This is a genomic window from Allobosea sp. GW823-FHT01F03 (genome assembly GCF_058798075.1).
In genome coordinates, this window is the sequence record NZ_CM179505.1 from 170006 (window position 1) to 282952 (window position 112947).

The 112947-nt window shown below is 67.4% G+C and carries 103 protein-coding genes, 2 tRNA genes and 2 pseudogenes (2 of these 107 only partly in view); 67 read left to right on the plus strand and 40 right to left on the minus strand.

The window, feature by feature from the left end:
- The 3 genes from AC3RCC_RS00810 to AC3RCC_RS00820 form a co-directional block, all read left to right on the plus strand.
- On the plus strand, window positions 1-175 hold the 3' end of the coding sequence (locus tag AC3RCC_RS00810) for a cobyric acid synthase (protein ID WP_492257303.1). The gene continues 1316 nt to the left of window position 1, outside the view; the window shows 175 of its 1491 coding nt (coding positions 1317-1491); the start codon falls outside the window, past its left edge; it ends in the stop codon at window positions 173-175.
- Window positions 176-310: 135 nt separating this feature from the next.
- On the plus strand, window positions 311-907 hold the full coding sequence (locus tag AC3RCC_RS00815; RefSeq protein WP_291641034.1) for a TetR/AcrR family transcriptional regulator: 597 nt from the start codon (window positions 311-313) through the stop codon (window positions 905-907).
- A gap of 84 nt (window positions 908-991) precedes the next feature.
- Window positions 992-2959: an SDR family NAD(P)-dependent oxidoreductase gene (locus tag AC3RCC_RS00820; RefSeq protein WP_492257304.1), complete on the plus strand. Its 1968-nt coding sequence runs from the start codon at window positions 992-994 to the stop codon at window positions 2957-2959.
- Here AC3RCC_RS00820 and AC3RCC_RS00825 read toward each other — a convergent pair.
- Both AC3RCC_RS00825 and AC3RCC_RS00830 read right to left on the minus strand, forming a co-directional pair.
- On the minus strand, window positions 2880-3812 hold the full coding sequence (locus tag AC3RCC_RS00825) for an NAD-dependent epimerase/dehydratase family protein (protein ID WP_291641029.1): 933 nt from the start codon (window positions 3810-3812) through the stop codon (window positions 2880-2882). The genes AC3RCC_RS00820 and AC3RCC_RS00825 overlap by 80 nt on opposite strands.
- Window positions 3809-4840: an MraY family glycosyltransferase gene (locus tag AC3RCC_RS00830; protein ID WP_492257305.1), complete on the minus strand. Its 1032-nt coding sequence runs from the start codon at window positions 4838-4840 to the stop codon at window positions 3809-3811. Before AC3RCC_RS00830 ends, AC3RCC_RS00825 begins: the two co-directional genes overlap by 4 nt.
- A gap of 113 nt (window positions 4841-4953) precedes the next feature.
- On the opposite strand from AC3RCC_RS00830, the gene mmcB reads away from it, so the two are divergent.
- A complete protein-coding gene (mmcB, locus tag AC3RCC_RS00835) occupies window positions 4954-5418 on the plus strand; it encodes a DNA repair putative endonuclease MmcB (RefSeq protein ID WP_291638503.1) in 465 nt (154 codons plus the stop codon).
- A gap of 101 nt (window positions 5419-5519) precedes the next feature.
- Window positions 5520-6365, plus strand: coding sequence for a hypothetical protein (locus AC3RCC_RS00840; RefSeq protein ID WP_492257306.1), 846 nt, complete (start codon window positions 5520-5522; stop codon window positions 6363-6365).
- A 9-nt stretch (window positions 6366-6374) separates the two neighbouring features.
- On the opposite strand, the gene AC3RCC_RS00845 is transcribed toward AC3RCC_RS00840, so the two are convergent.
- Window positions 6375-6938 (minus strand): ActR/PrrA/RegA family redox response regulator transcription factor, encoded by a 564-nt coding sequence (locus AC3RCC_RS00845; RefSeq protein WP_291638501.1) that lies wholly within the window; start codon window positions 6936-6938, stop codon window positions 6375-6377.
- A gap of 144 nt (window positions 6939-7082) precedes the next feature.
- On the minus strand, window positions 7083-8432 hold the full coding sequence (locus AC3RCC_RS00850) for an ActS/PrrB/RegB family redox-sensitive histidine kinase (RefSeq protein WP_291638500.1): 1350 nt from the start codon (window positions 8430-8432) through the stop codon (window positions 7083-7085).
- Window positions 8433-8627: 195 nt separating this feature from the next.
- On the opposite strand from AC3RCC_RS00850, the gene AC3RCC_RS00855 reads away from it, so the two are divergent.
- A complete protein-coding gene (locus AC3RCC_RS00855; protein WP_452117534.1) occupies window positions 8628-9929 on the plus strand; it encodes a polyhydroxyalkanoate depolymerase in 1302 nt (433 codons plus the stop codon).
- A gap of 109 nt (window positions 9930-10038) precedes the next feature.
- Here the strand turns inward: AC3RCC_RS00855 and rhuM are convergent, their stop codons facing one another.
- The gene (rhuM, locus tag AC3RCC_RS00860) at window positions 10039-11127 is read right to left on the minus strand and encodes a RhuM family protein (RefSeq protein WP_492257307.1); all 1089 of its coding nucleotides are present in this window, start codon (window positions 11125-11127) and stop codon (window positions 10039-10041) included.
- A gap of 119 nt (window positions 11128-11246) precedes the next feature.
- Here rhuM and AC3RCC_RS00865 point away from each other — a divergent pair, with 119 nt between their 5' ends.
- Window positions 11247-11987 carry a M48 family metallopeptidase gene (locus AC3RCC_RS00865; RefSeq protein WP_492257308.1) on the plus strand — a complete coding sequence of 247 codons (741 nt, stop codon included), beginning with the start codon at window positions 11247-11249 and terminating at the stop codon, window positions 11985-11987.
- A gap of 9 nt (window positions 11988-11996) precedes the next feature.
- Here the strand turns inward: AC3RCC_RS00865 and AC3RCC_RS00870 are convergent, their stop codons facing one another.
- The 3 genes from AC3RCC_RS00870 to AC3RCC_RS00880 all read right to left on the minus strand — a co-directional run bounded on the left by AC3RCC_RS00870 (window position 11997) and on the right by AC3RCC_RS00880 (window position 15718).
- Complete coding sequence (locus tag AC3RCC_RS00870) at window positions 11997-13001, minus strand: Lnb N-terminal periplasmic domain-containing protein (RefSeq protein WP_291646210.1); 1005 nt, start codon at window positions 12999-13001, stop codon at window positions 11997-11999.
- A 146-nt stretch (window positions 13002-13147) separates the two neighbouring features.
- Complete coding sequence (locus AC3RCC_RS00875; protein ID WP_492257309.1) at window positions 13148-14758, minus strand: phosphoenolpyruvate carboxykinase; 1611 nt, start codon at window positions 14756-14758, stop codon at window positions 13148-13150.
- Between the two features lie 210 nt (window positions 14759-14968).
- On the minus strand, window positions 14969-15718 hold the full coding sequence (locus tag AC3RCC_RS00880; RefSeq protein WP_291638494.1) for a HugZ family pyridoxamine 5'-phosphate oxidase: 750 nt from the start codon (window positions 15716-15718) through the stop codon (window positions 14969-14971).
- Between the two features lie 139 nt (window positions 15719-15857).
- Between AC3RCC_RS00880 and AC3RCC_RS00885 the strand changes: the two genes are divergently transcribed.
- The 6 genes from AC3RCC_RS00885 (at window position 15858) to ahcY (ending at window position 21352) form a co-directional block, all read left to right on the plus strand.
- Window positions 15858-16559: a response regulator transcription factor gene (locus AC3RCC_RS00885; RefSeq protein WP_291646213.1), complete on the plus strand. Its 702-nt coding sequence runs from the start codon at window positions 15858-15860 to the stop codon at window positions 16557-16559.
- A 63-nt stretch (window positions 16560-16622) separates the two neighbouring features.
- Window positions 16623-18428, plus strand: a complete 1806-nt coding sequence (locus tag AC3RCC_RS00890; RefSeq protein ID WP_492257310.1) for a stimulus-sensing domain-containing protein — start codon at window positions 16623-16625, stop codon at window positions 18426-18428.
- Window positions 18425-18880, plus strand: coding sequence for an HPr kinase/phosphorylase (locus tag AC3RCC_RS00895; protein WP_291646215.1), 456 nt, complete (start codon window positions 18425-18427; stop codon window positions 18878-18880). The genes AC3RCC_RS00890 and AC3RCC_RS00895 overlap by 4 nt, the downstream gene beginning before the upstream one ends.
- Window positions 18881-18984: 104 nt before the next feature.
- Window positions 18985-19386, plus strand: coding sequence for a PTS sugar transporter subunit IIA (locus tag AC3RCC_RS00900; protein ID WP_291638490.1), 402 nt, complete (start codon window positions 18985-18987; stop codon window positions 19384-19386).
- A 17-nt stretch (window positions 19387-19403) separates the two neighbouring features.
- Window positions 19404-19721: an HPr family phosphocarrier protein gene (locus tag AC3RCC_RS00905; protein WP_291646238.1), complete on the plus strand. Its 318-nt coding sequence runs from the start codon at window positions 19404-19406 to the stop codon at window positions 19719-19721.
- A gap of 230 nt (window positions 19722-19951) precedes the next feature.
- Complete coding sequence (ahcY, locus tag AC3RCC_RS00910) at window positions 19952-21352, plus strand: adenosylhomocysteinase (RefSeq protein ID WP_291638489.1); 1401 nt, start codon at window positions 19952-19954, stop codon at window positions 21350-21352.
- 75 nt (window positions 21353-21427) lie between these two features.
- Here the strand turns inward: ahcY and AC3RCC_RS00915 are convergent, their stop codons facing one another.
- Window positions 21428-23341 (minus strand): AI-2E family transporter, encoded by a 1914-nt coding sequence (locus AC3RCC_RS00915; RefSeq protein WP_492257311.1) that lies wholly within the window; start codon window positions 23339-23341, stop codon window positions 21428-21430.
- A gap of 361 nt (window positions 23342-23702) precedes the next feature.
- Here AC3RCC_RS00915 and AC3RCC_RS00920 point away from each other — a divergent pair, with 361 nt between their 5' ends.
- The 6 genes from AC3RCC_RS00920 to trxA all read left to right on the plus strand — a co-directional run bounded on the left by AC3RCC_RS00920 (window position 23703) and on the right by trxA (window position 35726).
- Window positions 23703-26186, plus strand: coding sequence for a sensor histidine kinase (locus AC3RCC_RS00920; RefSeq protein ID WP_492257312.1), 2484 nt, complete (start codon window positions 23703-23705; stop codon window positions 26184-26186).
- Entirely contained in the window at window positions 26183-27808 is a 1626-nt protein-coding gene (gene tsaE, locus AC3RCC_RS00925; RefSeq protein WP_492257313.1) for a tRNA (adenosine(37)-N6)-threonylcarbamoyltransferase complex ATPase subunit type 1 TsaE, read from the plus strand. The genes AC3RCC_RS00920 and tsaE overlap by 4 nt, the downstream gene beginning before the upstream one ends.
- 169 nt (window positions 27809-27977) lie before the next feature.
- Window positions 27978-28712 (plus strand): nucleotidyltransferase family protein, encoded by a 735-nt coding sequence (locus tag AC3RCC_RS00930; protein WP_492257314.1) that lies wholly within the window; start codon window positions 27978-27980, stop codon window positions 28710-28712.
- A 5-nt stretch (window positions 28713-28717) separates the two neighbouring features.
- Window positions 28718-31822 (plus strand): double-strand break repair protein AddB, encoded by a 3105-nt coding sequence (addB, locus tag AC3RCC_RS00935; protein WP_492257315.1) that lies wholly within the window; start codon window positions 28718-28720, stop codon window positions 31820-31822.
- On the plus strand, window positions 31819-35295 hold the full coding sequence (gene addA / locus AC3RCC_RS00940) for a double-strand break repair helicase AddA (RefSeq protein WP_492257316.1): 3477 nt from the start codon (window positions 31819-31821) through the stop codon (window positions 35293-35295). The genes addB and addA overlap by 4 nt, the downstream gene beginning before the upstream one ends.
- 110 nt (window positions 35296-35405) lie before the next feature.
- The gene (gene trxA / locus AC3RCC_RS00945) at window positions 35406-35726 is read left to right on the plus strand and encodes a thioredoxin (RefSeq protein ID WP_492257317.1); all 321 of its coding nucleotides are present in this window, start codon (window positions 35406-35408) and stop codon (window positions 35724-35726) included.
- 101 nt (window positions 35727-35827) lie between these two features.
- Here trxA and AC3RCC_RS00950 read toward each other — a convergent pair whose 3' ends face one another.
- Window positions 35828-36223 (minus strand): DoxX family protein, encoded by a 396-nt coding sequence (locus tag AC3RCC_RS00950; RefSeq protein ID WP_492257318.1) that lies wholly within the window; start codon window positions 36221-36223, stop codon window positions 35828-35830.
- Between the two features lie 313 nt (window positions 36224-36536).
- On the opposite strand from AC3RCC_RS00950, the gene AC3RCC_RS00955 reads away from it, so the two are divergent.
- Window positions 36537-38678, plus strand: a complete 2142-nt coding sequence (locus AC3RCC_RS00955) for a transglycosylase domain-containing protein (protein ID WP_492257319.1) — start codon at window positions 36537-36539, stop codon at window positions 38676-38678.
- A gap of 65 nt (window positions 38679-38743) precedes the next feature.
- On the opposite strand, the gene hrpB is transcribed toward AC3RCC_RS00955, so the two are convergent.
- On the minus strand, window positions 38744-41254 hold the full coding sequence (gene hrpB, locus AC3RCC_RS00960) for an ATP-dependent helicase HrpB (protein WP_492257320.1): 2511 nt from the start codon (window positions 41252-41254) through the stop codon (window positions 38744-38746).
- Between the two features lie 64 nt (window positions 41255-41318).
- Complete coding sequence (locus tag AC3RCC_RS00965; protein WP_492257321.1) at window positions 41319-42107, minus strand: class II glutamine amidotransferase; 789 nt, start codon at window positions 42105-42107, stop codon at window positions 41319-41321.
- 223 nt (window positions 42108-42330) lie between these two features.
- On the opposite strand from AC3RCC_RS00965, the gene AC3RCC_RS00970 reads away from it, so the two are divergent.
- Window positions 42331-43740, plus strand: coding sequence for a sodium:proton antiporter (locus tag AC3RCC_RS00970; protein WP_492257322.1), 1410 nt, complete (start codon window positions 42331-42333; stop codon window positions 43738-43740).
- 211 nt (window positions 43741-43951) lie between these two features.
- Window positions 43952-45148, plus strand: a complete 1197-nt coding sequence (locus AC3RCC_RS00975) for a multidrug effflux MFS transporter (protein WP_291638476.1) — start codon at window positions 43952-43954, stop codon at window positions 45146-45148.
- A gap of 33 nt (window positions 45149-45181) precedes the next feature.
- Here the strand turns inward: AC3RCC_RS00975 and AC3RCC_RS00980 are convergent, their stop codons facing one another.
- Window positions 45182-45994 (minus strand): DUF1194 domain-containing protein, encoded by an 813-nt coding sequence (locus tag AC3RCC_RS00980; RefSeq protein ID WP_291638475.1) that lies wholly within the window; start codon window positions 45992-45994, stop codon window positions 45182-45184.
- A gap of 216 nt (window positions 45995-46210) precedes the next feature.
- A complete protein-coding gene (gene cmk / locus AC3RCC_RS00985; protein WP_291638504.1) occupies window positions 46211-46837 on the minus strand; it encodes a (d)CMP kinase in 627 nt (208 codons plus the stop codon).
- A gap of 333 nt (window positions 46838-47170) precedes the next feature.
- Here cmk and AC3RCC_RS00990 point away from each other — a divergent pair, with 333 nt between their 5' ends.
- Both AC3RCC_RS00990 and AC3RCC_RS00995 read left to right on the plus strand, forming a co-directional pair.
- Window positions 47171-47575, plus strand: coding sequence for a TIGR02300 family protein (locus AC3RCC_RS00990; RefSeq protein WP_291638474.1), 405 nt, complete (start codon window positions 47171-47173; stop codon window positions 47573-47575).
- 173 nt (window positions 47576-47748) lie between these two features.
- Window positions 47749-47824 (plus strand) — tRNA-Ala (locus tag AC3RCC_RS00995).
- 385 nt (window positions 47825-48209) lie between these two features.
- On the opposite strand, the gene AC3RCC_RS01000 is transcribed toward AC3RCC_RS00995, so the two are convergent.
- Genes AC3RCC_RS01000 through AC3RCC_RS01010 form a run of 3 tightly spaced genes read right to left on the minus strand, consistent with a single transcriptional unit; the run spans window position 48210 to window position 51460 of the window.
- Window positions 48210-49487, minus strand: coding sequence for an acetoin dehydrogenase dihydrolipoyllysine-residue acetyltransferase subunit (locus AC3RCC_RS01000; RefSeq protein ID WP_492257323.1), 1278 nt, complete (start codon window positions 49485-49487; stop codon window positions 48210-48212).
- Window positions 49488-49496: 9 nt separating this feature from the next.
- Window positions 49497-50471, minus strand: a complete 975-nt coding sequence (locus tag AC3RCC_RS01005) for an alpha-ketoacid dehydrogenase subunit beta (protein ID WP_291638686.1) — start codon at window positions 50469-50471, stop codon at window positions 49497-49499.
- Between the two features lie 2 nt (window positions 50472-50473).
- Window positions 50474-51460, minus strand: a complete 987-nt coding sequence (locus AC3RCC_RS01010; protein WP_492257324.1) for a thiamine pyrophosphate-dependent dehydrogenase E1 component subunit alpha — start codon at window positions 51458-51460, stop codon at window positions 50474-50476.
- A 260-nt stretch (window positions 51461-51720) separates the two neighbouring features.
- Between AC3RCC_RS01010 and AC3RCC_RS01015 the strand changes: the two genes are divergently transcribed.
- From AC3RCC_RS01015 to AC3RCC_RS01035, 5 genes are read left to right on the plus strand one after another with little or no spacing between them, the layout of a single operon-like run.
- Window positions 51721-52044, plus strand: a complete 324-nt coding sequence (locus AC3RCC_RS01015) for an NIPSNAP family protein (RefSeq protein ID WP_291648168.1) — start codon at window positions 51721-51723, stop codon at window positions 52042-52044.
- A 27-nt stretch (window positions 52045-52071) separates the two neighbouring features.
- On the plus strand, window positions 52072-52959 hold the full coding sequence (locus AC3RCC_RS01020; RefSeq protein ID WP_492257325.1) for a hypothetical protein: 888 nt from the start codon (window positions 52072-52074) through the stop codon (window positions 52957-52959).
- Window positions 52956-53786: an alpha/beta fold hydrolase gene (locus tag AC3RCC_RS01025; protein WP_492257326.1), complete on the plus strand. Its 831-nt coding sequence runs from the start codon at window positions 52956-52958 to the stop codon at window positions 53784-53786. The genes AC3RCC_RS01020 and AC3RCC_RS01025 overlap by 4 nt, the downstream gene beginning before the upstream one ends.
- Before the next feature lie 2 nt (window positions 53787-53788).
- Window positions 53789-54724 carry a 3-hydroxyacyl-CoA dehydrogenase NAD-binding domain-containing protein gene (locus AC3RCC_RS01030; RefSeq protein ID WP_492257327.1) on the plus strand — a complete coding sequence of 312 codons (936 nt, stop codon included), beginning with the start codon at window positions 53789-53791 and terminating at the stop codon, window positions 54722-54724.
- A 22-nt stretch (window positions 54725-54746) separates the two neighbouring features.
- Complete coding sequence (locus tag AC3RCC_RS01035) at window positions 54747-55499, plus strand: SDR family oxidoreductase (RefSeq protein ID WP_291648161.1); 753 nt, start codon at window positions 54747-54749, stop codon at window positions 55497-55499.
- Window positions 55500-55512: 13 nt separating this feature from the next.
- Here the strand turns inward: AC3RCC_RS01035 and AC3RCC_RS01040 are convergent, their stop codons facing one another.
- A complete protein-coding gene (locus AC3RCC_RS01040; RefSeq protein ID WP_492257328.1) occupies window positions 55513-56292 on the minus strand; it encodes a pyrroline-5-carboxylate reductase family protein in 780 nt (259 codons plus the stop codon).
- A 137-nt stretch (window positions 56293-56429) separates the two neighbouring features.
- Here AC3RCC_RS01040 and AC3RCC_RS01045 point away from each other — a divergent pair, with 137 nt between their 5' ends.
- The 9 genes from AC3RCC_RS01045 to AC3RCC_RS01085 all read left to right on the plus strand — a co-directional run bounded on the left by AC3RCC_RS01045 (window position 56430) and on the right by AC3RCC_RS01085 (window position 66736).
- Window positions 56430-57203 carry a GntR family transcriptional regulator gene (locus AC3RCC_RS01045; protein WP_291638678.1) on the plus strand — a complete coding sequence of 258 codons (774 nt, stop codon included), beginning with the start codon at window positions 56430-56432 and terminating at the stop codon, window positions 57201-57203.
- A 303-nt stretch (window positions 57204-57506) separates the two neighbouring features.
- Window positions 57507-58349: a VOC family protein gene (locus AC3RCC_RS01050; protein ID WP_291648157.1), complete on the plus strand. Its 843-nt coding sequence runs from the start codon at window positions 57507-57509 to the stop codon at window positions 58347-58349.
- Window positions 58350-58398: 49 nt separating this feature from the next.
- Window positions 58399-60003 carry an ABC transporter substrate-binding protein gene (locus tag AC3RCC_RS01055; protein ID WP_291638676.1) on the plus strand — a complete coding sequence of 535 codons (1605 nt, stop codon included), beginning with the start codon at window positions 58399-58401 and terminating at the stop codon, window positions 60001-60003.
- A 141-nt stretch (window positions 60004-60144) separates the two neighbouring features.
- Complete coding sequence (locus tag AC3RCC_RS01060; RefSeq protein ID WP_291638675.1) at window positions 60145-61122, plus strand: ABC transporter permease; 978 nt, start codon at window positions 60145-60147, stop codon at window positions 61120-61122.
- Window positions 61123-61125: 3 nt separating this feature from the next.
- The gene (locus tag AC3RCC_RS01065; protein ID WP_291638674.1) at window positions 61126-61956 is read left to right on the plus strand and encodes an ABC transporter permease; all 831 of its coding nucleotides are present in this window, start codon (window positions 61126-61128) and stop codon (window positions 61954-61956) included.
- A gap of 11 nt (window positions 61957-61967) precedes the next feature.
- A complete protein-coding gene (locus AC3RCC_RS01070) occupies window positions 61968-63581 on the plus strand; it encodes an ABC transporter ATP-binding protein (RefSeq protein ID WP_492257329.1) in 1614 nt (537 codons plus the stop codon).
- A gap of 14 nt (window positions 63582-63595) precedes the next feature.
- Window positions 63596-64108 (plus strand): cupin domain-containing protein, encoded by a 513-nt coding sequence (locus AC3RCC_RS01075; protein WP_291648151.1) that lies wholly within the window; start codon window positions 63596-63598, stop codon window positions 64106-64108.
- Between the two features lie 11 nt (window positions 64109-64119).
- Window positions 64120-64914 (plus strand): aspartate dehydrogenase, encoded by a 795-nt coding sequence (locus tag AC3RCC_RS01080; protein ID WP_492257330.1) that lies wholly within the window; start codon window positions 64120-64122, stop codon window positions 64912-64914.
- 25 nt (window positions 64915-64939) lie between these two features.
- Window positions 64940-66736 carry a cobalamin-dependent protein gene (locus AC3RCC_RS01085; RefSeq protein WP_492257331.1) on the plus strand — a complete coding sequence of 599 codons (1797 nt, stop codon included), beginning with the start codon at window positions 64940-64942 and terminating at the stop codon, window positions 66734-66736.
- Between the two features lie 62 nt (window positions 66737-66798).
- Here AC3RCC_RS01085 and AC3RCC_RS01090 read toward each other — a convergent pair whose 3' ends face one another.
- The gene (locus AC3RCC_RS01090; protein WP_492257332.1) at window positions 66799-68109 is read right to left on the minus strand and encodes a four-carbon acid sugar kinase family protein; all 1311 of its coding nucleotides are present in this window, start codon (window positions 68107-68109) and stop codon (window positions 66799-66801) included.
- Complete coding sequence (locus AC3RCC_RS01095) at window positions 68106-68870, minus strand: FadR/GntR family transcriptional regulator (RefSeq protein ID WP_291638668.1); 765 nt, start codon at window positions 68868-68870, stop codon at window positions 68106-68108. Before AC3RCC_RS01095 ends, AC3RCC_RS01090 begins: the two co-directional genes overlap by 4 nt.
- Window positions 68871-69009: 139 nt before the next feature.
- Between AC3RCC_RS01095 and AC3RCC_RS01100 the strand changes: the two genes are divergently transcribed.
- The 10 genes from AC3RCC_RS01100 to AC3RCC_RS01145 all read left to right on the plus strand — a co-directional run bounded on the left by AC3RCC_RS01100 (window position 69010) and on the right by AC3RCC_RS01145 (window position 77386).
- Complete coding sequence (locus AC3RCC_RS01100) at window positions 69010-69771, plus strand: SDR family NAD(P)-dependent oxidoreductase (RefSeq protein WP_492257333.1); 762 nt, start codon at window positions 69010-69012, stop codon at window positions 69769-69771.
- Between the two features lie 41 nt (window positions 69772-69812).
- Window positions 69813-71069, plus strand: coding sequence for a ribulose-bisphosphate carboxylase large subunit family protein (locus AC3RCC_RS01105; protein ID WP_492257334.1), 1257 nt, complete (start codon window positions 69813-69815; stop codon window positions 71067-71069).
- Window positions 71070-71105: 36 nt separating this feature from the next.
- A complete protein-coding gene (locus AC3RCC_RS01110) occupies window positions 71106-71900 on the plus strand; it encodes an SDR family NAD(P)-dependent oxidoreductase (RefSeq protein WP_291638665.1) in 795 nt (264 codons plus the stop codon).
- Window positions 71901-71910: 10 nt separating this feature from the next.
- Window positions 71911-72819 carry an NAD(P)-dependent oxidoreductase gene (locus AC3RCC_RS01115; RefSeq protein ID WP_492257335.1) on the plus strand — a complete coding sequence of 303 codons (909 nt, stop codon included), beginning with the start codon at window positions 71911-71913 and terminating at the stop codon, window positions 72817-72819.
- Window positions 72816-73244: a hypothetical protein gene (locus AC3RCC_RS01120; RefSeq protein ID WP_492257336.1), complete on the plus strand. Its 429-nt coding sequence runs from the start codon at window positions 72816-72818 to the stop codon at window positions 73242-73244. Before AC3RCC_RS01115 ends, AC3RCC_RS01120 begins: the two co-directional genes overlap by 4 nt.
- Entirely contained in the window at window positions 73241-73636 is a 396-nt protein-coding gene (locus AC3RCC_RS01125; RefSeq protein WP_492257337.1) for a hypothetical protein, read from the plus strand. Before AC3RCC_RS01120 ends, AC3RCC_RS01125 begins: the two co-directional genes overlap by 4 nt.
- Before the next feature lie 92 nt (window positions 73637-73728).
- Window positions 73729-74706, plus strand: coding sequence for a TRAP transporter substrate-binding protein (locus tag AC3RCC_RS01130; RefSeq protein ID WP_291638661.1), 978 nt, complete (start codon window positions 73729-73731; stop codon window positions 74704-74706).
- Between the two features lie 144 nt (window positions 74707-74850).
- The gene (locus tag AC3RCC_RS01135) at window positions 74851-75279 is read left to right on the plus strand and encodes a TRAP transporter small permease (RefSeq protein WP_492257338.1); all 429 of its coding nucleotides are present in this window, start codon (window positions 74851-74853) and stop codon (window positions 75277-75279) included.
- Complete coding sequence (locus AC3RCC_RS01140) at window positions 75276-76565, plus strand: TRAP transporter large permease (protein ID WP_492257339.1); 1290 nt, start codon at window positions 75276-75278, stop codon at window positions 76563-76565. The genes AC3RCC_RS01135 and AC3RCC_RS01140 overlap by 4 nt, the downstream gene beginning before the upstream one ends.
- Window positions 76566-76591: 26 nt before the next feature.
- Window positions 76592-77386: an HpcH/HpaI aldolase family protein gene (locus AC3RCC_RS01145; protein WP_492257340.1), complete on the plus strand. Its 795-nt coding sequence runs from the start codon at window positions 76592-76594 to the stop codon at window positions 77384-77386.
- Window positions 77387-77492: 106 nt separating this feature from the next.
- Here the strand turns inward: AC3RCC_RS01145 and AC3RCC_RS01150 are convergent, their stop codons facing one another.
- From AC3RCC_RS01150 to AC3RCC_RS01160, 3 genes are all read right to left on the minus strand, one after another.
- Window positions 77493-77885: a winged helix-turn-helix domain-containing protein gene (locus AC3RCC_RS01150; protein ID WP_492257341.1), complete on the minus strand. Its 393-nt coding sequence runs from the start codon at window positions 77883-77885 to the stop codon at window positions 77493-77495.
- 50 nt (window positions 77886-77935) lie between these two features.
- Entirely contained in the window at window positions 77936-78556 is a 621-nt protein-coding gene (locus tag AC3RCC_RS01155) for an SCO family protein (protein WP_291638656.1), read from the minus strand.
- 128 nt (window positions 78557-78684) lie between these two features.
- On the minus strand, window positions 78685-79740 hold the full coding sequence (locus tag AC3RCC_RS01160; protein WP_492257342.1) for a L,D-transpeptidase family protein: 1056 nt from the start codon (window positions 79738-79740) through the stop codon (window positions 78685-78687).
- A gap of 185 nt (window positions 79741-79925) precedes the next feature.
- Between AC3RCC_RS01160 and AC3RCC_RS01165 the strand changes: the two genes are divergently transcribed.
- Complete coding sequence (locus AC3RCC_RS01165; protein WP_291648131.1) at window positions 79926-80555, plus strand: DsbA family protein; 630 nt, start codon at window positions 79926-79928, stop codon at window positions 80553-80555.
- 1 nt (window position 80556) lies between these two features.
- On the opposite strand, the gene lspA is transcribed toward AC3RCC_RS01165, so the two are convergent.
- The 3 genes from lspA to AC3RCC_RS01180 are packed head-to-tail and all read right to left on the minus strand — an operon-like array spanning window position 80557 to window position 84057.
- Complete coding sequence (gene lspA / locus AC3RCC_RS01170) at window positions 80557-81084, minus strand: signal peptidase II (protein WP_492257343.1); 528 nt, start codon at window positions 81082-81084, stop codon at window positions 80557-80559.
- Complete coding sequence (locus AC3RCC_RS01175) at window positions 81081-81701, minus strand: methyltransferase family protein (RefSeq protein ID WP_492257344.1); 621 nt, start codon at window positions 81699-81701, stop codon at window positions 81081-81083. The genes lspA and AC3RCC_RS01175 overlap by 4 nt, the downstream gene beginning before the upstream one ends.
- Before the next feature lie 10 nt (window positions 81702-81711).
- Window positions 81712-84057: a heavy metal translocating P-type ATPase gene (locus AC3RCC_RS01180; protein WP_492257345.1), complete on the minus strand. Its 2346-nt coding sequence runs from the start codon at window positions 84055-84057 to the stop codon at window positions 81712-81714.
- Between the two features lie 76 nt (window positions 84058-84133).
- Between AC3RCC_RS01180 and AC3RCC_RS01185 the strand changes: the two genes are divergently transcribed.
- Window positions 84134-84601, plus strand: a complete 468-nt coding sequence (locus AC3RCC_RS01185; RefSeq protein WP_492257346.1) for a MerR family transcriptional regulator — start codon at window positions 84134-84136, stop codon at window positions 84599-84601.
- A gap of 172 nt (window positions 84602-84773) precedes the next feature.
- Window positions 84774-86621, plus strand: a complete 1848-nt coding sequence (locus AC3RCC_RS01190; protein WP_492257347.1) for a glycosyltransferase family 2 protein — start codon at window positions 84774-84776, stop codon at window positions 86619-86621.
- Between the two features lie 33 nt (window positions 86622-86654).
- On the opposite strand, the gene AC3RCC_RS01195 is transcribed toward AC3RCC_RS01190, so the two are convergent.
- From AC3RCC_RS01195 to AC3RCC_RS01215, 5 genes are all read right to left on the minus strand, one after another.
- Entirely contained in the window at window positions 86655-87248 is a 594-nt protein-coding gene (locus AC3RCC_RS01195; RefSeq protein ID WP_465247519.1) for an SCO family protein, read from the minus strand.
- 31 nt (window positions 87249-87279) lie between these two features.
- The gene (locus tag AC3RCC_RS01200) at window positions 87280-87450 is read right to left on the minus strand and encodes a hypothetical protein (protein ID WP_291638648.1); all 171 of its coding nucleotides are present in this window, start codon (window positions 87448-87450) and stop codon (window positions 87280-87282) included.
- Between the two features lie 70 nt (window positions 87451-87520).
- Window positions 87521-88306 (minus strand): SDR family oxidoreductase, encoded by a 786-nt coding sequence (locus AC3RCC_RS01205; RefSeq protein WP_492257348.1) that lies wholly within the window; start codon window positions 88304-88306, stop codon window positions 87521-87523.
- Between the two features lie 175 nt (window positions 88307-88481).
- Complete coding sequence (locus tag AC3RCC_RS01210; protein ID WP_492258729.1) at window positions 88482-89609, minus strand: enolase C-terminal domain-like protein; 1128 nt, start codon at window positions 89607-89609, stop codon at window positions 88482-88484.
- A complete protein-coding gene (locus tag AC3RCC_RS01215; protein WP_492257349.1) occupies window positions 89609-90271 on the minus strand; it encodes a GntR family transcriptional regulator in 663 nt (220 codons plus the stop codon). The genes AC3RCC_RS01210 and AC3RCC_RS01215 overlap by 1 nt, the downstream gene beginning before the upstream one ends.
- Window positions 90272-90351: 80 nt before the next feature.
- Here AC3RCC_RS01215 and AC3RCC_RS01220 point away from each other — a divergent pair, with 80 nt between their 5' ends.
- The 11 genes and pseudogenes from AC3RCC_RS01220 (at window position 90352) to AC3RCC_RS01270 (ending at window position 101537) form a co-directional block, all read left to right on the plus strand.
- Window positions 90352-91341, plus strand: coding sequence for a Bug family tripartite tricarboxylate transporter substrate binding protein (locus AC3RCC_RS01220; RefSeq protein WP_291638645.1), 990 nt, complete (start codon window positions 90352-90354; stop codon window positions 91339-91341).
- A 686-nt stretch (window positions 91342-92027) separates the two neighbouring features.
- Complete coding sequence (locus tag AC3RCC_RS01225) at window positions 92028-92372, plus strand: hypothetical protein (protein WP_492257350.1); 345 nt, start codon at window positions 92028-92030, stop codon at window positions 92370-92372.
- 380 nt (window positions 92373-92752) lie between these two features.
- A pseudogene (locus AC3RCC_RS01230) lies at window positions 92753-93516 on the plus strand (IS5 family transposase).
- A gap of 90 nt (window positions 93517-93606) precedes the next feature.
- A complete protein-coding gene (locus tag AC3RCC_RS01235) occupies window positions 93607-94476 on the plus strand; it encodes a glycosyltransferase family 2 protein (protein WP_291638643.1) in 870 nt (289 codons plus the stop codon).
- Window positions 94477-95430, plus strand: coding sequence for a hypothetical protein (locus tag AC3RCC_RS01240; RefSeq protein WP_291638642.1), 954 nt, complete (start codon window positions 94477-94479; stop codon window positions 95428-95430).
- Window positions 95430-96740 (plus strand): glycosyltransferase, encoded by a 1311-nt coding sequence (locus AC3RCC_RS01245; RefSeq protein WP_492257351.1) that lies wholly within the window; start codon window positions 95430-95432, stop codon window positions 96738-96740. Before AC3RCC_RS01240 ends, AC3RCC_RS01245 begins: the two co-directional genes overlap by 1 nt.
- Before the next feature lie 386 nt (window positions 96741-97126).
- On the plus strand, window positions 97127-97666 hold the full coding sequence (locus AC3RCC_RS01250) for a polysaccharide lyase family protein (RefSeq protein ID WP_465247518.1): 540 nt from the start codon (window positions 97127-97129) through the stop codon (window positions 97664-97666).
- Window positions 97667-97885: 219 nt separating this feature from the next.
- Window positions 97886-97996, plus strand: a pseudogene (locus AC3RCC_RS01255) (transposase); the annotation flags it as partial.
- A gap of 109 nt (window positions 97997-98105) precedes the next feature.
- Window positions 98106-98525: an integrase core domain-containing protein gene (locus tag AC3RCC_RS01260; protein ID WP_492257352.1), complete on the plus strand. Its 420-nt coding sequence runs from the start codon at window positions 98106-98108 to the stop codon at window positions 98523-98525.
- Between the two features lie 875 nt (window positions 98526-99400).
- A complete protein-coding gene (locus tag AC3RCC_RS01265; protein ID WP_492257353.1) occupies window positions 99401-100729 on the plus strand; it encodes an FkbM family methyltransferase in 1329 nt (442 codons plus the stop codon).
- A 517-nt stretch (window positions 100730-101246) separates the two neighbouring features.
- Complete coding sequence (locus AC3RCC_RS01270; RefSeq protein ID WP_492257354.1) at window positions 101247-101537, plus strand: hypothetical protein; 291 nt, start codon at window positions 101247-101249, stop codon at window positions 101535-101537.
- Window positions 101538-101927: 390 nt separating this feature from the next.
- Here AC3RCC_RS01270 and AC3RCC_RS01275 read toward each other — a convergent pair.
- From AC3RCC_RS01275 to AC3RCC_RS01285, 3 genes are all read right to left on the minus strand, one after another.
- Window positions 101928-102002 (minus strand) — tRNA-Gly (locus AC3RCC_RS01275).
- A 114-nt stretch (window positions 102003-102116) separates the two neighbouring features.
- Window positions 102117-102656 (minus strand): hypothetical protein, encoded by a 540-nt coding sequence (locus AC3RCC_RS01280; protein WP_492257355.1) that lies wholly within the window; start codon window positions 102654-102656, stop codon window positions 102117-102119.
- Between the two features lie 108 nt (window positions 102657-102764).
- Window positions 102765-103937 (minus strand): 2'-deoxycytidine 5'-triphosphate deaminase, encoded by a 1173-nt coding sequence (locus AC3RCC_RS01285; RefSeq protein ID WP_492257356.1) that lies wholly within the window; start codon window positions 103935-103937, stop codon window positions 102765-102767.
- Between the two features lie 214 nt (window positions 103938-104151).
- Between AC3RCC_RS01285 and apaG the strand changes: the two genes are divergently transcribed.
- Together apaG and argE are read left to right on the plus strand one after the other, a co-directional pair.
- Window positions 104152-104544 carry a Co2+/Mg2+ efflux protein ApaG gene (apaG, locus tag AC3RCC_RS01290; protein ID WP_291639462.1) on the plus strand — a complete coding sequence of 131 codons (393 nt, stop codon included), beginning with the start codon at window positions 104152-104154 and terminating at the stop codon, window positions 104542-104544.
- The gene (gene argE / locus AC3RCC_RS01295) at window positions 104541-105719 is read left to right on the plus strand and encodes an acetylornithine deacetylase (RefSeq protein WP_492257357.1); all 1179 of its coding nucleotides are present in this window, start codon (window positions 104541-104543) and stop codon (window positions 105717-105719) included. The genes apaG and argE overlap by 4 nt, the downstream gene beginning before the upstream one ends.
- 109 nt (window positions 105720-105828) lie before the next feature.
- Here the strand turns inward: argE and AC3RCC_RS01300 are convergent, their stop codons facing one another.
- The 3 genes from AC3RCC_RS01300 to AC3RCC_RS01310 are packed head-to-tail and all read right to left on the minus strand — an operon-like array spanning window position 105829 to window position 108985.
- Entirely contained in the window at window positions 105829-106833 is a 1005-nt protein-coding gene (locus AC3RCC_RS01300; protein WP_492257358.1) for an Hsp33 family molecular chaperone, read from the minus strand.
- Window positions 106833-107762 carry an ornithine carbamoyltransferase gene (argF, locus tag AC3RCC_RS01305; RefSeq protein WP_492257359.1) on the minus strand — a complete coding sequence of 310 codons (930 nt, stop codon included), beginning with the start codon at window positions 107760-107762 and terminating at the stop codon, window positions 106833-106835. The genes AC3RCC_RS01300 and argF overlap by 1 nt, the downstream gene beginning before the upstream one ends.
- Window positions 107763-107764: 2 nt before the next feature.
- Entirely contained in the window at window positions 107765-108985 is a 1221-nt protein-coding gene (locus AC3RCC_RS01310) for an aspartate aminotransferase family protein (RefSeq protein WP_452117587.1), read from the minus strand.
- Window positions 108986-109525: 540 nt separating this feature from the next.
- Here AC3RCC_RS01310 and AC3RCC_RS01315 point away from each other — a divergent pair.
- The 3 genes from AC3RCC_RS01315 to AC3RCC_RS01325 all read left to right on the plus strand — a co-directional run bounded on the left by AC3RCC_RS01315 (window position 109526) and on the right by AC3RCC_RS01325 (window position 110908).
- Window positions 109526-110080 (plus strand): GcrA family cell cycle regulator, encoded by a 555-nt coding sequence (locus tag AC3RCC_RS01315; RefSeq protein WP_291639451.1) that lies wholly within the window; start codon window positions 109526-109528, stop codon window positions 110078-110080.
- A 70-nt stretch (window positions 110081-110150) separates the two neighbouring features.
- Window positions 110151-110591, plus strand: coding sequence for an NUDIX hydrolase (locus AC3RCC_RS01320; protein WP_452117588.1), 441 nt, complete (start codon window positions 110151-110153; stop codon window positions 110589-110591).
- Entirely contained in the window at window positions 110588-110908 is a 321-nt protein-coding gene (locus AC3RCC_RS01325) for a YnfA family protein (protein ID WP_492257360.1), read from the plus strand. The genes AC3RCC_RS01320 and AC3RCC_RS01325 overlap by 4 nt, the downstream gene beginning before the upstream one ends.
- A gap of 74 nt (window positions 110909-110982) precedes the next feature.
- On the opposite strand, the gene phoB is transcribed toward AC3RCC_RS01325, so the two are convergent.
- The 3 genes in view from phoB to pstB are tightly spaced (at most 38 nt apart) and all read right to left on the minus strand, a layout consistent with a single transcriptional unit that may run on beyond the window.
- A complete protein-coding gene (phoB, locus tag AC3RCC_RS01330) occupies window positions 110983-111681 on the minus strand; it encodes a phosphate regulon transcriptional regulator PhoB (protein ID WP_291639445.1) in 699 nt (232 codons plus the stop codon).
- 29 nt (window positions 111682-111710) lie between these two features.
- Window positions 111711-112433 (minus strand): phosphate signaling complex protein PhoU, encoded by a 723-nt coding sequence (gene phoU / locus AC3RCC_RS01335; protein ID WP_066473331.1) that lies wholly within the window; start codon window positions 112431-112433, stop codon window positions 111711-111713.
- 38 nt (window positions 112434-112471) lie between these two features.
- Window positions 112472-112947, minus strand: the 3' portion of a protein-coding gene (gene pstB, locus AC3RCC_RS01340; protein ID WP_291639442.1) for a phosphate ABC transporter ATP-binding protein PstB. 331 nt of this gene lie beyond the right edge of the window; the window shows 476 of its 807 coding nt (coding positions 332-807); its start codon lies beyond the right edge, outside the window — the gene reads right to left on this strand; it ends in the stop codon at window positions 112472-112474.

The window sequence follows — 112947 nt, forward strand, 5'->3', positions numbered from 1 at the left end:
CCCGCTGCGCGCCGCCTGGCTCGGCGGCATCGCGGGACGCGGCCTCGCGGCCGGGCCGGGCTACGAAGCCGGCGTCGAGGCGGCGCTCGACGCCCTGGCGGCGCATCTCGCCGCACATCTCGACATCGAAGCGTTGCTCGCCCTGGCGCGTTCGCGCACCGGCTTGATCTCGTGACCTTCCGTCAAGAAATTGTCAGGAGCGGCTGAATAAAGTCAGCCAAGTCAAATTGTTGACGATTGACGAAAAACGTCATACTGATCGATGGCGTCCTTTCGACACGCAAGCAACCGGAGCGGGAAGCCGCTTGGCATGACCAGTTTAGAGCGCGACACCAGGCAGGACATCGTCGATGTCGCCGAGCGGTTCTTCCGCCAGATCGGCTACCAGAAGACCACCGTCGCCGACATCGCCAAGTCGCTGCGGATGAGCCCCGCCAACGTCTACCGCTTCTTCGATTCCAAGAAAGCGATCAACGAGGCCGTCGCAGAGCGCGCCATGGGCGAGCTCGAAGCGCTGGTGACGGCGATCGCGGCCGAGAAGCGACCTGCGGCCGAGAGGCTGCGCGAGATCCTCGCGACGACCTGCCGGCTCAACTCGGCCCGCTATCTCGACAATCAGCGGCTCCACGAAATGGTCGCCTGCGCGATGGAGGAGAGCTGGGACGTCATCCGCGCCCATGTCGAGCGCTATGACGCGATCCTGCGCGGCGTCGTCGCCGACGGCATGGAAAAGGGCGAGTTCACCGCCGGTGATGCGCGCACCGCCACCTATTGCGTACGCGCCGCGATGATCCGCTTCTGCAATCCGTTGTTGCTCACCCAATGCGGCGCCCTACCCGGGCCCGGCGTCGACGAGATGATCGACTTCGTCCTTGCCGGTCTCGGTCACCGCGCCGCCGGCGGCTGAACGGCCGGCTTATCGACCGGAAAACGTGCCGGTCGTCCGCCTTGCGTTGACAAGGCCTCACGGGAGCGGGATACCCCGCCGCGCATGCTGAACCTCACCAAACCGGGCGCCAAGAAGCTCGCCGTGATCGTCCATGACCTGGCGATGACGGCATTGGCGATTCTGTTCGTCTTCGCGGTCCGCTTCGACGGCGCGCAGTTCGACGAGCGCATGCGCGACCTGCCGAGCTTCCTGCCGTTCTTCGTGGCCTATGCCGGCGTCGTCTACTGGTTCTTCCAGCTCTACCGCTCGAAATGGCGCTTCGCCTCTCTGCCGGACCTGTCCAACATCGTGCGGGCGGTCAGCATCCTGGCGCTGACTCTGCTGATCGTCGACTATGTCCTCGTCGCGCCCAATCTTTACGGCTATTTCTACTTCGGCAAGATCGCCATCGCCCTCTACTGGCTGGTCCAGGCCGCGCTGCTCGGCGGTCCGCGCCTCGCCTATCGCTACTTCAAATACTCACGCTCCAAGCAGCACGCCGCCCGCGAGGCGACGTTGCCGGCGCTGCTGCTCGGCCGCAGCGCCGATGTCGAGGTGGTGATTCGCGCCATGGAAACCGGCACGATGGGCAGGATGCGCCCGGTCGGCATCCTGACGCCGCGTAAGGACGACCTCGGCCAGTCGATCCGCGGCGTGCCGGTGCTCGGCCTGGTCTCGCAGATCGAGACGATCGCCACCGATGCGGCCGAGCGCGGCGAGCCCTTCCGGCGCATCGTCGCCGCCCCGAGCGCGCTCCTGCCCGAGGCCGAGCCCGATCAGTGGCTGGCCCGGACCCGCAAGCTCGCCATTCCGATCTCGCGGCTCGACACGCTCGGCGAGGGCGTGCGCGGCAGCGAGCTCGCGCCGCTCGAGATCGAGGACCTGCTGGTGCGCCCCTCGGTCACGATCGATCGTGCGCGCCTGGAGGGCTTTCTGAAGGGCAAGCGGGTCATCGTCACCGGCGGCGGCGGCTCGATCGGTTCCGAAATCTGCCTGCGCTGCGCCGCCTTCGGTGCCGCCGAGCTCCTGGTGGTCGAGAGCTCGGAGCCGGCATTGTTCCATGTCACCGAGGCGCTGGCCGCGCAGGAGCTGCCGATGCGCGTCACCGGCGCGCTCGCCGATGTCCGCGACGAGGCCCGCATCGGCCCGTTGTTCAAGGCCTTCGCCCCCGACATCGTCATCCATGCCGCCGCGCTCAAGCACGTGCCCTATCTCGAGGCAGACTGGGGCGAGGGCATCAAGACCAACATCTTCGGCTCGGTTACCGTCACCGAAGCGGCGATCGCCGCAGGCGCCGGCATCTTCGTGATGATCTCGACCGACAAGGCGATCGAGCCGGTCTCGATGCTCGGCGCGACCAAGCGCTTCGCCGAAATGTACGCCCAGGCCCGCGACGCCGAATTCGCCGCCGGCAATCGCGGCATGCGCCTCGTCGCCGTGCGCTTCGGCAATGTGCTCGGCTCGGTCGGCTCGGTGGTGCCGAAATTCAAGGCGCAGATCGAGCGCGGCGGGCCGGTCACCGTGACCAGCCCGGACATGATCCGCTACTTCATGACGATCCGCGAAGCCTGCGACCTCGTGCTGAGCGCCGCCTCGCATGCCCCCGAGCATGACGCCGCCGGCGACCGCGCCGCGGTCTACGTGCTGAAGATGGGTCAGCCGCTGAAGATCATCGACCTCGCCGAGCGCATGATCCGCCTCGCCGGCTACGAGCCCGGCAGCGATATCGAGATCGCGATCACCGGCGTGCGGCCGGGCGAGCGCCTGAACGAGATCCTGTTCGCCAAGGACGAGCCGATGGCCGAGACCGGGCTCGACGGGGTGATGGCGGCCAAGCCGATCTTCGCCGGGCGCGAGCGCATGCTCGCCTGGCTGGAGGAGCTGGAGCGGGCCGTCGCCGCCCATGACCGGCGCGGGGCCGAGGCGGTGCTCGACGAAGCGATCCCGGACTTCAGACTTCGCCAGCCGGCGACGCCGCCAGCCGCGCCAGCGCAGCCTCACTCCCAATCCGCGGCTGCCAGCCAGCGCTGAGCAGGGCATCGGGCGGCGCCACCAGCCCGTTGGCCAGCCGCTCATAGACCCCCGGACGCCCGATGAGGCGCGCCGCGAGCCCGAGCAGGGCCGGCGGCACCGCGATCAGCCCCGGACGGCGCCCGAGCCCGGCACGCATCGCCGCGAGCATCTCGGCGACGCCGAGCGCTCCGGGATCGGAGACGATGAAGCTGCGGCGCGCCGGGCAGGCTTCGCCGAGCGCGAAGATCACGGCCTCGCAGAGATTCTCGACCGCCAGCAGCGAGCGTGGCGCCTTGAGCCCGCCCAGCGGCAGCGGCAAAGGCAGCCGCGCCAGCCTGACCAGCCCGGCCATGTTGGCCTTGACCCCCGGCCCGTAGACCAGGACCGGCCGCAGGACGACCCAGGCGAGATCGCGCTCCGCCAGCCCCCGCTCGGCTGCGAGCTTGGAGCGACCATAGGCATCGGTCGGCGCCGGCGCATCGCGCTCGCTCAGGGGCAGATCATTGGCCGGGCCGCTCTGCGCCCGGATCGAGGAGAGGAAGACGAAACGGGCGACACCGGCCGCCTGCGCGGCATCGGCGAGCGCCAGGGTCGCGTCCGTGTTGACGCGCCGATAGGCTTCCTCCGGCAGCGCGGTATCGGCATGAGCGAGGCCGGCGCCATGCACGACATGGCGCACACCGGCCAGTGCCGCGCTCCAGTCGACGAAGCCGGAGAGATCGCCGACGATAACCTGCTCGACCCCGGCGATCTCCGGCAGCGGGCGCCGGAGCGCCGCCCGCACCAGGTAGCCCGCAGCGGAAAGCTCGCGCAGGAGATGGCGGCCGACGAAGCCGCTCGCCCCGGTGACGAGAACGCGCTCGCCGCTCATCTTGCCGCTCTTGCGGGGCGCCGGCGGGCGAAGCGGCGCAGCAACAGCCCGACGAGGCAAAGCGCGGCGGCGAGCCCGGCCAGCTGCACCCAGAACGCGGGGAACGCGATGGTGAACCCGGCAAGGACGACGAGAGCGAGATTGAGCAGCGCCACCTGCGCCACGATCTCGCTGACCGAGAAGCCGTTATCGGTGGCCTGCTGGTAGAAGTGGCTGCGATGCGCCTGCCAGACCTTCTCGCCGCGCGCAAGGCGGCGGAACAGGGTGATGGTCGAATCCATCACATGGTAGAGCGGCAGGATCAGCGCCGCCGCCAGCGCGCCGGTGCCGGCGAGCCGATAGAGCAGATAGGCGGTGAGCAGGCCGAGCGGCAGCGAGCCGACATCGCCGAGGAAGATCTGCGCCACCGGGCGGTTGAACGGGGCGAAGCCGAGGAGCCCGCCGAGCAGCGCGGCGGCGAGCAGGCCGGCAGCAGGGTCGAGCCCGCCATGCAGGCTCGCCAGCACCAGCGCGGCGCAGAGCGGCACGATGCCGGCCACGGTGATCCAGTCGATGCCGTCCATGAAGTTGACGAGATTGACGAACCAGACGCCGGCCAGGATGGCGAGGCCACGCTCGGCCCAGAGCGGGAGCACCTCCGGCAGCAGGCGGATGTCCGGCGCGCCCTGGAGGACGACCAGCGTGACGCAGACGAGCTGCAGGACGAGACGCAGGCCGGCCGGCAGCGGGCGGATATCGTCCCAGGCGCCGACGAAGGCGACGAGGACCGCGGCTCCGATCACCACGAGCAGGCCGGAACCGGCTCCCGCCGGCAGCGGCCACAGCAAGGGCACCAGCCCGAGCGCCAGGAAGGCGCCGGCGAGGACAGCGATGCCGCCGCCCTGCGGCGTCGGGACGCGATGACTCGAGCGGGCATTCGGCCGCGCCAGGGCGTAGCGCAGCATCAGCGGGCGCAGCAGCCGGCAGAACCACCAGGCGAGGCCTGCGGCAACGAGCGTGATCGACAGGGCTGGGACGAAGGTTTCCAAGGCCGGCGGACCATAGCCAGCCTTCCGCCGGCCGCAAGGGCTTGTTGCGAGGGCATCGTCCCAAAGCGGCATTCCAGCTTGCGCCGACAGGCACAAAAGCAGAACATGCCGGCATGAGCACGACCGAATCCACCCTCAACCCGGCTCCCAGCCGGCCGGAGGTCACCCGCGCCGTCTGCCGCGGCGCCGCCCGGCATCTGCGCGAGCGCGGCTACGCCATCGTCAAGGAGATGACCTTCGCCAATGGCCGGCGCGGCGACATCGTCGCGCTGTCATCGAGCGGCGAATTGCTGGTCGTCGAGGTCAAGTCGAGCCTGGAGGATTACCGCGTCGACGGAAAATGGCCGGATTACCGCGACTATTGCGACGCCTTCCTGTTCGCCGTCGCACCGGAATTCCCGCACGAAATCATTCCGGACGATGTCGGGCTGATCATCGCCGATGCCTGGGGCGGCGAGATGCTGCGCGACGCACCGCGCCATCCGCTCGCCCCGGCCCGGCGCAAGATGCTGACCATCGCCTTCGCCAAGCTCGCGGCAGGGCGGCTCGCGGCGCTGGAGGATCCTGATCCGCGCTGACGCCCCGGCGGGCCTGATCGGATTACCGCCTTAGAGTGCATGACCCCCGGCAGCGCCTGCGCTAAGCGGTTGGGCTCGACCGGCCTTGAGGGGGTGTCGGGATGAAGCTCTTGAACTGGCTCGCGGTAGCCATGCTCGGCCTCCTTGCGGCCGCGGGCAGCGCCCTGGCGCAGGCGCCCGAGGAGATCGTCCGCGGGATCTATGAGGGCGGTGGAGCACGCAGCTCGATCGACCGCCTGCGCGCACCCGGAGCGCGCAATCGCTATTTCCAGCCGGCGCTGGTGCGTCTGTTCGACGCCAATGACCGCGAGGAATGCATCGACTTCGGTCTGCATATCAATGGACAGGATTTCGACGAGGCGGAGATCGCGCGCAGCCTGCGGCTGGAAGCCCGGCAGGAGGGCGAGCGCGCCGTCGTCGAGGCCCGTTTCCGCAGCTTCGGCAAGCCGAATCATTTCCGCTTCGAATTCCTGCGCTCGGGCGAGAGCTGGAAGATCGCCGACATTGCGTCGCTGGCGCCGGACGAGCGTTGGCGGCTATCGGCCACGCCGTGCCGCGGCGTGCGAGCCGTCGCGGCCGCCGAGAACAGCGCTGCCGGGCCGGGGCAATTGCGTAGGCCTGGCCGCTATTGCTTCGCCAGCCGCTCGTCGCAGTTGAAGATCGATGTGGCCTCCTCGGGCAGCGCCCAGATCAGCCTCGATCATCTCGGCCAGAACGGACATACCTGCGGGCTCGAAGGCATCGGCCGGCCGGTCGGCTCCGGCTGGCAGCTCGAACTCGAAGGGGTCAAGGGCCCGTGCCGGCTCACGCTCGTCGTCTCGCCGGCCGGCAGACTGACGACCCGCGATCCCGGCGGTTCCTGCCGGGCGACCTATTGCGGGATGCGCGCCGAACTCGCCGATGTCGCCATCGATCTCAGGCGCGGCAAGCGTCCCTGCCGCAACTGAAGCGGTGGCTCAGCGCGGGGCGCGCTTGGCGAGGATGCGCTGCAAGGTGCGCCGATGCATGCCGAGACGGCGCGCCGTCTCGGAGACATTGCGGCTGCAGAGTTCGTAGACGCGCTGGATGTGCTCCCAACGCACCCGATCGGCCGACATCGGGTTCTCCGGCGGCACCGGGCGCGAATCCGGCGAGGCGGCGAGCGCGGAATGGATCTCGTCGGCATCGGCGGGCTTGGCCAGGAAATCATAGGCGCCGAGCTTCACCGCGCTGACCGCAGTCGCGATGTTGCCGTAGCCGGTGAGCACGACGCCCCGCGCATCCGGCCGCTTCTCCTTCAGCCTGGCGATGACGTCGAGCCCGTTGCCGTCGCCGAGGCGCAGATCGACCACCGCAAACGCCGGAGCGGCCTCCTCGACGGCGGCAATCCCGGCCTGAACCGAATCGGCGAGGCGAACCAGATAGCCACGGCCCTCCATGGCGCGGGCGAGGCGGTTGAGGAACGGCTTGTCGTCGTCAACGATCAGCAGGGACATGTCCCTGGCCGCGCCATCCTGGGCCTGGCCTGCGTTGAGAGCCATTTCCATCGCCTTCATCTCCTCCGGGCCCTGGCCCGGCTCCCTACTCTAAAGCCGGAACGCCGCCGATGCGAAGCGCGCTTTCGCATGTTCCACATCGACACCGCCCGGCATCGATTGGCCGCCGCGGCGAGGCGCCGCAAGGCTTCATGCTGTCGCATGTAGGGCCGAAAGCTCGGAATTTGAAGGTCCGAGCAGCCGATCATCCCGCTCGAATACCTCGCGCAGCCAGGTGATGCGGATGGAAGCGCCCGTCGCCGGCAGCGGTAGATTCGAGAATTCCAGCACCGCGCCGCTGCGCTCGAGCAGCGTCTTGGCGATGAACAGGCCGAGGCCGAGGCCGCCACCGGCACGCGATTCCTTGTCGCGCGAGCGCGACAGATAGGGCTCGCCGGCCCGCATCAGCACCTCGGAGGCGAAGCCCGGACCGTCATCGGCGATGGTCAGGACCACGGCGCCCTGCGTCCACTGGGCGGTTATGGTCACCTTCGAACGGGCGAAGTCGACGGCATTGTCGACGATGTTGCCGAGCCCGTAGATCATGCCGGGATTGCGGCGGCAGACCGGCTCCGGCTTGTCGCCGACCAGCGTGATCTCGAAGGGCACGCCGAAGGGGCGCTGCGGACCCGCCGCCTCCTCGATCAGCAGGCTGAGCGAGAGCTGGTCGAGCGGGCCGGCATCGTCGTCCTGAAGCGAGGCGAGCTTGCCGAGAATGCCGCGGCAGCGCTCGACCTGCTCGCGCAGCAGGTTGATGTCATCGGCCATCTCGCCTTCGGGCGGCGCGAGCCGGGACAGTTCGCGCGCGACCAGCGTGATCGTCGCCAGCGGCGTGCCGAGCTCATGGGCGGCGGCGGCGGCAAGACCATCGAGCTGCGAGAGATGCTGCTCGCGCGCCAGCACCAGTTCCGTCGCCGCCAGCGCCGCCGACAGATCATGCGCCTCCTTGCTGACCCGCCAGGCATAAATGCCGGTGAAGCCGAGGCCGAGCAGCAGGGCGATCCAGCTTCCGGCCTGATAATAGGGCGGCAGCACCGGGCGGTCGCCCCCGGACCAGGGCAGCGGCCAATGCGCTATGGTGAGGAGACTGGCGAGAGCGGCGGCCAGCAGGCCCAGCGCCAATGTATGCCGTGGCGGCAGAGCCGTGGCCGAGATCATCACCGGCGCCAGGAACAGGATCGAGAACGGATTCTGCAGGCCGCCGGTGAGATAGAGCAGCGCCGCGAGCTGCAGAATGTCGAAGGCGAGCAGCGCCGTCGCCGCGCCTTCGCGCAGGCGGTGGCTGAGCGGGAAGCGGATGCGCAGCGCAATGTTCAGCCAGGCGGATACCGCGATCACCACGAAGCACCAGCCAAACGGCAAGCTGAAGCCGAGGCCGAAATGCACGCCGGCCACTGCGAGACTCTGGCCTGCGATGGCAAGCCAGCGCAGGCGCACCAATGTGTCGAGGCGCAGATGGCGAAGCGCGCGAACCGGCGCTTCCGGGAAGATGTCGGGCATGGTCAGGACGCGCAATCTCTGGAATGGGCGAGGCCTTCTGGCGGTGCAAATCTGTGTCTAAACGGCATCACAAGGAAATCTTAGCCCTTTGAACGATTGAATGAGAACAAATTCTATCTACGCTGCGTTCCCCTGTTGCAGTGCATTCAGAATTCGGCACTGCGAAACGGAAGCTGCCGGGACGAGAGGACTGCCATGTCGTTCGCCTATCATGCCTATGAAGCGGTTCATATGATGGTCAGCCCGGCGCGGGCCATGTCCGATGCCATGCATCTCGCCTTCAAGAACCCGGCGAATCCGCTGACCTACACCCCGTTCGGGCGCTCGGTCGCCGCTTCCTGCGAATTGTTCGAGCGGACGACGCGCCGCTACGGCAAGCCGGCCTTCGGCCTCGCCGAGACCACGGTCGGCGGCGTCAGGGTCGCAGTCGAGGAACGCGTCGTCTGGCAGCGTCCCTTCTGCAACCTGGTCTATTTCGACCGCCAGATCGGCCAGCGCCGCAAGCCGCAGCCCAAGGTGCTGATGGTCGCGCCGATGTCGGGCCATTACGCCACGCTGCTGCGCGGCACGGTCGAGGCCTTCCTGCCCGATCACGAGGTCTACATCACCGACTGGGTCGACGCCCGGCTGGTGCCGATGGCGGCCGGCCGCTTCGACCTCGACGACTATATCGACTACGTCATCGCCATGCTGCAGAAGCTCGGCCCCGACACCCATGTCATGGCCGTCTGCCAGCCCTCCGTGCCGGTGCTCGCGGCGATCGCCCGGATGGAGGCCGAGGGCGACCCGAACGCGCCGCGCTCGATGACGCTGATGGGCGGGCCGATCGACACCAGGCGCTCGCCGACCGCGGTCAACGATCTCGCCATGGAACGCGGCACCGACTGGTTCCGCCGCAACTGCATCACAAGGGTGCCGTTCCCGCATCTCGGCGCCTTCCGCGAGGTCTATCCCGGTTTCCTGCAGCTTTCGGGCTTCATGGCGATGAATTTCGACCGCCACCTGACCGCGCATTACGACATGTACAAGCACCTGGTCGCCGGCGACGGCGATTCGGCCGAGAAGCACCGCGATTTCTACGACGAGTATCTCGCCGTGATGGACCTGACCGCCGAGTTCTATCTCGAGACGGTCGACAAGGTCTTCGTCCAGCACGCGCTGCCGAAGGGCGAGCTGATGCACCGCGACAAGCCGGTCGATCTGACGGCGGTGCGCCGCGTCGCGCTGATGACGGTCGAGGGCGAGAAGGACGACATTTCCGGCGTCGGCCAGACCAAGGCGGCGCATGATCTGTGCGTCAACATCCCCGACGATCTGCGGGCCGAGTATCTGCAGATGGGCGTCGGCCATTACGGCGTCTTCAACGGCTCGCGCTTCCGCTCCGAGATCGCACCGCGGATCTCCGACTTCATGCTGACGCTCGACATGAAGGCCGCCAGCGAGCGCCGCAACGAAAGCGCTACGACCGCCCGCAAGGCGCTGAAGGTCGCAGGCTGAGGCGGCACGACTATCGCCGGGCGTCCAGTCGGACGCAAATTGGCGATCCAGCTTTTCGTAGAAGCGTCAGACGGCCCGAAAAGCGGGAGCCACTTTTCGGGCCGTCGCGCTAACGCCGAGGCGGCTTCGGCAGGCGTTTCGCCTGGGCGGCGAGTTCGGCAATATGCGCATCAGCCTCGCGCCTGCGCTCCAGCTTTCTGCGGCGATCGAACTCCTCGTATTGCGCCTCGGCCCGCGCCTTTGCTTGGTCCGTACCGACAGAGCCGCCGCCGCGTAGAACCGTGCGGCCGAGATTCTGCAATTGACGGTCGAGAAGCTGGCGCGCCTCCTCCATCAGGACCAGCCTGCCGATATCGAGCTGGTCTTCGAAGATGTCGAGCAGGATCGACGTCAGACGGTTCAGTTCCCTGATTTCCGTGTCGGTCAGATAGTTCTTCGAGACGGTGACATCCTGCTTGCGGATATTGTCGGCTGGCCAGGTCCGAAGCCCCATGTCCGGAGCCTCGCAATCGGCCCGCTCGACGACGATTTCGGCCGGAGTATGCGAGGTCACGGCATAGACCAGCTTGGCTTGCATACGCTGGAAGAATTCGCGCGCAGCGGCGGCCGATCCATCATAGTCCTGACACATCGAACAGATCCGGCGCAGCTCGTGATAGAGATTCGCCTCCTCGGAGCGAAGGTCCCGGATGACCTCGCGCAATTCGGCGATACGGCCGGCATTGCCGGGCTCCTTGAGCCGCCTGGTATCGACGACGAAGCCCTTCCTGGCGAACTGGACCAGAATACCGGTCGCCCAGCGGCGGAACAGCGTCGCCTGAGCCGAGGAGACGCGGTAGCCGACCGAGATCACCATATCGAGGCTGTAGAGGGTTGTCGGGCGTCCCATACTTGTTTGCATTTTTTGCAAAGAAGTCGCTTCGTCCAGTTCGCCCTCTTCGTGCACATTGGCGATGTGACGGGAGATGGTCGAGATATCGCGGCCAAACAGTTGAGCGATCTGCGCCTGCGTCATCCAGAGCGTCTCGCCTTCATAGCGAATGTCGATGCGAAGGCCCTGTTCGGTCCCGTAGACAAGGAACAGATCGCCCGTCTCGGAATCCTCCTCCAGTCGAACCGGCTCCGCCTGATTCCCTGCCATACGTGCCTCTGCCTCCGCATGAGAACAAAGAGAATACAAATCTTCCGAAAGAAGCAAGCGGAGGGCGCGGGGCCGTGCACAAGCGAAGCGTGTACTTTGCCGAGCCAGGATGCGCTGTTCGGTCAGCGTCAGCCCGCCCCTTCCTCTCCCGTCGCGAATCCCGCACAATCGCGGCGATGCGGTTTTCCCTGTTCAAGCGGCAGCCCGATCCGGACCGGATCGAGGTCGCGCATGCCGGCGCCGTCTACCCGGTCGCCGTGAAGCGACGCGCCGCGGCGCGGCGCATGACGCTGCGGGTCTCGCAGGCGACCGGCGAGGTCACGCTGACCCTGCCGGAGCGCGCCGATTTCGCCCTGGGCCGCAGCTTTGCCCAGAACCATGGCGGCTGGATCGCGGCAAGGCTGGCCAAGCGCCCGGCCGGCGTGCCGTTCGAGCCCGGCGCGTTGGTGCCGCTGCGCGGCACGCCCCACCGCATCGTGCACTGGACCAAGCTGCGGGGTGTCACCCGCGCCGCGCTTTCAAGCGATGGCGAGCCGATCATCACGGTCTGCGGCGAGGCCGGCCATGTCGCAAGAAGGGTCAAGGACTTCCTGCGCCGCGAAGCGCTCGCCGATCTCGAGCGGGCCGTGCGGGTCCATACGGCGACGCTCGGCATCCCCGCCCGCAAGATCACCATCCGCGACACCACCAGCCGCTGGGGCTCGTGCTCGTCGAAGGGCCATCTCAATTTCTCCTGGCGGCTGATCCTGGCGCCGCCTTTGGTGCTCGACTATCTCGCCGCCCATGAGGTCGCGCATCTCAAGGAGATGAACCATTCGCACCGCTTCTGGGCACTGACCCACAAGCTCTGCCCACGCACCGAGGAGGCCGAAGCGTGGCTGAAGCGCCATGGCGCCTCGCTGCACGGCTATGGCTGAGCGCCGGTCTCAAGGCTTGGGCACGCCCTCGCGGATCAGCCGCGAGAAATCCGGGTCGTCGAGCGAGATCGTCTTCGCCCGCTCGCTGATCCGGCCGAGCCGGACCAACTCCGCCAGCGGCAGATCCTGCCGGACCGCGCCGATATCCTTGAGATAACCCGGCAGATAGCCGGAGAGCAGGACGCGCGGGTCGAGCGGCAGCGTGAAGCTCCAGCCCGGCGAGACCGAGGCGACGAGCCGGTAGACCACCGTGGTGCAGTTCGTGGCGATGGTGTTGTACCAGCGCGGCTGGGCCGCGAGCCGGTTCACATCAGCGGCATAGGCGAGCAGCACCTCGCGCGCCTGTTCCGGCGAAGCGCGCAGACGGAACATCCGGACATCCTCGCCGCGCGCATGGGTGCGCAGGCCGACGACATCGCGCTCATCGGCGGTGACATAGGCCATCTCGTAGACCCGGAAGAAGCCGGCGAGCGACGACCATTCCTCGCCCTTCTCGCGCCTGACCTCGATCGAGAAGGTCAGCGGCAGGGAATCGCTGAAATTGAAGCTGACCAAGAGATGGGCGATCGCCTCGCCCGACCAGTAGGAGAGGAAAAGATCGATGCCCTCGACCTTGCTCAGGTCGTAGCTGCGCGTCTCCCAGCGCTGGTCGTAATCGGCTTCGGTACGCCAGCGGAAATTGCGGAAATTACTGACGGTGAGCTTGTCGCCCTCGCGAGCGATCTCGGGCAGCCGGGCGAGCTCGGGAATCCAGTCGCGCTGATGCGAGGGCTGCATGCTGCCCCACCAGCCGAGCAGGCCGATGAAGAGCACGGCGAAGGACAAGGGCAGCCGCGGCGCACCGGTCCACAGGCCGATCGCGCCCGCAAGGCCGGCGAGCCCGAAGGCGACCGCACCGGCAGTGCCCATCGCCCCCGGCACGCGAAAGACCAGGAGCCCGGCGCCCCACAGTGTGGCGCCGAGAACAACGAGCGTCAGCAACGCTTGCAGGAGAAAAAGAAAGAGGCGGCTCATCGCCGCCTCTCATAGCATGTTCCGCAAAAGTGGTAGCCACTTTTGCGATCAGAACATGCTCAAGGTCTTGATCTGGCGCGAATTCTTGTCGTTCTGCCGATATCGGCCGAACGGAACGCCCGCCAGCATGACGTCGCGACGCACGCTCAGGCGGCGAGCGAGTTCGTCGGCGCCGCCGCCTTCACCGCGTCGTCGACATGGGCTTCGAACTTCTCGAAGTTCTTGGCGAACATGCCGATCAGGTTCTTGGCGGTCTCGGCGAAAGCGGCCTTATCCTGCCAAGTCTTCACGGGATAGAGGATGTGCGGCTCGACGCCGGGCACCGAAGTGGGAACGGCGAAGCCGAAATAGGGATCCCGACGGAAATCGGCGCGGTTCAGCGACCCGTCGAGCGCCGCCGTCAGCAGGCGCCGCGTGACGCGGATCGGCATGCGCCGGCCGACGCCATAGCCGCCGCCGGTCCAGCCGGTGTTCACCAGCCAGCAATCGACATGGTGCTTGGCGATGAAGTCGCGCAGCAGATTGGCGTATTCCGACGGGTGGCGCGGCAGGAAGGGCGAGCCGAAGCAGGTCGAGAACTCCGGCTGCACGCCGACCAGACCGCGCTCGGTGCCGGCGACCTTGGCGGTGTAGCCGGAGAGGAAGTGGTACATCGCCTCGGCCGGGGTCAGCTTGGCGATCGGCGGCATCACGCCGAAGGCGTCGGCCGTCAGCATCACGATGTTCTTCGGCGTGCCGGCGCGGCCGGTGCGCGAGGCGTTCGGGATGAAGTCGAGCGGATAGGCCGAGCGGGTGTTCTCGGTCTTGGTCTGGTCGTCGAAATCGACCTCGCGCGAGATCGGATCCATGACGATGTTCTCGAGCACCGTGCCGAAGCGCTGCGAGGCCGCATAGATCTGCGGCTCGGCCTCGGCCGAGAGCTTGATCGTCTTGGCGTAGCAGCCACCCTCGAAATTGAAGATGCCCTCCTTCGACCAGCCATGCTCGTCGTCACCGATCAGGGTGCGGTCGGGATCGGCCGAGAGCGTGGTCTTGCCGGTGCCGGAGAGGCCGAAGAACACGGCCGGATCGTCATTGCGCCCGACATTGGCCGAGCAGTGCATCGGCACCACGCCCTTGGTCGGCAGCGTGTAGTTCAGATAGGTGAAGACCGACTTCTTCATCTCGCCGGCATAGGCGGTGCCGCCGATCAGCACGATCTTGCGGGTGAAGTCGATAGCGATCACCGTCTCGCTGCGGCAGCCATGGCGCTTGGGATCGGCGCGGAAGCTCGGCAGGTCGACGATGGTCAGCTCGGGCACATAGGAGGCGATCTCGGCCGCCTCGGGGCGGATCAGGAGATTGCGGATGAAGAGCGAATGCCAGGCGAATTCGGTGAAGACGCGGGCCTTGACCCGGTGGGCCGGATCGGCGCCGCCATAGAGGTCCTGCGCGAACAGCTCGCGCCCCTCGGCATGTTTCAGGAAATCGGCGAGCAGGACATCGAACTGCTCGGACGAGATCGCGCCGTTATTGTCCCACCAGACGGTGTTCTCGGTCAGCGCGTCGCGGACGACGAACTTGTCCTTGGGCGAACGGCCGGTATGGCTGCCTGTGTCGGCGCAGAGCGCGCCGCCGCGGGCGATCTGCGATTCGCCGCGCTTCAGGGATTCCTCATAAAGCCGGGCCGCCTCGAGGTTCCAGTGGACCGCCTTGAGCCGCTGCAGGCCGAACTTGTCCGCGCCATGGGCGGCGTTGACGTGACCGATGGTCTCCACTGGCAATTCCTCCTGCCATGTAGCCGCCTGCTTTGGACGCCGGCGCTTGCGAATGAAACGGGGTCAGATGAAGCGACCCGCGCTGAAGGGCGATGACTGCGACGGCTCTTTAGGCGCATGACGAGGCCGGCTCAAGTCACCTGGAGCGGGGCAAGCCGGCGGATCACCTTCTAAATCGTTTGAAAAAGCAGGCGTGGTGAATCGTCGCGGTCAGCTGCCGGCTCGCGCCTTGGCGGCGAGCGCGACGAGGGTCTTGCGCAGGGCATCGGGGCTGGTCACCGGCTCGTCGAAATTCAGCCGCAGCACCTTGTCGCCGAGCGAGAGATCGCAGCCATCGGGGTCGAGGCCGCTGATCCGCCAGGCGCCGTCCTTGGCCCCGAGCAGTGCGGTGGCGTAGAGCCTGACCGCGTCGGCATGGTCGGCGTTCATGTGCGCGACCGCGCCTTCCTCGGCCTCGATCAGGGCCTGTGCCTGCGTGCAGTCGCTCACGAGATCGGCCGCCTCCAGTTCATAGGCCTTGCCGAAGCCGCCATTCAGGCTGGCGCGCCCGAGCCTGAGGGCGAAGAAGGAGAAATCCGGAAAATCGGCATAGAGCGACGCCTTCGGCTGGCGGGCGAGGAAGCGCCGGCGGATGCGCCGGCCCTCCGCGCTGTCGCGCTCGACCTTCTGCGCCCGGACCTGGAGGGTGATGCGGGGATGGGCGAGCGGATCACCCTTGCCGCCGGGCGCGAGCAAGAGCGAGGCGCGCGGATCGGCCTCGAGATTCCCGGTATGGCCGGAGAGCGCCGAGATCAGGATCAGTGGCGTGCCGTCGACATCGGTGGCGAGGCTGGTCAGGCTGGCGAAGGGATGGCCCTCGCGCGTCAGCGTCGCCAGCGCGGCCGAGCGCGTGCTGCGCAGTAATGTCTTCGCCAGGCCGCGCGCCGTCGCATCGGTCGGGCGGATCGGGTCGATCGCCATGGCACTTTTCCGTTCCTGCAGGGTTTTTCAGGGTGAGACGTAGCGAAACCGCCTCGGCATGGCTAGATTGCAGCCATGCTTTGGCCGTTCTCGCGCGAGAGTGGACCCTTTGATTGCAACGTCGAGAGATGAAAGCCTTATGCCAACCATTGCGCTGGTCGACGACGACCGCAACATCCTGACGTCGGTCTCCATTGCACTCGAGGCCGAAGGTTACCGGATCCTGACCTATACCGACGGCGCCTCGGCGCTGGACGGGCTGAAGCAGAATCCGCCCGACCTTGCCATTTTCGACATCAAGATGCCGCGCATGGACGGGATGGAGCTGCTGCGCCGCCTGCGCCAGAAATCCGATCTGCCGGTGATCTTCCTGACCTCGAAGGACGAGGAGATCGACGAGCTCTTCGGCCTGAAGATGGGCGCCGACGACTTCATCCGGAAGCCGTTCTCGCAGCGCCTCCTGGTCGAGCGCGTCAAGGCGATCCTGCGTCGTGCCGGCGCCAAGGACGCCGCGGCCCCGGCCCGCACCGAGGACGCCAAGGCGCTCGAGCGCGGCCTGCTGCGCATGGACCCGGAGCGCCACACCTGCACCTGGAAGGGCGAGGCGGTAACGCTGACGGTGACAGAGTTCCTGATCCTGCAGTCGCTGGCGCAGCGCCCGGGCGTGGTGAAGAGCCGCAACGCCCTGATGGATGCCGCCTATGACGACGAGGTCTATGTCGACGACCGCACGATCGACAGCCACATCAAGCGGCTGCGCAAGAAGTTCAACCAGGTCGATCCGGAGTTCGACATGATCGAGACGCTGTACGGCGTCGGCTATCGCTTCAAGGAGAGCTGAGCCCGGCATCGGTGCCGCCGATAACGGATTCACAGGCTCGCATTGCGAGGATATGAGCCGGTTATGGCGACGATCGAAAAGGAAGGGACCCACCCTGCCGCTCCGGGCTGGATCTCGACGCTGCGCCGCCGGCTGGCGCTGATCGGCCGGCGCGCGGTGCGTGCCGTCTCGGCCCGCGCCGCCTCGAGCCTGACCCGGCGCATCGTCGTCCTCAACCTCGCCGGGCTCGTGGCGCTGCTCGTCGGCTTCCTCTATCTCAACCAGTTCCGAGAGGGGCTGATCGAGGCACGGGTCCAGAGCCTTCTGACCCAGGGCGAGATCATCGCCGGCGCGATCGCCGCCTCCGCCACGGTCGAGACCGACACGATCGCGATCGACCCCGACAAGCTCCTGCAGATGCAGGCCGGCGAAAGCGGCATGATCGCCGAGGACCCGCTCGATTTCTCGATCAATCCGGAAAAGGTCGCGCCGCTGCTGCGCCGGCTGGTCACTCCGACCAAGACGCGGGCCCGGATCTACGACAAGGACGGGATGCTGACGCTCGATTCGCGCAACCTCTACTCGCGCGGCGACATCATGCGGCTCGACCTGCCCCGCGTCGGCGAATCCGACGAGCCGCCGCTGCTGGAACGGACCTGGAACCTGTTCCGCAACCGCCTCGGGCGCGCCGACCTGCCCGTCTACGACGATTTCGCCAATGCCAACGGCAAATCCTATACCGAAGTCGCCCGCGCGCTCGCCGGCTCGCCGGCCAGCGTGGTGCGCGTCAACACCCGCGGCGAGACCATCGTCTCGGTCGCCGTGCCGGTGCAGCGCTTCCGGGCCGTGCGCGGCGCCCTGCTGCTCTCGACGCAGGGCGGGGACATCGACAGCGTCATCACCGCCGAGCGCTACGCCATCTTCCAGGCCTTCACCGTCGCCGCCGGCGTGATGATCGTGCTTTCGGTGCTGCTCGCCGGCACCATCGCCGAGCCGATCCGCAAGCTCGCCGACGCCGCCCAGCGCGTCCGCCGCGGCGTCAAGTCGCGCGAAGAGGTCCCGGACTTCTCCAGCCGCCATGACGAGATCGGCCATCTCTCCGCCTCCTTCCGCGAGATGACGCGCGCGCTCTACGACCGCATCGAGGCGATCGAGAGCTTCGCCGCCGACGTCGCCCATGAGCTGAAGAATCCGCTGACCTCGCTGCGCAGCGCCGTCGAGACGCTGCCTTTGGCGATGAGCGACGAATCCCGCGGCCGCCTGCTGGCGGTGATCCAGCACGATGTGAAGCGGCTCGACAGGCTGATCTCGGACATCTCCGACGCTTCGCGGCTCGATGCCGAGCTCGCCCGCGACGACGCCGTGCCGCTCGACGTCGCGCAATTGCTCGAGGCGGTGGTCTCGGTGCAGAACCAGACCCGCCGCGAGGGCCAGCCGGAGGTCGAGCTCTCGATCGAGCGACGCGGGCAGCGGCCGGCCGCGCCGGCCGGCAGCAACGTCTTCCGCGTGCTCGGCCACGATTCCCGCCTGGGACAGGTCATCGTCAACCTGATCGAGAACGCCCGCTCCTTCTCGCCAGCCGACAAACCCGTGAGGATCAAGCTCTCGCGCGTCGCCGCAGATGTGCTGATCACCGTCGAGGATGACGGGCCGGGCATTCCGTCCCATGCGCTGGAGCGGATATTCGAACGCTTCTACACCGACCGGCCGGAACATGGCTTCGGCCAGAATTCCGGCCTCGGCCTGTCGATCTCGCGCCAGATCATCGAGGCGCATCGCGGCACGATCCGGGCGGAGAACCGCTACGAGTCCGAGCAGTCGGAAGGCGAGGACAAGCCGCTGGGCGCGCGCTTCGTGGTTCGCCTGCCGGCTGCGCCGCAACCGGCATGAGCAAGATGAAACGTCCCGAGACCCTGCATGCCGGCGCCGTCGCGATCGGCGAGACCGGCATACTGATCCGCGGCCCTGCCGGCTCCGGCAAATCGAGCCTCGCGCTCGCCCTGATCGGCCTGGCGCGGGCGCAAGGGCAGTTCGCGCGGCTGGTCTCCGACGACCGCACCGGGATCGCGGCCCGCGCCGGGCGGTTGATCGCCCGGCCGGTCGCACCGCTCGAAGGACTGGTCGAGCGCCGCGGCCTCGGCCTGACACCCGAGCCGCATCTCGGCGCCGTGGTGATCCGCCTCGTCGTCGACTGCGGCACCGAGCCGCAGCGCATGCCGGAACCCGAAGAGCTGGTCGATACGCTGGCGGGCATCGCCCTGCCGCGGCTGCGGGTGGCCGGGCGGGCCGGCGACGAGCATCTGGTGCTCGCAGCACTCGCACTTTTCACCGGGGCGGCCTAAGCTCAGATTCGACGAGTTCGAGACAAGCGCTTGCCTATCCTTCGCACCTGCCGCATAAACCGCGACCTTGTCCGGGCGCCACAGGCGCTCTCCGGTGGTGTTGAATGATCGGACTCGTGCTTGTGACGCATGGGCACCTGGCGACGGAATTCCGCGCCGCCCTTGAACACGTCGTCGGCCCTCAGGAAAACCTCGCCACGATCGCCATCGCCCCCGATGACGACATGGAAGGTCGTCGCCGCGACATCATCGCGGCAGTCGAGCAGGTCGAGAGCGGCAAAGGCGTCATCGTGCTCACCGACATGTTCGGCGGCACGCCTTCCAATCTCGCCATCTCGGTGATGGAGCCCGGCCGCATCGACGTCGTCGCCGGGATCAATCTGCCGATGCTGATCAAGCTCGCCAGCGTGCGCGAGGAAAAGACCCTCGACGAAGCCGTCACCAGCGCGCAGGATGCCGGCCGCAAATACATCACGGTCGCCAGCCGCGTGCTTGCGGGCAAATGAGGGCCGAATTGGACGAGATGCGCGAAGAGGACTGCGACTGTTCGGAGGTCGAAATCCCGGCCGGGGCCGTCCATGGCGAGTTCGAGATCGTCAACAAGAAGGGCCTGCACGCCCGCGCCACGGCGAAATTCGTGCAATGCGCCTCGGGCTTCGACGCCGACATCACCGTGAGCCGCTGCGGCGAGACCGTCGGCGCGACCTCGATCATGGGCATTCTGACGCTCGGCGCCGGCATCGGCTCGACCATCACCGTCGTCGCGCAGGGCAACGAGGCTCAGCAGGCCCTGAAGGCGCTGGAAGCGCTGGTCGCCGACCGGTTCGGCGAAGGCGAATAGGCTTCGGCCGTCTTCCCGGGTGGAGCGTAACGCAGACCCGGGCCCCCTCGCAGAACGAGACAGCAGCCCTGTGCGCTCGCCACATCTTGCCCCGGTCAGGCCGGGCATCACGCGCTTGCCCGCCTGCGGCAGCAAGACATAAAGACATCTTTATATCTTTGATTGCGCTCTGCCGGCAGCCCTGCTAGAGAGCCCTCCATCATCGCAGAACCATCGATTGGAGCGCTCCCGTGTCGAAGCAGGACTACGTCGTCAAGGACATCACGCTTGCGGATTTCGGCCGCAAGGAGATCAACATGGCCCAGGACGAGATGCCGGGCCTGATGGCGATCCGCGCCGAGCACAAGGGCAAGAACCCGCTGAAGGGCGCACGCATCGCCGGCTGCCTGCACATGACCATCCAGACCGCGGTGCTGATCGAGACCCTGAAGGATCTCGGCGCCGATGTGCGCTGGTCGTCCTGCAACATCTTCTCGACCCAGGACCACGCCGCCGCCGCGATCGCCGCCACCGGCACGCCGGTCTTCGCGATCAAGGGCGAGACGCTGGAGGAGTACTGGGAATACGTGCTGCGCACCGCCACCTGGGGCGATGGCGGCACGCCGAACATGATCCTCGACGATGGCGGCGACCTGACCATGCTGATCATCCTCGGCGCCGAGGCCGAGGCCGGCAATGCCGCCTTCCTCGACAAGCCGGGCAATGAGGAAGAGACGATCTTCTTCAAGCTGATCAAGCGCGAGCTCGCCGCCAATCCGGGCTGGTTCACCAAGACCCGCGCCGCGATCAAGGGCGTCTCGGAGGAGACCACCACCGGCGTGCACCGCCTCTACGACCTCGCCAAGGCCGGCCGCCTGCCCTTCCCGGCGATCAACGTCAACGACAGCGTCACCAAGTCGAAGTTCGACAACCTCTATGGCTGCCGCGAGTCGCTGGTCGACGCCATCCGCCGCGGCACCGACGTGATGATGTCGGGCAAGGTCGCGGTCGTGGCCGGCTATGGCGACGTCGGCAAGGGCTCGGCCGCCTCGCTGCGCCAGGCCGGCTGCCGCGTGCTCGTCACCGAAATCGACCCGATCTGCGCGCTGCAGGCGGCGATGGAGGGCTATGAGGTCGTCACCATGGAAGACGCCACCTCGCGCGGCGACATCTTCGTGACCGCCACCGGCAATTGCGACGTCATCACCGTCGACCATATGCGCGCGATGAAGCACCGCGCCATCGTCTGCAATATCGGCCATTTCGACTCGGAGATTCAGGTCGCCGGCCTGAAGAACTTCAAGTGGGACAACGTCAAGCCGCAGGTCGACGAGGTCGAGTTCCCCGACGGCAAGCGCATCATCCTGCTCTCGGAAGGCCGCCTGGTGAATCTCGGCAACGCGACCGGCCACCCGTCCTTCGTGATGTCCTGCTCGTTCTCGAACCAGACGCTGGCCCAGATCGAGCTGTGGAACCACCACGCCAAGTACGAGAACAAGGTCTACACTCTGCCCAAGCATCTCGACGAGAAGGTCGCAGCGCTGCATCTCGCCAAGGTCGGCGCCAAGCTGACCGTGCTGACCGACGCGCAGTCGAAATATCTCGGGCTCGCGCAGACCGGCCCGTTCAAGCCGGAACTCTATCGCTACTGAGCGGCAAGAACCGCTGAGACGACGAAAGCCCGGCCTCGCGCCGGGCTTTTTTCATGGCGCCTACATTGCGGCCCCTCAGCCGGCGGCGGCCGCCGCTACGGGCTCGCTGCGGACAGGGCCAAGCCCGGCGACCGCTTCCTCGATATCGTGGGCAATGAAATCGACGTCGACCGCGGCGGCACTCTCCTCGGCTCCACGCGGCTCGGCCGGATCGCGCCAGAACACCAGACCGATCCGCAGACCGGGCCGGGCCCGCTTCAGCCGCCGCACCAGGAAGCGGCCATGGCGCAGGGAATCGCGGCTCAGCAGGCAGAGCAGGACCGCGTCCGGCCCCGCGGCGAGCAGCGCCCGCAGCCTTGCGGCCTCCAGATCGGCGAAGCCGGCGCTTGACACGTCCGCGCCCTGATGGAGCAGGACCTGCGCGAGCATGGCGGCGCTCGCATCGTCGAGGGCGTTCCTGCCACCGAGACAGAGGACGGTCCGGCCTGCCAGCGCAGGCAGCCGTCCATCCCGCCCGGCTTCGTCGCCAGGCTCCGCTGCCTCGCCGTTCTCGGCCTCGTCCGAGCCGGCCCGCGGTTCCGCGAACTCGCCGAGATTGGCGACCAGCGCGCGCGCCGTCGCCGCGACGCTCTCGCGCTGCTCGGCGCTCATCACCCCGCGGGCGCGATCACGCTCGGCGAGGATCAGCGCCGGGATCGCGACCCGGCCATAGACCTCGGGCAGGGATTGCTCCTCGAGCAGCTCGTCGAGCTGGTCGGTCGCCTCGTCGGGATCATTGGCGAGCAGGCGCTGATAGAGCCGGGCCTCGGGATCGAGCACCGGCTCGCTGCCGAACAGGACCTCGAAGAAGCGGAATTGCGGCACATGCTTGCCGAGGACGACGAGGCAGACGGTCAGCGGCGTCGAGAGCACCAGGCCGACCGGCCCCCAGAGCCAGGTCCAGAAGATCGCGGCGACGATGATCGCGAGTGGGGATAGCCCGGTCCCCGAACCATAGAGCCAGGGCTCGACGACATTGTTGCTGATCAGCTCCATGACGAGAAAGAGCGCCACGACCCAGAGCACGAGCGACCAGTCCGGCGAGACCGCGACCGCCAGGAAGAGCGGCAGCACCATCGAGATGGCGGGGCCGATATAGGGCACGAAGCGCAGGATGATGGCGAGCGCGCCCCAGAGCATCGCATTGGGGATGCCGATCAGCCAGAGCCCGAGGGCGACCGGAATGCCATAGGTGACGTTCACGACGAGCTGCATCAGGAGATAGCGGCCGACGCGGCTGCCGGCGTCCTGCAGCGCTTCGGTGGTCCGGTGCAGGTCGCTGTAGCCGACCAGGCGGATGAAGCGGTCGCGCAGATCCTCCCGCTCGAGCAGCATGAAGATCACCACGACGATGACCAGTCCGGCGGTCGCGAGCGGCCCGACCAGGGACAGGATCATGCTGGTCAGCAGCTGGATCGGCCTCTCGGGCGAATAGATCTCGACGAGGATCGGATTCGCCGGGCGCTGGCTCTCGACGGTCTGGCTGGTATCCTCGGGCTGGCTGATCTCCTTGCCGACGCGCTCGACGGCATCGGTGATCCGCTTGACGATGCCACTGCCGGCGCCCGTGTCCTTGGCCGACCTGATCTTCGTCAGAATATTCGACTGATAGGTCGGCAATTGCTGCGCGAGCTCGCCGACCTGCGTCACGACGACGAAGCTGAAGGCGGAGATCGCGATGAAGGCCGCCGTGACCGCGGCGATCACCGCCGGCATGCGGGGCATGCCGGATTTGCGGATCATCGAGACGACCGGCGCCAGTGCGAAGGTGAGGAGCACCGCGATGGCGAGAGGCATGAAGACCTCCCGGGCGAAATAGAGCACAGCGATCGCGCCGACCAGCACCATCAGCGGCGGCAGGGCCTCCGGCATGATCGTCGCGCCGGTGAAAGACCCCGCCTTGCCCGAATCCGGCAGCCGCGCCTGCCCGTTCTCCCGCCCGCTCGCCATCGCACCCCCCTCTATCCGAGCCGACAACGCGGCACCGGCGAAAATGATCCGGTCGTGCACCGCGAAAGCGCCGCGCTCCGGTCCTGGCCGGCCCCGGTCCCGACCGTCCCGTTTCGGGGCTGCGCCGCCCGATCCGACTTTACCGTCGATTAAGCACTTCCTGCCGGACTCTCCCGATGAGTAGAGTGGCAGTGATTCGAGCCCTAGACCGCCCAGGCGGGTCGCGGCCGGATTTCGTTCACTGGTGGCTTTGCGGCGTTGCGGCGTGGATTCTTTCCAAGGCCGCGGCGCGCGTTTGCAATGGCGGTCTCCCTATCCGATTTCGGCCAATCGAGGCCGGACTGACGAGATGACGGAAGCGATGATGAGACGTGCAAGGCAGTTGGGGCGCAGATTGGACGGGACGGCATCTCGCCTGGTCCTGGCCGGCCTGGCCGGCGGGATCAGCCCGAGCCCTGCCCTGGCGCAGGCCGAAACGCTGTTCGCGCTGCAAGGCACCACGTTGAGCGCCGGCCTCCTCTCGCTGATGTTCACCGGCCTCGTGGTCTTCGCCACCACCACCTCGCTCTTCTATGTCCACGAGCGCTCGCGCTGGCAGCGGCGCGAGAGCGAACTCGCCGCCGGGCTGGAAGCGGCGCGCGGCCATCAGGAACGGCTCGCCGCCCTGCTCGCGGCCGATCCGCAGGTCGTGCTGAGCTGGGACGGCCCCGGCGCCAATCCGGTCTTCGAGGGCGATAGCGGCTTTCTCGGCGTCAACGGCTCGGCGATGGCGCTGGCCTATGGCTCCTGGGCACCGCCCGCCGACGCCAAGCGGATGGAGCTCGCGACAGAAGCGTTGAAGGAACGCGGCGAGGCCTTCGCCTTCACCTTCCGGGCCAAGGGCGGGCAATATGTCGACGCGGAAGGACGACCGGTCGCCGGCCGCGCCGTGATCCGCCTGCGCGAGGCCAGCGGCGAACGCGCCCGGACACTGACCCTGCAGGACGAGCTCGTCCGGGTCAGCTCCGACCAGGCGACCTTGGCGACCTTGCTCGCGGGCCTGCCCCAGCCGGTCTGGACCCGCGCCAGCGATGGCCGGCTGAGCTGGGCCAACGCGGCCTATGCTCGCGCGGTCGAAGCGGCGGATGGCGACGCAGTGGTCAAGAACGGGCTCGAGCTGTTCGACCGCTCGGAGCGCGAGGCCGCCGCCCGGGCACGCAAGGAGGGCCGTCCCTATACGGTGCGGGCTCCGGTCGTGATAGCCGGCCAGCGCCGCATCGTCGACATTCTGGAAACGCCGACCCCCTCGGGCTTCGCCGGCATCGCCACCGATATGAGCGAGCTCGAGGCGGTACGCGCCGATCTGCAGCGCCAGATGGATGCGCATGTGGGCACGCTCGACCGGCTGAAGACCGCCGTCGCGGTCTTCGACGCCTCGCAGCGGCTGGTCTACCACAATAGCGGCTACGAGACGCTGTGGTCGCTAGATCCGAGCTTCCTGGAGAGCCGGCCGAGCGATGGCGAGATCCTCGACCGGCTGCGCACCGAGCGCCGCTTGCCCGAGCTCGGCGACTACCGCAGCTGGAAGGCCGGCGTCCAGGCCGCCTACACAGCGACCCGCGCCAGCGAGGACTGGTGGTATCTGCCCGACGGGCGCACCATCCACGTCGTCGCGAGCCCGCATCCGCAGGGCGGCGTGACCTATCTCTTCGACGACGAGACCGAGCGCTTCACCCTCGAATCGCGCTTCAACGCCCTCTCGCGCACCCAGCGCGAGACGCTGGATTCGCTGCGCGAGGGCGTCGCGGTGTTCGGCTCCGACGGCCGCCTCAAACTCTCCAACCCCGCCTTCTCGCAGCTCTGGAAGCTCGCGCCGGAGCGCACTGTCGGCGCGCCCCATATCGACGAGGTCGTCAGGCTGTGCCGGCCGCTCTTCCCGGAGGATGCGGTCTGGACCGAGATTCGCAGTGCGGTCGCCGGCGTGCGCGATGCGCGCGAGGATTACCGCTGTCACATGGCGAGGCGCGACGGAACGGTGCTCGACTGCTCGGCGGCGCCGCTGCCGGACGGGGCGACGCTGATCACCTTCGCCGACGTCACCGCAGGCGTGAATGTCGAGCGGGCGCTGACCGAGCGCAACGAGGCGCTGGAGAAGGCCTCGCGGCTGCGCGAGGAGTTCGTCCATCACGTCTCCTACGAGCTGCGCTCGCCGCTCACCAACATCATCGGCTTCGCGCAACTGCTGGGCGAGGAGACGATCGGCGCGCTCAACGAGAAGCAGCGCGACTATGCCGGCCACATCGTGCGCTCCTCGGGGGCGCTGCTCGCCATCATCAACGACATTCTCGACCTCGCCTCGATCGACAATGGCGCGCTGGCGCTCAATCTCGATGAGGTCGACGTCGCGCAGACGATCGCCCAGGCGACGACCGGGCTGCAGGACCGGCTCACCGACAGCAAGCTCAAGCTGCAGGTCGAGATCGCGCCCCAGACCGGGCCGCTGCGGGCCGACGGCAAGCGCCTGCGCCAGATCCTGTTCAACCTGATCTCGAACGCCATCGGCTTCTCGCAGCCGGGCCAGACCATCCGGATCAGCGCCGGACGCGTCGGCGGCGAAATCCGCATCACCGTGGCCGATGACGGCCGTGGCATCCCGGACGAGGTCAAGGAGAAGGTGTTCGACCGGTTCGAGAGCCATTCCCTGGGGTCGCGCCATCGCGGCGTCGGTCTCGGCCTGTCGATCGTCCGCTCGATCGTCGAGCTGCATGGCGGCCGGATCGAGCTGGAATCGGCGCCGGGCGCCGGCACCCGCGTCACCGCCGTCTTCCCGCCCGAGGGCATGCGCATCTCGGACGCTGCGGAATGAGCGAGGAAGCCGCCAAGGCGGGCACGCATACCCTGGTCCTCAGCGACGAAGCCGCGACCACCAGGCTGGCGCGCGACATCGCCGACATCCTCCGGACCGGCGACATCGTCGCGCTTTCCGGCCATCTCGGCGCCGGCAAATCCCTGGTCGCCCGGGCGATGCTGCGGCGGCTGGCCGAAGACCCGGATTTGGAGGCGCCGAGCCCGACCTTCACCCTGGTGCAGAGCTACGATGTCCCGAAGGGGCTACTGCTGCACGCCGACCTCTACCGCGTGCGCAGCCCCGACGAGCTCGACGATCTCGGGCTGATCGAGGATCTGGAGCGGGCGATCACCCTGGTCGAGTGGCCCGACCGCGCCGGGGCGCGCCTGCCGGCCGGGCGCCGGCTCGACATCGTCATCGAGGTCGACCCGGAGAACCCCGAGACCGGGCGGATCGCGACGCTTTCGGGAGGCGTGCTCTGGCGCGCCCGGCTCGCCATCGCCATCGGGGCGCGGCGGATGATCGACGCCGTCGGCTGGAGCGATGCCGACCGCCAGTTCATGCTGGGCGACGCCTCGAGCCGGGCCTATGAGCGGCTGGTGCGGGAGAATGGCGAGACCGCGATCCTGATGATCTCGCCGCCGCGCCCGGACGGGCCGGCGATCCGGCAGGGCAAGCCCTATAGCGCCATCGCCCATCTCGCCGAGACGGTCGATGCCTTCGTGGCGATGGACAAGGGTCTGCGCTCGCTCGGCCTCTCGGCACCGCAGATCCTCGCCCAGGACCTCTCGACCGGCCTGCTGCTCATCGAGGATCTCGGCCCCGGCCTGGTGATCGACGAGAACGGGCCGATCCCGGAGCGCTACGAGGCGGCGGCACGGCTGCTCGCCGAACTGCACCGCCACGCCCTGCCGACGATCCTGCCGGTGGCCGAGGCGCGCGACCACGTCATCCCCGATTACGACCGCGAGGCGCTGGCGATCGAGACCGAGCTGGTGCTCGACTGGTATGCCCCGCACATCGCCGGAGTGACGCTGCCCGCGGTGACGCGGGCCGAGTTCGGCCGGATCTGGGACAGGCTGTTCGACGAGGTCTTCGCGACGCCGTCGACCTGGACGCTGCGCGACTACCACTCGCCGAACCTGATCTGGCTGCCCGACCGGGTCGGCCATGCCCGACTCGGGCTGATCGACTTCCAGGACGCCGTGCTCGGCCATCCCGCCTATGACCTGGTCTCGCTCGGCCAGGATGCGCGCATCGACGTGCCGGCGGCGCTGGAGCTGAAGCTGCTCGCCGCCTATGCCGGGGCGCGGCGCGGCAACGACCCGGCATTCGACCTCGCCGGCTTCGCCCGCGCCTATGCGATCCTCGGCGCGCAGCGCAACACCAAGATCGCCGGCATCTTCGCCCGTCTCGACAAGCGCGACGGCAAGCCGGGCTATCTGAAGCACCTGCCCCGGATCGAGGCCTATCTGCGCCGCGATCTCGAGCATCCGGCGCTGGCCGAGCTGAAGGCCTGGTACCAGGCGCATCTGCCGAAGCTGTTCGCCACGCAGGAAGCGCCCGCCGAAGCATCGGCCGAGGCCGAGCCGGAGCCAGAAACCGGGGCGCCGGCCACGTCGCCACCCGAAGAACCGTGACAGCCGCCGAATCCGGCGAGCAGCCGAGCTGACCGATCTCGCTACGATGGATTCCGGCGCTCCGCTTCGCTGCGGCCGGAATGACGGCGCAGGTTGAGGCCGCAGGACTTGAGCGAATCCCGCCGGCATGGCTGATAGGCTGAACATGCCGAACGGCCAGGAGATTCGCTTGACGCAGACGACAACGCCGCCGATCCGCCGAGCGATCGTGCTGGCGGCCGGGCTCGGCAAGCGCATGCGCCCGATCACCGACACTCTGCCGAAGCCGCTGGTCGCTATCGGCGGCAAGACCATGCTCGACCATGCGCTCGACCGGTTGGCGGAAGCCGGCGTCGAGCGGGCGGTGGTCAATGTCCACCATCTGCCGGAGCGCATCGAAGACCATCTCGCGGCGCGCGAGCGGCCGCAGATCGTGATCTCCGACGAGCGCGGCCTTTTGCTGGAAACCGGCGGCGGCGCCAAGAAGGCGCTGCCCGAACTCGGAACCGAGCCGTTCTTCAGCGTCAACGCCGACTCGCTGTGGAGCGAGAACGGCATCTCCAACCTGTCCGCCATGGCCGCGGCCTGGGACCCGGCCCGGATGGACCTCTTGCTGCTGCTCTCGGAGCGCGCGGGGAGCGTCGGCTTCGACGGCGCCGGCGATTTCTTCCGCGATGCAGAGGGTCGGCTGACCAGGCGCGGCAAGGCCGCCAGCGCTCCCTTCGTCTATGCCGGCGTCGCGATCATCAAGCCGGAGCTCTTCGCCGACACGCCGGAAGGCTCGTTCTCGTTCAACCTGCTCTTCGACCGGGCGATCGCGGCCCGCCGGCTGTTCGGCCATGAGCTCGACGGGCGCTGGCTGCATGTCGGCACGCCGGAGGCGATCCCGCTCGCCGAGGCTGCCTACGCCGCCCATCGGGCCTGAGCGGCATGGCCGGGCTCAACCTGTTCAGCATCCCGGCCGGCGCGCCCTTCCTGGCCGTGCTGGCGGAGGCGCTGCTGGCCGGGCGCTTCGGCAAGGCCCATGACCCCGGCGACCCGACGGCGCTGTCGCGCACGACGCTCTATCTGCCGACCCAGCGCGCCGCCCGCGCCCTCGCGGCGATCCTGTCGGAAAAACTCGGCGGCCGGCCGCTGCTCCTGCCGCGCATCGTGCCGCTCGGCGATGTCGACGAGGCCGAGACGGCGCTGATCGCCGGCTCCGGCGAGATGCTGGCGCGCGTCGCGCCGATCGAACCGCTGCAACGCCGGCTGATCCTGGCCCGGCTGATCGCGCAATGGGGCAAGGCGGCCAACCGCCAGCATCTGCGGCTCGATCCGGCCGAGCCGGCGCTGGTGCCCTCGACGCTCGCCGAGGCCTGGGGCCTCGCCGGCGACCTCGCCGGCCTGCTCGACCAGATGCAGACCGAGGGCGTGGCGCCGGAGCGGCTACGTGGCCTCGACGCCGCCCGCTTCGACGAGATCTGGCAGTTCAACGCCCGTTTCCTCGATATCGTCGCCGAGACCTGGCCGGCGATCCTGGCCGAGCGCGGCGAATGCGACCCGGCCGATTTTCGCAACCGCATGCTCGAAGCCGAGCGCCGGCGCCTCGAGGCCGGCGGCCTCTCCGGCCCGGTGATCGCTGCGGGCTCGACCGGCACGGTGCCGGCGACCGCAAGGCTGCTCGCCACGATCGCGCGCCTGCCCAACGGCGCGGTAGTGCTGCCCGATCTCGACGAAGCCCTGCCGGAGCCGGCCTGGCGTGCGATCTCCGGCGAGCCGGCGCCCTCGCATCCGCAGGCCGCCCTGCATCATCTCCTGGATGTGATCGGCGCTGGCCGCGACGAGGTCGAGTGTCTCGCCCGGCCAGCCGAAGCGCTTGCCGCCCGGCGTGATCTGCTGCGGCAGGCGATGCTGCCGGCGACGGTCACCGATGGCTGGGCCGGCATCGCCGCCGCGCCCGGCGCGGACACGATGCTCGCCGGCCTGCGCGTCGTCGAGGCCGCCGACGAGCGCGAGGAGGCGCTGGTCGCTGCGCTCGCTTTGCGCGAGGCTCTGGAACGGCCCGGCGAACGGGCGGCGCTGATCACGCCGGATCGCGGTCTCGCCGAGCGCGTCGCGATCGAGCTTCGGCGCTGGGGCATCGTCGCCGACGATTCCGCCGGCTTGCCGCTCGGGCGCTGGCCGGCCGGGGCGCTGCTGCGCCTCGTGCTCGACGCCGTCGCGACGGAATTCGCGCCGGCCGGCATCGTCGCCCTGCTGGCGCATCCGCTCTGCCGGCTCGGCCTCAGCGAAGCCATGCTGCGCCAGGGTGCGGCGACGCTGGAGATCGGCTGCTGGCGCGGCGAGACGGTCGGCCGCGGCCTGACCGGGCTGCACCGGGCCTTTGCCGGGATCGAGGACTTGATCGATGCCAAGCATGCGCCGCGCCCGCGTCGCAAGCTGATGCCGGAGGATCGCGCCGCCGCCGAACAGGTTCTCGCCCGCCTCGACGCGGCCTTGTCGCCGCTGGCGGCGGCGCTCGCCCGGCGCGAGCCGGTACTCGCCGAGGTCGCGGGAGCCGCCCGCGCCGCCGTCGCGGCGCTCGGCAGCGACGAGAGCGGCAGTTCTCTGGTCTTCCGCGGCCCCGATGGCGAGGCGCTGGCCGCATTGTTCGACGAGATCGAGGCCGCGCTGGCGGAGGCCCCGACGGAAGGGCGGGCGCGCGACTGGATCGCTATCCTCTCCGGGCTGATCGACGAGCGCGCGGTGGTCAGGCGCGAGCCCGGTCATCCCCGCCTGAAGATCTGGGGCCTGCTCGAAGCCCGCCTGCTCGAAGCGGAGCATGTCGTGCTCGGCGGCCTGATCGAGGGCGTCTGGCCGCCGGCGACGCAGACCGATTCTTTCCTCAACCGGCCGATGCGCGCCGAGCTCGGCCTCACCTCGCCGGAACGGCGCATCGGCCAGACCGCGCATGACTTCGTCCAGGCGGCGCTGGCGGGCAGGGTGACGCTGACCCGCGCCCGCAAGGCCGGCGAGGCGGAGACTATCCCCTCGCGCTTCTGGCAGCGCCTGAAGGCGGTGACGCCGGCCGATGCCTGGCAGGCGACCGAGGCGCGCGGCCGCGAGCTGATCGGCTGGGCCGGCCTGCTCAGTGCCCCGGCGCGGGCGACGCCGGCGAGCCGGCCGAAGCCGGTGCCCGCGCCGCACCTGCATCCGAAGCGGCTCAGCGTCACCGAGGTCGAGACGCTCTATCGCGACCCCTATGCGCTGTTCGCCCGCAAGATCCTGAAGCTCGACGCCCTGCCCGAGATGGCGGAGGACCCCGGCGCCTCCGATCGCGGCTCGCTGCTGCACGACATCGTCGCCGAGTTCGCGCAGACCTATCCCGAGCAGATGCCGGCCGCCGCCGCCGCCAGCCTGATCGAGATCGGCGAGCGGATGTTCCGCGCCTTCGACGAGACGCCGGAGGTGCGCGCCTTCTGGTGGCCGCGCTTCCTGATGATCGTGCAGAACTTCGTCGGCTGGGAGGAGAGGCGGCGCCCGGAACTCGCCAGGGTCGCGGTCGAGCACGACACGCAAGGCGAATTTGCCCTGCCGGGCGGTGGTGGCATCCTGCTGACCGGCCGCGCCGACCGGATCGAGGTAACGCGCGAGGGCAAGCTCAGGATCATCGACTTCAAGACCGGGGCGCCGCCGAGCGACGAGCAGGTCCGGCTCGGTTTCGCCCCGCAATTGACGCTCGAAGCGGAGCTCGCACTGCGCCACGGCTTTCCGCCCACCGTCAGGGCGGCGCCGGTCGAGGCGCTCATGTACCTGAAGCTCGGCCACGACCCGAAGAGCTGGCAGAAGGACAAGAAGCTCGCCTTCAAGGACGAGAGCCAGGCCGACGTCACCGCCCGCCATCTTGCGCATCTGCTCGCGCATCTTTCAGATTTGCGGGCCGGCAAGGAGCCCTATGTCTCGCGGCGGGCGCCGGCCTACATCAAATATGCCAGCCCCTATGACCAGCTCGCCCGAGTCAAGGAATGGTCGGCCGCGCCCGGCCTCGGCTCCGAGACGGGAGACGAGGCATGAGTGCCCACGCCACCCCTTCCGGCTGGGTCATCCCTGAGCTGACGAAGGCCAATCAGGCGCTGGCGGCCGAACCCGATCTCAGCGCCTGGGTGGCCGCCAATGCCGGCTCGGGCAAGACGCATGTGCTGGTCAACCGGGTGCTGCGGCTCCTGCTCGACGGGGTTGCGCCCGGGCGGATGCTCTGCATCACCTATACCAAGGCCGCCGCCGCCAACATGTCGAACCGGCTGTTCCGGGCGCTCTCGGAATGGGCCGTAGCAGATGACGAGGCGCTACGCGCAACCCTGGCGAAGCTGACCGGGCAGGCGCCCGGCGCTGCCGGCCTCGCCCGGGCACGGCGGCTGTTCGCGCAGGCGCTGGAGACGCCGGGCGGCCTCAAGATCGAGACCATCCACGCCTTCTGCACCCGCGTTCTGCAGAGCGCCCCCTTCGAGGCGAACGTGCCGGCGCGCTTCGAGGTCGCCGACGATCTCGCCCAGGACGAGCTGATGCGCGATGCCAGGCGCGATCTGCTGGCGACCGCCGCCGCCGATCCCGACGGACCGCAGGCGCGGGCGCTGCGTTTCATGGCGCGTGAGGCGGCGCAGGATAGTTTCGACCAGATCATGCGCGAGGCGCTGCACCAGCGCGCGCTGTTCAATGACAGCCTCGGCCGGGCGCGCAGCCCGGAGGAGATGGAAGCCGGCATCGCCGCCTTCCTCGGCATCGCGACGGCGCTGACGCCCGAGATAGTTCAGCAGCGCTTCGGGGCGGAGCTCGCCAGCATCGGCGGCATCTCGGCACTGATCGACAGCTTCGATGCCGGCAGCGCGACGCGGCAGAAGGCGGCGGCGGCGCTGCGGCTCGCGCTCTCCACGGAAGCCGGGATCGACCCGGTCGCCGCCTGCCGGGCCGGCATCCTGACCCTCGAAGGCACGGTCAGCCAGCATGTCCGCGGCAAGGGCAATAGCGCCCTGCCGGCCCATCTCGACGAGGCGCTCGATACCGTCACCGGCTGCCTGCTGCGTGCGATCGAGCAGCTCAACGCCATCGCCGTGCGCGAGCGCAGCAATGCGCTTGCCGTGCTGGTGACGCATATCCTTTCCGCCTATCAGCGGCTGAAGGCACAGCGCTCGCTGCTCGACTATGACGATCTGATCGGCAAGACGCGCTCGCTGCTCGACCGGGTCGACCCGGCCTGGGCGCTCTACAAGCTCGATGCCGGCATCGACCACATCCTGCTCGACGAGGCGCAGGACACCAGCGCGGCGCAATGGGCGATCCTGCGCCGCCTCGCCGAGGAGTTCTCCGCCGGCGCGGGCGCGCGTGATCAGGCGCGGCCGCGTACAGTCTTCGTGGTCGGCGACGAGAAGCAGTCGATCTACGGCTTCCAGGGGGCGGCGCCGCGGCATTTCGGCGAGGAACGCGCCCGGCTGGGCAAGCGGCTGGACGCGGCCGGCCAGCGCTTCGCGCCGATCAGCCTCAACACCTCCTTCCGCTCGGCGCCGGACATCATGCAGGCGGTCGACGCCGTCTTCGCGCCGCAGGCGCATTGGCGCGGCCTCGTCTTCGACGGCGGCGCCGGGCCGGAACGGCACGATACGGTCAGGCAGGCGGCGATCGGCGCGGTCGATCTCTGGCCGATCTCGGCCGACGATGCCGGTGACAAGCCCGATGCCTGGACGACTCCGGTCGACGCGCCCGAGCGCCGCTCCGGGCTGGTCAAGCTTGCCGCGCGCATCGCCGAGGTGCTGAAGCGCTGGAAAGAGGCCGGCCATGACGATCTCGGCCGGCGGTTCAAGCCGGGCGACGTGATGATCCTGCTGCGCCAGCGCGGGGCGCTGTTCGAGGCGATCGTCAAGGCGCTGAAAGATGCCGGCGTGCCCGTCGCCGGGCGCGACCGGCTGACGCTCGCCGAGCATCCCGCCATCGAGGATCTGGTCGCGCTCGGCCGCGCCATCCTGCTGCCGCAGGACGACCTTTCGCTGGCGATCACGCTGAAGACCCCGCTCTTCGGGCTGGACGACGACGACCTGCTACGCTTCGCGCCGGAGCGGCAAGGCTCGCTGCGCGAGGCGCTGCGCGAGGCCGCCGAAAACGAGCCGCGCTATGCCGCCGTCGAGGCAAGGCTGACCGCGCTCGCCGAGGATGCCGGGCGCAACGGCCCGTTCCGCTTCTTCGCCGGCCTGCTCGGGCCGGGCGGCGGGCGCAATCTCGCTCTGGCGCGGCTCGGGCCGGAGGCGGGCGACGCGCTCGACGCCTTCCTCAGCGCGGCGCTCGACCATGAACGGCGCTACGGGCCTTCGCTCGCCGGCTTCCTGCACCATATCGGTGCGGTCGCAACGCAGGTGAAGCGCGATCTCTCGGCCAGTGCCGGCGAGGTCCGGGTGATGACGGTGCATGGCTCGAAGGGGCTGGAGGCGCCGGTGGTCATCCTCGCCGATCTCGGCGTCGCGCCCGGCGAGCGGCGCCTGCCGAAGCTGATCGGCGTCGAAACGCCGGGCGGCGTGCCGGTGCCGATCTGGGCGCCGGCCAAGGCCGGCGATTCCAGCGCGACCCGCGGCGCCAAGGACGAGATCGTCGCCCAGATGATCGAGGAGCATCACCGCCTGCTCTATGTCGCGATGACGCGGGCCGAAGAGCGGCTGATCCTGTGCGGCGTGCAGGCCAAGGGCGAGGCGCCGGAGGGTTCCTGGTACGCCATGGCCGAGCTCGGGCTCTCTGGCTCGACGAGCGGGCTCGGCGAGGTCGCGGCGCCCGATGGCGATGGCACGGTCCGGCGCTTCATGGTCTCGCAGCCGCAGGCCCAGCCTAAAGCCGACACACAGGCGACGCAGGCCGGCGCCATCGCCCCGGCCTGGCTCGCCCGCTCCGCCCCGCCGGAGCAGGAGGCGCTGCCGCCGCTGCGGCCCTCCAACGCGCTGGGCGCCGCCGACGCCGCGGCCCGTCCGGCCGACGGCCCGTTCCTCGCCGAAGCGGCGGCGGCGGGGCGCCTGGCGCATCTCCTGCTCCAGATCCTGCCGGAGGTCCCGGCCGAAAGGCGCGGCGAGACCGCCCGCGCTCTGGCGGAAGCGCGCGGGACCAATCTTCCGGCCGAGCGCCGCCAGCGCATCTGCGCCGAGGCGCTGGCGCTGATCGCACGGCCGGAGCTGGCGGCGCTGTTCGCGCCGGGCAGCCTGGCCGAAGCGCCGCTCGCCGGCGAGGTGACCTTGCCCGGCGGGCAGGTGCGCCTGGTGATCGGCCGGATCGACCGGCTCGCGGCGACCGATGACGAGGTGCTGATCGCCGATTTCAAGACGGCGGCGCGGGCGCCGAAGGACGCCGCCTCCCTGCCCGCGACGACGTTGGCGCAGCTCGCCGTCTACCGGCGCCTGGTCGGCGAGATCTATCCGGGCCGGACTGTCAGAGCGCTGGCGATCTACACGGCAAACCTCACCGTGCTCGAGCCGAGCGCGACGGAACTCGATGCCGTTCTGGCGAATTTGGCAGGGTAGACCTGCTTGATCGTGAGGCGAGCCAGCCTTGACCCTGGCGGCGTCGGTTCATAGCTTCCGGAACGAATGGCGGCGCGAAAGCCGTCTCGCAAATCGAAAAGGCGACAGCCATGGCGACGACGAAAGTGACCGATGCGAGCTTCGAGGCCGATGTCCTCAAGTCGAGCCAGCCGGTGGTGGTGGATTTCTGGGCCGAGTGGTGCGGTCCCTGCCGGATGATCGGCCCGGCGCTCGAGGAGATCGCCGGCGCGCTCGACGGCAAGGTCAAGATCGTGAAGATGAATGTCGACGAGAACCAGCAGATCCCGGCCCAGTTCGGCATCCGCTCGATCCCGACCCTGATGCTGTTCAAGGACGGCAAGCTGGCCTCGCAGAAGGTCGGCGCCGCCCCGAAGAGCGACCTTTCGCGCTGGATCTCGGCCGCGGTCTGACGGCGTTCGGCTGAAACCAAAAGGCCCGCCTTCCCCGGGGAAGGCGGGCCTTTTTATATTCTTGCGGCGCCGTGATCCCGGCTGGAGCGAAGCGGGAGACCTCAGCCTTTGCGGTTGTCGAGCGCGAAGGAGCCCGGGCCGGCGAAGAACAGGTAGAAGAAGATGAAGCAGAACAGCAGGGCCGGCTCGCCGCCATTGAGCAGCGGATAGAAGCTCTTGGGCCCATGCGCCATCCAGTAGGCGACGGCCATCAGCCCCGACAGGATGAAGGCGGTCGGGCGGGTGAGGAGGCCGACCGCGAGCAGCGCGCCGCCGACGACTTCGAGTACCGCAGCGGTCCAGCTCAGGCTGAAGGCGGCCGGCATGCCCCAGGACGGCGCAACCGGAAAGGCGAAGAGCTTCTGGGTGCCATGGGTGAAGAAGGTCAGCGCGGTCACGATGCGCAGCAGGGCAAGCGAATGCGGAGCAAAGCGGCCGAGTGAATCCAAGCGTGGCATGCAGAAATTCTTTCCTATTCGAGACTAGATTAGAGAAATTCCATTCGAATGGCGATCTTTGCTGGCAAATATCTGATTCACCACTCAAGGCGGTTGTCAGCGACGGCTCAGGGGCGATCAACTCACATTTTCGTTTGCAGTGCAGCAAAGGACGGCGGCGGCAAATCCGCCACAGTGCGGAAAACTCGCCTCTTTGGCGGCATTCCGCCGCGCGGCGCGCTTAACCGACCCTTAAAAGCGCCATGTTTAAATTCTGTTTGGAAATTGGCCGGCCGCCTGTCGCGCGCCGGCCATGGGGCCTGAACGGGGCGGGATGAACGACCGGTCGAGACGGAACGGAGAGCGGCGCGAGCCCTCATTCGAACCTGCGCGCGAGAATTACGAGCGCGACGACGGCGAATTGCGCCTATCGGCCGAGGACCGCCCCTATCGCGGAGGAAAGAACCCCGTGGCACCGCGCCAGCAACCGCGCCGTCAGAAGACCGAAGGGCGTGGCGGCCGCAGGCCGCGCCGCAAGGGCCGCTCTTTCTTCGGCCGGATCTTCTATTGGGGCTTCGTCCTCGGGCTCTGGGCCGTGCTCGGAGTCGGCGGGGTCGTCGCCTATCACGCAGCGCAATTGCCGCCGATCGACCAGCTCACCGTGCCGAAGCGGCCGCCGAACATCGCGATCCTCGCCGCCGACGGCTCGCTGCTCGCCAATCGCGGCGAGACCGGCGGGCGGACGATCACGCTCGGCGAAGTCCCGCCCTATCTGCCGAAAGCCTTCGTCGCCATCGAGGACCGGCGCTTCTACGAGCATTTCGGCATCGACCCGATCGGCCTCACCCGCGCCGTCGTCAACAACGTCACGAAGCGCGGCGGCGTCCAGGGCGGCTCGACCCTGACCCAGCAGCTCGCCAAGAACCTGTTCCTGACCCAGGAACGCACCGCCGCCCGCAAGATCCAGGAAGCGATCCTCTCGCTCTGGCTGGAGCGGACCTACACCAAGGACCAGATCCTCGAGCTCTATCTCAACCGGGTCTATTTCGGTTCGGGCGCCTATGGCGTCGAGGCCGCCTCCCAGCGCTATTTCAACAAATCGGCACGCTCTGTGACGATCGCCGAGGCGGCGATGCTGGCCGGCCTCGTCCAGGCGCCGTCGCGGCTGGCGCCGAACCGCAATCCGGAAGCGGCGGAGAAGCGCGCCCAGCTGGTCATCTCGGCGATGGCCGATCAGGGCCTGATCTCGCAGGCCTCGGCCAAGGGCGCATTGATCGCGCCGGCCGAGGCGGCCGAGCGCACCGGCGCCGGCTCCGTCAACTACGCCGCCGACTACGTCATGGACGTCCTCGACGACTTCATCGGCGCGATCGAGGGCGACGTCACCGTCCTGACCACGATCGACACCAAGCTGCAGGCCAGCGCCGAGACGATGCTGGTCGAGACTCTGAACGCCCAGGGCGCCAAGCAGAACGCCAGCCAGGGCGCCATCGTCTCGATGGCGCCGGACGGGGCATTGCGCGCGCTGATCGGCGGGCGCGACTACACCAAGAGTCAGTTCAACCGGGCGACGGCGGCGCGGCGCCAGCCGGGCTCGGCCTTCAAGCCCTTCGTCTATCTCGCGGCGCTGGAGACCGGCCTGACGCCGGATGCGATCCGCGACGATTCGCCGGTCTCGATCAAGGGCTGGCAGCCGGAGAACAACAGCCGCACCTATCGCGGCCCGGTGACACTGCAGACCGCCTTCGCGCTCTCGCTCAACACCGTGGTGGTCAAGCTCAACCAGGAGATCGGCCCGAAGGAAGCGGTCCGGGTGGCGCAGCGCCTCGGCATCAATTCGGCGCTGCAGGCCAACCCCTCGCTGGCGCTCGGCACCTCCGAGGTCACGCCGATCGAATTGACCAGCGCCTATGCGACCTTCGCCAATGGCGGCAAGAGCGTGCTGCCCTATGTCATCCGCGAGGTGAAATCGCTCTCCGGCAAGGTGCTCTACGCCCGCAAGGCCTCCGGCTTCGGCGAGGTGGTGAAGCCGCAGATCCTCTCGATGATGAACACCATGTTCAACGAGACCATGGTGCGCGGCACCGGCAGCAAGGCCAATTTCCCGGGCTGGGAGCTCGGCGGCAAATCGGGCACGACGCAGGATTTCCGCGATGCCTGGTTCGTCGGCTTCAGCTCCCGGCTGGTGACGGCGGTCTGGCTCGGCAACGACGACAACAGCACGATGAAGCGCGTCTATGGCAGCGGCCTGCCGGCCGATATCTGGAGCAAGTTCATGAAGGCCGCCCATGCCGGCCTGCAACCGGCGCCGCTGCCCGGCGGGCTCTGGCATAGCGGACCGAAATCGATCTTCGAGCCGGGCGAGCCCGTCGCCGGCGTGGCGCCGCGGCCGCAAGCTGCGATCGAGGGCGATCGGGCTTGGGTCCCGCCACCGCCGCAGGAGAAGAACTTCCTGGAGCGCCTGTTCGGCGGGTAGAACATCGTCATTCCGGGCTCAGACCTATCGGCCTGCCCCGGAAAGACGACGAGGTCGCCGATGCCTCACGTCCCGCGCGGCTTGGCCCGCGTCGTCGGCGGCGCGGCGGCCGGATCGTCCGGCCAGGGATGGCGCGGATAGCGGCCCTTCATCTCGGCCTTCACCGCGGCCCAGGAGCCGCGCCAGAAACCCGGCAGGTCGCGCGTCACCTGGATCGGCCGATGCGCCGGCGAAAGCAGCTCCAGCACCAAAGGCACGCGCCCGCCGGCCAGCGCCGGGTGCCTGGCCAAGCCGAACAGCTCCTGCACCCGGACCGAGATGGTCGGCCCGGCCTCGGCGCCGTAGTCGACGGCGAGCTGCGAGCCGGTCGGCGCGGCGAAATGCGTCGGCGCCTCGGCATCGAGCCGGCGCTTCAGGTCCCAGGGCAGAAGCTCGGCCAGCGCCCCGTCGAGATCGCCCGGCGTGATCGAGGCGAGCGATGTACGACCGACGATATGCGGCGCGAGCCAGTCCGCCGCGCCCTCGGCGAGCCCGGAATCGGAAAGATCCGGCCAGCCGCTACCCGGCCCCTCGGCCGCACGCAGGAAGGCGACGCGCTCGCGCAATTGCGCCTGCGCCTTGCTCCAGGGCAAAACCTCGATGCCGAGGCCGGCAAGGCCCTTTGCCAGGACGACGGCGTTCTCCTCGCTCGCCTCGACCGTCAGGGGACGCTCGGCCAGGATCAGCGCCCCGAAACGCCGGCTGGCGCGGGCGCGCAGCGCCCTGGCGGCGCGATCGAACGAGGTCTCGGCCTGCTCCGACAGGCGGGTGCGGATCAGGCCGGAGGCAGCGAGCGCGGCGATCTCGGCCTCGACGATCGCGGCGGCGCTGAGGATCCGGGCCTGAGCGGCGCTGCCGGTCATCTCGCCGACGACCAGATAGGGCTCGCGCGCCAGCCGCTGGCCGGGCTCCAGGGCGGCGCCACGGCCATTGGCGAGCAGATACTGGCCCGAGCCCGGCTGGCGCGCCTTGGCGACCCGGTCGGGAAAGGCGAGCGCCAGCAGGAAACCGGGCGAATGCGTACCTGCCTCGCTCCTCGACGACTTCGCCTGCGCCTGCCTCGCCCACCCCTCGGCGAGGCGGCGCATGTCGGCAGCGCGGCCGCCGCGCTCGCGCCCGAAACGCTCCAGGCGCTCGGCGAGGTCGATCGCATCGCCGCCGAGCCCGCGCTCGACCAGGAGGGCGGCCAGCAACGCCGCCTGCCCGGCCTCGCCGAAGCCGGCGGCGCCGGTGACCATATGGGCGAGGCGCGGCGGCAGCGGCAGCGCCTGCAGCGCCTTGCCGGAGGCAGTGATGCGGCCATCGGGATCGAGCGCTTCCAGATCGTTCAGCAGCAGCCGCGCTTCCTTCAACGCCGGGGCGGGCGGCGGATCGAGGAAGGCGAGCGTCGCGGGGTCGGCGACACCCCAGGCGGCGCAGTCGAGCAGCAGCGGGGCAAGGTCGGCGGAGAGGATCTCCGGCCGGGCGAAGGCCTCAAGCGCACCATTACCGGCCTCCTCCCAGAGCCGGTAGCAGATGCCGGGCTCGGTGCGGCCGGCGCGGCCGCGACGCTGGTCGGAGGCCGCACGGCTAGCGCGCTGGGTGACAAGCCGGGTGATGCCGATATCGGGCTCGTAAAGCGGCACCCGCGCCAGGCCGGAATCGATCACGACGCGCACGCCCTCGATGGTCAGCGAGGTCTCGGCGATCGCGGTCGCCAGCACGATCTTGCGCCGGCCCTTGGGTGCCGGCAGCACGGCGCGGTCCTGCTCGGCCTGGTCGAGCGCACCATAGAGCGGCGCGATCTCGACAGCGGAATCGCGGATCTTTTCGCGCAGGCGCTCCTCGACCCGGCGGATCTCGCCCTGGCCGGGCAGGAAGACGAGCAGCGAGCCGCGCTGCTCGTTCAGCGCCAGCAGCACGGCATCCGTAACCTGGTCCTCGATGCGCTTCAGCGGGTCGCGGCCGAGATAGCGCGTCTCGACGGGATAGGCCCGGCCCTGGCTCTCGATCACCGCGGCATCGCCGAGCAGGCGCGCGACCCGCGCGCCGTCGAGCGTCGCCGACATCACGAGGATGCGCAGGTCCTCGCGCAGACCGGCCTGGGCGTCGAGCGCCAAAGCGAGGCCGAAATCGGCATCGAGCGAGCGCTCGTGAAATTCGTCGAAGAGTACCGCTGCGACACCCTCCAGCGCGGGGTCGTCGAGGATCATCCGGGCGAAAACGCCTTCGGTGACGACCTCGATGCGCGTCTTCGGCCCGATCTTCGAGCCGAGGCGGACACGCAGGCCGACCGTCTCACCAACACGCTCGCAAAGCGTCTGCGCCATCCGGGCGGCGGCGCCGCGGGCGGCGAGCCGGCGCGGCTCCAGCACGATCAGCTTGCCGCCCTTGCTGCCATTTTGGGCCCAGGGCTCGTCCAGCAAGACAAGCGGCACGCGCGTGGTCTTGCCGGCGCCGGGCGGGGCGACGAGCACCGCGTTCGGCCGCGCGCGCAAGGCGGCGGACAGATCGTCGAGGACCGCGTCGATCGGCAGGGCTGTGTCGAAGCTGCGCATGCCGGCATGTGCCCCGGAGGCAAGCGCCTGCGCAAGCGTTTCGGCCGCGTATAGGCGTCTCGCCTCAGGCGGCGCGGCGCAGCCCGACCTCGAAGGGGTGCAGGCTGACCGCGCCGATGCGGGCCGAGACCAGCGTGTTGCGGGGCAGCGCCTGCCAGCACTCACGCGCCGCATCGACCGGCTCGGAGGCGATCACCACCGCATCGCCGCGGTCGCAGAGATAGAGCGTCGGCGGCTTCTCGTCGGAGGACCAGCGGACGGCATGGATGGCCTCGCCATCGGCGAGCGCGGCGGCGCAGCGCAAGGGCTCGCGGATGCCCGCCTCCTGCATCAGGGCGAGCGCATCGCCGAGCGCGCCGGCCAGCGCCTCGCCCGGCGGCGCGCCCTCGCTGATCCGCGCCAGCGCCAGCAGGAACAGCACCTCCGAATCGGTGGTGCCGACGCGCGCGCCATAGAGCGGGTCGGGAATCAGGCTCTCGAGCCGGCGCCGGATCAGGCCGTAGCCGCCGATCTGGCCGTTATGCATGAAGAGATGCCGGCCATGGACGAAGGGGTGGCAATTGGCCCGCGTGCTCGCCGTGCCGGTCGCGGCGCGAACATGCGCGAAGAACAGATGCGAGCGGACGAGGCGGGCGATCGAGAGCAGGTTCTCGTCCGACCAGGCCGGGCGGATCTCGCGGTACTGGCCGGGCTCGGGCCGCTCGCCATACCAACCGACGCCGAAACCATCGCCATTGGTGCCGGTCTTGGCCTCCTCGGCATGCAGCGACTGGTGGATCAGCGAATGGCAGGGCGAGGCGACGAGATCCTCCAGGAACACCGGCGCGCCGGCATAGGCGAGGAAACGGCACATGGGCGGCCCCGAATCAGGCGCGGCAGGACGCCGCAAGGTCAATCTGCGCGACAAGCATGAATGCCGCCATAACGGCTTTTTTGGAGCAGGCGCTACCGGCATGTCCACGACCCGTCCAGCGCGGCGGTGGCGGTTGCGACCCCTTCGGGCATCGTTTAACCAGCAACCGCAGTGGGGCAGGCAGTTCCGCGCCAAGCGGGCGGGGGAGACGATCTTGAAATCGATGCTGACAGCAGCGGGCGCAGCGCTCGCGTTCGGCCTGTTCCCGCAAAGCGCGCTCGCCGCCGGCGACATCGGCGGCGCGACCATGAGCGTCGCCTGGGCCCTGCCCTTCGCCGGCATGCTGCTCTCGATCGCGCTGGGGCCCATTCTGTTCCCGCATTTCTGGGAGCATAACTACGGCAAATTCGCCACCTTCTGGGCGCTCCTGCTGCTGGTGCCGCTGGTGCTGCTGCGCGGCTTCGAGCCGGCGCTGGGTGCGCTGCTGCACACGGCCCTGCTCGAATACACCCCGTTCATCATCCTGCTCTTCGCCCTGTTCACCATCGCCGGCGGCATCCTGGTGATGGGCAATCTGCACGGCACGCCGGCGACCAACACGGCGCTGCTCGCGATCGGCACGGTGATGGCGAGCTTCGTCGGCACGACCGGCGCCTCGATCATCATGATCCGGCCGCTGCTGCGCGCCAACGACAACCGCCGCCACAACGTCCATGTCGTGGTGTTCTTCATCTTCCTGGTCTCGAATATCGGGGGCTCGCTGACCCCGCTCGGCGACCCGCCGCTGTTCCTCGGCTTCCTGCGCGGCGTGAACTTCTTCTGGACGACGACGCATCTTTTGCCGGAGACGAGCTTCGCTGTCGTGATCCTGCTCGCGCTGTTCTACGCGCTCGACAGCTTCCTGTTCCGCAAGGAGGAGGGCCTGCCGGCGCTGAAGGATCCGACGCCGGACCGCGCCATCAAGCTCTATGGCAAGATCAACATCCTGCTGCTTTTCGGCGTCATCCTCGCCATCCTGATGTCGGCGAACTGGAAGCCGGGCGTCGTCTTCACCATCCAGGGCGTCCATCTCGAACTGCAGAACATCGTGCGCGACGCGATCCTGCTCGGCCTTGCTCTGCTTTCGCTGAAGCTGACGCCAAAGCCGGTGCGCGCCGGCAACGAATTCAGCTGGGGCCCGATCCTGGAGGTCGCCAAGCTGTTCGCCGGCATCTTCACCTGCATCATCCCGGTGCTGGCGATGCTGCAGGCCGGCAAGGACGGCGCCTTCTCCTCGCTGGTCGCCATGGTCAGCAATGCCGATGGCAGCGCCAACAACGTCGCCTATTTCTGGCTGACCGGCATCCTCTCCTCCTTCCTCGACAATGCGCCGACCTATCTCGTCTTCTTCGAGCTGGCCGGGGGCGATGCGAAGGCGCTGATGACCACGGGCGCGCTGACGCTGACCGCGATCTCGGCCGGAGCCGTGTTCATGGGCGCCAACACCTATATCGGCAACGCCCCGAACTTCATGGTCTACGCCATCGCCAAGGACCGGAAGGTCGCGATGCCGAGCTTCTTCGGCTACATGGCCTGGTCGGGCGGCATCCTGATCCCGATCTTCCTGCTGCAGACGCTGATCTTCTTCCGCTGAGGCGCGGCCGTCATTCCGGGACATGGCGAAGCCATGGGCCCGGAACCCATATCCGCCAAGGCTGTCGAACGGCCCGAGCCGATCAGCGCCTATCGGGTCGGGCTTTGGCCATGGGTTCCGGCCCGGCCTCCGGCCGCGCCGGAACGAGGTCGTGGTTCCTCCCTGCAGCGACATCGTCTAAACCGTCGCTGACCGATCAGAGAGCCGTTCCATGACCTTGCGCCCAGACACGCTGGCGATGACCGCCGTCCTCGCCATGCTGACCGCGCTGGGCCCGCTCTCGACCGATTTCTACCTGCCTTCGCTGCCGGAGATCGCCCGGGCGCTGGGCACCGACATCGCCGGCGCCCAGGCGACGCTCTCGGCCTTCCTGTTCGGCTTCGCCGCCGGCCAGATCGTCTGGGGCCCGCTCTCCGACCGGCTCGGGCGCCGGCCCGTCCTGCTGATCGGCCTCGGCCTCTTCCTGGTCATGACGCTCGCCTGCGCCTTCGCGCCCTCGATCGAGGCGCTGATCGGCGCGCGCTTCGCCCAGGCGCTCGGCGCCTCCGGGCCGATCGTGCTCGGCCGCGCCATGGTCCGCGATCTCTATGACGGGCCGCGCGCCGGCCGCGAACTCGCCCGCATGGGCATGATCATGGGGCTGGTCCCGGCCGTCGCGCCGGTCGTCGGCGGCCTGCTGCAGAACGCCTTCGGCTGGCGCTCGACCTTCATCGCGACGCTGCTCGTCGGGCTCGCCGTGCTCGCCGTGGTCGCGACGATCATGCCCGAGACGATCCGCCGGCGCTCGCCGGAGAAGCTGTCCCTGCTCGCGATCTTCCGCGGCTTTGGCGTGCTGCTGCAGAACCCGGCCTATCGCGTCTATGTCAGCCTGACCTCGCTCGCCTATGCCGGGCTCTTCTCCTTCATCTCCGGCTCCTCCTTCGTCCTGATCGGGATCTACGGCCTGACCCCGCCGGTCTACGGCCTGTCCTTCGGCTGCGTGGTGCTCGGCTACATTCTCGGGACGATCCTGGCCCAGCGCCTGGTCGGGCCCCGCGGTCTCGACGGGGTGATCGCGCTCGGCGTCGCCTGCCTCGCCGGTGGCGGCATTGCGATGCTGGTCTGCGTCGCCAGCGGCTTCGGCGGGCCGCTCGGCGTCATCCTGCCGATGGCGGTCTATGCCTGCGGCGTCGGCCTGACCATGCCGCAATCGCAGGCGGCGGCGATGATGCCTTTTCCGGACCGGGCCGGAGCCGCCTCCTCCTTCACCGGGCTCTGCCAGATGCTGCTCTCGGGCTGTGTCGGCCTGCTGGTCGGCCACCTCCTCAAGGCGTCGGCCCTGCCGCTGCCGCTGGTGATGTCGGCGATCGGCGTGGCGGCATTGGCGCTGTTCCGCGCCAGCGCGGCGGCCCGCGCCCAGAAGCGCTGAAGGCGCTGCCAGGCCGGGCAAAGCCGCAGCCGCTCAATTACCCATGCGGTCGCGCCATTGCCGCTCGCCGGCCATGCAGCCGACCCTGGGCGGGCGGGACTGCGCCTTCTGGAGCAGAGCCTCGCCAGCGGGGACCTCGGCGATCTCGCGGACCAGCTTGGTCCGGGTCGCGTCGACGAACTGGTGGCGCTCGCGAATCGGGATGACGAAGGCTCCGACGCCGGTGATGACGCAGTCCTCGTAATAGACGTCGAGATTGTCGATGTCGAAATAGCTCGCCGCCTTCAGCATCACCGGCAAGCCGTTGATGCTGATGCCCTTGTCGCGGGCGGCGTCACGGGCCTGGGTCACCGGCCTGCCGTCATTGTTGGCGCCGTCGCCGGAAATGTCGATGACCTTGCGCATGGCGACGACATTGCTCTGCTCGAGCAGGGCCATGCTGAGATCGATCGCGCCCGAGATCGAGGTACGCCGGCCACGCCGTGTCGGCGCCTCGCCCAGTTCCTCGGCGAAGGCGATCGCCGATTGCGGCGATTCGATCACGGTCCAGGGCTTGACGATGTGCTGGAAGTCGCCGCCGGCCCATTCGAAATAGGTCACCGCGATCTTGCCGATCGAGCCCTTGGCGATGGCCTCGTGCAACTGGCGCGAGCGGAAGGCCTCGATATAGCCGTTGCGCTGCAAGGCGAGCTCGTCGAGATCCATCGAATAGGAGACGTCGACGGCCAGGACCAGCGCGACATCGACCTCCTCGGGCGGGGACGCCGCCGGCTGGGCCTCGGGCGCGGTGGCCGGCCAGAACGCCGCGGCCGAGAGACTCAAGAGACCGAACAGCCAGGGCCGCATCGTCACCTCCATCATCTGCCGTCGAAGCGTGACGCCGGAACGCGAAGATGATTCGGGCGAAGGCCGGCTTCAAACGAATGTGAAGGAAGTCTGCTCCGAGTTTCCAGCGCCGCCAAGCATGAAAGCTGGGCAATCAGGGGCGGGTTCCCGCAAATGTGATCCAGCTTCGCGAACCGGCCGGTGCTCCCGATACTGCTCCGGCGCAGATGATCGCCGTCAGGCGGCGCGGCGCTTCTCGACGATCGCGAGTGCCGCGGCGAAGGCTTCGTCGACGCCCAACGCCGAGGTGTCGAGCAGGATCGCGTCCTCGGCCGCCTTCAGCGGCGCATCGCCGCGGCCGCTATCCCTGGCATCGCGCCGGCGGATATCGGCGAGAATGCCCTCGAAGGACGCCGTGTCGCCACGGCCCGCCAGTTCCCTGTGCCGGCGCGCCGCGCGGACCTCCGGCGTCGCCGTGACGAAGAGCTTCGCCGTCGCCTGCGGGCAGATCACCGTGCCGATGTCGCGCCCGTCCAGCACCGCTCCGCCGGGAGCGGCGGCGAAGCGGCGCTGCCGATCGATGAGAGCCCGGCGGACGGCCGGAATCGCGGCGACCACCGACGCGGCCTCGCCGATCTCGCGACCGCGCAGCCGGTCCTCGTCGAAGCCGCTCTCGTCGAAGCCGGCCGCGGTCGCCGCCGCGGCCTGCGGATCGTTCAGGTCCTGCCCGGCATCGAGCATGGCCCGCGCCACCATTCGGTAGAGCAGCCCGGTATCGAGATAAGGCAGGCCGAAATGCGCGGCGAGCCGACGCGCCAGCGTCCCCTTGCCCGAGGCTGCCGGGCCATCGACCGCGATCACCAGAGGCGCGGCGAGACCGGCGGTCACGCTCGTCTGAATGGGCTGTTGCGGCAGGGTCACGGGCGTCTCTGGGTTCTCGGCAGGCCGGCGGCGCGGGGGGGGCCGGCTTCAGCAGCGCCGGCCTTCGCTTTTCATCTCCTGCTCTAGAGCATGGTGCGGGCAAGGGGGAGCCGTTTTTCTTGCCCGAGCCCGCGCGTCGGGGCCGGGTGGTTTTGCGGCATGCGGGCCGCCCGCCGGCACGGGAGAAATCAGTATTTGACAGGCGCGCCCTGCCCGACTAACGGACGCCCCTGCTTTTCAGAACCCTTTCCGCACGTAACTCGAAGGTCCGACGCCGTGGCGAAACCGGAACTTGGCACCAAGCGCGTTTGTCCCGTGACAGGCCGCAAATTCTACGATCTCGACAAGGATCCGATCGTCTCCCCCTATACCGGGCAATCCTATCCGCGTTCGGTGTTCGAACCGCAGGCCAAGGCGGCGGCCGTTGCCGCAGCCAAGCCGAGCGATGACGAGGACGAGACCGAGGCCGGCGACGGCGCGGTCGAGCTCGTCTCGCTCGACGAGGCCGATGCGGAAGCCTCCGAGAAGGAGGCTGTCGTCACCAGCGACGACGATATCGAGATCGAAGACGACGGCAGCAGCGCCGACGATGACGACACCTTCCTGGAAGAGGACGAGGAAGGCGACGACGACGTCTCCGACCTGATCGATGGCGACATCGAGGGTGACGAGGACGCCTGAGGCGCCCTTTTTCCAGGCCCGAATGAAAAAGCGGGACGCGCTTCACATTCGGGCTTGTGTCCAGGCGAAAGCCTGCCTATAGAGCGCTTCGTCGCTGCCGCGACGAGGCGCAGGGCTCCACCGGAGCCGGCGATAAGAGAATTCCAGCCGCTCCCCAAGGTGGCTGCGATAGTGGGGCCATAGCTCAGTTGGGAGAGCGCTTGAATGGCATTCAAGAGGTCGGCGGTTCGATTCCGCCTGGCTCCACCAAATCTCCCAGACATCGGCGACACCCCCCAGACATCGTCTGATTTCGGCGCCTTGACGCGCTGGCGTGCCGGCTTCCCGGTACGGACCGCGCCCCACTGAATGGCGCGCCTCCTCCGCATCCGCAGCCTTCCAGCAGCACTACCGGCGGCGGATTCGCGTTCCGAACGATCGGCGGCCGAATCATCGGCGGATTTGAAATCAACCGGACGCCCGACGCGGCGACGACCATGCCGCGGGCATTCGCAACGCGTCATCGCATGACGTCGCAGCTGGACCGCCGAGCGCCCTACCGGTCGCGGGCCGGCGATCCAGGCCATTGTCTATGCATCGGCTTCGTCCGAAGAGCGGCTTCTGCTTCTCGGCCCGATGTTCTCGGCCTCTCGGGTCAATTCGACTCGGCGCCACGCAGGTTCTGCATGACCAGCCGCGCGACGAGGGCGGACGCTTCGATATGAGGCATGTGCCCGGCGCCGGCGAGCCGGTGGCAAGCGGCATGACCAGGCAGATCGCTCTGATGGCCCTGCGGAACGATGCGGTCGCCTCGGCCCCAGATGACCTTGAGCGGTCCTGTGAAGCGTTCGAGATCGGCGGCGATCCGGATCGCCTGCGTGCCATCCGGAAAGAGCGACTGCGCCAGCTCGGCCTGGGCCGCACCGACGCCAAAACGCTCGCGCTCCCGCAGCACGGCCTGCGCATAGCCGCGCGGCAGCGTTGCGGCATCGCCGACCAGGCGCTCGAGCCAGGGCTGCAGGCTTTCCGGGGTACCGGCCGCGAGGAAGCCGGCGAGAAAGGCCCCGTCGATCTCCGGGCCAAGGCCGGCCGGGGCGATCAGGGTGAGTGAGCGGACCCGCACAGAAAGATTGCCCGACAGGACCGCCGCGACGGCGCCGCCGAGCGAATGGCCGACGAGATCGCATTCGCGCGCGCCGCTCGCTTCGATCTGCGCGAGCACCGCCTCGGCGAGATCGTCCAGCGAGGGCCTCGACAGGGCCGCGGCGCGGCCATGGCCCGGCAGTTCCGGGGTCAGGACCTGGCGCCCGCCATCGAGATGCGGCCGGAGCATGTTCCAGGCCGCCGCATTGGCGCCGAAGCCGTGGATCAGGACGAGCGGGGCGGCGGTCGTCGCCGGTATCGCGGAAACCGGCCGGGCCGGTGCCGCAGTCACGGCGGCCGGTACCGGCCGCCGCTCGCGCAAGGCCCGCTCCACGTCGCGGCTCTTGATCCGCCCACCCGGCCCGCTGCCGGTGAGGCCGGCCGGATCGAGACCGGCCTGGCGCGCCAGGCGGCGTGCCAGCGGCGAGATGCTGATGCGCCGGCCGGCCTCGCCGGCGATGGCCGCAGAGGCCGGGCCGGCCGGTGCGACCGGCATGTCCGGAGCCGGCACCGACGGCTGGGCCGCAGCCTGCGGCACAGGCGCCGGAAGACTGTCGGCGATGCGGCCCAGAACGGCGCCGATGCCGACCTCCGAACCTTCGGGCGTCAGGATTTCGACGAGGATGCCGTCGCGCTCCGCCTCGATCTCCGTCGCGGCCTTGGCGGTCTCGACGACGACGACGACCTCGCCCGCCTTGACGGGATCGCCGACCCCGGCCGACCAGGAGACGACGGTCGCGCTTTCCATATATTCGCCGGCACCCCCGGCGAGCGTGATGTCACCAGACATGTCCACTCCTCAGGCCAGCGCCCGGCGCGCCGCCGCCGCGATCTTGGCGGCATCGGGCAGCACGGTGCTTTCCAGCGGCTCGCTGTAGGGAATCGGGATGTCGTGGGTCGCGACGCGCTCGACCGGCGCATCGAGCTCGTCGAAGCAGCACTCCATGATCGTCGCGCTGAGCTCGGCGGCATAGCCGCAGAAGCGCCAGCCCTCATTGACCACCACCGCATGGTGCGTCCTGGCGATCGAGGCCCGGATCGTCTCGCGATCGAGCGGGCGCAGGGTGCGCAGGTCTACGACCTCAGCCGAGATGCCCTCCTTCGCCAGCTCCTCGGCGGCCTTCAACGCGTCGACCACCATCTTCGAGGAGGCGATGATCGAGACATCCGTGCCGGCGCGGGCAATGCGCGCCTTGCCGATCTCGACGAGATGCTCGCCATCGGGCACCTCGTCGCGGCTGTTGTAGAGCAGCTTGTGCTCGAGGAAGACCACCGGATGGTCGTCGCGGATCGCCGCCTTGAGCAGCCCCTTGGCGTCGGCCGCCGTCGCCGGCGCGACGACCTTGATGCCGGGGATGTGCGCGACGAGCGCGTCGAGACTCTTGGAATGCTGCGCGCCTGCGCCGGCGCCGCCACCGCCTTGCGTGCGCAGCACGAAGGGCATCGTGACCTGCCCGTTCCAGATGTAGTTGTAGATCGAGGCCTGGTTCATCAGCGCGTCGACGCTGAGCGGCAGGAAGTCGGCATACATGATCTCGAGCACCGGCCGGGTGCCGGCCATGGCCGCGGTCACAGCCATCGCGGTCAGCGTCTGCTCGGAGATCGGCGTATCGCGCACGCGCTCCGGCCCGAACTCCTCCAGCAGGTCCCTGGAGACCTTGAAGACGCCGCCATAGACGGCGATGTCCTCGCCCATCAGCCAGACGGATGGATCGCGCTGCATCTCCTCGCGCAGCGCCGCACGCAGCGCCTCGGCATAACGCATCATCGCCATGGTCAGGCTCCCGCGACGGTGTAGGGCGCGCTCGGCGCATGGTCGGTGAAGGTGGGCAGCGGGTCGCTCAGCGCCCGCTCGACCGCGGCATCGACCTCGGCGCGCGCCTCGCTCGCAAGGGCGTCGAGACGCTCGGCCGGGACGCTGTCGGCCAGCATGGCGCGCGCCAGCACGATCGGGTCGCGCTCGCGCCAGATGGCGAGGTCCTCGTCCTTCTGGTAGCCGCCGACATCGCTCGTCGAGAAGCCGACCATGCGATAGGTCTTGGCCTCGACGAGGGACGGCCCCTCGCCGCGCCTTGCCCGCTCGACCGCGGTGCCGACGGCGCGGTGGACGGCGATCACGTCATTGCCGTCGACGATTTCGCTCTGCATGCCGTAGCCCGCCGCACGGACCGAAAGGTCGGGCACGGAGGACTGCGTCGAGTGATGCGCGGTCAGCCCGTACTGATTGTGCTCGAGCACGAAGACGACCGGCAGCTTCCACAGCGCCGCGATATTCATCGATTCGTGGCAGATGCCGGTCTGCGCGGCGCCGTCGCCGAAGATGCACATGGCGACGCGCTGGCCGCCATCGGCCCGGTTCTTCATCTGCAGCGAGACGGCGAAGCCCGTCGCCGCCGGAATGCCGCCGCCGACGATGGCGTTGCCGCCGAGCAGGCCCTTCTGCATGTCGGCGATCAGCATATGCCCGGCGCGGCCGGCGCAGGCGCCGGTGGCGCGGCCGAGGATCTCGGCGACGATCGGATGCATGCCGACGCCCTTGCCGACATAATGCGCGTGGCCGCGATGCGTGCTGGTCAGCAGGTCCTCGTCGTCGAGCATCGCGGTCGCACCGATGCCGACCGCCTCCTGGCCGTCGCAGCGATGGATCGGCCCGCGCGTCTTGCCGGCCTTGTGCAATTCGCCGAGGCGCTCCTCGAGATGGCGAACCGCCACCATACGCCGCAGCATCTCCAGCTGCTCCTCGACCGTCGGTGAGTTCTTCATCGCCACCCTTCTCCCCGCGCCGCGCAGCATCGCCCGCCCTCGAGGGCAAGCGCGGCTCCGGCGCGCCGTGCCTTTTGCCGACGGGGACCCTAGCGCAGTCGGCGGCACAGCGCTATAAGTGTCTACACAAGATAATGCAGTCTTGAAACGCACGGCGGAACCAACCGCAGGGCGGCACGGACGCCCTCCGATCGCGAGCAGCGGGCGGCGGCACCATCGGACAGAACGGGCGGCCTTCCGCCGGAGCATGGAGAAGCACGATGATCTTCGACCACCGCGTCTATACGGCCCGCCCAAACCGCCTGAACGACTTCCTGAAACTCTACGAGGATGTCGGCCTGCCGATGCAGCGCCAGTATCTCGGCGAGCCCTTCGGCTTCTTCCAGACCCATATCGGCGAGCTCAGCCGGGTCGTTCACCTCTGGAAATACGACAGCCTGGCCGATCGCGAGGCGCGCCGCGACGCCATGGAGGCCGATCCCGCCTGGCAGGCCTATCGCCGGCAGGTCGTGGAGGCCGACCCGCTGCTCGACATGCGCAACCAGATCCTCAAGCCGGTCTCGTTCTTCAACCCGAAGGGCTGAGCCCACGCGCCGCGCCGGACGCCATTCATGAAACTCGATTTCCACATCGGCGATACGCGCTGGCGGATCGCCTGTGACGCGGCTCGGGCGCCGCGAACCCTCGCGGCGCTCAGCGCGACGCTGCCGGCGGCGCTGCAGCTGCACACGCCGAAGATCGCCGGCCAGCACATCTACTGGCACGCCCCCTTCGTCGAGGACGCCGAGGGCGGCGTCGACGTGATGGAGGCGCAACCGGGCGCCTTCCTGTACTGGCCCGCCCGGCAATTCCTCGAGCTGATCTTCGCACCGCTCCAGGCCGAGACGGCCGAGGTGACATTGCTCGGCCAGATCGAGGGCGGGCTGCCCGAACTGCAGGCGCTCGGCCTGCGCCTGCGCGAGCAGCACGGGCGCAGGCTGTTCTCCGGCGGCCTGACGCATGCCGAAACCGCCCCGCCGGTGAGCGCCGCTGCCCCGCCGCTGCCGGCAGACCTCGTCGCCATCAGGCAAAGGCTCTGGAGCGCCTCGCCGGCCGATATCGAGACCCTGCTGGCCTCGCGCGCCACCATGCACCCGGCCGGACCGCTCTTCCTCGCCGAGTCCGAGGCCCGCATCCTGCACGAATTGCTCTGGTGGGTGCGCGGTGGCCTTGCGACGGAAGAGGCGCGCGTCTCGCGCCGCATCGCCGCTGTCGCCTGCAACAAGGCCGCAACGAGGCTGCGCGATTTCTGCCATCTCGGCGAGAGCGCGGCGGCGATCTTCGCCCTGGAGGCGGCGTTCGGCCGCGAGGAGATTCCGCTCGCCGAACTGACCGACGAGGCAATCCTCTGCGCCGGCCGGCTGGCGGCCTGGCTCGACCTGCGCATTCCGTGGTCGGCGGTGAACGAGGCCGCGAGATCGGCTCTCGACGAGGCCGGCACCGAGGCGAACGCGCCATGAATACCGGGCTCGCCTCCCTTCCCGATGGCGGGGCCCTCGCCTACACGGTCCGCGGCGAAGGCCCGGCGCTCGTGCTGATCTCGGGCCTCGGTGGGCTGGCCTCGTTCTGGAACGCCTTCGCCGAGATCTGCGCCCCGCATTTCCGGGTCGTCACCTATGACCATCGCGGCGTCGGCGGCTCCTCGGCTCTGGAAGGGCCGACCAGCATCGCCGCGATGCGCGAGGACCTCGTCGGCCTGCTCGACCAGCTCGGCATCGCCTGCGCCGCCATCCTCGGCCATTCCACCGGCGGCGCGATCGCGCAGAGCCTGGCGCTCGCTCATCCCGAACGCGTCTCGCGGCTGGTGCTGTCGGCGACCTTCGCCCGCCCTTGCGCCTATATGCGCCGCCTCTTCGCCGGGCGGATCGAATTGCTCGACCAGCTCGGCATCGACGCCTATCGCCGCCATGCCGCGACGCTGCTCAACGCCCCTTATTGGCTCGATGCGAACGACGCCGTCGTCGAAGCCGAGCTGCGAGCAGCCGCAGCGCGCTCGAAGCCAACAGATGCCGCAGTGGTGCGCGAGCGCATGCTCGCCGTGCTCGGCCACGACGCCCATGACCGGCTGGCGCAGATCGCCGCCCCGGTGCGCGTCGTGGTCGCGGCCGACGACATCGTGACGCCCGCCTATCTGTCGCAGCGCCTCGCGGACGCGATCCCACAGGCGGAGCTGCGGCTGCTGCCGCGCGGCGGCCATTACGCCATGCGGGCGGAGCCCGCGCTCTACCGCGACGCGGTGCTGGATTTTCTGCGCGACGGGCTCCCCGCCGCCGAGACGAGGACATGATCATGGACATCACCCCTGAGCGCGGGCCGATCGGCGTCGTCGGGCTCGGCACGATCGGCCAGCGCTGGGCGGCGACCTTCGCCCATCACGGCTACGAGGTCTCCTGCTACGATCCCGACCCGGCACGCTGGGAGGCGTTCCAGGCGCTGCACCCGGCCCTGATCGACGATCTCGAGCGCCTGGCGCCGGCGCGGGCCGCGCGCGGCCCTATCCGCTTCTCGACCGATCTCGGCAAGGCGCTGGCCGGAACCGCCTTCGTTCAGGAATCCGGCCCCGAACGCCTCGACCTCAAGCAGGATCTGCTGGCAGGGATCGAGCGGCATGTCGGCGAGAACGTGGTGATCGCCTCCTCCTCCTCGGCGCTGCTGGTCTCGGAGATGCAGGCGAAATGCACGCGGCCGCAGCGCGTCGTCCTCGCCCACCCGTTCAACCCGGTCCATCTGATGCCGCTGGTGGAGATCGTCGGCGGGCGCGAGACCTCTCCTGAGGTCGTCGAGCAGACGCGCGCCTTCTACGAGGCGCTCGGCAAGAAGCCGGCCGTGCTGCGCAAGGAGGTCACCGGGCATCTGGCGCTGCGCCTGATGGGCGCGATGTGGCGCGAGGCGATCGCGCTGGTCGAGAGCGGCGTCGCCAGCGCCGAGGATGTCGACCGCGCCTTCTGCTACGGGCCGGGCCCGAAATGGACGCTACAGGGCTCGTTCATCTCGAACCACCTCAACGCCGACGGCATCGAGTCCTTCCTGACCAAATACGGCAAGACCTATCAGGACATCTGGGACGATCTCGGTGATGCGAAGCTGCAGCCGGAGACGATCACGCGCGTCTCGCGCGAGGTCCGCGAGGCGATCGGCGAACGCAGCGATGCCGAACTGCGCGACCAGCGCGATGCCGGGCTCGTCGACCTGCTGCGCGTGATGACGCAGCGCGCCGCCCTCTGAGGACAGCAACGGGAGCCCCCGCATGGCCACGGACTTTCCCTACCGTACAGCCCTCGTCACCGGCGCCTCGCGCGGCATCGGAGCCGCGATCTGCCGCCGCCTGACCGGGCTCGGCATGAGCGTCTACGGCGTCGCCCGCAGCCGCGAGGCGCTCGACGGCGTCGTCGACGAGCTCGGCGTCCTGCCCGTCATCGCCGATGTGCGCGACCCCGACGCGATCGTCGCCAGCCTCGCCGGCGCCGAGATCGACGTCCTCGTCAACAATGCCGGCATGGTCGCGACGGTGAAGCCGCTCTACGAGCAGAGCGCCGAGGAGATCGCCGAGACGATCGCGGTCAACCTGACCGCGCCGATGCTGCTGATGCGCGCCCTGCTCGGCGGCATGGTCGCGCGCCGGCGCGGCCATGTGGTCAACATCACCACCACGGCGGCGCGCGGCGTGCTGGCGGGGACCTCGGCCTATGGCGGCGCCAAGGCCGGCCTGTCCCATGCCTGCCGCTCGCTGCGCTACGATCTGGCCGGCAGCAATGTCCGGATCACCGATCTCGCACCGGGACGCGTCGAGACCGAGATCTATCTGCGCGCCTTCGGCGGCGACCGCAGCAAGCTGCACGACACGATGTACGGCAATGTCCGGGCCCTGCAGCCGCAGGACATCGCCGAGACCATCGCCGCCGTGCTCAGCCTGCCGCAGCATGTCGACGTCACCGAGATCGAGATCTCGCCGACCGACCAGGCCGTGGGCGGCCATGTCTTCAAGTCCGTGCAGGGCTGAGCCGCAGAAGCGTTCAGGCGCCCCGGTCGACCGGGGCGCCATCGGTCAGCTTCGCCAGCACGGCGTCGCAGGCCAGTTGCCAGCTCGCCTCGACGCCTTCGGCCGTGAGGACCTGCAATCCGCATTCGGTGATGCCGCCCGGCGTCACCAGGCTCTGCAGCAGAGCCTCGCCGGTTTCGGGCCGTTCGGCGATCATCCGCCCCGCGGCGACGAAGGTCTCGGCCGCCAGGCGCCGTGCGGCATCCGGCGCCATGCCATGGGCCACCGACCAGTCGCGGCCGAGGCCGATCAGCATCTGCGCCCAGCCATAGATCGCGGCGCTGACGGTCGCGGTCTCGAACTCGGCCTCGTGCGAGAGCGGAATCACCGAGCCGAGCCGCTCCAGCAACGGCCGGAGCGCCGGCAGATCGGGATAGACGGTCGTCGGGCTCGCCCCGAGCGAGGAGGCGGTCAGCGGCATGATCCGCGCGACCTGCGCCGGCGCCGCGGCCGCCCGAAGCGCGTTCAACTGCACGCCGGCACAGGCCGAGACCAGAATCTGGCCGGAACGCCAGCCGAGGCCGGAGACCGCTGCAACCGCGTCGCAGGGGCGCGTCGCCAGCAGGACGATATCGGCCACCGCCACGAGCTCCAGATTATCCGTTGCGAGATCGATCCCGTGCCGCGCCGCCAGTTCCGGGCCATAGCCGCGCGACGACAGGACGAGTTCCGACGCCGGCAACCCGCTGCGCAGGAGACCGGCGATGATCTCCTGTGCGAGATGGCCGACGCCGAGAAAGCCTATTCTGGTCATAATGCATCCATGAGTGCACACACCACCGGGCGGGTTTGCGATCGGTGGTTGATTTTTGGCCGCGACACCATTTGAAACGTCGAGCGTCGTGAGGCCGCGAACGTCGCGGCAGCAGATCGGCCGTAAAGAGAGGCGGAATGCCGGACACCGCAAAGGCTCCCAGCGTCGACCCCGACAAGACGGGCGTGAAATCCATCGCGCCGCGCCGCGCGGCCGACAGCGCTGAACGCGCCTACAAGGCGATCCGGCAGCAGCTGGTCGAATTCAAGATGCGACCCGCGGAGCGAATCAACGAGGTCCATCTCGCGCAGATGCTCGATCTGTCGCGCACGCCGGTCCGTGAGGCGCTCAACCGGCTCGCCTCCGAAGGCTTCGTGGTGTTCACGCCCAATCGCGGCTTCTGCTTCCGCGGCGTCGACATCGACGACCTGCTCGACCTGTTCGAGATGCGCTCGATCATCGAGACCGGGGCCTTCGCCCTCGCCTGCGAGCGCGCCGACGAGGCCGGGATCGCCCGGCTCCAGGCCTTCTGGGCCGATGCCCGCGTCCGCTACGAGAACAAGGATCCCGACGAGATTCTCGAACTCGACGAAGGCTTTCACGTCCATCTCGCCGAGCTCGCCAACAATCCCGAGATCGTCCGCCAGCTGATCGGCGTCAATGCGCGCATCCGCTTCGTCCGCCGCGTCCAGATCGAGAACGGGCCGCAGCACTGGAGCCTGGTCGAGGATCACAGCCGCATCGTCCAGGCGATCGTCGACCGCGACCGCGACCGCGGCATCGAGATCCTGCGCAGCCACATCTCGCTGACCTTCGCCGAAGCCCGCGCCGTGCTCAAGGAAGCCCTGCTCAAGATCTTCCTGCCCGAGCAGTCCACACCGCGCCGCGGACGTTCCCGCGCCCGGAAATAGTCCGACGCCCTCGGCCTCGCCATATTCCGGACGGTGACGGCAGGCCCCGGCCAAGGCTGGCGCCCGCCACGTCCCTTTCGTTGCCGCACTCTGTCCAGGCATTGAATTCAAAGCGCTTTTCTTCATTCCATCATGGCTGGCCGAGACAGGGCTGACATGGCTTTGCTCCGCATTTCACCAACCGGGACCAAGCCTTGCGCAGAAGCTGAGCAAGAGATCGCCAAAAGTGCCTGTACAACTGCATGCACTTATGACACGGTCTAGCCATCGGGGAAATCCCGCCTCGCATGGAACCTTTGCCGGATGCGCGACCACGTCCTTGGGCTCGACCACATCGTCATCGCCGTGAGCAATCTCACGGTGTCGGCCGAGCGCTGGCAGGCCCTCGGCTTCACGGTCTCGCCACGCGGCCTGCACAGCGACTATCTCGGCACCGCCAACCACACGATCATGTTCGAGGACGACTATGTCGAACTCCTCGGCGTGCTCGCCGCGACCGAATTCAACGCACCGACGCGCGCCTTCCTGGCCGACGGCGCGGGGCTGGAACGCCTCGCCATGCGGACCGACGACGCCGAGGCCGGGCTGGCCGCGCTGAAGCGCGACGGCTTCGAGGGCAGCACCGGGCCCTTCGAGTTCCGCCGCCCCGTCGATCTCGAGGGCGGCCGCACCGGCGAGGCCGGCTTCCGCATCTTCCAATGGCCGCTTGAACCGGCGCCGGGTGGGGCACGCCTGTTCGCCTGCCAGCATCTCACCCGCGAGACGGTCTGGCTGCCGAGCCTGGTCGAACATCGCAACGGCGCCCGCGCCCTGAAGCGCATCGAGATCGTCGCCGCCGATCCGCGTACCGAGGCCGAGCTCTGCGCCCGGCTGCTGTCGCTTTCGGTCGGAGAGCGCGACGGCGCCTGCACGGTCGCGATGCGGCCACGCGGAGCGGATTTCGTCTTCGTCGATGCCACGCGGTTCGCGCAGCGCTGGGGCCGCAATCCCGGCGACGCGCTGCCACCCTGCGGCGTCGTGCTCGCCTGCGACGACTTCGCCCGCGCGCAGCCCTTCGCGGAATGGACCGGACCGGGGGGCCTGCCCTGCGCCGCCGTCGACGGGGCTCTGATCGGCTGGGAAACGGCACCACGCCGGCCCGACTGACCGGCGGCCAGACAGAATTTCACAAGCAACCGCAATAATGGAGGGGACTATGACTGCAGGACATCCGACCCGGCGCCATCTGCTCGCCAGCGCCGGCGCCCTTGCGCTGGCGGCCGCCTTGCCCGCCGGCGCCTTCGCCCAGGAGCCGAAGCGCGGCGGCACGATCACGGTGCACATGCCGCAGGAGCAGCGCATCCTGAACCCGGCCCTGCGCGCCTCGACGGGCGTCTATGTCATCGCCTCCAAGATCATGGAGCCGCTGGTCGACCTCAACGAGAAGGGCGAGCTCGAGCCGATGCTGGCGACGAGCTGGGAAGGCTCGCCGGACGGCAAGACCATCACCATCAAGCTGCGCGAAGGCGTGAAGTGGCATGACGGCAAGCCCTTCACCTCGGCCGACGTCCAGTACACGGCGATGGAGCTGTGGAAGAAGCACCTGAACTACGGCACGGCGCTGCATTCGGCCCTCGAGGCGGTCGACACGCCGGACGCGCATACCGCGATCTTCCGCTACAGCCGCCCGATGCCGATGGACCTGTTCATGGGCGCGGCGCCGGACCTCGGCTACATCGCGCCCAAGCACATCTACGAGGGCACCAACATCCTCGACAACCCGGCAAACGTCGCGCCGATCGGGACCGGGCCGTTCAAGTTCGCGCAGTATGAGCGCGGCCAATACGTCATCGCCGAGCGCAACCCGGACTACTGGCGCAAGGGCTATCCCTATCTCGACAAGATCGTCTGGCGCTTCATCACCGACAAGGCCGCCGCGACCGCCGCGATCGAGGCCGGCCAGGTCCATATGAGCAACTACTCCTCGCTGCCGCTGGCCGATATCGACCGGCTCGGCAAGGATCCGCGCTTCGAGGTCTCCTCGCGCGGCAATGAGCGCCAGCCCTTCCAGAACACGATCGAGTTCAACCTGCGCCGCAAGGAGCTCGCGGATGTGCGCGTGCGCCGCGCCATCATCCACGCGGTCGACACCGACTTCTTCATCGAGAACTTCCTGTACGGCAACGGCAAGCGCGCCCATGGGCCGATCCCGTCCGTCTCGACCAATTTCTACAAGCCGGGCGCGCCGGACTATGCCTTCGACGTCAAGAAGGCGAACGCGCTGCTCGACGAGGCCGGCTTCAAGCGCGGCGCCGGCGGGGTGCGCTTCTCGCTGAAGATGCTGAGCCCGCCCTTCGGCGAAGACATCCCGCTCTGGTCGACCTTCATCCAGCAGTCGCTGCAGCAGGTCGGGATCAAGGTCGAGCTCCAGCGTCCGGACGCCGCGACCTATCTCACCGCCGTCTATCGCGACTGGGATTACGACCTCTCGACCGGCTGGCACATCTATCGCGCCGACCCGGCGATCAGCACCATGGTCTGGTACCGCTCGGGCAGCCCGAAGGGCACCGCCTTCACCAACCAGTGGGGCTGGGTCGACCCCAAGGCCGACAAGATGATGGACGATGCGGCCTTCGAGATCGATCCCGCCAAGCGCAAGGCGGCGTATCCGGAGATCGTCAAGCTGCTCAACACCGAAGTGCCGCTGTGGATGGCGACGGAACGCCAGTTCATCTCGGTCACCAGCAAGAAGCTGAAGAACCACCACAACAATCCGCGCTGGCCGTCGAGCCACTGGGCGGATCTGTGGATCGAGTCCTGAGCGGACGCACCGGAGCGGCCTGTCCCTGGCGACCGGCCGCTCCGGGCCTGACGAACGCCTTTTGACAAGCACCGCTTGGCGATCTCGGATGGCCCGCCTTGTGCGGCCATCCCGGCTTGCTCGGCGCTGGAAGAGCACGCCATGCAAATTCTGAAGCTGGCCGGACGACGGCTGATGAGCAGCGTGCCGACGCTGCTCATCCTGCTCGCCGGTTTGTTCATCCTCCTGCAGTTCGCGCCCGGCGACACGGTCGATGCGCTGATGGCGCAGATGGGCGGCGGCGACCCGGCGCAGGCGGCGGAACTGCGGCGCTTCTACGGGCTGGAAGGCAGCGCCGCGGTGCGCCTGCTCGACTATCTCTGGCGGCTGGTCCGGCTCGATCTCGGCTTTTCCGCCATCTACAACAAGCCCGTCGCCACCGTGATCCTGGAGCGGCTGCCGGCGACGCTGATGCTGATGTTCTCGGCGCTGAGCTTCGCCTTCTTCGCCGGCATGGTGCTCGGCATCGTCTCAGCGCAGCGCGTCAATGGCTGGGCCGATACGGTGATCTCGCTGCTCGGCCTGCTGTTTTACGCGACGCCCTCCTTCTGGCTCGGCCTGATGAGCATCGTCGTGTTCTCGATCTGGCTGGCCTGGCTGCCGCCGGGCGGGTTCTACGAGATCGGTTCGGGCGCGACCGGCATCTGGCTGGTGCTCGACATCGCCCGCCATCTCGTCCAGCCGACGATCACGCTGGCGCTGATCTTCCTCGCCATCTATCTGCGCATCATGCGCGCCTCGATGCTCGAGGTCTCGACCCTCGACTTCGTGCGCACGGCGCGGGCCAAGGGCCTGACCCGCGGCGAGATTGTCCGCAAGCATGTGCTGCGCAACGCGCTCCTGCCGATGGTGACGCTGATCGGCCTGCAGGCCGGCACCATGCTCGGCGGCTCGGTGGTGATCGAAAGCGTGTTCTCGCTGCCCGGCATCGGCCGCCTCGCCTATGAATCCGTGGTGCAGCGCGATCTCAACACGCTGCTCGGCATCGTCTTCGTCTCCGCCATCATGGTCATCCTCGTGAACTTCATCGTCGACCTGATCTATGCGCGGCTCGACCCACGCATCGCGGCGGGAGCCTGAGCCATGAAGGCCCTCAAGCATTTCCTGATGAGCCCGGCCGCGATGTTCGGCCTCCTGCTCCTCGTCGGCATCGTCGGCCTCGCCCTCTTCGCCGACCTGCTCTATCCGCGTGATCCGCTCGGCCTCGCCGGCCGGCCGCTGCAATGGCCAAATCCCGCCGGCCGCTTCCTGCTCGGCACCGACGCCTCGGGCCGCGACATCGCCGCCCAGATCGCCCATGGCGCCCGCACCACCCTGCTGATGGGCGTCGTCTCGACCCTGATCGCGATCGCGATCGGCATCGTGGTCGGCGCCGTCGCCGGCTTCTATGGCGGGCTGACGGACGATGTGCTGATGCGCCTGACCGAGGCCTTCCAGACGCTGCCGAACTTCATCCTGCTGCTCGTCCTCGTCGTCGTGGTCGGCTCCAACATCACGGCGGTGACGATTGCGATCGGCGTCGTCTCCTGGCCGGCGGTGGCGCGGCTGACCCGCGCCGAGTTCCTGACGCTGCGCAACCGCGAATTCGTCCAGGCCTGCCGCACGCTCGGCCTGACCAATCGCTGGATCATCTTCCGCGAGGTGCTGCCGAACGCGCTCGCCCCGATCATCGTCTATGGCAGCGTCGTGATGGCGACCGCGATCCTGCTGGAAAGCGCCCTCGCCTTTCTCGATCTCTCCGATCCGAACATCGCCTCCTGGGGCAATCTGATCGGCCAGGGCCGCAAGGTGCTGCGCAGCGAATGGTATGTCTCGGCGATCCCCGGCGTCGCCATCCTCCTGACCATCCTCTCGGTCTCGCTGGTCGGCCAGGGGCTGAACGACGCGCTCAATCCGAGGCTTCGCAACCGATGAGCGCCGCTGAGATGAACGCCTCCGCCCCGGCTCCGCTCGTCCGGATCGAGGACCTCACCATCGCCCTGCCCAAGGGCGCCGACCGCCCCCATGCGGTCGAGAACCTGGCGCTGACCCTGAACGCCGGCGAGATCGTCTGCGTGGTCGGCGAAAGCGGCTCGGGCAAGTCGATGACCGCCTCGGCCCTGATGGGGCTGCTGCCGCCGATGCTGCCGATCCGCGGCGGCAGGATCATGCTCGGCCAGCGCGACATCGTCCGCCTGTCCGAGGACGAGATGCGGGCGATCCGCGGCCCCGAGATCGGCATGATCTTCCAGGAGCCGATGACGGCTCTGAACCCGCTGCGGACCGCCGGCGACCAGATCGCCGAGATGTTCCGCGCCCATACCGATCTGCCGAAGGCCGAGATCGAGGCGCGCGCCCTCAAGCTGCTCGACGAGGTCGGCATTCCCGAACCGGCCTCCGCCTATCGCGCCTATCCGCACGAGCTCTCCGGTGGCCAGCGCCAGCGCGTGATGATCGCGATGGCGCTGGCGCTCGAGCCGAAGATCCTGATCGCCGACGAGCCGACGACGGCGCTCGACGTCACCATCCAGGCGCAGATCCTCAAGCTGATCCGCGACATCCAGCGGCGCACCGGCATGTCGGTGCTGTTCATCACCCATGATTTCGGCGTGGTCGCCGAGATCGCCGATCGGGTGATGGTGATGCAGCACGGCAAGGTGGTCGAAAGCGGCAGCGCCGCGGCCGTTCTGGAGAACCCGCAGCACCCCTATACCAAGGCGCTGATCGCGGCCGTGCCGAGCCTGACGCCGCCGCCGCCGCGCACGCTGCCCGACCGCAGCATCGCGACGGTGAGCGACCTCTCCAAGACCTATCGCAGCGGCGGAGGCTGGTTCGGCCGCAAGCAGCGCGTGACCTATGCGGTCAAGTCGGCGAGCATCGCATTGCCGAGCCAGGCGACCCTCGGCATCGTCGGCGAGTCCGGCTCGGGCAAGTCGACGCTGGCCCGCTGCATCGTGCGCCTGCTCGACCCGGACCAGGGCGCGATCGAACTCGACGGCGTCGATTTCGGCAAGCTCCAAGGCGAGAGCCTGCGGCGCCACCGCCATCTCGTCCAGATGGTCTTCCAGGACCCCTACGCCTCGCTCAATCCGCGCCGCACGGTCGGCGACCTCGTCACCCAGGGCCTGATCGCGCGCGGCACGAAGCATGGCGTGGCAATGGCGCGGGCCAAGGAGCTCTTCGCGCTCGTCGGCCTCGACCCCAGCGCCACCGACCGGCTGCCGCACGAATTCTCCGGCGGGCAGCGCCAGCGCATCGGCCTCGCCCGGGCCCTGGCCCTCGAACCCAAGGTGCTGGTCGCGGACGAAGCCGTGTCGGCGCTCGACGTCTCCGTGCAGGCGCAGGTGCTCAAGCTGCTGGTCGAACTGCGCGACAAGCTCTCGCTCTCGATGATCTTCATCACTCATGACCTGCGCGTCGCGGCGCAGATCTGCGACCGGATCGCGATTATGCAGCGCGGCGAGGTCGTCGAGCACGGCGTGACGGCCGAGATCTTCGCCGCGCCCCAGCACCCCTACACCCAAAGGCTGCTCTCGGCCGTGCCGGGACGAGCCAACTGACGGAGCCTTGCGCCATGAGCGAAGTCCACGAACCCGGCGAGACCTTCGTCGTCCAGCCCGGCACCGCCACCAGCTTCTGGCAGCCCGTGCCGGCCAACGGCCATATCGAGGTCGCGCTCGACCCGTCCAAGGTCAAGATGGACAACCCGCTGGCCTTCGGCACCCAGACCGTGCCGCCCGGCGGCTATGTGCGCGAGCACAGCCATGACCGCCATGAGGAGGTCATCTACTTCATCAAGGGCAAGGGCCGCGCCGTGCTCGACGGCAAGGACGTCCCGGCCGTGCCCGGCACGGCGATCTTCGTCGGCAAGAGCCGCCGCCACATGTTCATCAACGACGGCACCGAGGATTTGCACTGGGTCTGGCTGATCGTGCCGAACGGTCTCGAGGACTTCTTCCGCCTGATCGGCCGTCCGCGCTCGGCCGGTGAGCCCGCGCCGGAGAATTTCCCGCGGCCCGAAAACGTGCTCGAGATCGAGCGCCAGACGGTCTTCGCGGCCCAGCCCGCCGACCAGCGCAAGCCCTGACGGAGGCTGGAATGGCGAGCGAGCGGCGCCTGGCGCTGATCGGCTTCGGCACGATCGCGCGCGACATTCACGCCCGCCTTGGCGGCGAGGGCTTCGCCTTCGCCTGCCTGCTGCGACCGGGCTCGCCGAGCCGGGCGAGCCTGCCCGCCAGCATCGCTGCCCAGGACAGCCTTGGCGAGCTGCTGGCCTGGCGCCCCGACCTCGTGGTCGAGGCCGCGGGCCATGCCGCCGTCGCCGAGACCCTGCCGCAGGTGCTCGCCGCCGGCATCCCGGCGCTGCCGGCCTCGACCGGTGCGCTCGCCGACGATGCCCTGCTCTTGCGCCTCGGCGAAGCCGCGCAGAAGGGTGACGCCCGGCTGATCGTTCCCTCCGGCGCGGTCGGCGGCCTCGACTATCTCGCGGCGCTGCGCGAGACGCAGGACGCTGAAGTCCGCTACACCTCGCGCAAGCCGCCGGCTGCCTGGAGGCCGGAGCTCGCAGCGGCCGGCCTCGCCGAGAAGGCCGCGCAGGCCGAGATTGTGCTCTACGAAGGCACGGCGCGCGAAGCCGCCAAGCTCTATCCGAAGAACCTCAATGTCGGGCTGACGATCGCGCTCGCCGTCGGCCATGACCGGCTCTCGGTCAGGATCGTCTCCGACCCGGCCGCGGCCGGCAACACGCATGAGATCGAGGCGACGAGCGCGCTCGGCACCGCGCGGATGAGCTTCGTCAACCTGCCCTCACCCGCCAACCCGAAGACCTCGGCCCTGACGGCGGCGAGCCTGACCGCCGCGATCCGCCGCCAGTTCGATCGCATCGCGATCTAGCCGGCAGGCAGGTGGAGAACGCCAGATGACCGCCCCTGTCTTGCCACCGCTCGCCGACCTCGTCCCGCCGCGGCTGCGACCGGGCCATGAGCTGCTCACCGAAGGCGCCGTGATGGCGCGCGACTGGCAGGTCGGCCGCAATCTCTTCCTCGATACGGCGCGGGTCGCCTGCGAGGCCGACTACAAGCGCCGCACGGCCGCCGAAGGCCGGATCATGCAGCACGCCCATATCGGCTTTCGCAGCGTCGAACGCACGCTGGAGGCGATCCGCAGCGTGCATGAGAGCTGTGCCGGGCGCGGCGTCACCGTCGACCGCTTCGGCATCACCCTCGACTGGTCGATGGGCTATCCTATCGCCGAGCGCGACAAGCGCCCGCGCGGCACCGGCATCGTGCTGACCGGGCCGGAGGATTTCGCCCGCATCACCGGCGTCGTCCCGGCCGCGGCGCATTTCGGCGATTTCATGCTCGGGCTTCCCGGGGCCGTCGAGAATACCCGCGCGGCCCTGGCGGCGGGCGTCACCACGGTCGGCAATCTCGGCCAGTACTTCACCTTCCGCCTGCCCGACTGGGACGACGACGTCGCGACGACCGAGGCCACCGTGACCGCGCTCGGCCTGATCGCGGCCCAGCCGGTCGAGGTTCTCGTCCATTCCAATCTCGACGACGGCTTCGCCGGCCTGTTCTCCGACATGAGCTCGGCGCTCGGCATGGTTCTGGTCGAGAAATATATCGTCGAGGAGCTTATCGGCGCCCGCGCCTCGCATTGCTACGGCCACCACTTCACCGCGCCGCTGGTGCGGCTCGCCTTCCATCACGCACTGATGCAGGTGACCGACACGCCCGGCAGCATGATCTTCGGCAACACGGTCAGCTACAAATCGACCCCGGCCGGCAATTTCGCCAGCCTCGCCAGCTATCTCCAGGCCGATATCTGGTCGCTGCGCCGGCAGCACAGCGGCCATGCCATCAACCCGGTGCCGGTCACCGAGAACGAGCGCATTCCCGACACCGACGAGATCATCGACGCCCAGACCTTCGCTGGAAAGCTGGTCGAGCATGCCTCCGCCAGCCTCGGCCTGATCGATCTCGCGCCGGTCGATGCGATGGCGGGAAAGCTCGTCACCGGCGCGCACCAGTTCCGCGACCGGGTCCTTGCCGGACTTGCGCAGATCGGCGTCGACATCCGCGATCCCGCCGCCACCATGCTGGCTCTGCGCCGTATCGGCCCACGACGGCTGGAAGCGCTCTACGGCGTCGGGACGCAGGACCGCGCCGCCTGGGGCGGACGCCGCGCGCTCGTCGAGGCCGAATGGGTCGAGGAGCTCCGCCATGAGACCGAAGCCTGGCTCGACAAGGTCGCGGCGCCGGTTCGCAGCGGCATCGGCCAGGCGGGGCTCAAGGTCTGCGTCGCCAGCAGCGACGTGCATGAGCACGGCAAGAGCCTGATCGAGCATCTCCTGACCCAGCTCAAGGCCGAGCCGGTCGATGGTGGCACCTCGGCCGACCCCGACGATCTCGTCGCCATCGCCCTGGCGAATGGCTGCGACGTGATCGCGATCAGCACCTATAATGGCATCGCCCTGCGCTTCGCGACCGAGGTGCTGGCGGCGCTCGAACGCGCCGGGGCCAGCCTGCCGGTCTGCATCGGCGGGCGCCTCAACCAGATTCCCGAGGATTCGAACTCCGGCCTGCCGGTCGACGTCACCGATGATCTCGCCAGGATCGGGGCCATTCCCTGCATCTCGCCAGAGCGCCTGGTCGCGGAGCTGAGCGCCTTGGCCGACCTCAACCGGGCTCGACCTGACCGGCGGACGATGTGACACGCGGGATCCGGGCCCGCATTGATGCGGGCCGGAGCAGACCGCCTATGCGCCGGCGCGCCTCAGCCTGACATCGGATCGAGGAAGAAGCGGTCGCTGCCCGCCTGCCCCCCCTTGAGGACGACCTCGACGCCATTGAGTTCGTCATCGGCCAGCAGGGCGCAGACATGGCTGGCCTGCTGGCCGCTGGAGACCGCGATCTCGAGCGCATAGGCCCCGCAACTGCGCATCGCAAAGCTTGAACTGTCACCGCCGGCAAAGATGACGCGCCGCAGCCCCGCTTCGCGCACGGCCTGCCGGAACAGCTCGGCGAGCGCGAGGCCAACGCTGGGCGCGCGGGCGAGGTCGAAAGCCTGCGTGACCTCGCCGCGCGCGGTAAAGACCGCGGTCGAGCGGCCGGCGCGCAGGGCCGCGACCATCGCAGGAGCCACGGCCGCGACGGCGCGCTGCGCGTCGTCGCTGGAAGCCAGCCGCTCGATCGGCAGATGCAGCAGGGTCCAGCCCGCCGCTTCCGCCACCGCGAGCTGGACGGCGGTCTGGGCGGAGCAACTACCCGAGAGCACGAGCCCCGGGCCGCCCTGCACCCGGCCGGGCGACAGTTCCGCGCTGCGGCCAAGCTGGGCTGCGACCGCGCCGCCGAGGCCTTGCGGGAGCCCCTGCGCCGCCAGACAGAATACATCGCGCCTTGCCGCGAGCTGCCAGATCGCGCGGCTGACATGGCCGAGCTGGGCATTGTCGACGGTGTCGAGCACGACCGGGACGGCGCCGGCCCCGCGCGCCTCGATCAGCCGGGCGAGCGCCTCGCGATCCTGGCCGAGCTCCGGCAGCATGATCGCGGCCGTCGCCTCGACGCCGAGATTGGCGAGATGGCGGCGCAGATCAGCCTCGTTCATCGGTGTCGAGGGATGCTCGACCAGCGCCGGATTGCGATCGAGCCGCAGAATCTCGCCGCGATGTCGCGAAAAATGATTGGCGAAGGCGGTGTAGCGGCCGAAATCCGGCGTGGCGGGCAGCACCGGCAGCAAAGCCCCTGGCCAGACCTTGAGCGCTTCGGCGATCGCGACGGAAAAATTGCCGGTTTGCGGTGCGGAATCGAAGGTCGAGCAGATCTTGTACTGGTTGAGCCGGGTGTCGAGCGACCCGAACAGCCGGAACGCATCGCCGAGCAACACGCGCATCTGGTCGGGTGCGCGCGAACGGGCGACGCCGGCGATGCCGATGACATCGAGTTCCGCCGCCTCGGCGCGGACACGCTGCGGATCGGCAGGCTCGAAGTAGAGCCGGCAGCGCAGGCCGTGCTTGTGGAACTGCGCGAGGTTCTCGGAGGCGCCGGTGAAATCGTCGCCGTAGAAGCAGATGGCCGGCCCGCTCATCCGCGATCAGCCTCGTCCTCTCGGGCTCCCATCTGCTCGAGAATCCTGCGGAAATGCTCCATATTGACCTCGGCGCCATAGGCCTCGCGCGCGCCGCCGGAATTGCGCGTCTCGATCATCGTGTACATGATCTCGTGCAGCCGCACCGTGTCGGCGAGCCCGCCATGGGCGTGCGAGCGGCGCAGCCAGCCCGAGACCATGGTCAGCACGAAGTTCGCCAGCGTCTCAACCAGCTCGTTCTTGGCGGCGCGGTAGATCGCGCGGTGGAAGGCGAGATCGGCCTCGACCGTCGCGTCGAAATCGATCGGATCGGCGCCGGCGAGCGGGCGCAGCCGCTCGATGCAGGCGCGCATCTCCGCGAGATCCGCCTCGGTCCGTCGCTGAGCGGCGAGTTCGGCGCAGGCGCGCTCGAAGAGCAGCCGCACCTCCATCAGCTTCTGCGGCGTCGTATCCTTCATGTAGATCTCGAACAGCAGAAGCTGGCCGAGGGAAGCCTGGGCGCCGGCGCTGACGAAGGTGCCATGGCCGTGCTTCACGATCAGGACGCCGGCCGCCGCGAGCACCTTGACCGCCTCACGCACCGGCGTGCGGCTCAAGCCCAGCTCCCGCGCCAGTTCCAGCTCCGGCGGCAGCTGGTCGCCCGGCCTGAGCGAGCCGTCGGCGATGCGCTGCTTGATGTGTTCGAGGACGAGTTCGAGGCGGCTGAGCTGCTTCTTGCCCCTGCCGTTCATCATGTCCTGGCGGCCTGTTCCGGCGTCCATGGTCTCACCTGCCTGCGGGCTGACCGGCCCGCTCTTTCGCCAAGACTTAGCTTGACAGCCTTTCAAAAGGCAAGACATCATACCTTTAACGAAAAGACGAGCCGTCAATGAGCGGCAAGCAGACAGGGTTGGAGACGCAATGACGGAGATCGCGCCGGAATTTGCCGGCCGGCTTGCCTTGGTCACCGGTGGAGCGCGAGGCATCGGCCGTGCCTGCTGCCTGCGGCTTGCAGCGGGTGGCGCGAAGATCGCGCTCAACTACGCCGCCAATCATGCGGCCGCGGCCGAGACCAAAGCGATGGTGGAGGCAGCCGGCGGCACCTGCGAGCTGTTCCAGGCCGATGTCGGCGACGAGGCCGCCTTTGCCGCAGCCGTGAACGCCGCAAATGAACGGCTGGGGCCGATCTCCTATCTCGTCGCCAATGCCGGCACCACCGGCCCGCGCCACCACTCCGAACTGACGCTCGACCAGTTCCGCGAAACGGTTCGCGTCAATCTCGACGGGGTCTTCATCGCCATCCAGCAGGTCAAGGACCAGATGCTGGCGCAGGGCTTCGGCAGCGTTGTCTGCCTGAGCTCGATCGCGGCACTGCGACCGCGCTCGCGCCAGATCGACTATTCCGCCGCCAAGGCCGGTGTCGTCGCGATGATGCGCTGCTTCGCCGAGGCGCTGGCGCCGCATGTGCGGGTGAACGCCGTCGCGCCAGGGCTCACCGACACCGACATGCTCGGTCGCCTCGACCAGACCCTGCTGCCGACGCGGCTCGCGGCGATGCCGCTGGGACGCTTCGGCCAGCCGGCCGAGATCGCCGAGGGCGTCGCCTTCCTGCTCTCCGAGCGCGCCGCCTTCATCACCGGCCACACGCTGGTGGTGAGCGGCGGCGACGTCATGGAACCGTGAGCCTTCATCGTACCAGAGAGATCATACCTCATATCAATATCATGACCGAGATTCGCGCCCATTACCTGATCGAGACGCCGCTGCCCGTCGAGCAGACGGCCGCCGCCATCGCCGGCGAGCAATCGACCGGCACCTTCATGAAGCTCGCCTCCGAGACCGATGCGGTGACGGCGCGGGCCGGCGCCCGCGTCGCAAGGATCGAACGCCTCACCGAGGTCCCCGTACCGAGCCTGCCGGGCGCGCGGGCCTCCGGCCGGGCGCGCTACACGCAGGCGCGCGTCGAGATCGCCTGGCCCTATGCCAATGTCGGGCCGGATCTGCAGACCCTGATGGCGACGATCTGCGGCAATCTCGGCGAGCTGAGCGAGCTCTCCGGCATCCGCCTCCTCGATCTGGAGCTGCCCGACGATTTCGTCCACGCCTTTCCCGGCCCGCGCTTCGGCATCGCCGGCACGCACGAACGCCTGCGCCTCGACGGGCTTCCGGCCATCGGCACCATCGTCAAGCCGAGCATCGGCCTGCTGCCGGAGGACACGGCTCAGGTCGTCGCGGAGTTCGCCGAGGGCGGCATCGACTTCATCAAGGATGACGAACTCAGCGCGAACCCGCTCTTCGCCCCGCTGGAGCAGCGCATCGCGGCAGTGATGGGCGCAATCGAGCGCCATGCCGACCGCACCGGCAAGCGCATCATGTTCGCCTTCAACATCACCGGCGACCTCGACCAGATGCGCCGCGGTGCCGAGGCGATCCTGAAGGCCGGCGGCGACTGCGCCATGCTCAGCCTCAACTGGGTCGGAACGCCGGCCGTGCTGGCACTGCGCCGCGAGTTCCCGCTCTTCATCCATGGCCATCGCAATGGCTGGGCACTGTTCTCGCGCGCGCCGATGCTCGGCTTCGACTATCGCGTCTACCAGCTCATCCACCGTCTCGCCGGCGTCGACCACATCCATGTCAACGGCCTGCGCAACAAGTTCGCCGAGAGCGACGAATCGGTTCTGGCCTCGGCCCGCGCCTGCCTGACGCCGCTGAACGAAGCCGATCCGCGCATCATGCCGGTGCTATCGAGCGCGCAGACCGTGCTCCAGGTCCACGACACCTACGCCGCGCTGCGCACCACCGACCTGATCTACGCCTGCGGCGGCGGCATCGTCGGCCATCCCGACGGCATCGCCGCCGGCACACGTGCGCTGCGCGCCGCCTGGGAAGCGGCACGCGCCGGCATTCCGCTCGCGACGGCCGCCAAGGAGATGCCCGCGCTGAAACGCGCGGTCGAGACCTTCGAGCGGCACGCCAAATGACCGCTGGTTCTGGAACTCATCGGAGACGAAAAGCAGATGTCTAGGCGCCTGGAGAACAAGATCGCGCTCGTTTTCGGCGCAGGCTCGGTGGGCGAGGGCTGGGGCAACGGCAAGGCCTCTGCCGTGCTCTACGCCCGCGAAGGCGCCAAGGTCGCCTGCGTCGACCTCAATCTCGCCGCCGCCGAGCGCACCAAGGAGATCATCGAGAGCGAGGGCGGCACCGCGCTGGCGCTCCAGGCCGATGTCGTCAATCTCGATCGCGTGCGCGAAGTCGTCGACACCGTGAAGTCGACCTGGGGCCGCATCGATGTGCTGCACAACAATGTCGGCATGAATATCGAAGGCGGCCCGGTCGATATGACTGAGGAACAATGGGATCGCGTCATGGACGTGAACCTGAAGAGCATGTTCTTCACCTGCAAATGCGTCCTGCCGATCATGGAAGCGCAGGGTTCCGGTTCGATCGTCAACATATCATCATTGGCCTCGATCCGCTGGATGCACTTCAATTATATTTCGTATTACGCTTCGAAGGCGGCGGTGAATCACTTCACCCGGGCGATTGCGATGCAATATGCCGAGAAGGGCATCCGGGCGAATACCGTGCTGCCCGGCCTGATGGACACGCCGCACATCTACGAGGCGATGAAGGCGCATTACACCGACTTCACGGAGATGCAGCGCAAGCGTGCCGAGGTGACGCCGATGAAGCGCATGGGCGAGGGCTGGGACATCGCCTATGCCGCGCTCTTCCTGGCCTCGGACGAATCCAAATACATCACCGGCATCGACCTTTGCGTCGATGGCGGCCTGCACTGCAAGACGCATTGAGGGGCGGGCCGTGACGACCAGCTCCCACGCGCAGAAGATCGGCTTCATCGGCCTCGGCGTCATGGGGCGCCGCATGGCGCTCAATCTACGCAAGGCCGGCTTTCCCCTCGCCGTGCACGACTTCGACCGCGCCGCCGTGGCCGAACTGGTCGCGGCAGGCGCGAGCGATGCCGGCTCTACCGCGGCGACCGGCGCCGCCGACATCGTCATCACCATGCTGCCCGACACGCCGGACGTCGAAGCCGTCGTGCTTGGCGAGGGCGGGCTCGCCTCTGCCATGGGGCCGGGCAGCGTGCTGATCGATATGAGCTCGATCTCGCCAATGGCAACCCGGGCCATGGCCGAGACGCTGGCGGCGAAGGGCGTCGCCATGCTCGATGCCCCGGTCAGCGGCGGCTATCAGGGCGCCGAGAACGCGACGCTGTCGATCATGATCGGCGGCGACGCCGCGGTGCTCGAACGCTGCCGCGGAGTCCTGGAGGCGATGGGCAAGACCATCAGCCATATCGGAGGGCCCGGTGCCGGCCAGGTCTGCAAGGTCTGCAACCAGGTTGCGGTCGCCATCAACATTCAGGCAGTCGCCGAGGCGATGACGCTGGCTCGCAAGAACGGCGTCGACCCGGGCAAGATCCGCTCGGCGCTGCTCGGCGGCTTCGCCCAGAGCAAGGCGCTCGACCTGCACGGTCAGCGCGTGCTCGACGGCAATTTCGCCGCCGGCTTCCGCGTCACGCTCCAGCGCAAGGACCTGAAGCTGGCACTGGAGAACGGCAGTGCGACCGGCACCGCCCTGCCGGCTACGGCGCTGATCCAGCAGCTCTACGGCGTGCTTTCGAATACCGGCCGCGCCGATCTCGACAATTCCGCGCTCGCCCTCCTGATGCAGGAAATGTCGGGCCTTGGCGGGGAGTACGGGTCATGAGCGCCGCACAGCCCGATTTCGTCATGCTGCGCGAGATCATCGCGACGGTCGGCAGCCACAGCGTCGTCGCCGTCGATACGATCGCGCATCTCAAGCCCGAGGACGCCGGTCAGGTGGTGATGACCGGCTCGCATGGCGGCATCAGCTCCGGCGAATATGCCGGCAAAGTACCGATCGCCGCCGTGTTCTTCAACGATGCCGGCATCGGCAAAGAGAATGCCGGCATCGCCTCGCTGCCCTATCTCGAGGCGCGCGGCATCATCGCCGGCACCGTCTCGCACGACAGCGCGCTGATCGGCAACGCGCTCGAGACCTGGCAATCGGGCCAAGTGTCCGCCCTCAATCCCTTGGCGGAAAAGGCCGGGTTCGCACTCGGCGAGCCGGTCGGCCAGGCCGTGCGCCGCATCTTCGGAGGCCGGCCATGAGGAACGAGACCGTCGCCGAGATCGCCGGCCATCGCGTCGTGCTGATGGATTCGATCTCGCTGATCGCGCCGCAGGACAAGGGGGCGATCATCATTTGCGGTTCGCATGGCGGGCTGATCTCGGGCGCCTTCGCGGCGCTGCATCCGCCGCATCTGGTCGTCTTCAGCGACGCCGGCGGAGGCAAGGCCGGCGCCGGACGTGCCGCGCTCGCAATGCTCGACGCCAAGGGCATCGCTTGCGCCACCACCTCGCATGACACGGCCCGGATCGGAGACGCGCAGGATGCCTGGCTGAGCGGCGTGCTCAGCGCCGTCAGCAATACCGCGCGGCAGAAGGGCCTCGCGGTCGGCCAGAGCGTCAAGGAAGCCGCGGAGGTCGCCGGCAGCGCATGACCCGGCCATCGCAGCGTCGTGGCCGATAAAAACAAGAAAACACGAGCAAAAGCCGAAACAGGCAGGAAAAATCAACACAGGGAGGACTACCAATGCTCAAGAACAAGCTGACGGCATCTGTCCTGGTGCTCGGAATGCTGCTTGCCGCCCCGGCGGCAAAGGCCCTCGATCTCAGCTTCGCCATGCACACCTCGCCGCCGGGACCCGAGTTCCAGGCGGTCGACAAGTTCGTCGAACTGGTCAAGGAGCGCAGCAAGGGCGAGATCAACGTCAAGATCTTCCATTCGGCCGTGCTCGGCGGCGAGCGCGACAATCTCGAACAGCTGACGGTGAACGAAGTCCAGATGACGCTGTTCGGCGACACGCTGCCGAATGTCGTCGCCCCGCCCTATGCCGCGACCGTCGTGCCCTTCGTGTTCCCCGGACCGGAAGAGATCTTCGAGTTCTGGGCGAGTTCGGCCGGTGCCGAAGGCAAGAAGCTCATCAAGGACAAGGCCAAGCTCGACCTCGTGGCCTTCTTCCGCCGCGGCGACCGCCACCTGTCCGCCAAGAAGCCGATCAAGACGCCCGACGACCTGAAGGGCCTGAAGCTGCGCGTGCCGGAAATTCCCTCCTGGGTCCGGGTCTGGTCCGAGCTCGGCGCCCGGCCGACGCCCGTCGCCTGGCCAGAAGTGTTCAGCGGCCTGCAGATGGGCGTGATCGAGGCGCAGGAAAATCCCTGCTTCAACATCAACCAGGCCAAGCTCTACGAGGTCCAATCGCACCTGATCTATACGGCGCATGTCCCGGCCGTCTGGCACTGGACGATCAGCTCGCGCTTTCTCGACAGCCTGAGCCCGGCACTGCGCGAGGCCGTCGTCAGCTCGGCCGTCGATGCCGCCAAATATGGCGACGAGATCACCAAGCAGCAGATCGACGGCGTCTGCAACGCGCTGGTGGAGAAGAACAAGATGACCGCGATCAAGGTCGACCGCGCGCCCTTCATCGCCAAGGCTCGCCCCGCCATCGATGAACTCTCGAAGAACTGGGCGCCGAGCGTCGTCCAGGCCGTCTCCAAATACCTGAAATGAGCGCGCGTCGCGGCGAGGGGCGCTTGCTTCTCGTCGCGGCCCGGAATCTGAGGCAGCCTGGAGAATGTGATGCCCCCGGAAAAAGGTATCCGAAGGACGATCTATCTCGTCTTTGAAACACTCGCGATTTCTGCATTCCTGATCATGATCACGTCTTCGGTACTGCAGGTCTTCTTCCGCTATGTCCTGAATGCGCCACTGCAATGGACGGAGGAGCTGGCACGCCTCACCTGCGTGCTCACCACCTATTTCGGCGGCGTCGTCATCCTGATGAATCGCGAGCATATCCGGGTCGACATCATCGACGGCTATGTCTCCGGACGCTCGGCCGATGCCGTGGCCATGCTCGTCGACCTCCTGATCTCCTGGTTCCTGCTCTCGGTCGCCTATGGCTGCTGGCTGCTGACCAACGCGACCTGGGAGACCTACACGGCGACCATGGACTGGTTTCGCACCGGCTACATCTACGCAGCCGTCGGCATTTCGATGCTCGTCATGACCTTCCTGCTGCTGCTCGACATGTTCGAGCGGGCGATGCACATGGCCGGCCGCGCCAAAGGAACCACATCATGATCCTGGCGCTTTTCATCGGCGGCCTGCTCGCTCTCTTCGTCATCGGCATTCCCGCAGCCTTCGCGCTCGGCCTGTCCTCGCTGATCGTCACGCTCGTGGAGCGCGGCATCAACGGCATCCCCTACACCATCCTGGCCCAGCGCATGGTCTATGGCGTCAACAGCTTCCCGCTGCTGGCGATCCCGTTCTTCATCCTGGCCGGCAAGATCATGAACACCGGCGGCATCACCGACCGCATCTACGAGTTCGCCGATCGCATCGCCGGCCACATGCGCGGCGGCCTCGGCCAGGTCAACATCGCCGCCTCGATCATCTTTTCCGGCATGTCCGGCTCGGCGGTCGCTGACGCGGTCGGCGTCGGCCAGGTCGAGATCCGGGCGATGCGGCAGGCCGGCTACCCCGACGATTTCTCGGTCGGCGTCACGGCGGCCTCGGCGACGATCGGCCCGATCATTCCGCCCAGCATCCCGCTGATCATCTATGCCGTCGTCGCCAATGTCTCGGCGACCGCGCTGCTGATCGCCGGTATTCTGCCCGGCCTGCTGATGGGCGTCCTGCTGATGATGCTGGTCTGGTGGCAGGCGCATCGCCGCCAGCTGCCGACGCAGAAATGGCTTGGCTTCACGGCGCTGGTCCGCAGCTTCTTCAGGGCGCTCCCGCCGCTGTTCACGCCCGCCATCATCATCGGCGGCATGATGAGCGGCGTCTTCACCCCGACAGAGGCCGCTGCCATCGCGGCCGTCTACGCGATCGTCATCGCCATGCTGGTCTATCGCGAGATCACCCTGGCGCAATTGTTCCAGGTTCTGCGCGAGACCATGCGCGAGACGGCCGTCATCATGATGATCCTCGCGGCCGCCGCGCTCTATGGCTGGCTGCTGGTCTTCACCCAGATCCCGCAGCAACTGGTCGCGCTCGTCGGCGGGCTCGATCTCTCTCCGGTCACGCTGCTGCTGGCGATCAACATCTTCCTCCTGGTGATCGGCCTGTTCATGGAGACCAATGCCGCGATCACCATCTTCACGCCGATGCTGCTGCCCCTGGCGGTCGCGGTCGGCGTCGATCCCGTGCATTTCGGCATCATGATGGTGCTGAACCTGATGATCGGGTTGCTGACCCCTCCGGTCGGCATGGTGCTCTTCGCCGTCGCGAAGGTCGCGGACGTGCCGATCAACAAGGCACTGGTGGCGGTCGCACCGTATTATGTGCCGCTGGTGGTCGCCTTGCTGCTGATCACCTACTTCCCGGAAATATCCCTGATCCTGCCGCGGCTCCTGCTGAATTAGGCAGAGCCGGACCGTCGGAGGCCACCATGCCGTCACAGTCTTTCTCGAATCCGCTGCGCCGGAAGCTGAAATCCGGCGGATCGACGATCGGGCTCTGGGCCACGCTCGAAAGCGCGACCGTCACCGAGGTCGCCGCCGAGCTCGGCCTCGACTGGGTCTGCGTCGACATGGAGCATGGCAGCCTCGGCTATCGCGACGTGGTCGATCATCTCCGCGCCGCGAAAGGCAGCGATCTCGCCATGATCGTGCGCGTGCCAACGGCCTCGGTCGACACGATCAAGCGCGCGCTCGATCTCGGCGCCCATGGCGTCTTGCTGCCGCTGATCCGCACGGCGGATGAACTCGCCGAAGCGTTCGTCCATGCCCGCTATCCCCCCTCCGGCAAGCGCGGGCTCGGCCATGAGCGGGCGCTGCGCTGGGGCATGGCGATGGAGAGCTATGTCGCAGCGTCGAACGAGGAGACAATGGTGATCCCGGTCATCGAGACCGCTGACGCCTCCGGCAACATCGCCGATATCCTCGCAGTCCCGGGGCTGGAGGCGATCTTCTTCGGGCCTTCCGATCTGTCGCAGAGCTTCGGCCATCTCGCCGTCTGGGAAGGACCGGGCATCGCCGAGGACATCCTGCGCATGCAGCAGCTGGCGGCCGCGCGCGGCATCGCCTCCGGCGTCATCGGCACGAGCGCCGACGACATCACCAGGCGCCGAGAACAGGGGTTCGGCATGATCGGGCTGGGTTCGGATGTCGGCTTGATGATCCGGCAATTGCGCGCCGCGATCGAGCCCTTCCGCGCGGCGCCGGGCAAGAGCGCCGGCTACTGATCCGTCGGGGACCATCCGGCGCGGCTGCCCAGCGGTCAGGAAACCGTCCGGTGAAGCGCTGGCGTTCATGCGCTGGCCGGCGCCAAAACCTCCAGCCAGCCCTGCTTCAGGGGCCGGAGGTCGTCACCCCTGCCGTTGCGTCGTCCGGCTCGTCCGCGCCCGATCGGTCGAGCTCCGCCTGAATCGCGGCGAGATGGGGCTGCGCCGCGGCCGAGGCCGCCTGCTCGATGGCGCGATAATGCGCGACCAGGGCCAGACCGAGCGCGGTGAGATGGGCTCCACCGCCGCTCTTGCCGCCGACCTGGCGCACGACGACCGGCTTGCCGAAGACCCGGTTGAGCGCCTCGACGAGATCCCAGGCGCGACGATAGGACATGCCCATTTCGCGCCCCGCGGCCGAGATCGAACCGCAGGCCGCGATGGTTTCGAGCAGTTCGATCTTACCGGGACCGATGCGGGTTTCGCGATCGAGATCGATGCGCAGGCTGAGCGAAGGCATGCCGGCAAGTCTACTCCGTCAGAAGCGGGCGCACAAAGCCGGCGACGCCGCTATTTCAGCACCAGCCTGATCTTGGCCAGCGCCGCCTGCCTGTCCTCGTGATAATCGATCAGGGTGCGGTAGCGGCCTTCGGCGTCCATCACATAGACCGAAGCGGTATGGTCCATGGTGTAGCCGCCCTCGGTCGGGATCTTCTTCGCATAGGCCTTGTAGGCCTTTACCACCGACTCGACCTCCAGGGCCGTGCCCGAGAGGCCGACGATACGCGGATCGAAGGACTGCAGGTAGAGTGCGAGCTGCGCCGGCGTATCACGCTCGGGATCGACGGTGATGAAGAGTACCTGCAGCCGCTCGGCTTCGGGACCGAGCGCCTTGAGCTGCTCGGTGATGTCCAGCAGGGTCGTCGGACAGACCTCGGGGCAATGGGTGAAGCCGAAGAAGACCAGCATCGGCCGACCACGGAACTCCGCCTCGGTGACCCTGCGTCCGGTATGATCGATCAGGCTGAACGGGCCGCCGACATCGATCGGCGCCGCGGCCGTCTGAACCGTTCGCGCGGGCGCGCCCGGCCCGTCGACCTGCCACCAGCCGAGCAGGATCGCCGCGACGACGAAGGCGAGCACGGCCAGCACCGTCCAGGCGGTGTAGCGTATCCAGCGGAGGAGCGGCATCGGACTATCCTGAAACTGAGGCGCTCGGGCGCGCCGCCGCTTCTCGGCAAAAGCCGGGACGGAATCAAACCGGCCTAGCGTCGCACCCGGCGCAATCGCCACTCCGCGAACGGGATCGAAGCGTGCCCTTACTGGGCCGGCAATGAACCGGTGAACTGGGCGCGCTCCCCGGGATCGGCGACGAAGGGGTCGGCGAGAGCGGCGTCGGGATTGCTGATCGCGACCTTGCCGGCGACCATGGTCTGCATCCGCTCCGGCCCCATCTTCCTGAGCAGGCTGCGGAAACTCTCATGCATGCCGCCATCGCGCAGCGCGTAGCTCAGCGCCGGCGTGCCGGAGGCGACCAGCCCGGCGGTGCGTTCCTCGTCGCGGGCGCGTTTCTGGGCGACGAGATCGCGGCTGTCCTGCTCGACCTCGTAGATTGGGCAGGCCGCGCCCGGCACGAAGGGACCGGCGCCCTCGGCCGGATCGAAGACGTAGCGGCGCTCGCAATAGGCGAGGCGGGGCGGGCGGCGGGTCGCCTCGAAGTGATCGTAGCCTTCCTTGAGATTGCGCCAGAAGACGATGTTCGGATTGTTGCGATGCGCCGCCATGTTCTCCGGCGTCATGCGGAAGGGCAGGGCCTGGACCTGGAAGCTGCGCTGGCCGCCGACGAAGGCCTCGCGGGCGAGGCCGTAGATCTCGGTAACGCCCTCGTCGGTCATCGCATAGCAGCCGGCCGAGGTGCAGGCGCCATGGACCATCAGCGCCGAGCCGGTGAAGCCCTGCGCCTGCTCCAGCGCATTCGGATAGCCGAGATTGAACGACAGATAGAACTGCGACTTCGGGTTCATCAGCTCGGCCGTGACCGTATAGAACCCTTCCGGCGCCTGCCGGTCGCCCTCGCGCTTCTTCGGGCCGAGCTGGCCCGACCAGCGGCACATCGGATAGGTCTTCAGCAGCGCATAGCGGCCCGAGCGGTCGCGCTTCCAGACCTCCAGCTCGCTCTCCTTCTTGAAGATGCGGACCAGGATCGGATCGCCGGGAGACATGCCCTTCGCCGACATCTGCGAGACCAGCGCAACCGGAAGCGGCTGCAGATGGCGATCATCGCCCTCCATCGCCACGCAGGAGGACAGAAGCACGGCTCCGGCGAGAAGCAGCGCATGGCGGCGGAGATTGCGGGCGAGGGAGCGGATGGACATTGCGCGATTGTCGGAGCGTATCGCTAACGGCTGGTGAACGGGGCTCCGGTAACCACGCAGGCTCATGCCGGTCGAGGTTCAACTGACAATTTCGTGAAGAATAGCAGGCGGCGCCATACGCCTGCCCCCTTGAACCTGAGGTCGCTAGAGGTTGCACAAGCCAGGGGTTGAAGGGGAAACACGCCATGCTCGACCGCCGTCTCATCGTCCAGACCATCGCCCTCGGCCTTGCCGGCTCGCTATCAGCGACAGCCTTCGCACAAGGGCCTTCCGGCCTGCTCGAAGCCGGCCCGCTGCCGGAGAAGAGCTTCGGAGCGGCCGATGCGCCGGTGACGGTGATCGAATACGCCTCGCTCACCTGCCATCACTGCATGAACTTCCACACCAGGACCTGGCCGGACCTCAAGGCAAAATATGTCGACACCGGCAAGGTACGCTTCATCATCCGCGAATTCCCGCTCGATCCGCTCGCCATGGCCGGCTTCATGCTCGCGCGCTGCGCCGGCGAGGAGAAATGGTATGCGGTGGTCGACATGTTCTACCGGACGCAGGAAGGCTGGGCCCATTCCGACAAGCCGCTGGACGGGCTGACCCAGGCGATGCGCCAGGCCGGCATGGGCAAGGACGGCGTCGAGGCCTGCCTGAAGCGCGAGGACCTCTACCTGGGCATCCGGCAGGTTTCCGAGCGCGGCAAGAGCTTTGGCGTCGACTCGACGCCGACCTTCTTCGTCGATGGCGAGAAGCATGCCGGGGCGCTGACGCTCGCGCAGTTCGACGCGATCCTGGCGCCGCTCCTGGCCAAGGCCGGAAAATAGGTCACCGCGGCGCCCCCGGCCCGATCCTTCGCGCGCCGGCTCCGGGGCCGGCGAAACGCTCGGCGAGCGGCAGGCTGGCGAGCAGCATCAGCACGACGCCGAGCGTGATCGCGATATCGGCGCCGTTGAAGGTCGGCCAATGCCAGCCGCCCCAATGCAGGTCGATGAAATCGGTGACCGCACCCTGGCGCCAGCGATCGATCGCATTGCCGAAGGCGCCACCGGCGATCAGGGCAAGACCGATGCGCTCGAGACGATGCCGCGACAGCGCCGCCCAGATGATGAGGCCGAGGCCGACCAGGAACTTGAACAGCCCCAGCGCTTCGGGCCAGCGCTCCAGCGTGTCGCGGAACAGGCCGAAGCTGATACCGGTGTTGAAGCCGAGTCGGAGATTCAGGAAGGGCGCGAGCTCGATCACCCGGGGAGGGTCCAGGACGACGGCCAGCATCAGCCATTTGCTGGCCTGATCGAGGCCGGCGGCAAACGCGCTCACGGCGAGGACGCCGGGGACATTCCTGGCGATCGTCATGCCGGGAGCTGCCTGATGACGCCGAGCCAGCGCCGGACGCGGGCGCGATAGGCGAGATAGGGCTGGCCGAGCGAAGCGGCGAGCACGCGCTCCTCGATCGCGACCTGCAGGCGGATCGCGACCAGCAGCGCGAAGGTCAGCCCGGCCTGGATCAGGCTCGGCAGGACGATGAACAGACCGATGAACAGCAGCGCCTGACCGAGGAAGACCGGGTTGCGCGAGATCGCGAAGGGGCCGCTGTCGACGATAGCGCCCTGCTCGCCCTCGGCCGCGCCGATGCGCCAGGAGGTGCCCATGTAGCGCTGTGACAAAAGCGCGACGCAGGCGCCGATGACGACGAGGAGATGGCCGAGCACGTCGTACCAGGGCCCGTCCAGCGCGGCGTGCAGCGGGTCATCCGCGACCGGGTTGCCGAAGGCGGCGAGCAGCAGCGGCCAGATCACCGCCCCGGCGAAGGCGAGCTTGAACAGGAGCGCCGGCAGGGCCTGCTTCTCGCCGCCCTTGCCGAACAGCCAGACCGGGCGGCCGGCTTCCCTCGCCAGGATGGCGCTCATGGCGAGGAAGCTGATCACATAGACCACGACCATCAGATAGCTGGCGATCTCCATGCCGCTCATCGCAGCCCCCTCAGCTCGCCTTGCCGGCGTCGAAGCGCAGCAGCCGCAGCGCATTCGCGGTGACCAGCACGGTCGCGCCGGTATCGGCCATGATCGCGACCCAGAGCCCGGTGTAGCCGAGCACGCTGGTGACCAGGAACACCGCCTTCAACCCGAGCGCGAGCCCGATGTTGACGCGGATGTTCGCCATGGTAGCGCGCGCCAGCCGGATCATCGCCGCGATGTCGCGGACGCGGCTCTTCAGCACGGCGCCGTCGGCCGTCTCGAGCGCGACATCGGTGCCCGAGCCCATGGCGACGCCGATCCCGGCCGCGGCCAGCGCCGGCGCATCGTTGATGCCGTCGCCGACCATCATCACCGGCGCCTGCGCCGAGAGCTCGCGGATCGCCGCGACCTTGTCGTCCGGCATCAGCTCGGCCTTGTGGTCCATGCCGAGTGAGCCGGCGATCGCCGCACCGGTGCGGGCATTGTCTCCGGTCAGCATCACCGAGCGCACGCCCAGCGCCTTGAGCTCGGCGACCGCGGCGGCCGCATCGGCACGCGGCTCGTCGCGCAGCGCGATCAACCCGACGAGGACGCCGTCGGCGATGACGGCGGCAACCGTCTTGCCGTCGGTTTCCAGCCGCTCGACCGCTGCCTTGGCCGTGGCGTCGAAGGCGGCGCGGCTCATGGCATGGCGCGGCGCACCGACGAAGATCGCGACGCCGTCGAGCTTGCCGGTGACACCCTGGCCAGCGATGGCCGCAGCTTCCGAAGCCGGGCGCACCGGGATGCTGTCCGTCTCGGCCCGGGCGAGGATCGCCTCGGCCAGCGGATGGCTCGAGCCGGTCTCGACCGCGGCGGCGAGCTCCACGACCTCGCGCTCGCTCCGGCCCAGCGCCACCACCTCGGTGACGCGCGGCGTGCCCTCGGTCAGCGTCCCCGTCTTGTCGAAGGCGACTGTACCGGTCTTGGCGGCGGCTTCGATGACGACGCCACCCTTCAGCAGCAGGCCCTGCCTGGCGCCGGCCGAGAGCGAAGCGGCGATAGCGGCGGGCACCGAGATGACGAGGGCGCAAGGACAGCCGATCAGCAGCAGGGCCAGCGCGCGATAGATCCAGACCGCCCATTCGCCACCGAAGAACAGCGGCGGCACCAGGGCGACGGCGATGGCGAGCGCCATGATCGCCGGCATGTAGAGGCGCGAGAACCGGTCGATGAAGCGCTCGGTCGGGGCACGCGCCTCCTGCGCCTCCTCGACCAGGCGGATGATGCGGGCAATGGTATTGTCCTGCGCCGCCTTGGTGACGCGGGCGCGTAAGGCCGCCTCGCGGTTGACCGAGCCGGCGAAGACGGGATCGCCGACGCCCTTGGTCTTCGGCACCGATTCGCCGGTCACCGGGCTCTCGTCGATGCCGGAAATGCCGGAGACAATCTCGCCATCGGCCGGGACCCGGTCGCCCGGGCGGATCAGCACGATCTGGCCGATCGCCAGCGCGGCCGCGTCGACCTGCCGCGTCGCACCGTCCTCCTCGACCAGCGCGGTCTTGGGCACGAGATCGCCGAGCGCCCGGATCGAGGCGCGCGCCCGGTCGGCGGCGACACCTTCCAGCACCTCGCCGACCGCGAACAGGAAGACGACCAGCGCCGCCTCCTCGGCCGCGCCGATGACGAGCGCGCCGGCGGCGGCGATGGTCATCAGCATCTCGATGGTGAAGGGCACGCCGGCCGCAGCAGCAGCGAAGGCGCGCCGCGCCACCGGCACGACGCCGATCAGACAAGCGGCGACGAAGAGCCAATAGGAACCAGCGGGCCAGGCGAGGCTCGCCAGCCAGGCGCCGGCGAGCAGCGCGCCGGTGAGCAGTACCAGCCGGCCCTTGCCGGTCTGGTACCAGCTCATGCCTTCGGGCGTCGTCTCATGGACATGGCCGGGCAGACCGTGCCCGGCATCGGCCTTTGCATCGGCCTTCTTGCCCGTGCCGCCATGCGAATGCGCCTGGCCGTGGCCTTCACGAGAGTGATCATGAGCGTGGCCGTGACCATCCTGCGAGGCATGCCGGTGGCCGGCCTCGTGGCCGTGATCATGATCATGACCGCAGCCACAGGAAGGCGATTCCGGCATGGGCGCAGCGGCCGCGGGCTTTGCCGGCGCCAGGGCATAGCCGAGGCCGGCGACGCGGCGCTCGACCTCCGTCGCCGTCGCTCCCCCTGCGGCGAGCGAGAGGGACAACGTCTCCGACATCACCGAGAGGCGGACATCGCTGACACCAGGCAGGCGCTCGACGGCACTGCGGATCTTGGCGGCGCAGCTCGCGCAATCCATGCCCGTGACCTGCCAGGACAGCGGGTTTGCGGGGTCGGAATCAGATTCGCGCATGTTTGTCTCCGCTTGACGGCGTCCAGAGACACCCCAGATACAAGCTGAAGCGACTAGAGGTTCAAGAGGAAAATCGATGTCCGACCGGAAGAATCTGGAACGCGTCGTTCCGATCGGCGTGCTGGCGGAGCAGACCGGCGTCAAGGTCGAGACCATCCGCTATTACGAGCAGGTCGAATTGCTGCCGCCGCCGGAGCGGACCGAAGGCAACCAGCGCCGCTATGGCAGGCGCCATGTCGAGCGGCTCGCCTTCATCAAGCATGCGCGCGATCTCGGCTTCTCGGTCGACAGCATCCGCACCCTGCTGAAGCTCTCGGACAATCCCGACCTGCCCTGCGACCAGGCGCATGCGATCTCGGTCGCCCATCTCGACGAGGTCCGCCACAAGATCGCGCGGCTGCGTTCGCTCGAGAAGGAACTGGAACGGATCGCCGCGACCTGTTCCGGTGGGGTCAGCGCCTGCGATTGCGCGATCATCGAGGCGCTCGCCGACCACTCGCAATGCGCTCATCACCAGGGCAGTGTCGCCGAAGCCTGGCGCTAGACCCGGCCGGTTCCGGCCGAAATGGCCGAGAACGCCGCGAGATCTAGAATTCTGCTCGACTCCCGGCCCCGAACCGGCAACCATAGGTTGCCGGCGACGGTAAAATGGCCCGCCGGCACTGGGGGGCGGCAATGGAAGCGCGGTCTTGTGGCCGTGTCGTTGCGTGAGCGGCGTGGCCGAAGCGAGCCTGCCGGTCGAGATCGCCTTCCTCGCGAGCCATGGCGTTCCTCCCGCTGAGCTGCGACAGGCCGCGGTCGCTGCCGCTCGTCTGGGCGTGTCGCCGGCAAAACAGGTCATCGCTTCCGGCCTTGTCGGCGAAGAGGCGTTCTACCGGAGCCTCGCCACGGAGTTCGACCTGCGCTTCTCGGCCAAGGTTCCGCCGCTCCTGCCGGGGGGCGACCTCGCGGCGATCATGCGCGAGGGCGTGGCACGGATCGCGAACGAGCCCGGCAGCCCCACCCGCTTCGCCTGCGCACCGCCGGCCGGCGCACCGTTGCGGCGCTTCATGGCAGGCAAGCCGCAGCGCCGCGACGACCTCGTGATCGTGACGCCCTCGGCACTGGCTGCGGGCTTGCGCGCGAGCAACGCCCACATGCTCGCCCGCCGGGCCGCCGGCCTCGACGAGCCCGGCCTTGCCCGCTTCAGCGCCCGCACCGGCAGCAGCATCTCGCAGAAGGGGCTCGCGCTTCTGATGGTCGGCCTGCTCGCCGCGCTGACGACGCTCGCGCCGGTCGGCACGCTGATCGGTGTGGCGCTGGCCCTGGGGCCGGTCTTCTTCGGCGCGGTCGTGCTGCGCCTCGCGAGCCTGATGGAGAAACCTCCGGCCAACCTCTGGCGCGAGCAGCGCTGGCGCGTCGATGACAGTCGCCTGCCGGTCTATACCGTCGCCGTGCCGCTCCTCGGCGAAGAGAGGGTCCTGAACCAGCTCATTGGCGCCCTCTCGGCGCTCGACTACCCGCCCGCCAAGCTCGACATCCGCATCCTCGTCGAGGAAACCGACCTGGGCATGCAGCGTTTGCTGGCAGCGCGGCGGCTGCCGCCTTTCATGCAGGTCGTGATCGTGCCGCGCGGCGTGCCGCGCGGCGTGCCGCGGACCAAGCCGCGCGCGCTCAACGTCGCGCTGGCCGAAGCCCAGGGCGAGCTGTTCACGATCTTCGACGCCGAGGACGTGCCCGACCCGCAGCAACTGCGCCTCGCCGCCGCGCGCTTCCTGCGCGAAGACGCGGATCTGGTCTGCCTGCAGGCGCGACTCGTGATCGACAACACCGGGGATGGCTGGCTCGCCGGCTTCTTCGCACTGGAATATGCCGGGCTCTTCGACGTCTTCAATCCGGGCCTGCTGCGCTGCGGCCTGCCGATCATGCTCGGCGGGACCTCGAACCATTTCCGAACCGAGGCGCTGCGCGAGGTCGGCGGCTGGGACGCCTGGAACGTCACCGAAGATGCCGATATCGGCTTTCGCCTGGTGCGGAACGGCGGCCGCATCGCCGACCTGCCCTCGGCGACCTTGGAGGAAGCGCCACGCTTTCTGAACGCCTGGATGAAGCAGCGCACGCGATGGCTGAAGGGCTATCTGCAGACGCTGATCAGCCATTTGCTGGCGCCGCATCGGCTGCTGCGCGAAGCCGGGCCGGTCGCGACGCTGACCTTCCTGGTGCTGGCGTTCGGCACGCTGCTCGGCACGCTCGGATACCCGTTCTTCGCGCTCGGTTTCATCTTCGCGATTCTGAACGGCTCGCTGCTGAACCCGGACAGCCCTCTCGAACTGCTGTTCTCGGCCACCGCGCTGACACTGACCGGTGCCGGGGTCTGCGTCGTTTTCCTGGTGCCGGCGCTCGGGGCCTGGCGACGCGGCGCCATCGACCTCCTGCGCTGGCTACCGGGCCTGCCGCTCTATTACATGCTGGTCTCGCTGGCCGCCTGGTGCGCGCTCATCGAGTACAGCAACCGCCCCTTCGCCTGGAACAAGACGGAGCATGGCCTCGCCCGCTCCTCGCGCTATCGCAAGCCGCCAGCCTAGATCAGAATCGGCAGCGCACCGCGAGAGCCGGCATCAGAGATGCCGCAGCCATTCCTGTGCCGCTTCCGCCGGCGGGCGCTCGATGTTGAAGGCGCCGACGAAGCCGCCATTCTTGTCCATCAGATAGACCAGCGCGGTGTGGTCCATGGTGTAGTCGCCATCCTTGAGCGGCACCTTCTTGGAATAGCCGCGATAGGCCTTGATGGCGGCGTCGATCGCGGCGCGGTCGCCGGTGAGACCGATGATGCGCGGGTCGAAGGAGCCGAGATAGCTCTTCAGCGTCTCGACCGTGTCACGCTCGGGATCGACGCTGATGAACAGCGCCCGCAGCTTCTCGCCCTTCGTCCCGGCGGCGCGCAGCACCTCCGAGATCTCGAACAGCTTGGTCGGGCAGATATCGGGGCAATGGGTGAAGCCGAAGAAGACCAGGAAGGGCGCGCCGCGCAGATCCTTGTCGGTCAGGGTCTTACCCTCGGTCGTGGTCAGCGCGAAGGGCCCGCCGACGCTCGATGCCAGGCTTTGCCCGGCCTGGCGTCCACCCGGGGCGAAGGTGATGAAGGCGGCTGCTGCAAGCGCGGCGGCGCCGAGCAGGAACACGACGAGAGGCAGGATCAGGCGGCGGTTCAAGGCAAATCCCTCGGTCGACCGGCGAGGCCGGTCAGAAGCAGGCAAGGATGGCGGCGATCAGCCCGTCGGTGAACAGGCGATCGCCCTCGCGCCACCAGAGCAGGAGCCCGGCGAGCAGCAGCAGGCCGACGCCACCGGCCAACAGCCAGAGGATAACCTTCGAGGCGGGCGCCTCGTCATGGATCTCGGTCTGTGGCGACATCTCCATGGCTCGCAATCTAGCGTCTCGCAGCCTCAGCCGGAAGCGGCCATCGCGCCGCAGTGCCCGCCGCTCAGATTCCGCGGATCAGCCCGCCATCGATGCGGATCTTGGCACCGGTGACATAGGAGGCGCGCTCGCTGGCGAGAAAGGCGACGACATCGGCGAATTCCTGCGGCAGCCCATAGCGTCCGGCCGGGATCGAGGCCATCGAGGCCTTGGCGATGGCATCGCGCGTCGCCCCGGCCCGCGCCGCCGCGGCATCGTCGAGCTGGTCGATGCGCTCGGTATGGATGCGGCCGGGCAGCACGACATTCACGGTCACGCCCTGCCCGGCGACTTCGGTCGACAGGGTCTTCGACCAGCCGACGACGGCAGCCCTGATGCCATTGGAGAGCGCGAGGCGCGGGATCGGCTGCTCGACCCCGGAGGAGACGATGGTGACGATGCGGCCCCAGCGACGCTCGATCATGCCCGGCAGCAGGCGTTGGGCGAGGTGGAAGAGATTGGCGGCCATGGCCTCGAAATGCAGCAGCCAGTCGGCGCGCCTGGCGTCGCGCGCCTCGCCGGGCGGCGGGCCACCGGAATTGCCGATCAGGATGTCGACACCGCCCTCGGCGATAAGCTGCTCCGCCAGTGCCTCGACCGAAGCGAGATCGGCGAGATCGAGCCTGGCGGCAACGACCCGTCCGCGCCTCTCGGCCGGCAATTCGGCGACCCAGCTGGTGATCGCGTCGAGATTGCGGGCCGCCGCGACGACGCTCGCCCCCTCGGCCGCCAGCGTCGCCGCGATCGTGGCACCGAGCCCGCGGCTGGCACCAAGGACGAGCGCGCGTTTTCCCTTGAGTCCAAGATCCATGGTTCGGTCTCCATCAAGCAGGCGCATCCGGCGCGCGCAGGCAAGATAGGTGGTGAACGCGGCAGGCGCACGCATCAGCACGCATGCCCGCCGCGAAACCTACGCACATCTCAAACACGCAGAGATCCATCGTAGAGCTCCGACCGGAACGCTCCACTGGCTCCGCGACCTCGCCTCAGGCGGAGAAGCGCAGATCGACCGTCGAGAGCTCGCCGATCGCCTGCTGGTCGAGGGTGACGCCGAGCCCGGCGCCGGCCGGCAAAGCGGATGACCCGCCATCGACCGGCGGCAGACCGGGCTGCGCCAGCGACCAGAACAGCGGCGTCTCGTCGAGCTGCATTTCCAGCATGCTGAAGCCCGGCAGGGCGGCGCAGAGCTGGAGGCTCGCGGCGTGGCAGATCGGCCCGGTCGGATTATGCGGGGAGACGGCGATGCCGCGCTCGGCAAGCCGTTCGGCGGTGCGCAGCATCTCGTCGACGCCACCGACATATTTCATGTCCGGCATCATCACGTCATAGGCGTCGGCATAGGCGAGGAAGGCCGGGGCGCCGGTGAACTCCTCGAGCCCGGCGAGCAGCGTATCACGCGCATTCAGCGTCTTGCGCATCGCTGCGAGTGCCGGGATCTGCCGGGGTTCCTCGACCACCGGGCATTCGAGCCAGTAGAGCCCGAAGGGGCGGATGGCCTCGACGAGCCGCGCCGACAGGGCCTCGCCGAAGCGCCAATGGCAATCGACCATCAGACGCCGGTCCGGGCCGAGCGCCTCCCTAACGGCGGCAATCCGGGCGATGCCCGCATCCAGTGCCTTCCGACCTTCGGCATCGTCGCGCAAAGCGGGGCCGACCTCGTCGAAGGGCGCGATCTTCACCGCCTGAAAGCCGCGGGCGATGGCATGCGCGGCGCTCGCCCCGAAGCCGGCGGGCGAACGGTCGCGGGTGCGGCGGTTGATATTGGCATAGAGCGGGATATGGGCCGCCGCATCGCCGCCGAGCCGGCTCGCGAGGCCGACGCCTTCGGCCCGCGCGGCGGCATCGCAGCGCGCGACGTCGAGCGCGGTGCGCAAAGCCGCGACCGGCAACGGCGGCGGCACGTCGAGGCCGGGCAGCGGCGCGCCGGCGAGCCAGCGCGGCAGGTTTTCGACGGCGGCATCGAGCAGCGCCCGCTCGCGCCCGGCAAGGCTCGCCTCGCCGACGCCCTCGGCGCCCGAAGCACAGCGGATCTCGACAAAGGACCACAGCGTCTTGTCGGTGATCCGGGCGATGCTGAGCCGCACCTGCCTGATCGGATCGTCGAGAACTTGCATCACGCCAGGCTTTCTCCGCGCTGCGCCATCAGGTCCAGCAGGTCCTGGCGCGTCTTGGTGACATGGGCCGCGGTCATGATCCCGCAGGCTTCGGCATCGCCGTCGCGCAGCGCCCGCAGAATATGCTCGTGGTCGCTGGCGACGCCGCCGAGGCGCTCCGGGCGATAGCCCAGCCGCGACCAGAGCGCCGCCAGCAGCAGCCAGTGGCGATCGAGCACCGCAAGGCCCTCGCCATTGCCCGCCGCCTCGTAGATCCGGCGATGGAAGCGCTGGTTGATCTCGACGCCCTGCGCGTAGTCGCCGCGCCGCACGCTGGCCAGCCGGGCCTCCTCCAGCGCCGCGACCTCGGCCAGCCGATCGCGCGTCATCGCCTGGGTCGCCTGGCGGGCGAGCGCGACCTCGACCGCGATGCGGACCGTGAAGAGATGCTCGACAAGGCGCCGGTCGACCGTGACGACACGCGCGCCCTTGTTGGTCTCGGAGACGACGAGGCCTTCGCCGGCGAGGCTGCGCAGAGCCTCGCGGACCGGCATATGGCTCGATCTGTAGCGGCTGGCGAGCTCGTCGATGCGCAGGCGGGCGCCGAAGGCGAGGCCGCCGGCGACGATGTCGTCCCGGATCCAGTCCTTGACCGAGTCGGCGCGGCTTTGGGTGGTCTGCATTGATTTGATCAAAAGAGTGAGTTACGCATCCTGTCAATCCAATAAATAGCTTTGCTTTTGATCATGTCTGGAGGAGCGCAATGAGAAGGATCGGCATCGGGATGGCATTCGGGCTGGTCGCGGCCCTCGGCTGCACCAGCATGGCGGGCTCCGCCTCGGCCCAGCAATGGCCGGAACGCCAGGTGACGATCATCGTGCCGAGCGCGCCTGGCGACGGCTCGGACATCGCCGCCCGGCTGATCGCCGAGAAGCTGAAGAGCGCGCTCGGCCAGCCCTTCGTGATCGAGAACCGGCTCGGCGCCGGCGGCGTCGTCGGCTCGGCGGCGGCGGCCCGGGCTGCGCCCGACGGCTACACCTTCATCATGGGCAATGCCGGCTCGCACGGGATCAACGCCGCGACCTATGCCAACATCCCCTACGATGTGATGCGCGACTTCACGCCGGTCTCGCTGGTCTACAAGGCGCCGAACATCTTCATCGCCAGCACCAAGCTGCCGGTGAAGTCGATGGCCGAGCTGATCAGCTATGCGAAGGCCAATCCGGGCAAGCTCAGCTACGCCTCGGGCGGCAGCGGCTCCTCGGCGCATATGAACAGCGAATATCTCAAGGTCCTGACCGGGATCGAGGCGACGCATGTGCCCTATCGCGGCGCCGGCCCGGCGCTGAACGACATCGTCTCCGGCCAGGTCGAGTTCATGGCGGTGAACCTGCCGCCGGCGATCGGCCTCGTCACCAGCGGCCAGGTCACGCCGCTCGCCGTCACGACGGCCAAGCGCGCACCCGCCTTGCCGAACGTGCCGACCGTCGCCGAGTCGGGCTTTGCCGGCTATGAGACCGTCGCCTGGTTCGGCCTGCTCGGCCCGCAGGGCGTGCCTCCGGCGATCGTCGAGCGCCTGCATGCCGAGATCGTCAAGGCCTGCGCCGACACGCAGATCCAGGAGAAGCTCGCCGTGCTCGGCGGCGAGACGGTCTGCAACTCGCCGGCCGAGTTCAAGAGCTTCCTGGCCGCCGACATCGCGCGCTGGAAGGACGTGGCCGGCAAGGCCGGCGTGACCCTGCAAGCGCAATAGGGCGGCTCACTGCCAGCCAGAGCCTTTCCGCGTTCCCTCGAAGCGCGGAAAGGCCGCCATCATCCGTGCTGTCGCATGAGCTTTACGCGAGCCGGCACTGCCCCTGGCTCGACAAATGCGCTTGAGGGCGGAAGAGGCAGCAGGTCCGACCGCGATCCGATCGCGCCGCCGCGGTTATTCCGGGGATCGCCGGACCGCCCCCCCGGCGCAGGCGATATCCAGAGCGCCACAGCGGTCCGCGCCCGCAATGACGAGGCTCGGGATAGATCGGTCCGGGAAAGGGAAGATGGAGCGGGCGATCGGGATCGAACCGACGACATTCAGCTTGGGAGCGGCCCCAACCGTCTGAGCCGCCCAGCCCACGTTCCCGTTTTCTGTCGAACGCCGGTGCCTCGAGCTTACCCCCAGCCGACCCGCATGCTGCCTCCGGACATCAGCGCTGCCGGGCCGCCCTTCGGAACGCCACGCGCCACGATCTTCAAGCTATCGTCCGGCAGCTGCCGCTGCAGGTAGCTGGCCACCGTCGACGCCTTCTTCCTCCAACGCGCCAAGACGCGTCGCAAGCGGCCGGCGCCCGGCCAGCGTGTGCCAGCTCCTTCCGACGGCCGGGCGGGCTTCCCGTCCGGTCCTTGCCATCGGCAACCGCGGCCACCTATACAAAGCCGGATCGACGCCAAGGATTCGTCATGATTACGCTCGATGAAGATGCGCTCAAGGCCGCCGCGGCCACCGTAGAGTTGCAGGACGAAGCCTATCTGGACCCAGACGAGGCCGCGGAAATCCGCCTTGCGCAAGCTAGAGCAGTTGTCACATCCTATATGAGGGAACTAGCCGCGCAGTCGGGGTTCACGAATGCTATCGCTGTCGCCGCGAACATAGCCGAGGCGTATTCCGATTTGTGCAGAGAGAAGGCCACGGTGTGGGCTCCGCAGAATCAGGAACTATCGGTCCGCTACCAACAGGCGGCGGAAGCGTGCGATGAAGTAGCGGGTAAAATCAGATCCAGCGCAGAAATCTCTCTGGCTAACTAAATAATATTCTATCACACCTGATATGCGGCGAGCTGATTTAACAATATTTAGATTGATTTGGCTTCCCCGGAGCATCATTCCGCTTGATCTAGAGGCGTTCGATGACCTAGGGAGAGCGCGCTCTATCGCCGCAAGCGTGCGATCGATGCAAGATTGGGTAGGACTATGAATGACGGATTGATTGCTATCGAGCGCAGGTGCAAAATATCTCTTGTTCGCGCGACGCAGAGCCAAGCCGATGGTGAGGCACCTCGCGAGGTGGGGATAGCCAGCATCCTTGCAATGGGTCGCTGTCGAAACCGGCTCTAGGCTCTGAACTCAATCGGGTTGCGGTTGGTTTGCTCGGCTGATTCAAAGTCTCTGCTGTTGTGGAGGCATGGATGGGCAAGTCGCTGACTTGGTTAAGCGATGCGGAGTGGGAGCGGATCGAGCCGTTTCTGCCGCGCGGTCGCTGTGGAGCCCGGCGTGTGGATGATCGCCGGGTAATCTCGGGGATCGTGCATATGCTGCGGATCGGGGCGCGCTGGCGCGATTGCCCGCCGGAGTATGGCCCCTACACGACCATCTACAATCGCTTTCACCGCTGGAGCCGACAGGGCGTCTGGTTTGCGGTGTTCGAGGCGTTGACCGGCCACAGCGGCGCGTGGGGTGCGGTCGCGATCGATTCCACCAGCATCAAGGTCCACCGCTCGGCGGCCGGCGCAAAAGGGGGGCCTTCGTACAAGGCATCGGCACCTCGCGCGGCGGACGTACCAGCAAGATCCACGGACTGACCGATCTCGCCGGACGGCCGCGCATCCTGTTGATTTCGCCGGGCAACACGTCCGACATGACGATGGCACCAGCTCTGATCGAAGCGGCGCGCGGTCGCTTCGACAAGCTGATCGCCGACCGCGGCTATGACACCAATGCCATCCGTGCCGCGATCCAGCAGCAGGGTGCCGAGGTTGTCATCCCCGCTACGCGCAGCCGCAAGGCCCCGATCCCTTACGACCGTAACGCCTATCGCAACCGCAACCTCGTCGAACGCCTCTGGTGCAGGCTGAAAGACTGGCGCCGCATCGCGACCCGCTACGACAAGCTCGCCACCAACTTCATGGCAGGCGTCTTCATCGCAGCTGCAATCACCTTCTGGTGTGATTGAGTCCCGAGCCTAAGCCCAACATTCATTGGAGTGTCCCCGCGACAAGCGGGGCCGGCTGGCCCGGCCGGTAGGATTCTTGCGGAGTAGCGGATGTATCAAGTCAGCGTGCTCATACCGGCCTTCAATGCTGAAGACACAATCGAACGCGCTGTTAGGTCCGTTGAGGACCAGACTTGGACCGGTGAGGTCGAGATTGTTGTTTGCGATGACGGGTCGACCGATCGAACGCAGGATATTCTCAAGGGTCTGCAACGTCATAACCAGCACATCACTGTCGTCGCAAACGACGGCAATCGAGGACGCCCTGCCACACGAAATCATCTGCTTCGAGCAGCAAAAGGCGATTTGATCACCTGGCTTGACGCAGATGATGCCAAGTATCCTGATATGATTCGTTTGCAGGTTGACAAATTTTTCAAAACGCGGCGAGCGCGTGGACACGAACGCTTTATTGTTTACACGAACTATGATTGGGATTTCCCCGGCAGGCGAGAGGTCAAGCTCATTGCCCCGACGTCGACGAGAGACCCGGTCAAGGCCCTGCTGGACGGCTCGTTCGGCGCTTACTTGTGGACCACGCTCTGCAAGCGAGCGGCATTGGCACATGGTCTTCCATTTGATGAGAATTTGCCGCGGCTCCAGGATCTCGACGTTTTCCTGAGATGCGCAGGTGCTGGCATCGAGTTCCACAAGGTCGATTCGGACGATGCGCTGTGCAAGTACAACAAGGAAGATCGCGGGCGTAATTCCGCGGAGGTCGAGCGATGCTTTGCCATAATCCGGCAGAAGCATCGCTACCTTATCGATCTCTACGATGAAAAATACGAAGCCGAGTTAAAGCATAAGCACCTAGGTGTCGCCGCGCGATTTGCACGGTCAAACGGCGATTTCATGCGTGCCCACGGCTACGCCTTCAGGCGTAGTGTAGCCCGCCGCATCAGCAATTGGCTGCCACGATAAATGACTGTCTGGATTATCGCTAAGCCGCGTCTACGATTCTATGACGCGATCGACGTGTTCATGATGCGGCTGGCCGACCTGCCGGGATCTCGATCATTCGTCATGAAGCCGAGCTACGTTTCGAGTTCAGGCTCGATGAACCACGATGAGCTCTTCGCCAAGCTCATGACCGGGGATGCCGCCAAAGAGGACCCCTTCGTTGAGAATTTTCTCGAGATATTCAATAGCCAGACCGCAAGAAGCCAGTTCTCGCCGCTGGTCACCAACCGGCTTCTGTCGCCGATACTGCCGCGGGATATCGAGCCTGGCGCACCGATCCGGCGCAAGTTGAGAAACCGCCTTGAAAATCTCTTGGGGCAGTTGCGGGGGAAGTTCAACGGAAAGCTCAACTGCCTGATTATGCTTCCAAACGCATCCGACTATGCTACTTCGGTGCGGCTCGGGTCCATGTTGGCGGATGGATACCCATCAGAGCGCGCAGAAGCAGTGGTTGCCAGCTTGACTGAATCGCTGAATTTCAGCGAGTATAAGATCATGGAATCTGGTGTATTCGACGAAGTTCGTCGGGTGGTCGTTCCTACCGGCGCCTCATTTTCTTACCTATACTGGTTTCTGAAATCTATCGACATTCCATTACCGGGCGTGATACCGACCGAGATGCTAAAGCCGACAGAGATTTTGGACTTTTATATGTTCGAAGCTCTCATGTCGCGAAAGGTACGCGGCGAATTGATTTCCGCTCGCCCCTCTCAGCGCAGTCGATCAGCACTGGAATTCCGATCCATCATCGAAGCCCTTGCCTACACCCACAAGGCTCACTCCGAGCCCGAGCCTCGTCATCTCGAGGCATTGGCAAATCCTGAAATCGATACGTCGCGGTTCACGCTGCTGGACGCCATCCGGATGGATGATGCGTCACGCCAGAACTTTCTGTGGCGCGCCGGGGATCAATAATGACGCACCACGTTACGTTGTGTATCCAGAAAATCACTGGCTTGAGCGGAGGCGCCGAGAAGGTCCTTATCGACCTGGCCAATGAGCTCGATCAGCGCGGCCACCGCGTTGACATTCTCTGCTATGAAAACCTCGGCGGCGAACCCTTCTACAAACTCCGCCGAGGGGTGCATGTCCGTAACATCAAGCCGTTCGATGAGCGCCGCCGTTCGCGCAATTGGCGAGCCAGCGTGCGTGAGGCATCGATCGAGCGTGTGATAGAGCGCGGGATCCAGGTGCTCGACCGCATTCCGATCGTTTCGCGGCTGGTTTGGCGACAGAGATATCGCTTGATGATCTCCCGCATCCGGCAGCACATCGACTGGCACCAGCCAGATGTCATGATCCCCTTTATGCCTGGGATGTTCCCCTATGTCGTCGCGGCCCGAAGGTCGGCCAAACACAAGCCAGCGATCGTCATCTCAAACCATAATCTCCCCGAAGCGGACTACGCTTCGCTGGAGCGATGGGATCGCAATCTGTACGATCGCTCGTTTCGGCGTAAGGCGCTGAAGGAAGTCGAGGCGTCCGTCGTTCTGCTTCCCGAGTACAAGATTTGGTTCTCCAAACGGGAGCAGACCAACATCGCCGTCATTGGCAATGCCACATACCCTACGTCCGAGCCGCTCAGCGAAGATGGACGAGAGAACGTTTTCATTGCGATTGGTCGACTGACAAAAACCAAAAACCATGAGGTCCTTATCCGCGCGTTTGCGCAGATCGCGCACATTGTTCCGGACTGGAAACTGAAAATTTTCGGGATTGGACCCCTCGAAAGCGATCTGATGACGCTCATCGAAGAGTTAGATTTGACCGAACGGGTCCTTCTGATGGGGAAAAGCGACCAGATTCCGAGGGAGCTAGCCCGTGCGAAAGTCATGGTCCTTTCTTCGCTGCACGAAGGCTTCCCGCTCGTTATCGGAGAGGCCGCCATCTCGGGCGTGCCAACGATCGGCTTCTCTGATTGCAGTGGTGTCAACCGCCTGATCTCGCACCAAGTTACTGGCTTACTCGTCGATGCTCAGCCGAATGATCGCCCAAAAGAGCTGGCCCGGGCGATGCTCCAGCTTGCGACCGATGAGCAATTGCGCAAACGCTTCTCCGACGACGCTAAAAAGCTCGCGGAGACCGGTGATTATAGCCCAAAGCAGGTGTTTGATAGCTGGTCTGAACTCGTTCAAAGAGCTGCCGAAAAGCGCGGATTGCAAGGGAAGCTGCAGGATCTGCCATGGAAGGCCACGGTCCCTACTTCAACAGGTGAAGACGCTTAGTCCCCCGGCTTCGTCCGAGCCATTGAGTTGGTTTCGCCCGCGACCTTCGTGCGCAAGGGATCGCGGCAGCCTTAGTGCGATCACCCGTGTAGTCGTGGCGGAGCTCCGATCATAGAAAAGCCGCTTCGGGGCCGCTGGCTGCGCGAGGAAGCTTTCAGACGGGAGGTCACGTGAGGTCGATTCTCTTAGTAATCACGCTCTTGGCCGCCGCACCCGCTTGGGTTTGCGCGCAGTCAGTTCCGAACGGTCAGGCTCAGATCCTCGACGGCCCTCGTTGCTCCGCCACGATCGGATCCGGCGGAAATCTTAAGCTTCCATCCGGCGAGACGTTACAGGGCAAATGCGAGGGCGCAGGAACTACTCCGGTCTTAACGGAGGGAGGGCGCGTGATCGAGTTCACGATCCGCAGCGACCGGAGCACTGAGAAGGATCGGACCGAGCTTGCCTTCACGGAGAAGAAGTCGCGCTTCCAGTTCGGCAGGCTGTACGCAGTGTCATTCGATGTGGAAATGCCCCCATCCGGCGTTACGAATGATTTCTTCTACGTGGCGCAGTTCTGGCAGAGCCCGACCAAGCCGCCGATCGCCGGGGTGCGCGTTCAACGGGGTCTATCCGGTAAGGCTACAGTAATGGCGCGCGGCGATGGCTCTCCGCCTGAAGGCAAATCAATCGCGGAAGTCGACCTGCGTCCAGACGCATGGGTGAGCGTCGCTATCCGGATTAAGGTCGCACCAGGAGATGGTAGCTGTATCGAGGCCACGATCGATGGCGTGGCGGCTCCAAGGTGGTGCGGCTCGATCGGCTATGCTGACGACAAGGACGCCATGCCTTGGTATCGCTTCAAGTTTGGAATCTACAAGGGCTCGGAGCCTGGCAAACAGTTCCGGGTGCGCTTCAGAAACATCTCGATCCGCGCGATTGGTTGAAGCGGCTGGCCAACTAAGCTGGCTCGCCGAGCGAAGCCAGGGGGGCAGTTGAGGTAAGAGGTCGAAAGCGGGCAGCTTCCTTGCAGGGGCGAGGTGATCGCTGGAGGGGCTGACAGGTGACCCGAGTCCCTGATCCTCCTCCAGATTTAGGTAGAGTCCGTCACTCACGGAGACGGACGATGCGCCCCTCACGATTCTAGGGATGTGCAGATCATCGGGATGCTGAAGGAGCAGGAGGCTGGAGCTGCGACGGCGGATCTCTGCCGCGAGCACGGCATCTCCTCGGCGACCTTCTACAGGTTCAAGGCGAAGTATAGCGGGATGAACGTGTCGGATGCGCGTCGACTGAAGACCCTCGAGGATGAGAATGCCCGCCTGAAGAAGCTGCTGACCGAACAGATGCTCGACAACGCGATCCTGAAGGATGTCGCCGCAAAAAATGGTGACGCCCGATGCGAAGCGGAAGGCGGTGGCTCATGCCTGCACGGTGCATGCAGTGAGCCAGCGTCGGGCGTGCCTGACCTTGAAGATCGACCGCTCGACGGCGCGCTACGCGAGCACCCGGCCGGACGATGGCCTGTCGCGCGAGGTGAGGAAGGCCGTGGCAGGAGAGCGCCGGCAGTTCGGCTACCGCAGGATCCAAATCATGCTGGAGGCCCGCAGCGCCATCACCTCATGGAAGGAGGACGACAATCGGCGCCGACCCCACTCGGCCCTCGACAACATGACGCCCGCCGAGTTCGCCCTCAAATCCACGCTGGAAAACAGGCCGCTTAACGCCAGAAATCAAACTCAGGACTCTCCCTCAGGTCGGAGGAGAAAAGGATCTCAGGTCACTGAGCGTCAGCGTACGTCTTAGATTGCTCCGGGCAAAGAAAATCCGCACCGAGGCTGCCTGGAGTACTGGAGGAGTCACTTGCAGATAAGAGCATGGATGCGAAATATCGTTACGTCATGCCATGAGGGTCAAATGAGCGCTGCACCCCAAATGGAGCCGGCTAAGCCGCCCACTTGCAACGTTTGTGGCGGGGGCGTCTTCCTCCCGTTCTGCGGGAGAAAGACTGCACGCTGTGCGGACTGCGGCTCGATGGTGCGCACGAGGCTGTTGAAGATGATATTAGATCAAGAGGGGTTGCTGAAGTTGGGTCAGACGGTCTTTCATGCGGCGCCCGAGTCTGGGATAGGTCAGTTTATTAAGAAGGTGGTCGGAGACGGTTACAAGGCTTACGACCTCAACCCACGGATGGTCCCGGCTGGATTCGACTTTAAAGATTTCAATATAATTACCGATGCGCCAGGCCTCCCATCAAAGAGTACGAAATTATCCTTCACAGCCATGTTATAGAATATTTCTCCTGTGATATTATTTCAATCACTTAGTGTCTAAATAAGGCACTCAAATCTGATGTTAAACACATTTTTTGTCACAATCTTACAATGTATTAGGCGTATGACTTCGTTAAACGATGTCATAACATAAAATATTGGGCCGTTTTGATTATGTTTGTCTGCTCGAAAGACTAGATTTTGATAAATCTTCTTGAATCGCGTTCAATCTTAGGCACTTTCACGTTGATGGAGGCATCAGAAACACGATGGAAAACGTATTTTACTCTCCAGAACGACTTCCAAAATTGGAAAACAATACATTTTTTCTTCAGAAAAGGAACCTTAGACTGAGATAAGATCTCTCGACCCTCCAAGTCGGAAAGCCGCAGCCGAAAAACGGCGTCAATGAAGGCCCGGCTGGAGGCTGCACGCATTGCCGAATCTGTTGATCGCGATCGCCCGCTGTCGCATCATGCAGCTTGCTTCAAAGGGACTGACTACATGACTGGACTAAATTTGGCTCAAGGCTGCTCCGCAACGCAGAGCTCTACGTCGAAGTGGTCGACGAGCCAGCATCCGGATATCGACGCATTGATTGCTGTGAATGGCCGTATCTCTGACGATTTTATTCATTCAGGAGCAGAAGTAAATCCCTGGTGGCAGGTAGATCTTGGTGGCGTTCACTCAATTAGCGAGGTGATCATCTATAATCGAGATACCTTCCAATCGAGATTGCGACACTTCTCGGTGCTAACCTCGCTGGATGGAATTTATTGGAATGTAGCCTATAAGAAATATTCTGACCAAGTATTTAATGAGTATACTTCAAAAATGCATAGCGGGACCGCGGCGCGTTATGTCCGAGTGCGGCTAGATGGGCCTGGACCGCTTCATTTTCGTCAGTGTGAGGTTTTTGGCGAGCCTCTTGATCCGGAGCTCTCTGAACAACTTCTTGCCGAGAACGCCGGGAACAACGCACCTCCAGATGGTCGCGCTGGCAAAATCGTGCAAGTAGGCGATTTTCGCATCTTCGTTGATCGCGAATATGATCGAGCGATTCAATCGTCACTCCTATCGGGAAACTACGAAGCACGGGAGCGCAAGCTCATCCCGTCGATCCTGCGACCCACCGACCGGGTCCTTGAAGTCGGGACAGCAATCGGCTCCGTGACGATGATGCTCGCTGCAGTCGTCGGCGCTCAGAACGTCGTGACCTTCGATGCGAATCCCGCCGTCGTCAAAGATGCAATTGACAATTTTAAGCGGAATGGCCTGCGCGACATTGTGGCCCGGACGGGAGTCTTGAAGAATCGCTCTAAATACACGGCCAACGAAGAGGTGGATTTCTTTATATCTCGAGCGTTTTGGGCCTCTCGGCTGGACGCCGACATTAATGATAAGAATATAATTGGGTCCGTTAAGGTTCCCGCATTCTGTCTTGAAGACGAAATTTCGTCTCGCGGAATAAATGTTATTGTGTGCGATATCGAAGGCGGAGAGGTAGATCTATTTATTGGGTCAGATCTAACCGGAATTAGGCTTGTGTTTGTAGAAACGCACTACTGGTCTGTTGGCATCGAGGCTACTGATCGTATGGTCAAATATCTAATCGACCAAGGATTTGGGATCGACCTCGGCATTTCTGGAGGGCACTGCACCGTCTTTCGCCGCGACTGCGAGATACCGGCCCGTCCGGCGCAGATGGGTTCTAAGAAGAGAGCACGAAAGAAATGACCGTGGGGATCATCGTGCCGATCTGATCGGAAGGCCGAGGATGATGTCGGGCTGACTTGACCCGACATCGATCCCGATACCCCCGACGAAGAAGGTTAAACGACTGAATTACCGCTAGAGCATCGGACCTTTAATCTAATGCCTATCTTGCCTGCCTGAAAAGGTTTCTGCATTCGACTGGTGATGTGAGCTGGCAGATGTCTCCGACGGCCTACCAGAGGGCGTCGTATGTTCTTGGGACGTTGCGCCTGAGATGGACCTTGAGCTTTGCGCAGGCCAACTCGATCGGATGCAGGTCCGGGCTGTAGGGCGGCAGGAAGAGGAACCATGCGCCCTTGTCTGCGAGGCATTGGGCGGCGTGGGGGGCTCTTATGGACGGCGAGATTGTCGAGGATGACGATATCGCTCTTCGACAGCATCGGTGCGAGCTGGCTCGACGTAGAGGTCGAAGGCGGTGCGATCCATGGCCTTGTCGACGACCCATGGTGCAGTCAGTCCGTTGCAATGCAGGCCGGCTATGAAGCTTTGGGTTCGCCAGCGCCCGAAGGGCGCCGAGGCGGGCAGCCTTTCGGGGATACGACAGCGCGACGTGATCAGCGAATGGCTGCCGGTTCCCGCCAGCGAAGAGCCTACCAGCATCGTCCTGCGCGGTCGGCGCGGCAAGAGCTGGCGGCGCTGGAACAACGGCCTGACTTGGGCCAATCTCGGCAAGGATCTCGAAGGAAACGACGAAGACCGGCCCCCTGGTCTCGCACGATCTGAAGCTGTTTCCGCTCACCATGGCTCTGCTGGCCAAGATCCCGGGTGAGCAGCGCATCGGCGCTCTGATCGTCGATGAGACAGCCGGCCGGCCCTATGCCGAATTCGCGTACGCTCACGACTGGCGCGAGGTCGCGCGGGAGGCGCACATTCCCGACACGGTCTGGAACAGCGACGCCCGGGCCGGTGCCATCGCCGAGGCAGAAGACGCCGAGGTCGATCTCGACACGATCCGCGGCGCCGTCGGACATGCGCAGGTCTCGACGGCGTCCCGCTACTCGCGCGGCGCGATCGGCAAGAACCGGGCGGTCGCAAGGCGCGAACGCGCATCGGGGCGACGAGAACAGCCGCTGAACAGGCTTGGGGAACGCGATAGGGAACGCTGGGACGCGAGTTCAACGGTAGGCCGTCGTAACCTACTGACGTTCCAAGAGGTTTTTGGAGCGGGCGATCGGGATCGAACCGACGACATTCAGCTTGGGAAGCTGACGTTCTACCACTGAACTACGCCCGCGCGCCCGTCGATATAGCCGGGCCTATGTGCCGGCCGCAAGCGGGCAGGCACAATATTCTCGACATTTGCGCGAGGCAGGCGCGACGGGCGATCCGACACGCCTGCATGACGGGCTTACCAGCAGCCGTAATAGCCGCAGCCGTAATAGCCGTAATGGCGGCGCGACGAGGCGGCGATGACCGCGCCGCCGACGGCGCCGGCGACGACGCCGGCCGCGACCGCGTTGCTGGCCTGGGCGTTGGAGCGACGGAAGCTCTGGAAGACGTCGCTGCGGCAGCGCTCGAAAGCGCGCGTGCCAGGACGATGACCGGCATCGAGGCAGACGGTGTCGGCCTCGGCCGCCGATTGCTCGACGGTCTGGCAGCCGGCGAGCCCGGCCGCGAGAACGCCGGCGATGATGAGCGCGCGCATGGGAAAATCCTTCCTCTGTAAATAGATGGCCATGAAAGCCATGGAGCGGATGGGCGTCAGAAACACCCCCGCCGGTGACACGGACATGAACGCGCCGCCGATCGCAGACCGACGTCGCAAGCGGTACTTGGCGCCATTTGACACGAAATCGCCATTTTGTCGCCAGCGCGCCCGCGGATCGGACAGGAGATCGGGATTCGCAGCTAACAAACGATTGGGCTGGCCGTGCAGGTGAGCGGCCATTTTCGTCAGAACCGCCGCACGTCCCAACGGACGCGAACCGGCGATCCTTCTCCTTATCGAGGCATCACACCCCTCCGAAAAGCGGAGCCCACTTTTCGGTCCGCCGCGCTAGCTGCGGAAATGCTTGGAGAGCTTCAGGGCCTGGCCCTGGTAGTTGGAGGTACCGATCGCGCCATAGAGTGCATCGGGCTCGGTCGCCATCTTCTCGAAGGCGAGCCGGCCGACGACCTGGCCGTCCTCCAGCACGAAGGGCACCTCATGGCTGCGCACTTCAAGCACGCCGCGGCTGCCGGGCGCGCCATCGGCGCCGACCCCGAAGCCGGGATCGAAGAAGCCGGCATAGTGGACCCGGAACTCGCCCATGCTCGGATCGATCGGCGCCATCTCGGCGGCAAAGCCCGCCGGGATGTGCAGGCGCTCCTTCGAGGCGAGGATGTAGAACTGGTGGGGATCAAGGATCAGGCGCTTGCGGCCCCTGGTGTAGAGCGGCGTCCAGAAATCCTCGACGGCGTACTGGCCGACGCGATCGACATCGATCACATCGGTGAAGCGCTGAGCCTGGTAGCCGATGATCTCGTCGTCGCTGGCGCCGGCGAGATGGATGCGAAAGACGAGGCCGTTGCGGATCGTCGCCGGTCCGTCGACCAGCGGCGTGCGCTCATGGACGAGGCGCAGATCCCGGTCCGAAACCCGAAAGCCCGAGGCCTCCTCCTGGCCCCCGCCACGGCGGCGGAAGCGGAGCTGGTTGAGCCGGCTGCCCTTGCGAACCTTGATCGAGAAGCTCGACGGCGAGATCTCGGCGTAAAGCTTGCCGGAATAGCCGCCGGCGACGCTGTCGAAGACCTCGCTGCGATCGGCGATCAGCCGCGTGAAGACGTCGAGCCGCCCGGTCGAGCTCTTCGGATTGGCGAAGGCCGAGATCGTTGCCGGCAGGTCGACAAGCGACTCCATCAGCTCGACGACATAGACGCAGTTCTTCTCGAGGATGGCGCCGTTCTCGAGCGAGACCTCGTCCTGGGCGAGATCCTCGAGCACCTGCTCGACGCTCTTGTTCAGCCCGGGCAGGAAGCTGGCGCGGACGCGATAGGCCTTGTCGCCAAGGCGCAGATCGAGGCTCGCCGGCTGGTACTGGCTCTCGGCGATCACGCCCGAGATCGAGCGCACCATGCCGCGGCCGACGAGGGTGCGGATGTCCTGGCGCGGCAGCACGCCGGACTTACCGCTGAGCGAGGCGGAGGCCGGCTCCGCGAGCTCGGTCGGCATGTCGGAGGATGTCACCATTGGACCGAACCTCTAAACAGGCGGCGATCATACAGCAAGCCCACGGCCTTCGCGCCTGCGAGACCGTTTTCGCGCCAGTTGTCCACGCCGGAAACGCGCCGGCGCAGCGCCGTGCCCGCGCTTCGCGCTTGAGCCGGGAGCCGGCTCCGGGGCATAACGGCTGAACGACATCCGGCGGGAGAAGACCGCGCCTGCGGGCACGGAGCCTCAGATCATGTACCAGGCCGAAACCCATGGCGTGCGGGTCACCGTCTCGCCAAGATTCATGGAGGCGGAGTCGACGCCGGCGCAGGGCCGCTATTTCTGGGCCTATACGATCGAGATCGTGAACCTCTCCGACCATGCCATGCAATTGATGACGCGGCACTGGGTGATCACCGATGGCCGCGGCGAGGTCCATGAAGTCCGTGGCGAGGGCGTCGTCGGCAAGCAGCCGGTCCTGCAGCCCGGCGAGAGCTTCAGCTACACCTCCGGCTGCCCGCTGATGACGCCCGACGGCAGCATGAGCGGCTCCTATGCCATGCTCGGCGATGACGGCACGACCCTAGAGGTCGCAGTGCCGCTGTTTCCGCTCGATTCACCTTATGTGAAGAAGGTCCTGCATTGAACGCCTCCGCACGTCCGACCGGGCAGCGCTACCAGCCGCTCGACATGCTCGCCCGGCTCGTCGCCTTCGATACGGTCAGCCACAAATCCAACCTGCCGCTGATCGACTTCGTCGAAGATTATCTGTCCGGCTGGGGGGTCGCCTCGACCCGGTTCCCGAACGCGACCGGCGACAAGGCCGCGCTGTTCGCGACGATCGGTCCACAGGATCGCGGCGGCGTGCTGCTCTCGGGCCATACCGACGTGGTTCCGGTCGAGGGCCAGGCCTGGTCGCGCGATCCCTTCACCCTGCATGTCGAGAACGGCCGGGCCTATGGCCGCGGCGCTGTCGACATGAAGGGTTTTGTCGCGCTGGCGCTGGCACTGGTACCGGACTTCCTGGCGGCCGGGCTCAAGACGCCGATCCACCTGTTCTTCTCCTATGACGAGGAGGTCACCTGCCTCGGCGTGGTCGACGGCATCGCCGAGATGGGCAAGAGCCTGCCGCGGCCGCGCGCCGTCCTCGTCGGCGAGCCAACCTCGCTCGACATCGCCGATGCGCATAAGGGCATCCGCACCTTCTTCACCGGGATCACCGGCTTCGCCGCGCATTCCTCCAAGCCGCATCTCGGCGCCAGCGCGGTCCATGCCGGCACAAGGCTGGCCGCCGAGCTGGTCCGCCTCGCCGATGAGCGCGAGATGCAGATCGACGAGAGCGGCCGGTTCGATCCGCCCTATGACACGATCCATGTCGGCAAGTTCCAGGGCGGCATCGCCCGCAACATCCTGGCCGATCGCTGCGATCTCTCCTGGGAGGTCCGCACCCTGCCCGGCTCCGATCCGGAGGCGGTGCCGGCGCGCTTCGCCGCCCTGTCGCAGGAGGTGCTCGCCCGGATGCGGAAGACCGCGCCCGGCGCTGCGATCGAGACGGTGATGAGCTCTGACGTCCCCGGCCTCGCGCCCGATCCCGGCTCGGAGGCCGAGACGCTGGCGATGCGGCTCGCCGGCCGCAACAGCACCATCGCCGTCGCCTATGCCACCGAGGCCGGGCATTTCCAGCGCGCCGGCCTGCCGACCGTGGTCTGCGGGCCCGGCTCGATCGACCAGGCGCATCAGCCGGACGAGTACATCACGCTGGAGCAGTTCTCGGCCGGCGAGGCCTTCATGCGGCGGCTGATGGAGCAGTGCCGGGCGTAAGCGATGCCGTCATGGTCGGGCTTGTCCCGACCATCCCCGTCTTTGCTTCACTGATCGAATACGGCGTTCACGGCGCGGATGCTCGCCACGAGGGCGAGCATGACGCTTTCTATTGCCCAGCCGCAATCTCCGCCTCGACCTCGGCCGGGTCGAAGTCGTAGCGTCGCGAGCAGAACTCGCAGGTGACGACCAGCGAGCCGTCATCGGCGATCATTGCCTTGCGGTCCTCGAGCGGGAAGCCTCTGAGCATGCCGAGCACGCGCTCGCGCGAGCAGCGGCAGGCGTCACGCACCGGAATCGGCTCGAAGACATGGGCGCCGCGCTCGTGGAACAGCCGGTAAAGCAGCCGCTCGCTCTCCAGCGTCGGGTCGAGCAGCTCATGGTCCTCGATCGTGCCGACCAGCGAACGCGTCTCGGCCCAGGCATCGTCGGCGATGCCGTCATGATCGCCGCCCGCCAGGATCTCGTGCCCCTCCGGCGCATCACCGGGCGAGAGCTCGGCGGCGCGCATCCGATCCGGCGAGTTCGGCATGAACTGCACGATCAGCCCGCCGGCACGCCAGGCGAGTCCGCCGCCGGTCAGGACCGAGCCGACGCCGAGCCGGATCCGGGTCGGAATCTGCTCGGACTGGCGGAAATACTGGTGGCCCGCCTCTTCCAGGCTCTGGCCGTCGAGCGCGACGACGCCCTGATAGCGCGTCGCTTCCGAGCCCTGGTCGACGGTCATGGCGAGATGGCCGCGGCCGAGCAGTTCGCCGGTCGAAACGGCTCCGGCATCGATCGCCTGCGCCAGCCGGTCGGCATCGTAATGCGCCATGGCGCGATAGCTGTCCGGCGCGTTGAAATCGACGACCAGCATCGAGATCGGCCCGTCGCTCTTGGTCTGGAGCTGGAAACGCCCCTCCGATTTCAGGGTCGTGCCGAGCATCACGGTCAGCGCCGCAGCCTCGCCGAGCACCCGCGCGACAGCTTCCGGATAGCGATGGCGGTCGAGGATCTGGTCGAGCGAGAGACCGAGCCTGACGACGCGGCCACGGATGTCGAGCGCCGGCACCGCATAAGGCAGAACCCGGTCGTCCGGCGCCGCAGCACCGACGGCAGCGTTCTCGGCCATCACGTCGCCACCGCGCCGAAGCACCAGGCCAGAATGCCCTTCTGGGCATGCAGCCGATTCTCGGCCTCGTCGAACACTGCCGATTGCGGACCGTCCATCACCGCGTCTGTGACTTCCTCGCCGCGCGATGCCGGCAGGCAATGCATGAAGATCGCATCCTTCCCGGCGCGGCCGAGCAGGCGCTCGTCGACCTGATAGGGACGCAACAGGTTGTGGCGCGTGCCTTCCTCGTCGCCCATCGAGACCCAGCAATCGGTGATGACGCAATCAGCGCCTTCGACGGCGGCCTCGGGTCGGTCGGTCAGGGAGAGCTTGGCGCCCTGCTTGCGGGCCCAGTCGATCAGCGCCGGCGGCGGCGCCAGCTCCTCGGGCGTCGCGATGGCGAGCTCGAAATCGAGCCGGCCGGCGGCGTGCACCCAGGAGGTCAGGACATTGTTAGTGTCGCCGGTCCAGGCGATGCGCTTGCCCTTGATAGGCCCCTTGCGCTCCTCGAAGGTCATGACGTCGGCCATGACCTGGCAGGGATGCTGGCGCTTGGTCAGGCCGTTGATCACCGGGACGGTCGCGTATTTCGCCATCTCGACCACGGAATCATGGTCGAGCATGCGGATCATGATCGCGTCGACATAGCGCGAGAGCACCCGCGCCGTGTCGGCGATGGTCTCGCGCTCGCCGAGCTCGATCTCCTGGCCGGTCACCATCATCGGCGAGCCGCCGAGCTCGCGGATGCCGACATCGAAGGAGACGCGGGTGCGCAGCGAGGGCTGCTCGAAGATCATGGCGATGACCTTGCCCTCGAGCAGGCGATCGCCCGCAGCGGCCGGGGTGCGGCGCCGCGCCTTGATCTCGTTGCCAGCGCGCAGGATCGCCTGCAGCTGCTCGCTCGAGAAATCGGACAGGTCGAGGAAGTGACGCACTGGAGTCCCCATGCTCATTCCGCCGCCGGCCGGGCCAGCGTCGCCTCGACGGCGCCGGCGGCCTTGTCGAGCCGCGCGAGCGCCTCGCCGACCTCGGCATCGCCGATGATCAGCGGCGGCAGCAGGCGCACGACATTGTCGCCGGCGGCGACGACGAGCAGGCCGGCGGCGCGCGCCTCGGCGACGAAATCGGTGTTCGGGGTGCGCAGCTTGAGGCCGAGCATCAGGCCCTGGCCGCGGATCTCCTCGATCACGTCGGGATGCTTGTCCTTGAGCTCGGCGAGCGACTGCTTCAGCCGCAGGCTGATCTGGGCGACGTGTTCGATGAAGCCGGGCTCGAGAATGACGTCGAGCACGGCGTTGCCGACCGCCATGGCCAGCGGATTGCCGCCGAAGGTGGTGCCATGCGTACCGAGCACCATGCCGGCCGCCGCCGCCTCGGTGGCGAGGCAGGCGCCCATCGGAAAGCCGCCACCGATGCCCTTGGCGATCGACATGATGTCGGGCGCGACGCCGTTGTGCTCATAGGCGAAGAACTTGCCGGTACGGCCGACGCCGGTCTGGATCTCGTCGAAGATCAGGAGCAGGCCGTGCTCGTCGCAGAGCTGGCGCAGCAGCTTGAGGAAGCGCATCGGCACCGAGCGCAGGCCGCCCTCGCCCTGGATCGGCTCGATCATCAGCGCCGCGGTCTCCGGCGTGATCGCCGCGCGCAGCGCCGCCTCGTCGTCGAAGGGCACTTGGTCGAAGCCGTCGACCTTGGGGCCGAAGCCGTCGATGTATTTCTGCTGGCCGCCGGCGGCGATGGTCGCCAGCGTGCGGCCGTGGAAGGCGCCCTCGAAGGTGACGATGCGGTAGCGCTCGGGATGGCCCTGCGCCGCATGGTATTTGCGCGCCATCTTGATCGCGCATTCGTTCGCCTCGGCGCCCGAATTGGTGAAGAAGACGCGCTCGGCGAAGGTCGCCTCGCAGAGCCGGCGGGCGAGCTTCTCGCCGTCCGGCATCGCGTAGAGATTGGAGGTGTGCCAGATGCGCTGGGCCTGCTCGGTCAGCGCCTTGACCAGATGCGGATGGGCGTGGCCGAGCGCGTTGACGGCGATGCCGGCGCCGAAATCGAGATAGCGCTGGCCATCGGCGGTGATCGCCCAGGCACCTTCGCCGCGCTCGAAGGCGACGGGTGCGCGCGCATAGGTCGGCAGCAGAACGGAGGCATTGGCGGAAACGGAAGCGGAGCTCATGGAGCGAGGTCCTCGCGACGGAACGTAACGGAAAGCGCTGGGCGCCGGGGTGTGAAGCGGTGGTTCGGGGCGCGGCGGCGATCTGCCAGCACGATGCGACCCCGCGGCGACGTTATCGTCGCAGGCCTTTCCCGTTTTCTCGTCGCGCCGTCAGCCGCATCGCTCGAAAGTCCGGATCGCTCAAAACATAAGCGCCGCCCCAAGGGCGGCCGCATTGAGAAGACTATGCAAAAGCGGTCCGGCACTGTCAATTCCGGCCGGGCGCCGCAGCGTTGCCAAATAGACTCACCTGACTGCGGGATCGAAGCTTTGTCTGGGGAAAAGACGATTTCCGATTCGGCGACTCTTGTGGCCGAGTCAAGCCATCTTGTATGGTCGGCCTCGTCAGATACGACATCTCGTGCGGCGTCTCCAGTATCGTCAGTTCCGAGCGTAGCGGTTTCCGTTCTTCGACGGGCGCTGCCGATATCGGATTCCGCCATGATCTTTTCCTATGCGTCGCCGGGCTATGGCGAGGCATGACGAAGACAGGTGAAATCGATGAGCGAAGCTGGAGCCTGGACCGACGAACGCGTCGAACTGCTCAAGAAGCTCTGGAATGACGGACTGAGCGCCAGCCAGATCGCCGGCGAACTCGGCAGCGTCACCCGCAATGCTGTCATCGGCAAGGTCCACCGCCTCGGCCTTTCGGGCCGCGCCAAGAATCCCGGCTCGGCCGCGCCGCGCCCGCGCAAGCCGACGACGCGTCCGCCGGCCCATCCGATGGCGAGCCCTGCCGCCGCGAGCGGCGGCATGACCCGCGGCAACACGGCGCTCGCCCCGCAATTCGTCCCGGAGATCGAGGCGGAACCGGAAGCGGAGCACGTCCCGGCGGCCCCGGCCGAGGAGGTGGTGATCCCGTTCTCCGAGCGTGTCACCATCATGGACCTGCGCGAATATATGTGCCGCTGGCCGATGGGCGACCCGACCTCGCCGGAATTCCGCTTCTGCGGCGGCCGCTCGCTGACCGGCATGCCCTATTGCGGCTATCATGCCCGCATCGCCTACCAGCCGGCGGCCGACCGGCGCCGCGACCGCAGCAAGGTGCGCGCCTGACCCGGCACCCCTGTGTAGAAGAATTGAAGCCGGCCCTCGGGCCGGCTTTTCCATTGGTGGAGAGACGCCGATGCGCACCGCAGAACGTCCCGCGCCCGTCGAATATGCCTGCGCCCTGACGATCCGGGGCGGAGACATCCTGCTCGGACTGAGAGCCCCGCATCGCCGCAACAGACCGTCCTGCTGGGACACGATCGGCGGGCATGTCGAGCCCGACGAGACGATCGAGCAGGCACTGAGACGCGAATTGCAGGAGGAGATCGGTATCGAGCCGACCAGCTTCACGCGCTTGACCACCATCGAGACGACCGAGAGCGACGGCGTCACCCCGGCTCTGTGGCATCTGTTCGCGGTGACCGGCTGGGTGGGCGAAGCCCGGATCAGCAATGACGAGCACAGCGAGATCCGCTGGTTCGACCTCGCCGAGGCCCGCGAGCTGTCGCCGCTCGCCTCGGAAGCCTACCGTCCGGTCTTCGCCCGGCTCGCGGCCAGCTTCGCCGCAGCGCCATGACCAGTTTCGCGATCTATCTGGGGGCCGCGCTGGCCGAGATCGCCGGCTGCTTCTCGTTCTGGGCCTGGCTCAAGCTCGGCAAATCGGCCTGGTGGCTGCTGCCGGGGCTTCTGGCGCTGGCGCTCTTCGCCTGGCTCTTGACGCTGATCGACAGCGCCGCCGCCGGCCGGGCCTTCGCCGCCTATGGCGGGGTCTACATCGTCGCGTCGCTGGGCTGGATGTGGCTGGTCGAGAAGGTGCCGCCGGACCGTTTCGACCTCACGGGCGCAGTCCTTTGCCTCGCCGGCGCAGCGGTGATCGTCGCCGCGCCGCGCTGAGCGTCGAACCTCCAGCCCTCATCCTGAGGAGCGATCGCAGATTGCGCCTCGAAGGATGAGGGCAGACTTGGCGCTCAGCTTCGCGCGAACGTCTCGTCGAAGGCGTAGCCGGCGCCGCGCACGGTGCGCAGCGGGTCCTTGGCGTCGTCGGGGGTGATCGCCTTGCGCAGGCGCCCGACATGGACGTCGACGGTGCGCTCGTCGATATAGACGTCGCGGCCCCAGACGGCGTCGAGCAGTTGGGCCCGCGAATAGACCCGGCCCGGGGCCTGCATCAGGAATTCGAGCAGGCGGAACTCGGTCGGACCGAGATGCAATTCGGCGCCTGCCCGGCGCACCCGCCGCGTCGTCCGGTCGAGCTCGAGATCGCCGGCGGTCAGCATGCCGACGACATGGCCGGGCTTGACCCGGCGCAGCAGCGCCTGGATGCGGGCGATCAGCTCCGGCAGCGAGAACGGCTTGACGACATAATCGTCGGCGCCGGTGGCGAGGCCGCGCACCCGCTCGGTCTCCTCGCCGCGCGCCGTCAGCATGATGATCGGCACCCGCTCCGTGTCGCGCCGGGCGCGCAGGCGCCGGCAGAGCTCGATGCCGGAAAGGCCGGGCAGCATCCAGTCGAGCAGGACGAGGTCAGGGGTATGGTCGCGCAAATGCAGCTCGGCATCGTCGCCGCGCGCGACGGTGTCGACCTCGAAGCCCTCGGCCTCGAGATTATAGCGGAGCAGCAGGGTCAGCGGCTCCTCATCCTCGACGATCAGGATGCGTGCAGGCATGTCGAGCCTCCGCTCAGGCGCCCATCCGCTCAGCCATTGGCCGCGGGCAGGTCGACCAGGATGTTGGTGGTGTCGAGCTTGGGCCGGCTCTCCTCCACCGACTGGCCGGTGATCAGGTAATGGATCGTCTCGGCGATGTTGGTGGTGTGATCGCCGATGCGCTCGACGTTCTTGGCGCAGAACAGAAGATGCGTGCAGAAGGTGATGTTGCGCGGATCTTCCATCATATAGGTCAGGAGCTCGCGGAAGAGCGAGGTGTAGAGCGCGTCGATCTCGTCGTCGCGGCGCCAGACCTCCATCGCCTTCTGCTCGTTGCTGGCGGCATAGGCGTCGAGCACGTCCTTGAGCTGCGCCTGGACCAGACGGCTCATATGCTCGAGCCCGACCACGGCGCGGTGCGGCGGCGAGAACTGGCCGGAGATCGCGACCGCGCGCTTGGCGATGTTCTTGGCGAGGTCGCCGACGCGCTCGATGTCAGCGGCGATGCGGATCGCCGAGATCAGCTCGCGCAGGTCGTTGGCGAGCGGCTGGCGCCGGGCGATGGTCAGCACCGCCTTCTCCTCGACATCGCGCTGGAGATTGTCGAGCCGCTGGTCGGCGGTGATCACCTTCTGGGCCAGCGCCGTGTCGCGGCGCACCAGCGCCACGGTGGAGTCGCCGAGCATGCGCTCGGACATGCCGCCCATCTCGGCCAGGCTGCGGCGCAGCCCTTCGAGGTCGGCATCATAGGAGCGGACGATATGGTCGGACATCGGGGCGAATCCTTCGAGGGCGAGCGGAACGGCAGGGCTCAGCCGAAGCGGCCGGTGACGTAGTCCTGCGTCTGCTTCTTGTTGGGGTTCATGAAGATGGTGTTGGTCGCGTCGAACTCGACGACCTCGCCGAGATACATGAAGGCGGTGTACTGCGAGACGCGCGCCGCCTGCTGCATGTTGTGGGTGACGATGACGATGGTGAAGTCGCTCTTCAGCTGCTCCAGCAGGTCCTCGATCTTGCCGGTCGAGATCGGGTCGAGGGCCGAAGTCGGCTCGTCGAACAGGATCACCTCGGGCTTCTGGGCGATGGTGCGGGCGATGCACAGGCGCTGCTGCTGGCCGCCGGAGAGCCCCATGCCGGAGCTCTTCAGCTTGTCCTTGACCTCGTCCCACAGGGCGGAGCGGCGCAGCGCGCCCTCGACGCGGTCGTCGAGCTCCGATTTCGGCGGCTTCTCGTAGAGGCGGATGCCGAAGGCGACGTTGTCGTAGATCGACATCGGGAAGGGCGTCG

Coding starts and splice junctions, on each gene's coding strand:
- AC3RCC_RS01070 (WP_492257329.1), top strand. CDS start 61,968: ATGAACGCCTCCGCCCCGGCTCCGCTCGTCCGGATCGAGGACCTCACC.
- AC3RCC_RS01315 (WP_291639451.1), top strand. CDS start 109,526: ATGAGCGAAGCTGGAGCCTGGACCGACGAACGCGTCGAACTGCTCAAG.
- AC3RCC_RS01320 (WP_452117588.1), top strand. CDS start 110,151: ATGCGCACCGCAGAACGTCCCGCGCCCGTCGAATATGCCTGCGCCCTG.
- AC3RCC_RS01265 (WP_492257353.1), top strand. CDS start 99,401: ATGAAGGCCCGGCTGGAGGCTGCACGCATTGCCGAATCTGTTGATCGC.
- AC3RCC_RS00895 (WP_291646215.1), top strand. CDS start 18,425: ATGAGCAAGATGAAACGTCCCGAGACCCTGCATGCCGGCGCCGTCGCG.
- AC3RCC_RS01155 (WP_291638656.1), bottom strand. CDS start 78,556: ATGCCGCTCCTCCGCTGGATACGCTACACCGCCTGGACGGTGCTGGCC.
- AC3RCC_RS00865 (WP_492257308.1), top strand. CDS start 11,247: ATGCGGTTTTCCCTGTTCAAGCGGCAGCCCGATCCGGACCGGATCGAG.
- AC3RCC_RS01005 (WP_291638686.1), bottom strand. CDS start 50,471: ATGGCGATGATGCGTTATGCCGAGGCGCTGCGTGCGGCGCTGCGCGAG.
- AC3RCC_RS00880 (WP_291638494.1), bottom strand. CDS start 15,718: ATGGCGATCGACCCGATCCGCCCGACCGATGCGACGGCGCGCGGCCTG.
- AC3RCC_RS01015 (WP_291648168.1), top strand. CDS start 51,721: ATGATCTTCGACCACCGCGTCTATACGGCCCGCCCAAACCGCCTGAAC.
- AC3RCC_RS00970 (WP_492257322.1), top strand. CDS start 42,331: ATGCTGACAGCAGCGGGCGCAGCGCTCGCGTTCGGCCTGTTCCCGCAA.
- AC3RCC_RS00980 (WP_291638475.1), bottom strand. CDS start 45,994: ATGCGGCCCTGGCTGTTCGGTCTCTTGAGTCTCTCGGCCGCGGCGTTC.
- AC3RCC_RS01280 (WP_492257355.1), bottom strand. CDS start 102,656: ATGGCCGCTCACCTGCACGGCCAGCCCAATCGTTTGTTAGCTGCGAAT.
- AC3RCC_RS01130 (WP_291638661.1), top strand. CDS start 73,729: ATGCTCAAGAACAAGCTGACGGCATCTGTCCTGGTGCTCGGAATGCTG.
- AC3RCC_RS00820 (WP_492257304.1), top strand. CDS start 992: ATGCTGAACCTCACCAAACCGGGCGCCAAGAAGCTCGCCGTGATCGTC.
- AC3RCC_RS01180 (WP_492257345.1), bottom strand. CDS start 84,057: ATGCGCGAATCTGATTCCGACCCCGCAAACCCGCTGTCCTGGCAGGTC.
- AC3RCC_RS01165 (WP_291648131.1), top strand. CDS start 79,926: ATGCTCGACCGCCGTCTCATCGTCCAGACCATCGCCCTCGGCCTTGCC.
- AC3RCC_RS01100 (WP_492257333.1), top strand. CDS start 69,010: ATGACGGAGATCGCGCCGGAATTTGCCGGCCGGCTTGCCTTGGTCACC.
- argF (WP_492257359.1), bottom strand. CDS start 107,762: ATGGGGACTCCAGTGCGTCACTTCCTCGACCTGTCCGATTTCTCGAGC.
- AC3RCC_RS00840 (WP_492257306.1), top strand. CDS start 5,520: ATGAAGCTCTTGAACTGGCTCGCGGTAGCCATGCTCGGCCTCCTTGCG.
- AC3RCC_RS00850 (WP_291638500.1), bottom strand. CDS start 8,432: ATGCCCGACATCTTCCCGGAAGCGCCGGTTCGCGCGCTTCGCCATCTG.
- AC3RCC_RS01125 (WP_492257337.1), top strand. CDS start 73,241: ATGAGGAACGAGACCGTCGCCGAGATCGCCGGCCATCGCGTCGTGCTG.
- AC3RCC_RS00890 (WP_492257310.1), top strand. CDS start 16,623: ATGGCGACGATCGAAAAGGAAGGGACCCACCCTGCCGCTCCGGGCTGG.
- tsaE (WP_492257313.1), top strand. CDS start 26,183: ATGAGCGAGGAAGCCGCCAAGGCGGGCACGCATACCCTGGTCCTCAGC.
- AC3RCC_RS01095 (WP_291638668.1), bottom strand. CDS start 68,870: ATGGACGCCGGAACAGGCCGCCAGGACATGATGAACGGCAGGGGCAAG.
- AC3RCC_RS01310 (WP_452117587.1), bottom strand. CDS start 108,985: ATGAGCTCCGCTTCCGTTTCCGCCAATGCCTCCGTTCTGCTGCCGACC.
- AC3RCC_RS01135 (WP_492257338.1), top strand. CDS start 74,851: ATGATCACGTCTTCGGTACTGCAGGTCTTCTTCCGCTATGTCCTGAAT.
- AC3RCC_RS00975 (WP_291638476.1), top strand. CDS start 43,952: ATGACCTTGCGCCCAGACACGCTGGCGATGACCGCCGTCCTCGCCATG.
- AC3RCC_RS00920 (WP_492257312.1), top strand. CDS start 23,703: ATGATGAGACGTGCAAGGCAGTTGGGGCGCAGATTGGACGGGACGGCA.
- AC3RCC_RS01185 (WP_492257346.1), top strand. CDS start 84,134: ATGTCCGACCGGAAGAATCTGGAACGCGTCGTTCCGATCGGCGTGCTG.
- AC3RCC_RS01260 (WP_492257352.1), top strand. CDS start 98,106: ATGGTGACGCCCGATGCGAAGCGGAAGGCGGTGGCTCATGCCTGCACG.
- AC3RCC_RS01110 (WP_291638665.1), top strand. CDS start 71,106: ATGTCTAGGCGCCTGGAGAACAAGATCGCGCTCGTTTTCGGCGCAGGC.
- AC3RCC_RS01105 (WP_492257334.1), top strand. CDS start 69,813: ATGACCGAGATTCGCGCCCATTACCTGATCGAGACGCCGCTGCCCGTC.
- AC3RCC_RS01140 (WP_492257339.1), top strand. CDS start 75,276: ATGATCCTGGCGCTTTTCATCGGCGGCCTGCTCGCTCTCTTCGTCATC.
- AC3RCC_RS01025 (WP_492257326.1), top strand. CDS start 52,956: ATGAATACCGGGCTCGCCTCCCTTCCCGATGGCGGGGCCCTCGCCTAC.
- AC3RCC_RS01215 (WP_492257349.1), bottom strand. CDS start 90,271: ATGCAGACCACCCAAAGCCGCGCCGACTCGGTCAAGGACTGGATCCGG.
- AC3RCC_RS01030 (WP_492257327.1), top strand. CDS start 53,789: ATGGACATCACCCCTGAGCGCGGGCCGATCGGCGTCGTCGGGCTCGGC.
- AC3RCC_RS01000 (WP_492257323.1), bottom strand. CDS start 49,487: ATGTCTGGTGACATCACGCTCGCCGGGGGTGCCGGCGAATATATGGAA.
- hrpB (WP_492257320.1), bottom strand. CDS start 41,254: ATGCGCAGCTTCGACACAGCCCTGCCGATCGACGCGGTCCTCGACGAT.
- AC3RCC_RS01040 (WP_492257328.1), bottom strand. CDS start 56,292: ATGACCAGAATAGGCTTTCTCGGCGTCGGCCATCTCGCACAGGAGATC.
- AC3RCC_RS01325 (WP_492257360.1), top strand. CDS start 110,588: ATGACCAGTTTCGCGATCTATCTGGGGGCCGCGCTGGCCGAGATCGCC.
- AC3RCC_RS01035 (WP_291648161.1), top strand. CDS start 54,747: ATGGCCACGGACTTTCCCTACCGTACAGCCCTCGTCACCGGCGCCTCG.
- AC3RCC_RS00825 (WP_291641029.1), bottom strand. CDS start 3,812: ATGAGCGGCGAGCGCGTTCTCGTCACCGGGGCGAGCGGCTTCGTCGGC.
- mmcB (WP_291638503.1), top strand. CDS start 4,954: ATGAGCACGACCGAATCCACCCTCAACCCGGCTCCCAGCCGGCCGGAG.
- AC3RCC_RS01245 (WP_492257351.1), top strand. CDS start 95,430: ATGACGCACCACGTTACGTTGTGTATCCAGAAAATCACTGGCTTGAGC.
- AC3RCC_RS01205 (WP_492257348.1), bottom strand. CDS start 88,306: ATGGATCTTGGACTCAAGGGAAAACGCGCGCTCGTCCTTGGTGCCAGC.
- AC3RCC_RS01200 (WP_291638648.1), bottom strand. CDS start 87,450: ATGTCGCCACAGACCGAGATCCATGACGAGGCGCCCGCCTCGAAGGTT.
- AC3RCC_RS00900 (WP_291638490.1), top strand. CDS start 18,985: ATGATCGGACTCGTGCTTGTGACGCATGGGCACCTGGCGACGGAATTC.
- AC3RCC_RS01300 (WP_492257358.1), bottom strand. CDS start 106,833: ATGGCCGAGAACGCTGCCGTCGGTGCTGCGGCGCCGGACGACCGGGTT.
- AC3RCC_RS01240 (WP_291638642.1), top strand. CDS start 94,477: ATGACTGTCTGGATTATCGCTAAGCCGCGTCTACGATTCTATGACGCG.
- AC3RCC_RS01150 (WP_492257341.1), bottom strand. CDS start 77,885: ATGCCTTCGCTCAGCCTGCGCATCGATCTCGATCGCGAAACCCGCATC.
- phoB (WP_291639445.1), bottom strand. CDS start 111,681: ATGCCTGCACGCATCCTGATCGTCGAGGATGAGGAGCCGCTGACCCTG.
- AC3RCC_RS00965 (WP_492257321.1), bottom strand. CDS start 42,107: ATGTGCCGTTTCCTCGCCTATGCCGGCGCGCCGGTGTTCCTGGAGGAT.
- AC3RCC_RS01235 (WP_291638643.1), top strand. CDS start 93,607: ATGTATCAAGTCAGCGTGCTCATACCGGCCTTCAATGCTGAAGACACA.
- AC3RCC_RS01010 (WP_492257324.1), bottom strand. CDS start 51,460: ATGAAGAACTCACCGACGGTCGAGGAGCAGCTGGAGATGCTGCGGCGT.
- AC3RCC_RS01045 (WP_291638678.1), top strand. CDS start 56,430: ATGCCGGACACCGCAAAGGCTCCCAGCGTCGACCCCGACAAGACGGGC.
- AC3RCC_RS01270 (WP_492257354.1), top strand. CDS start 101,247: ATGAAGCTTTGGGTTCGCCAGCGCCCGAAGGGCGCCGAGGCGGGCAGC.
- AC3RCC_RS01285 (WP_492257356.1), bottom strand. CDS start 103,937: ATGGTGACATCCTCCGACATGCCGACCGAGCTCGCGGAGCCGGCCTCC.
- AC3RCC_RS00885 (WP_291646213.1), top strand. CDS start 15,858: ATGCCAACCATTGCGCTGGTCGACGACGACCGCAACATCCTGACGTCG.
- AC3RCC_RS01120 (WP_492257336.1), top strand. CDS start 72,816: ATGAGCGCCGCACAGCCCGATTTCGTCATGCTGCGCGAGATCATCGCG.
- AC3RCC_RS01085 (WP_492257331.1), top strand. CDS start 64,940: ATGACCGCCCCTGTCTTGCCACCGCTCGCCGACCTCGTCCCGCCGCGG.
- addA (WP_492257316.1), top strand. CDS start 31,819: ATGAGTGCCCACGCCACCCCTTCCGGCTGGGTCATCCCTGAGCTGACG.
- AC3RCC_RS01090 (WP_492257332.1), bottom strand. CDS start 68,109: ATGAGCGGGCCGGCCATCTGCTTCTACGGCGACGATTTCACCGGCGCC.
- AC3RCC_RS01020 (WP_492257325.1), top strand. CDS start 52,072: ATGAAACTCGATTTCCACATCGGCGATACGCGCTGGCGGATCGCCTGT.
- AC3RCC_RS01210 (WP_492258729.1), bottom strand. CDS start 89,609: ATGCAAGTTCTCGACGATCCGATCAGGCAGGTGCGGCTCAGCATCGCC.
- AC3RCC_RS00915 (WP_492257311.1), bottom strand. CDS start 23,341: ATGGCGAGCGGGCGGGAGAACGGGCAGGCGCGGCTGCCGGATTCGGGC.
- AC3RCC_RS01075 (WP_291648151.1), top strand. CDS start 63,596: ATGAGCGAAGTCCACGAACCCGGCGAGACCTTCGTCGTCCAGCCCGGC.
- AC3RCC_RS01060 (WP_291638675.1), top strand. CDS start 60,145: ATGCAAATTCTGAAGCTGGCCGGACGACGGCTGATGAGCAGCGTGCCG.
- AC3RCC_RS00855 (WP_452117534.1), top strand. CDS start 8,628: ATGTCGTTCGCCTATCATGCCTATGAAGCGGTTCATATGATGGTCAGC.
- AC3RCC_RS01145 (WP_492257340.1), top strand. CDS start 76,592: ATGCCGTCACAGTCTTTCTCGAATCCGCTGCGCCGGAAGCTGAAATCC.
- apaG (WP_291639462.1), top strand. CDS start 104,152: ATGTACCAGGCCGAAACCCATGGCGTGCGGGTCACCGTCTCGCCAAGA.
- lspA (WP_492257343.1), bottom strand. CDS start 81,084: ATGACGATCGCCAGGAATGTCCCCGGCGTCCTCGCCGTGAGCGCGTTT.
- AC3RCC_RS00955 (WP_492257319.1), top strand. CDS start 36,537: ATGAACGACCGGTCGAGACGGAACGGAGAGCGGCGCGAGCCCTCATTC.
- AC3RCC_RS00815 (WP_291641034.1), top strand. CDS start 311: ATGACCAGTTTAGAGCGCGACACCAGGCAGGACATCGTCGATGTCGCC.
- AC3RCC_RS00905 (WP_291646238.1), top strand. CDS start 19,404: ATGCGCGAAGAGGACTGCGACTGTTCGGAGGTCGAAATCCCGGCCGGG.
- AC3RCC_RS00845 (WP_291638501.1), bottom strand. CDS start 6,938: ATGGCTCTCAACGCAGGCCAGGCCCAGGATGGCGCGGCCAGGGACATG.
- AC3RCC_RS01080 (WP_492257330.1), top strand. CDS start 64,120: ATGGCGAGCGAGCGGCGCCTGGCGCTGATCGGCTTCGGCACGATCGCG.
- phoU (WP_066473331.1), bottom strand. CDS start 112,433: ATGTCCGACCATATCGTCCGCTCCTATGATGCCGACCTCGAAGGGCTG.
- AC3RCC_RS01160 (WP_492257342.1), bottom strand. CDS start 79,740: ATGTCCATCCGCTCCCTCGCCCGCAATCTCCGCCGCCATGCGCTGCTT.
- AC3RCC_RS01220 (WP_291638645.1), top strand. CDS start 90,352: ATGAGAAGGATCGGCATCGGGATGGCATTCGGGCTGGTCGCGGCCCTC.
- AC3RCC_RS01175 (WP_492257344.1), bottom strand. CDS start 81,701: ATGAGCGGCATGGAGATCGCCAGCTATCTGATGGTCGTGGTCTATGTG.
- AC3RCC_RS00870 (WP_291646210.1), bottom strand. CDS start 13,001: ATGAGCCGCCTCTTTCTTTTTCTCCTGCAAGCGTTGCTGACGCTCGTT.
- trxA (WP_492257317.1), top strand. CDS start 35,406: ATGGCGACGACGAAAGTGACCGATGCGAGCTTCGAGGCCGATGTCCTC.
- AC3RCC_RS01225 (WP_492257350.1), top strand. CDS start 92,028: ATGATTACGCTCGATGAAGATGCGCTCAAGGCCGCCGCGGCCACCGTA.
- addB (WP_492257315.1), top strand. CDS start 28,718: ATGGCCGGGCTCAACCTGTTCAGCATCCCGGCCGGCGCGCCCTTCCTG.
- AC3RCC_RS01050 (WP_291648157.1), top strand. CDS start 57,507: ATGCGCGACCACGTCCTTGGGCTCGACCACATCGTCATCGCCGTGAGC.
- AC3RCC_RS01065 (WP_291638674.1), top strand. CDS start 61,126: ATGAAGGCCCTCAAGCATTTCCTGATGAGCCCGGCCGCGATGTTCGGC.
- AC3RCC_RS01055 (WP_291638676.1), top strand. CDS start 58,399: ATGACTGCAGGACATCCGACCCGGCGCCATCTGCTCGCCAGCGCCGGC.
- AC3RCC_RS00950 (WP_492257318.1), bottom strand. CDS start 36,223: ATGCCACGCTTGGATTCACTCGGCCGCTTTGCTCCGCATTCGCTTGCC.